This is a genomic window from uncultured Desulfosarcina sp. (assembly GCF_963664155.2).
GTDB lineage: Bacteria > Desulfobacterota > Desulfobacteria > Desulfobacterales > Desulfosarcinaceae > Desulfosarcina.
Window position 1 is genome coordinate 460,879 of record NZ_CAXXXH010000001.1, and the last position, 115,343, is coordinate 576,221.

The window sequence follows — 115,343 nt, forward strand, 5'->3', positions numbered from 1 at the left end:
TCAACGAGTTCAAGGACGGACGCAGTGGATTCAACGAAACCCGGGATTCCTTTCTGAAGTCATTCGGTCGGGACCTGGACACTTACGATGAAACCATCCGTACCAATCGGCTCAACATCAATCGAACCTGGTCGCGCTATTCCCTGAACGGCGACCTGCTGTGGAACGACAATGTGACCAACCGGCGCTGGGAATCGTCCGACGATACGCTTCAACAGCTTCCGACCATCCAATTCAACGGCACCAAACAGCAGGCTTTCGGTACCGGCGTTTACTGGGATCTGGATTCCGAATATTCCTATTTCTACCGGGAAGACGGCGAGCGAGGGCATCGGTCAGATATTTATCCCAGGGCCTATCTCCCGCTCAGGTGGAAAAACTACCTGTCGGTGGAACCGTCGGTTGGCTGGCGCCAGACAGCTTGGGTAATGGACCGCTGGGAAAACAACAGTTTGGATCACTCCAGCTATCGTCAGATCTACGACGCCCGTCTGGACCTGTCCACGGAGTTTTCCAAAATTATGGGGTCTCCCATAGCTGCCGTGGACCGTATCCGCCACAGCGCCAAACCGCGGGTGGTTTACGAATACATCCCGGATCAGGACCAATCGGACCTGCCTTATTTTTCCGATCTGGATCGTATAGATGAAAAAAACAGGGTGACCTACTCCCTGACCAACACTTTTACGGCACGAACGACGAAGCCTGTCCAATCCGCCACCACAAACGGCGGTTTTTCCCTGTCTGAAAAAGAAACCGGCCTGAAAAACAAGAGGCGGGGTGATCCGCCAACCCCGACTCCTTTCGACTACAATCGATTTTGCCGATTTTATCTGGAGCAGAGCTATGACCTCGCAGCGACCAAGGATGATCGGCCCGAACCCTTTTCAGACATCTATGGTGAACTGGAATTTAATTTCGGGCGTTATCTAACTGTCGACGCCGACGCCAGTTACAACACCTACGACACCCATTTTTCATCCCATAATGTAGGCGCCGGCGTCGCCGACCACCGCGGGGACCGGCTGTGGGTGGAGCACCGATACGAAAAAGACGACTACGAATCCATTCGCAGTACCCTGTCCGTCAACCTGACCGATCACCTCACCGCCAGGGGTGAATACGAACGAAACCTGAAGGACGAAACGGACATCATCAAGGGAGCCGGTTTCCTATACACCGCCCAATGCTGGTCCGTCGATTTTTTCTATGCCATGGAAGGCGAGGACAATAAATTTTTATTTTCAATCAACCTGATGGGCATCAGCGGGTTCGGCGATTAACCGATGCGAATGCCAATTGCCTTTTGGCCACAGGGATGATACACGAATCCCCCTCTGATCCCCCATCGGATGAACTGGCGGGACGTGTTCAGATCAGTTGCTTCATTTTTAACATACGGAACCACGCCCCATGGCTGGAGACAAACTGACGCGCGCCTGGTATGCGCTTCACACAAAAAGCCGTTTCGAGAATGTGGTCAACGACGGACTGGCCAAAAAGACGCTGGATGTCTTCCTGCCCAAGATTACCGTGAAAAGCAGGCGGAGGGACCGGCACAAGATGATCCGTGTACCCCTCTTCCCCGGTTACCTCTTTGTCAGGACCGATCTGAATCCATATGAACACATCGAGATATTGAAAACCACGGGGGCGGTGCGGCTCATCGGCAGTACCCGGGGACCGGTACCTATTGCCGATGCAACGATTGAATCCCTTAAAATCATGGTTTCCACGGAAGGCGAAGTGGTCACCGGTACCCGGTTTAAGAAAGGGAATCGGGTAATGGTGGTCAACGGGCCCTTTGCCGGTGTGACGGGTATTTTTTCAAGCTACCGCGGTGATGGTCGGGTGATCGTCAACATCGAAGCCCTGGGCCAGTTCGCCGCCGTCAACGTCGATGCCGCCGATGTGGAGAAACTGCCGGAAATATTATCATAACTACTTGACTTTCTATTAAGTTTTATTTTATAGAGTCACTTTCAATCCCGTATACACTACCGATTGTTGAAGGAGGGTACATGAACAAACTGGAACTCATCTCCGCTTTGAAGACTAAGGCCGACATATCCAAATCCGAAGCGGCAAAAGTGGTCCAGATCTTTTTTGACAGCATGGCCGAGGCCATGGCCGATGGAGAACGAGTTGAAATTCGCGGTCTGTGCAGCTTCTTCGTGAAAGAGTACAAAAGCTATACGGGAAGAAACCCCAAAACCGGCGAGAAGGTCACCATCAAACCCAAAAAGCTACCTTTTTTCAAAGCCGGAAAAGAGCTCAAGGAACGGGTGGATCAATAGTCGGCATGCCAACCCAGCGTCGAACGGACGGGACCCTTGGCAACGGGTCCCGGACCCAAAAGGGGCGGGTCCGATTCAACCTTCCGGGATCCATAGAAAATGACGACGGCAACCGTATTTAACGCCATCGTTGGCCAACAGCACGCCATCAGGTTGCTCAAGACGTTTATCCGCAACGGTACACTGCCTCATGCGTTGCTCTTTACCGGTAATGATGGTGTAGGGAAAAAAATAACGGCCACGGCATTTGCCATGGCCTGCAACTGCCTGACGTTGCAATCGGCGATTCCCCACCGCCCCCATCTCGATGCCATTGATGCCTGCGGAGATTGCGGGCCTTGCAGAAAGATTGCCGGGGACCATCACCCAGATATCATCCGTGTCGCCCCCCTATCGTCGGTTATCAGAATCGCCCAGATCAGGAAACTGCTTCAGACACTGACGTTGAAGCCCAATGAGGCAAACCGACGGGTGGTCATTCTGGCCGATGCGCAGGCCTTGAATCCGGAAGCGGGCAATGCGCTGTTAAAGGTCCTGGAAGAGCCCCCGGACCGAACCTTGCTGGTGCTGACGGCGCGCCAGACATCCGACCTATTGCCCACCATCGTCTCGCGGTGCCAGCACCTCCGTTTTTCGCCCCTTCGCGAGGCAGATATTAAACACCTGCTGACTGAGGCGGGCGGAATTAAACCGGAAACCGTAGAAACGGTTGCCGCCCTCTGCGGCGGCAGTTTCACCCGTGCACAAAAATTGATCGACAGCCGATGGTTGAACCGACGGGACTGGATCATCCAGGCCATGGGAAGCCAAATGGCCAATACCGGAACATCGGGAATTCGGGCGTGGCTGGCATGGTCTGAAATGTTGGCAAAGAAAAAGGATCTTATTGAAGATTCCCTGGAAATCATTACTTTGTGGTTGCGGGACATCCTGGTCTTCAGGACAAACCCGGAGCGGGTCTTGAATCAGGATCGGTTGGAAGCGCTTTCAGCAGCGGCAAAACACGTCAGCCCGAAGCAGTTGCTCGAACAGATCGACGCGGTGGACTTCGCATTGACGGCACTGAGATCCAATACGAACGCAAGATTGACACTGGACGCCATGGTTCTGCGAATGGCAGGGGCCTGAAGCTTCGGTAAAAATAAATTAAACTGATACTGTGCCGGGTTTGGGTTCGGGCACAAGAGAAACCATGAAAAAAAAAGTGGGAATCCGGTTTAAAACCGGTGGCAAGATTTACGATTTCAACTGCGGTGCCTTTGTCCTCAACGTAGGCGACCAGGTGATCGTGGAATCGGAAAAAGGTCTGGGATTCGGAACCGTCGAGACGCCGCCCGAACTGGTGGAAGAGACGGACAAACCCGGCAAGGCGCTGAAAAATATATTTCGCAAAGCCAATGAGAAGGACTTGAGCCAAGTCACGCACAACATGTCCCTGGAGCGCGAAGCCCATGCTTTCTGCATGAAAAGCATCAAGGAACTCGGGCTCAAGATGAACCTGTTCTCTGTGGAAAGCACCTTCGACGCCAGCCGACTCACCTTCTTCTTCACTGCCGATGGCCGGGTGGACTTCAGGCAACTGGTAAAAATCCTGGTCAATCAGTTCAAGGTCCGCATCGAGATGCGACAGGTGGGCATTCGCAATCAAGCCAAGATGTGCGGGGGCCTTGGACGCTGTGGACGAATCTTCTGCTGCTCATCGTTCATGGAAAAGTTCGAGCCGGTATCCATCCGCATGGCCAAAATGCAGGGGCTCTCTCTGAACCCTACCAAAATTTCGGGCCAGTGCGGCAGGCTCATGTGCTGCCTGACCTTTGAAAATGAGACATACCGCAAACTGAAACAAGGCTTTCCCAAAATTGGCAAGATCGTAACCACCAAGAACGGCCCGGGAAAGGTAACCCGCCACAACGTTATCTGCAACCGCCTGACAGTGCGGATGGAAGAAGGCGGTGAAGCGGAGATCAGCCTTGACGACATTGTCAACGACAGGAGATGAACCATGGCCTCGCCGTTTTATATCACCACGCCCATATACTATGTGAACGCCCGACCCCACCTGGGCCATGCCTATACCACCATTGCAGCGGATGTGGTCAGGCGGTTTCACGCCATGTCAAGCGACCAGACCTATTTTCTCACCGGCACGGACGAACATGGGGACAAAATCGTCCGCGCCGCCAAAAAGGAAAATCGGACCCCACGGGAGTACGTGGATCAGATCAGCGGCCTTTTCAGGAAGCTGTGGCCGGAGCTCAACATCTCCAACGATTACTTCATCCGTACCACGGACCCGGCCCATATGGCCGTGGTGGAGACCATCCTGCAGCGCATCTACGATGCCGGTGACATCTATTTCAGCGAATACGAAGGTCTTTACTGCTTCGGATGCGAACGGTTCTACACCGAGCGGGAACTCGTCGACGGCTGTTGTCCGGACCACCAGACCCCTCCGGAAACTATTAAGGAGTCCAACTATTTTTTCAAGATGAGCCGGTATCAGCAATGGCTGATCGACCACATCAATCAGAATCCCGACTTTATCCGTCCCGAACGCTACCGGAACGAAGTCCTGGCATTTTTGCGCGACCCCTTGGATGACCTGTGCATCTCGCGGCCCAAATCCCGCATAAAATGGGGGATCAACCTGCCGTTTGACGCCGACTATGTAACCTACGTGTGGTTCGATGCCCTGCTCAACTATGTGTCGGCGCTGGGTTACCCGGATGGAGAATTGTACAAGACCTATTGGCCCGTGGCCCAGCACATCGTGGCCAAGGACATCCTCAAACCCCACGGAATCTATTGGCCAATCATGCTCAAAGCGGCCGGAATACCCGTTTACCAGCACCTGAATGTTCACGGCTACTGGAACGTAGACCAGAGCAAGATGTCCAAAAGCATCGGCAATGTGGTGGAGCCCCTTGAGATGAAAGATGTTTATGGTCTGGACGCGTTCCGTTTTTTTCTCATGCGGGACATGGCTTTCGGTCTGGACTCCAACTTCAGTGAAGAGGCCCTGGTCCAACGCATCAATGCGGACCTGGCTAATGACCTGGGCAATCTCTTTTCCCGGGTGCTCTCCATGGCCCATAAGTATTTCGGCGGCGCGGTTCCCGAGCCGGACCCCGATGTGGAAAAGGAAATGGATCTGGGACTGGAAAACAATTCCCGGGCCGCCATCGATGCCTACACGGCCAGCATGGGAGAGTTTGCCTTTCACAAGGGCCTGGCAGCGGTGTGGGAGTTCATCACCCACATGAACAAGTATGTGGATGTAACCGCCCCGTGGGTGCTGGCCAAGAACAAGGCCACCCGCAGACAGTTGGAAACGGTAATTTACAACCTGCTGGAAGGGCTTCGCATCATCTCCGGCCTGATCTATCCGGTGATGCCCGATACGGCAGCCAAGATGCAAAAACACCTGGGATTTACCGGCGATGACGGTTTTTACAAAATGGACCGTCTCACCACATGGAGAGGGATGAAGCCGGGGGTGAAACTGAGAAAATCCATATCCCTGTTTCCCCGCATCGACCTGGACAAGAAACAGCAACCCGTGGAAAAGGCCGCCTTCCCGATCATGGAAAAACCCATCAAACCGGAAATCACCATCGACGATTTTGCCAAGATAGACCTGCGTGTGGCCACCGTCGTATCCGCCCAGGCAGTCCCCCGCGCCAAAAAACTGCTTCAGCTGGAGGTGGACCTGGGTGAAACGCGAACCATCGTCTCCGGTATCGCCGGCAGCTACGCCCCAGAAGATCTGGTGGGTAAACAGGTCATCGTTGTGGCCAACCTCAAACCCGCCAAACTCATGGGCGTGTTGTCCAAGGGCATGCTCATTGCGGCAACGGACGAAGACGGCGTCACGGTGGCGACACTGGATCATTCGGTCACGCCCGGTACGCCGTTAAGCTGACCATCCCCGGGGGTATAATTTTCGGAAATGACCCGTTTTTTTAAACGTGATACGCATTCGTCACCCCAGCCCAACTGGAGAACCTACCAGGAAAGCCTCAGGCGTCAGTACTTCCCGTCCAGACGAACTCGGCTGGACCGCGGCAGACCGTGGCTGGTTGCGGGGCTGTTGATTCTGGTACTTGCAGGGATCGGATGGGTTTTCACCGCAGGCATCAATAAGGAAACGGGTGCGGCAGTTGCAGAGTCAGTCCCGCCGCAGAAGACGGTAAAGGCCCCGGGCCTGATTGAAAAAGCGGATGTCCATATCCTTTTGGGCAAAACCCGGCTGATCAACCTGGAGGCGAATCCGATAAAGGTCGACTTCGACGGCCGCCCCTACCAGGTAAGCACCAGTTTGGATCTGGGACTTCAGCAGTATCTGCTCAAACGCATGGACCGTGAAAATTCCCGCTATATCGGCATCGTGGCCATGGCGCCGGAAACGGGCCGTATTCTGGCCATGGCGGGATTCAACAAGATCGATCCCGACCGGGATCCGTGCCTGATGGCCGAATACCCGGCAGCCAGCCTCTTCAAGATCGTAACGGCAGCGGCGGCGGTTGAAGAAAAAGGCTATACCGCCGGCTCCCGGTTCAATTTCAACGGCTACAAACACACCCTTTACAAACGCCAGTTGACGGACAAGACCAACCGCTACACCAATTCCATCTCCCTGCGGGATTCCTTTGCCCAGTCCGTCAATCCGGTGTTTGGCAAAATCGGGGCACTGGTCCTCAACCGGGAAACCCTGGAGGCTTACGGGAATGCCTTTGCTTTCAACCGGCAGGTCGATTTCGAGCTCCACTGGCCCACCAGCCGGCTGGCCGTAGATGACGAATCCTACCACCGGGCGGAAATTGCCAGCGGGTTCAACCGCCACACGACACTTTCCCCCCTCCATGGGGCGGTGATCGTATCGACGGTGGTCAACGGCGGCAAGCCGGTGGAGCCTACCCTGGTGGACCGGATCATCGACGACAACGGCAACCCGGTTTATCGGACCGAGCCTCAATTTTTGACGGAAGCAATATCCCCTAAAACGGCCGATGTGTTGAACCAGCTCATGGTTGCCACCGTGGCCTCAGGCACTGCAAAAAAGATATTTCGCGGACATGGTCGCAGCAAGGTCTTGTCGCGCCTGACGCTGGGAGGCAAAACCGGCTCCATCTACAACCGGGCCCATGATGCCCGCTTCGACTGGTTCGTGGGATTTGCCACGGAAAAAAAAGGGTCCGAAAAAATAGTGGTCGCGGTAATGGTGGCCCATGAAGATTATATCGGCATCCGGGCCGGACAGTATGCCCGGATGGCCATCGAACACTATTTCAAGGACTATTTTGCCAAAAAAGAGCAGGCAGGGAATAATTCCCGCGGATAAGGAGGCAAGTATGCCCGGTTTTGAGATATTCGGCGAAGAAGAATGCGAACAGGTCAACGATGTGTTGGAAACTGGAGTCCTGTTCCGCTATGGCTTCGATGGGGCCCGCAAGGGGCACTGGAAAGCCAAAACGTTTGAGACGGAACTGGCCCGACGTTTAGGCCTGAAATACGCCCACCTTTGCGCCAGCGGCACGGCAGCCCTGTCCACGGCCTTGGCCGCCTGCGGCATTGGTGCCGGCGACGAGGTAATCGTTCCCCCCTTCACCTTCGTAGCCACCATCGAATCGGTACTCATGGCCGGGGCCGTGCCGGTGTTTGCCGATATCGACGAGACACTGTGCCTCTCGCCGGAAGGACTGGAAGCCGCCCTGACCCCGGCCACCAAAGCCGTCGTTCCCGTTCATATGTGCGGGGCCATGGCCCGCATTGACGAAATCAAGACCATTTGCGACCGGAAGGGGCTGATCCTGCTGGAAGACGCCTGTCAGAGCGTCGGAGCCAGCTACCAAGGCAAAGCCCTGGGCAGCTTCGGCAAAGCCGGCTGCTTCTCCTTCGACCCGGTAAAGACCATCACCTGCGGTGAAGGGGGTGCCGTGGTCACCAACGACAGGAATGTCTATATAGCCGCCGATGCCTATGCCGACCACGGCCACGACCACATCGGCAATGACCGGGGGGCCGAAGAGCACCTGATCCTCGGCGCCAACTTCCGGATCAGTGAACTCAACGCCGCCGTGGGTGTGGCCCAGTTGAGAAAGCTGGACTGGATCCTTGAAACCCAGCGTCGCAACAAATCGGCCATCAAATCGGCCATGGCAGCCATTCCCGGGATCGCTTTCCGTCAGCTGCCGGATCCCGAGGGAGACTCGGCAACCTTTCTCACGTTTTTCCTGCCCGACGTGGAGACCGCCCGGCAGGCCGTCAAGTCCCTGGCCGCGCAAGGCGTGGACGGCTGCTTTCACTGGTTTGACAACAAGTGGCACTACATCCGCAAATGGAATCATCTGCATGCCATGCAGGCCTCGGCACGATTGGCCGTTCAGACACTGGCCAATTGCCCGGACTACCGCACCCTCTCCATGCCCGGATCCGATGCCATCATGCAACGGGCCATCTCAATGCAGATCAAGCTGGGATGGACACAGGAGCAGCTGGATCAACGCACCCAAGCGACGGTGAAAGCGCTCAAGACCCTTATTTGAAAAAGGAAATCAATATGTTTCGCAATTTTAAAATGGTCTCGAAGGTGGTCTTCGGCCGAGGGTGCTTCTCGCAGCTGGGGGATATTCTCCAGGAAAAGCGGCTGGGCAGCGAATCGGTCATGGTGTTTCTGGTGGACGACGTATTCGAAAAGGGTGAACTGAAGAACCGCCTGCCCATGAATGCCGACGACATGCTGATCTGGGTCAACGTCGATGATGAGCCCAAAACCGTCTATGTGGATCAACTCACCATGCAGGTCAAAGAACACATGGCCGGCAAGAAGGACAGCCACCCCTCGGGAGTGATCGGCATCGGCGGTGGAAGTACCATGGATTTGGCCAAGGCCGTCTCCCTCATGCTTACCAACCGGGGATCGGCCGCCGACTACCAGGGATGGGACCTGATCAAAAAACCGGCTGTGTACCACGCTGCCGTGCCCACCTTGTCCGGTACCGGTGCCGAGGTCTCCCGCACCACGGTACTCACCGGCCCCCAGAAAAAACTGGGCATCAATTCCGACCATACCGTCTTCGACCAGATCATTCTGGACCCGGAGATGATCGCCAATGCCCCCAACCCACAGCGATTCTATACCGGCATGGATTGCTACATCCACTGCGTGGAATCCCTGGAGGGCACTTATCTCAACAGTTTCTCACAGGCCTATGGCGAAAAGTCCATGGACCTTTGCCGGGACGTGTTTCTGACCGACCCGGATGACGCCGACGACCGGCTGATGATGGCCTCCTACTGCGGCGGCATGAGCATCGCCTACTCGCAGGTAGGTATCTGCCACGCCCTCTCTTACGGGCTCGCCTTTGTGCTGGGACTGCATCACGGCCTGGGCAATTGTGTGGTTTTCGACACCCTTGAAGAGTATTACCCCGAAGGGGTCAGGGAATTCCGGCAGATGATGGCGCGACTGGGCATTGGTCTGCCGCGCCATCTGACCGCCGGCATTACCGAGACCCAGATGGAAAAAATGGTTGACGTGTCCCTGGTATTGGAGCCCTTATGGGAGAATGCATTGGGCAAGGACTGGAAAGCCGTCATGACCCGGGAAAAGATCAGGGCGCTCTACCTGAACATGTAACCGCCCATCCGGCTCCGCCGGAGTCCGCAATCAATAAAGGACCGTTATGAATCCTATCCATATCGCCACGGTGGCCAGTCATGCCGCGTGCATCGTCGAGCGCACGTCGCGCCTGATTCGCAACATTCGAAGTCGGTTTTTACGATCGCCTTCGATCTACTGGGGACGGCATACTGCGAATGTGGCCGGGCCGGCGGTGATCCTCTTCCCCTGCTCCGTTAACCGGCTTTGCTGCGGCCTGGCCGGCATCATTGCGGTCAAGAGCAAAGCGGATGGCCACATTAAGTTCGATCTTTCCTCCATGGCCGCACTCGTCGATACCGCCGCGACGGCCGGACTGGAAACCCGGTTCCCTGGGATGGATACCAGCGCCGACGGATACCTGGGTGGACAGGCAACGCTGGACACCCTGCTGGCAAACATCCGGACCCTCAAGCAAGAGACTGCGTTTCTCACTCTGTTCAAGGACCCCGCCGCTCAGAAAACGGTCGCCGATCTGTCCGGCAGACTATCGACGGTTCTGCAGCGTGAGCAGGCACTGCTGACCAGACAGGTGGGCAGCCTGGCCCCCCAGGTGGTCGATGTCGTCTCCACGCGTATCGAAGCCCTCAAAGACATGATCTGGTGCCTGGATGTGGAACTGGCCGGCAACATCGGACGCATCCGGTCGCTGATGTCCGGCAGCGCCGGACAGGGGCCCGACAGCCGCATTACCGTTTTGCGACAGATCAACGCCGTGCTCAACAGCATCGACCGGCTTGAAGTGCGGGGCCGGGATTCGGCAGGCATCTCCATTTTGTTCATCCTGCCGGCTGACGCGTATGAAACCCTCGCCGCCGAATTGGACCGCAAGGGACTCACCGCAGACTTCGAACGCCGCATGGATCGTGAGGTCCTGGAAAACACGAGCATCAGCATGAACCGGTCTGCCACCGACAACGGGCAGGCAATCGTGGCCCTGACGGTGGTCTATAAAATTGCCGCCGAAATCGGCAGCCTGGGGGATAATATCCGCTTCCTGCGCCGGCAGATTCAACAGGACGACATCCTGATGCAAATCGCCGCCGCCCCCCACACCTTTCACACCGTGTCGTCCCATACACGGTGGGCCTCGGTGGGCGCCATCACCGAACCCAACTGCCATCCGGTGGACAATACCCTCTCCGGCGCCACCTTGAAGGACCGTCCGATCATCCATGCCTGCCTCAACGGCGATATCGACAACTACCAGGAACTCAAAGCGGCGATGGAAGCCGCCGGTGAAACCATTCCCGAACCGATCACGACGGACACCAAAATCATTCCCCTGCAGATCGAGCACTACCTGAAAACCGGCGGCGGGGTGGCCGAGGCCTTCCGACTGGCGGTGAGCGATTTCCAGGGATCCCACGCCATCTCCATGCACACCGACCTGGCCCCGGGGAAATTCTTCCTGGCCCAGAAAGGCAGCGGCCAGGCCGTTTTTGTGGGACTGGCCGAAGACCACTATATGCCGGCTTCCGAAGTCTATGGATTCATCGAGGAGACATCCCGTTTCCTGAAGATGAACGGGGAAAAGGTGGTGGACGGGAAGAAGGGGCCGACCCAAGGCCAGATCTTCATACTGGATCAGCACTCCTCCGGAGGACTGGCCGGCATCACCGCCATGTACTACGACGGCACCCCTATCCAACTTTCCGATGACGATGTCAAGCACACGGAAATCACCTCGAGGGATATCGATAGGCAGGAACATCCCCACTACTTTCTGAAAGAGATTTCGGAAGCCCCCCAGTCGGTCGAACGCACCTTGCTCAATCGCTGGAAGATTACCGGCGACGGCCGGCATTACGTCATCCATCTCGATGAACACACCTTCCCCCGTTCACTGGAAGAGGCCTTCAGGGAAGATCGAATCCGGCGCGTTTTTTTCGTGGGGCAGGGAACGGCGGGGGTGGCCGCTCAGGCCTGTGCCGACATTCTGAAGTCCTATCTGGCCGATCCCGCCATTCAGCTGCGGGCACTCAAGGCCTCGGAACTCAGCGGATTCGAATTGAACGAAGGCGACGCCAACACCAGCATGGCCGACGCCCTGGTCGTTGCCATCAGCCAGTCCGGAACCACCACCGACACCAACCGCACCGTGGACATGGTCAAGGCCCGCGGCGCCCACACCCTGGCCATCGTCAACCGCCGGGATTCGGATATCACCTTCAAGGTCGACGGTGTATTATATACCTCCAGCGGCCGGGATATCGAAATGAGTGTGGCCTCCACCAAAGCCTTTTACTCACAGATCGTCGCCGGCGCCCTGCTGGGCCTGAAAGTGGCCGGGATCAAGGGACGCCGCTCCACCGAGTTTCTCTCGGACCAGATTGCCGAGCTGCTGAGCATCCCCGACCACATGCGCACCGTTTTAGCCCTGGGAAATCAAATCCAGGCGTCGGCCCGGCGCCTGGCGGCCACCAAGACTTACTGGGCGGCCGTGGGCAGCGGTCCCAACAAATCCTCCGCGGACGAGATCCGCATCAAGCTCAGCGAACTGTGCTACAAGACCATATCTTCGGATTTTGTGGAGGATAAGAAGCACATCGACCTCTCCTCCGAGCCGCTGATCATCGTCTGCGCCGCCGGGTCCAAAGGCACCGTCATCGGCGACATCATCAAAGACACGGCCATTTTCAAGGCCCACAAGGCCGCTCCGGTGGTTATCGCCGACGAGGGTGAGGAACGGTTCCAGCCGTATGCCGACGATGTCTTTCACGTTCCCCGGGTGAGCCCCCAGTTTGCACCCATTCTCAACACGCTGGTGGGTCACATCTGGGGCTACCACGCCGCACTGGCCATTCACGAAGGATCCCGGTTCCTCCACGGCGTCCGTGAATCCATCCACAATACCCTTGAGGATCTTGCCGGACAGGGCCTGGACATCTACGAGGTCGTTCTGGAAAAGAGTTTCCGGGAGAAGATCGCCGGTTTTTACCAGGCCTTTCGCGCCAGGCGCAAGGCCGAACAATTCCCCACGGCCATTACCCATGCATCGGATTTGACCCTGCTGTTCAAGTACCTGTCTGGCCGGCTGCCGCTGTCCGATTTCGAAATAGATTTCGGCCTCAAGGGCACGGCCAAAAATATACTCGATACCCTGTTCCGCGTGCTGGGAGAGTCCATCAACCTCATGTCCCGCCCGGTGGACGCCATTAAGCATCAGGCCAAAACCGTCACCGTGGGCACCAGCCGCATCAGCGAACGGGTGGAGGGCATCCTTTTCGAAACCCTTGCCGGCCACGAGTTGGACCTTTCGCAAGTGCTCAACCGCAATATCATCGTCATGAAAAACATCCAGGACGTTATTGATCACGTCAAAGGCAGCATCCTCTACCGCATCGATGGACTGGGCCTGCTGGGCGATCCCACGGATCAGACCACCATTGCCATCCTGAAAAAGACGGGCATCCTGGCCCGGCTGTCCTCCCGGGTGGAATCAGACCCGGTTTTGAAAGGCACAAAACGCATCATCGTCAGCGAAGGCAACGTCTATATCGGCAAGGGCAGAAAAGACGGACGAAGCATCGTGGTGATTCCGGCCACATCCAAGGATCCGGCGGACGGCAGCCGCATCCGGTATCTGCTGCTGCTGAACATCGGATTCAAGGAAACCATCCCGTTGAAGAAGAAAATCAAGGCCTTGGGTGGGAAATACGAGCACATCAAGAACATTGTCCAGGAAAACAGCGTCTCCTGGATCGACGATTACCTGAACGAGGTGGCCGTGGACGACCTGTTCGGCCAATCGGCGGAAAAGTTGGCCGAAGCGATGGTTGCACGGCATCGATAGCAAAACGGTCGGAAGCCTGAAGTCAGAGGTCAGAAATCCGATGACGGATAACAGCAATCAGGAAAAATTTGCCCCTGAATATAAGAACGGCCGGGAGGATTCCCCGGCCGTTGGCAATTTATTAATCGTCCGCGGGTGAAAGCCGCACCATCAATTCCTCATTACCCTATTCCGGCATTCCTCAATCCGATTCAAAGTTTATCGATCAGGTCGCACAGCAGCCGCACACCGAACCCCGTTCCGCCGGCCCCGCAGTAATCCGACGCCTTCTTCGCCCATGCCGGCCCGGCAATGTCGATGTGCGCCCAGCGCGTGTCACCGACAAATTCGGACAGGAACAGGGCTGCGGTGATAGCTCCACCCCAGCGGCCGCTGCTGACGTTGTTCATGTCGGCAAAATCGTTCTTCAGCAGTTCCTTGTAGTCCTCGGGCAAGGGCAGGCGCCAGCAGCGCTCGTGGGTCTTTTCCCCCGAAGCCACAATGCCGGCGGCCAGCTCCGGGTCTTTGGAGAAGACACCGGCGATTTTCTCGCCCAGGGCGACGACACAGGCACCGGTAAGCGTGGCCAGATCGATCAGGGTGTCCGGTTTATACTGTTTGACGGCCCAGGCCATGGCGTCGATGAGAATTAAGCGCCCTTCCGCGTCGGTATTGCCGATTTCTATGGTCTTTCCCGTATAGGATCGAATAATATCCCCCGGGCGGATGGCGGTTCCCGAGGGCATGTTCTCCACCAGCGGCATGACCCCCACCACCTTGATCCCCGGCTTGAGGCGGGCCACGGCCATCATGGTGCCGGCCACGGCGGCGGCTCCGGACATGTCCATTTTCATGGTTTCAATGCTGCCGGAGGGCTTCAAATTAATGCCGCCCGAATCGAAAGTGACCCCCTTGCCAACCAGGACAACCGTCTTGACGGCATCCTTGGGGGCGTATTCCATGGTTACTAACCGGGGTTTGGCGCTGCTGCCCTGAGCCACCGCCAGCATGGCGCCGAACTGCTGCTTTTCCAACCACCGGTCATCCATGATCCGGGTCTTCAGCCCCGCTGTGCTGGCGGCTTTCTGGATCAATTCGGCGAAGGCTTCCGGCCGCTTGTGGTTGGATGGCGTCGTCACCCATTCTCTGGCCATGACACTGGCGCCGCAAATGGCTGCCACGGACTTGGCCAAGCCGGAATAGGCCTTTTTCTGGGCTGCCGTACCCATGAGAACTAGGGTTTTAACCGGGGTCTTCTCCTTTTCCATCTTGTACCGGTCGAAGATATGGTTTCCCAGACAGGCCCCTTCCATCAGGGTTCCAAAAAGGGTCTCGGCATTGATTGTCAACTCGGCGGCAGACGGCGTGGCAAGGGTCATGGCGGAAAGACCGGCGTTGATGCAGGCCTTCACCGCCTTTCCGGCAAAGGCCCTGAAGGATTCGCCGGTTAAGGTTTCGGCTTTTCCCAACCCGAAAAAAAGGGCCCGGGTGATACGGGTTTCAGATGGTTCGAACAAGGTGATGACATCACCTTTTTTCCCCTTGAACTCGGAGAATGCTTTTGCAGCACCAATGAGTGATTTCACCGTGTTGTCGGTGTGAATCTCATGATCCTCGCACACGGGCACCACCAGGGTGTCCACCTTCACGCGTTTCAAGTTGACGACTTTGACTTCAAGCATGCACGGCCTCTTTCCGGCCGGCTCCGCCGATAAGGCGGAGCCGGCATTGAATTGCCCGGGTGGCGCGGCGGCGACTCCGGGACCATCGGCATTATCGCCGGATGGTAACCTTCTCCATGATCACCGGTTCTTTGGGTTTGTCCATGGGACCCGTTTTCACGGCCCCAATTTTCATCACGACGTCCAACCCGTCGGTCACCTTGCCGAATACCGAGTGACGGTTGTCCAGATGGGGTGTGGGGGCCAGCGTCACGAAAAACTGGCTGCCGTTGGTGCCCGGTCCGGCGTTGGCCATGGAGAGCACGCCGGCACCATCATGCCTGAGGTTAGCGTCAAATTCATCCTTGAATTGATAGCCCGGACCGCCGGTACCGTTGCCGAAGGGGCAACCGCCCTGGATAACGAATCCTTCGATGACCCGATGAAAGCCCAGGCCGTCATAATAATTGCCGCCCCTGGCGGTCTCCTGTCGACCTTCGGCCAGATTGATAAAATTCCAAACGGTCTCCGGGCACTCTTTGGCGTAAAGTTCGGCCTCGAAGGTACCCATGTTGGTCTGAAATACCGCCGTGGCCCGATCGATCTTTTCTTTGTAACTGTCCTTCTTGTTCGACATCGATTTCTCCTTGTTCATGGAACGAAAAACCACGCCGCGCAGGGGCGTGGATGGGTTGCTTCGATTTTTTACCAATATAGGGACATCCGTCCATGGTGTCAATGACAGGCGGAACTCGGGGACACGATGACGATGGTGGACAGTTGACCAATAGGCAAGCTTACCGTTGAGAACTTTTGGGTTTATCACATTCCAATCAGCGAGAAATTGAAGGAAGGAATACACCGCTCCGGAACTTGTGTTTATTGTGCTGCGGGAAAAGACAGGCAGCGTGCGCTTACCTGAAATGGCAGGCCACCCATCTTCCCGGGCTCACCTCTCTGAACTCCGGGAAATCGATCTTACATCTTTCCCGTGCCTCAGGGCATCGGGGATTAAAGGTGCAACCGTCGGGAGGATTGATGGGGCTTGGCACATCACCATGCAAGACAATTCGTCGGCGGTTGGCGCCTGGTTCAGGCTTGGGCGCGGCGGAGAGCAATGCCTGGGAATAGGGATGCAACGCCTGCCCATAAAATTCTTTTTTATCAGCCAGTTCTACGAGGCGGCCCAAGTACATTACAGCGACTCGATCACATATGTGCTCCACGACGCTGAGATCATGAGAAATAAAAAGGTAGGTCAAGCCAAAGCTTTTACGAAGCTCCAGCAGCAGGTTGATAACTTGGGCCTGGATAGAGACGTCCAAGGCACTCACCGGCTCGTCGGCCAGGATGAACTTTGGCTGTAAGGCCAGGGCCCGCGCAATAACGATGCGCTGGCGCTGACCACCACTGAATTCGTGGGGGTAGCGCCGTGCTTGGCTTGGCCGCAGCCCGACCACCTCCATCAACTCCTTAACCCGTTTCTGCCGTTGGACGACCGAACCTTGCCTGTGGATGGCCAGGGGTTCTGAGATGATGTCACCCACCTTATGGCGGGGGTTCAAAGCGGAATAGGGGTCCTGATAGATAATCTGGGCTTCACGACGGAAGCCCTTCAACTGCGTGCGGTTCAAGCTTGCCAGATCGCGTCCTTCGAAGCTCACGCGTCCGGAAGTTAACTCTTCAAGGCGCAAAATCAGGCGGCCCAGGGAAGATTTTCCGCAGCCGGACTCTCCCACCAAACCGAACACCTCTCCAGTTTTTATCGTCAGGGACACACCGTCCACAGCGCGCACAACGCCCTGACGTGATCCAAATCCATGGCGCTGCAATTTATAGTACTTGACCAGCTTGTGGGCCGTGAGGATTGCGGCGCTCATGAGTTGCCTCCAAAGGGCCGCCAACAGCGAGCCATATGTCCGCTGCGCACTTCCAGCCAGGGAGGCTCCTCAACGCACTTATCGTCGCGGATGCGGCAGCGGTCTTGGAAAGCACACCCCCGGGGCAGATTCATCAGGCTGGGTACTGTCCCCGGTATCGCTATGAGCGTTTGTTCTGCTCCATGCTTAGGCAGAGATTCAAAAAGGCCTTTAGTATAAGGATGGGCCGGTCTGGCAAAAAGATTATCCACCGGAGCGGTCTCCACAATCTTGCCTGTGTACATCACGGCAACCCGATGGCAGGTCTCGGCCACAACTCCAAGGTCGTGGGTGATCAGCATGAGCGCCATGCCGATTTCGGCCTGCAGGCGTTTCATCAGATCGAGGATTTGTGCCTGAATGGTCACGTCAAGTGCTGTTGTGGGTTCGTCGGCTATCATCAAGGCCGGATGGCATGCCAGGGCCATGGCGATCATCACCCGTTGACGCATGCCCCCGGAAAGCTGATGGGGGTAATCATCCACCCTCGAATCTGGTTCGGGAATCCCCACCAGATCCAAAAGGTTGATGGCTTCTTTCCGAGCCTGCGTCTTGCGCATGCCGCGATGCTTGCGCAAGGGTTCCATGATCTGGAAACCCGTGGTGTAGACCGGATTCAGGCTGGTCATGGGCTCTTGAAAGATCATGGAAATTTCATTGCCGCGGATGCGACTCATTTCAGCGGGTTTTGCCCGGACCAGATCGCGTCCCTTGAAGAATATTTCTCCATGGGCAATGCGTGCCAGGGGTTTGGGCAGGAGCTGCAAAATGGACAGGGCGGTGACGCTTTTGCCACAACCGGATTCACCAACCACACCCAGCGTCTCACCCGGATCCACCGACAAACTTACCCCATCGACGGCGGTAAGCAGGCCGCGCTTGGTTTTGAACTGAGTCTGAAGCCCCCTTATTTCCAGTACCGGCATCTTTATTGTGACCTCAAAGAAGGGTCCAGAACATCTCGCAGCCCATCACCAAAGAGGTTAAAACCCAAAACCAGTATCAGGATGGCCGCGCCCGGAAAGGCTGCCACATGAGGGGCTATCTGAATGTATTGGCGGCCTTCACTGAGCATGGCACCCCACTCCGGGGAAGGGGGTTGAGCGCCGAGCCCCAGAAAGCCCAACGCTGCGGCTTGCAGCACTGCCGTTCCCATGCCCAAGGTGGCATAAACGATAATCGGCGGCAGACAATTCGGCAGAATATGTTTCAGGAGAATGCGACAATGGCTGCCACCCAGATGGGCCACGGCCTGCACGAAGAGCTGTTCTTTCAATGACAGGACGCTGGAGCGCACGATACGGGCATAGTGGGGTATATAAACCAAACCCACCGCCATCATGGTGTTGGTGAGGTTCGGTTCCAATATGGCGGTAATGAAGATCGCCAGCAATATGGCCGGAAAGGCCAGCAGCATGTCCATGGTCCGCATGATGATGCTGTCGGTCCATCCGCCGAAATAACCGGATAAAAGTCCCAGCAAGGTGCCGGGGATCAACGAAATGCTCACCGATATGATGCCAATCATCAAGGAAATGCGCGCACCGTAGATAACCCGGCTGAAAATATCGCGGCCTAAACTATCCGTCCCAAAAACATGATCACTGTCCGGGCCTTTGAGACGCTGCAGAGGCGAAGGGATCAAGGGGTCGTGGGGAGCCAGGCGGGGGCCCAGCAAGGCCACCGCTAAAATCAGAATGATGAGCCCCAAACCGACGGCGGCACTCCAATTGCGGAACAGGTCTCTTATTGCCTCCCGCTTATTCATTGACACGAATCCTGGGATCGAGCATGACGTAAATAAAATCCACCACCAGGTTGATCATCGCCATCATGCCTGCAAAGATGAGGATGCAGCCCTGAACAGCGGCATAATCCCTGCCCATCAGGGAATCGACGACATATCGACCTAAACCCGGCCATGAAAAAATCGTCTCGGTAAGCACAGCTCCACCCATCAATACGCCTAAATTGAGTCCCAACACAGTCGCTATGGGTAAAAAGGCATTGCGCAGGCTATGGTGCATAATGACCACGGTCTCGCTCATGCCCTTGGCGCGGGCAGTGCGGACGTAGTCTTTGTTCAACACCTCCAGCATGGAGCTGCGCGTAATACGGGCAACGATGGCCATGGGGATGGTGGCGAGGGTGAATGCGGGCAGGATCAAATGCCGGCACGCACTGAGGAAGGCCTGGTAGTCGGCTGCGAGAAGCGAATCGAGCAATACCAATCCGGTTACCGAAGGGATATCCAGGCCAATGCTGATGCGGCCCATCATGGGCAGGATCGGATATTTGACAGCCAGGAGATAGATCAGCATGAGGCCCAGCCAAAAGATGGGCATGGATACCCCCACCAAGGCCAAAAACATGGAAAGATAGTCCCACAGGGAGTATTGGCGCACCGCCGAGAAGACCCCGGCGGCTACCCCGAACAGTGTGGCGATGGCCATGGCTGCTATGGATAATTCCAGCGTCGCCAGCAGTCGGCCCCAGATTTCCACGGCAACAGGGGCATTGGTCCGGATGGAGTTGCCGAGGTTGCCGTGCAGGATGTTTTTTAAGTAAATCCAATATTGAGTCAGGTGCGATTGATCGAGGCCCAGCTGGACCCTCAGCCGTTGCAGTTCCTCTGGACTGGCGAACTCCCCCAAAAGCAGACGGGCAGGGTCCCCGGGGATCAACCTGAGCATCAGGAAGACCAGCACAGAGACCCCGAACATGATCAGCAGCAGGTGAAGCAGCCGTTTAGATAGGTAACCCAGCGTCATCGCTAAACACTGTCTCTAATTTTTGCCCACCATCTGAAAGGAGTTCAGACCATTTGGCCTGAGGGGCACCCCCGTGAGCTTATTGCTGTAACAGCGCACGATGGTGGTGTGGACCAAGGGTATCCAAGGGGCCTCGTCGTGGGCAATCTCCTGAGCCTTCATATACAGCTTTGTGCGCTCGGCCTTGTCAAATATTTTTTGCGCTTTGATACAGAGATCAGTGAATTCGGCGTTTTTCCACAGGGCCACGTTGGATGCACCCGGGGTATTGGCGGTATCGGCCGAGAGGAGACCATAGAGAAAATTGTCCGGATCGGCATTGCCGCCCAGCCAACCCAGCATGCACAGGTCGTGTTCACCGTTTGATGTCTTTTCAAGATAAGCGCCCCAGTCCAGTCGCACAATCTTCGACTTGACGCCGACAGCCGAAAAATAGGCCTGCAACAGCTCTGCGGTTTTGGCCGCATCCGGCATGTAGGCGCGGCTTACCGGCATCGCCCATAGCTCCAACACGCGGTTGAAATCAAAGCCCGCCTCCTTCAGGAGTTTTTTAGCTTTGGCGGGATCATACGCATAAGGTTCGATCTCATCGTTGTAGCTCCAGATGGAAGGGGCAAAGGGATTTTTTGCCGGTATGGCCATGCCCTGGAAGATCGCCTCAATCAAAGTCGCCTTGTCGACGGCATGGCTCAGCGCGCGACGCACTCGAACGTCTTGAAGGTAAGGTTTTGCGGTGTTCAGGGCCAGGTAACCCACGTTGACACTGGGACGGGTGATGATGGACAGATTGGGGTTGGTCTTGACCAGTTTGATGCTGTCCGGATCCAGGTCGTCGGCAATATCCACCGTGCCGGACTGCAGCGCCATGAGGCGGGCCGAAGGCTCGGGAATGGATTTGAGCACAATCTTGGAGACTTTGGCTTTTTCACCCCAATAGTCGTCGTTGCGTTCCATGATGATCTCATCATCTTTGACCCATTTGACAAACTTGAACGGACCCGTACCCACGGGGTGTTGGCCGATCTGATCCTTGTACTCCGCCATCGCCTTGGGAGAAAGAATGGGACAGAGCCACAGGGCAAGGTTGTTCAGCAGCGGCGCATAGGGTTTTTTGGTAATCAGTTGAATGGTATAGTCATCCACAATCTTGATCGTGCTGACCTGACTGAGGGAAAGGCTCAGGTAACGCCACTTGCCGTAGCTGTTTAACGGATGCTTCTCGTCGATGATGCGGGCGAAGGACTCATAGACCGCTTTGGCGTTGAACGGCTCGCCATCGTGAAACCTGACCCCCTTGCGCAGGTTGAAGGTCCAGGTCAGCCCATCCTCGGAAACGCTCCAGGACTCGGCCAGCTGCGGCTCGACATCCATGCTGTCTTTACCGAAAATAACCAGATTTTCCAGCATCTGGATCCCGGCCTTGATGGACTCTCCATCGGTGGCCTGAGCCAGATCCAGGTTCACCGAATCGCCGCCACGGCCCCAGATCAGCGTATCATTGGAGCCCGCCCAGACGACCCCGGGCAACAAGCAACAGCATATCAACAGCATTTTAAATCGTTTGCCCATTTTTCCTCCTTGTTTGCCTGATCTTAAGTTTTTATTTTTCCCCGATGGATTGAGTGGTGAAGGCGTATCAGCCTTTACATCCGGACTTTCCGGTTTTAGTGAACCATAGGAAGGCGCTGTGACGATGGTTTCTATCTAAAGCGGCTTTGAATGGATTGTCAAGGGTTATATTAAATTAATTTAATACAACATATAAAAAGTTTTTAAGACGAAAAAAAATATGCTACATTGATTTTTTAGGTCCGCTTTGATCCGGATCAACCACCCTAAGCAAGTTTCCGGAATTGTCTGACACCAAGGGAAATGGGGATTAAGCGAAATGATCCCTCCTAAAAACTTGAAAAGCAGCGCCGGGTTTGTCTGCAAACTTGTCGCCGAGTCCAAAATGCCCCGCAATCAGGTCGCTGCGGCATCCGGACTCACCAACACGTATATTCGGGACCTCGAGCAGGGCAACATCGCCAACGTGGGCAGGGAGAAACTGATCCAGTTCGCGGTCGCTTTAAACCTTAATCTTGCCAGCATCGACGAATTATTGCGGGTTTTTGACCGGGCCAACCTTTCCGAGGACGATATCCCCCTTTTCCTTGAAGCGGGCATTAAGCGCAAAACCACCACGGCCATTTTCCCGTTGCGCGATTTCTATGCCTACGAGTTGGCTGTCTACTCACAGGAGTGCATCCCTGGTGACCAGGTGATGGTCAATGACCGGCCCACGGTCTGTTTACGCCAACCGGGCCACCGCACGTTCACGGAGAGAAGGCTGGTCGAAGCCCATCCGATATATGAAAAATTGCTGGAAACCATCGGAGCGGAGCGCCGAAAACGGCTGGAGGAGAATCTGGGTAAATTTCAGGTGACCCATTACATCTGCCGCCAGTGTTTAGAAGACTATGTTCTCAATAGTGGAAACGCTGAAGAGAATCGCTGGCGTAAGCGGCACGTCCGCAACCTGATTACCTGCATGGATCGCTACCCGAAGTTAACGGTTCATCTGACCGGGGTTTGCGCGTACACCCTATTTTCCATCAAAAAACCGCGGGACGGGTCGAAAGTGCAAGTCAATTTTTGTGCCAGACCGGGCCATTTCGTGGCGGGTGAAAGACCGGGGCGGTTGAGCGGCTTCTTCACCATCAACCCGATGATTCTGCAAACCTTCCAGGAAGAGCTGCGGTCCATCAAGGGGTGGGTGTTGGAGGAATATGCGGATCGCCGCGACCTGATGGAATACCTCGATAAACTGATCAGCGGGTAGAGCCCCCTGGGTTCGATCCCCGCCGTAACCAGACAAAGCGCACGCCGGCGGCCGATTCTTCTCGATGGAGCACGGCGGCGCAACCCCGTGCCATTCGCTCGAGCATGGTCCAGGCAACGACCTGGTGGGCGCGTGCGCAGCGTTCCAGCCAGGCGCCCTGTACGACTTCGTCCAAGACCTCGGTAATCACTTCACTTTTCACCAAGGGCCAGAAACGGTTCCCGAAATTGGTTTTGGCGATCCGTTGGGACGTCGGCTCGACAGCCATCGACCCGCACATGGCCGCAGTGAAGACGTCCGGCTCAAAAGCGGCGGCATAGCGATGGTAACGAGCATAAATCCGCTTGTTGCGCCGATCGATATCCGCCTGCCCGGCCATGGTTGTTAACAGGTCGTCTGCCAGCGCCTTGGATTCCCTGGCTCCGGGATGATCGACTGCCCCGTAAAAGGGCAGGATGGCATAGACAAAAGCCCGCGGAATCCAGTGGGCTCTGAAATGCGGGTTCAGATAGCCGGCAAAAGGTTGCTCCCACTCATGGCTGGGCACCCCATGCAAATCCAAAATATATTCAGGCAACCAACGGCGAAAGAGACGCGTCTTGACCCGGGCTTCGGGAAACGGCGTATTGTCGTCAAAGTAATGGGCATACCATTCCACGCCCAGCGCGTTGTAGCGGGCCGCATGCAGTTTATGATCAGGGGCCTCGGGTAAAAGCTCCTCCAAGGTGGCCACGCCGTCAGCGTTCTCCAGGGGAACGATCACAACGTTGACTTTCTTTAACATTTCATGGCCTTGAGAGGTAGCGGCGAGACGCCAGGCCAGGCTCAGGGCCGCGTTGCTGCCCGACACCTCATTGGCGTGATGCCGGGCGTTGACCAACAATGTCGGCTTCAGATGGCGTGCCTTGCCGACTGATGCGCTTGCGGGAATGCTCGCCTCCACGGCCAGGATGCCGCGCCCGTGCAAGGAGTTGCCCGCCCGCCAAACATGCAGGTGATCGAAACCGTCCAAATCCCGGGTCCACCGCCGTATTTGGTCCGCACTGGGGATCTTTTCCTGGTCCAGCGGTTCTGATGGCGGTGTCACCTTGCCCGGAGGGATGCGGCGGGCCGGGCGATCGCGAAATAAAAATTCTCCATCCGCAAGACGTTTTAAGTCCAACCCCCAAGCCTTCGCCACCTGGCAAAGCCTGGCGCCCGCTTCATCGCTCATTTCAGGGGAGCCGGCTTCCAAACGAACGCCGAGTTTTCCTTTGGACCAGGACAGGTGCTTTGAGACCGGAGGCTGTTTTATAGCGCCGGCATCCTCTTTGATCGGTCTGAGTCTCAGGCGAGCCCAAGGTTTTTCGGGACAGTGAGCGTGCATAACCGGTACAATTCGGCCTAGCTGCAACAATGACTGCGGGCAGTGTTTGAGACAAAATGCCTTCATGAAATCAAGCAGGCCGAAGTACAGGTCTTCATGCAGGGCCTCCATCGGCGACAATCGTTCCTCGTCCAGGCCCAAGCGTTCTTCAGTTTCAGAGATGGCCACTTCAATGCGGACTTCCTGCCAGAACGCGAGCTTTGATCCCTTCAGCATTTCGGGCAGCTGCTCTATCATCCTCCGTTCAATTTGCGGCAGCCAGCGATCCAGAAATCGACGCCAAAAAACTTCCCGGTCACTGGGCAAGTACGCCTCCCAGAATACTTGGCCGTCGCGGCTTAATTTCAAGCCGATGCAGGTTGGGTTCACCGTGCCGCCTTCCGGCGGCGCTGCGATATAGGAGAAACAGGAGGTCGGTGGTGTAAAATCCCGGGTGAAGACTTCCCGCCCTTGCCGGTCCCAAGCTGTCAAGCGGTAAGCGGCCTGCTGTTCGGGATCCATGCTCATTTCAACCCGCTCGACAGGCCAGCCTTTATTCAGGGCCAAAAGGTCCGGTGCCGGAAATATCTCTTGTGCCCAGCGGCTTTTCAATTCCAACTGGTTTGGATGTTTGCCTGCAAAGGGTTGGAAGGTTATCAGGACGCGGCAGGCGGTTTCAGGAAGACTCGGCGCGATCTCGTTAAGCAGCCAATCCACACCGGGCTTATATGCATTGTACACCTTTATTCCGGGATGGTACCCCTTGCCTGACAATAGCGCTTTCAAGCGATGGGCAAACGACCGGCGCTCATTTGCCGGTTTGCTCAAAAACGCGGTGCATTCAATCCGCCCCGTCCCGGACGGAACCGATTTTGCCTCGGCCAATAGGCGCTCGACTTCTCCGGGCCAGCGCAGCCGTCGGGTTTCTATCCTTGGGCGAGCCGTCTTGATGGGCGGTTCGATCCCGATCGCTTCGCAAGCCTTAATCAACTGGCGCGATCCCGCGGGCGCCACGGGTGGTAAACGACGTTGCGGATGGTTGGACAGGCGATGGGCCAACGAGCCCCGAGAGCCGATTCCATTGGCAATGCAAGCGGCCTCACCCACACGATCCAGCCATGACGATATGCTTTCGCTTCCCGGACCCTGATCTTCGAACCATAGCCTGCCGGTTTCCTCCAGGAGCCTGACCAGCCTTGAACCGTTCCCTATGGCTAATACCCGCGAATTGGGAAGTACCTTCAATTCGGCTGCCTTGGCATCGGGGTTTAGAACAACCTTCAGCATTATGCCGTCAAACGGTCGGTCCCCAACCCAAGCCAGGGGAAGCATCAAATCCGTGGCTTCAGCCGCTGAACGGGAAACGAGATTGGTCAAGGCGATACCAAGCCTGGCCGGGAGGCGTGACGGAAATTCCAGGCCAAGCAGCAGCCTGCTATCCCTGGGACGACCGGAAGGAGCGATCAGGATGGATTCTTTAAAATGCAGCAGATCGACCGAAGGTTCCATGCCCGAAGGATCTTGGGCCCGGCTGCTTATTGAGCACAGATTTACGAAAACTGGTGTGTCGGCGTCTCGGCCCGTCACCCGAGCGTGAGTATCCGATGCCTGGTTTAGAACGATGCGTTCAGGGTATTTTTCTGTCGGGTGTATGGCTGCCAGCGATAGACTCTCTAAAACCCGGGCCATCGCTTTGGCGCTGTTACCGCACAGGCGCCAACCGCAGGGGTTGCATGGCTCAATCGAGGCAGCCCGAGGGTGTTGTTTTCTTGGCCGCTCCACCACGATGCAAGTGGATGAGGCGGCCCTGGACAGACTGGCTATCGGGCCGGTTACCGAGGTTACATGCATGGTTAATCGCGCAGACAGGTTGCCTATGGCTGCCCACATATCGCCATCCTGCAGATTGGATGCGACGCAGAGCCGCACCTGCAATTGATCTGGATAGCCGTCTCCGTCGCAGTCCATCCAAAGCCGACCTTCAGGTGCCAAGTGGCCGAGATTTAAATCGATTAAACCTTTTTTTTGTTTAGGCGGCATTGACCTTTCCAACGTATATATCAGTCATGGGAAACGGATCTCAAAATCCGGAGTAGAAACGTCTTCTGGCATCCTTTCCCACAAATTGCCACAAAAACCAGGACGAATCAGGTAGCGCCTATGCAAAATATTCGACGGCAGGCGCCACCGCAACGAAGCCATCTATTCGATATTGTCGAATTCAGCACACCCGTCATCGGGTATCTTTTCGGAATCAGATCTAAACGCAAGAGGGCCTTCCATGTTTTCCGGAATCCTACTGGGAATAAGCTTGAATTCCGATTGCACCCCGATGGGGAAGGCGGTCATGCGAATAAAGCGCAACCTCACCCATTCCCCGGGACCATATACATCGTAATCGGTCACCAGGCCAATTAGCTTATTGTCATCCGACAGGCCCGTGCCCACACCTGAACTTTTTTCGTCCCAAAACCGCGAGGGTCCCACATCCACATGCACCGTTTTGCCATGATAATATCCGGTTCCGCCAAAGCCTATCGATCGCACGTATTCCCATACCCGTTTTGACGAAACCCCCTCCAATATGAAATCAGGGACCATGCCGTATTGATGCAGACTTGCCTTGGCCGCCAAGGCATCCCCCTAGCGCAGTCGGGTATTGTATTCTGGGGATCTGTATCCCGAGGTAATCGTGAGCACCGCACCCGGTGCCAATCGGTTTTCAAGGAAATCCAAAAATTCGATCAATCGCAATAAAAGGACCTGACGGGAGGATTGGTATGGCGCGCCGAAAACAGCCGATATTTCCCTGTAAGCGTCGGCATGATATTGACTGGACCTTTTACGATAGCTTCCCTTGAAGGCCTTACCGCTCTTATTGCTTGCCAAGTGAAGGTAACCGTCGCCACTGTAGAAGAACCGGTTCTTCGTCGGTTGGTCCGCGGGTGCAGTATTCACCATCAGCCCGAAAATCAGCGACGCCAAAACAATGATTTTAAGTATCATGGAAAGAAAATTTCATTTGTCATGGATGTTTAATGCTTGACCGGTTCAGCAACCTTCTGACTTCAGAAATATTGCTTTGGCAATCCGGCTTCAATCGTCCGTCTGTTGTCCTCAGTATTCCGTCTTCCGCCCTCTGTCAGCAATTCCAACTCCCGGTCGTAGCGGTCAATGACCGCCGGCCAGGCATACCGCGCCATCATGTCCGACAGCACCGGACGATGCGCGACATAGCGCTGGGGATTGCGCAACATGTCGGCCAGTTTACCCACCAGTTCATCATCGTCACGATACAAGAAAAGCTCGTGGAACTCGTTGGGAAGGATTTCCGGGTAGGAGAGCCGGCGAGGCAGCAGCGGCAGGCAACCGTGCCGCATGGCCTCAACCACGGCGATACCGAAGTTCTCCTGGATGGCCGTGCTTACGGCGACGAACCCCTCCTTGAGCCAGCCCGCATACGCTTTCCTCGATGGCGCAAAACCGTATTGGACGATCCTTTTGGCAAAACGGGATTTGGCTTCAATAAACACTTGGGGTTCGTTCCGATAGTTCTCACCCAAAATAGCCAGCCGGAAATCGATCCCCATCCGGTCCACCCGGTCGAGGGCGTCAAAGAAAGCCTCCGGATTCTTGTCGAATTCCCAGCGGTGGTTCCAGACGATCAACGGCGGCCCCGATGGCAGCGGCGATGGTTCAAACGAAGTTGCCTCAAAGCGGCATCCCGGGTGAAGAATGCCGGCTTTTCTCCGGATGGCATCGACGGCCCACCTGGGCTTGAACTCGGGCATCTGGCCGATAAAACCGGGAAGAATGGTAAAAAACCGATCAAAATGAAATCGGGAATTGAACAGGATCCGGTCTGCACAAAGGGCGGTGGTGATGTCTGTGAAACCGAATTGCAGGTCCATCTGCTCACCGGGAGCCAGTGGATAGGTAAGTTGGTTCTCGTGAAGGTAAACCAGCGTCGGCGGGCGGTCTTCCTCGCACAGCGCGGTGAAATCCGCCAGGCTCATCAGGCCGGTGGTGATAATCCCGTCAAAGGATGCCAGGTCCTTTATCGTTTGAACAAAGTGAAGGGCCGCCCCGCGCATGCGCCATTTCCAGAATCGAGCGGGCAGGGTCGCCAGATGGATATCATGGCGGGAATGGGCCGCAAGGCCCTCGGCAAAGTCTCGATGGGAGCCGCCGAAAAAGGGTTCCAGAAAGAGAAAACGCATCAGCTCAGGCCACTTATCCCATCTCCATGGCGTTCACCAGTCGATGGAGTTCATCGAAAGAGATCTCTTCCACGCGGGCGCTGCCCAACGCGTCGAGGAATACAAAATGAATTCCCCTTCCCTCCCGCTTTTTGTCCTTGCGCATCGCCGCAAGCATGGATGGGGCGTTCACCGGTGGCCGAAAGGGCAACCCGTAACTGTCGACGATCCGTTCAAGGCGCCTGGCCTCAAGAGGAGGCAGCATTTCTTTTTGCACGGACAATTTGGCGGCCATCACCATACCGATGCCCACGGCCTCGCCATGGGGAATGCCCGTAAGTTTTTCTATGGCGTGACCGAAAGTGTGCCCGAAGTTCAACTTGCGCCGCTCCCCATGCTCCCGCTCATCCCGGGTGACGACACCTGCTTTTATCTCAATTGACCGATATACCAGATGCTCGATGATGGCACTGTCCAGATCCAGGGCGGCATCCCGGTGATTCTCGAGAAAATCCAACATGCGGTAATCGGCGATGGCCCCGTGCTTGATGATCTCCGCAAAGCCGCACTGGATCTCCCTGAACGGCAGGGTTCCGAGCAGCATCGGGTCACAGACGACAAACTCGGGTTGATTGAACACCCCCACCATATTCTTATACCCACCGAAATTCACTCCATTTTTGCCGCCCACGCTGGCATCCACCTGCGACAGCAAGGTGGTAGAAACAAAACCAAAGGGTGTTCCCCGCATGTAGGTGGAGGCCACGAATCCGGCGATGTCGCAGACGATGCCGCCACCGACGCCGATAATAAGAGTGGATCGATCCGCCTCTAGTTCTACGAGTTGACTGAAAAGGGTCGTCACCGTCTCCATGGTTTTGATCTTCTCTCCCGAGCCGATGGAAATGACCGGGCAGGCGGGAAATTGTTTTTGGTAAAGCCCGGCGACCGTGGTGTCGGTAATGATCACCGGACGGCGCCCGTCAATATACTGCTTCAGATTGTCAATCGACTCCCCAACCATAATTTGGGAGGCTCCGGAGGCGCCTCGAACCAATAACTTTTTCATAAACTCACCACCATTGGATATCTTTGGGGTCGCGGGAAACCCGGTTTTGGATACGGGCAATGCGTTGCAATGAGTATCGTTTCTCTTACCACAGTCACATCAGATGGAAAAGCCAAACCGGCTCTTTTAAGGATGCTTTTTCTTCAGCTGCAGGCCTCCCCCTTCCCCGGCAATTTGCCTGATTTTTTCAAAGTGCACCGTTTTTACAGTCGACCAAGCGCCCGTTCACCCTCGTGGCTTGCCCCCTGCCCCGGTTTGGGTTATGCTGGTGTCAAACCGTTAACCATAGCAGCAACACCGACGCAATCAATCAGGTGCTTCGAGATCATCATGGATCCGGTAGTCGTTCCCATCGACGGAGTCCTTGACCTTCATACCTTCGCCCCCGGCGAACTCAAAGGGCTGATGCAGGACTATATCGACGCCTGTCTGGAATCCAACATCTATGACCTGCGGATCATTCACGGCAAAGGCAGCGGAACGATGCGTTCGAGGGTTCACGCATTGCTGGAAAAGGATTTTCGCGTTCAAAGGTTTAAAGGCGCTCCTGCAGATGCCGGGGGATGGGGGGCAACGCTGGTGAAGCTGAAAAGGACGTGATATGGCCGAGAAAGAAACCATCCTGGTAATAGACAACGAGTCCGATCAACTGGAAATGATGAAGGAGATCCTCGGGCGGATCGGCTTTGATGCAAAGACCACCGATAACCCCCAGCAAGCCCTGGAAATGGTGGAAAAGCAGGCGTTCAGCCTGATTTTCATTGATCTCATCATGTCCGAAATCGATGGAACGGACCTTTGCGAGCAGATCAAGCAGGTCCGGCCGGGCGTCTGCGTTTACGCCTTTTCCGGCCATGCGCACCTATACAGTCCCGAACGACTGGAGCGGGCCGGATTCGACGGAGCCATCGGCAAGCCCGCCACCATGGAGGAGATCAAGGCGGTCTTGAGCCGTGCCATGGACACCCAAATATAAAGGAAAACGCGACCATGTTGAAAAAGATTATTTCCGGTGGACAGACCGGCGTGGACCGAGCGGCCCTGGATGTGGCCATGCGGTTGGGAATCGCCCATGGCGGGTGGGTTCCCAAGGGACGCCTGACCGAAGACGGCGCCCTGCCTTCCCACTACCAGTTGCAGGAAATGCCCACGAACGATTATGAAGCCCGTACGGAAAAAAATGTGCTCGATTCAGACGGCACCCTGATCATCTCCCGCGGCCGCCCCACCGGCGGCACCGACTATACCCGGAGGATGGCGCTGAAGCACGGCAAGCAGCTGCTGCACATCGATCTTTCCCTTGGCCAACAGCCATCGGTTGCGGGCTCACTGGTCGCCTCCTGGATTGAAATGAACCGGATCGAAACCCTCAACGTGGCCGGGCCCCGCGCCAGCCATGACCCGGCCATTTACATGGACACCATCAACATCATGACCCACGCCCTGCAGTGAAACAGTGTTGAACCAATAGAAAAGGGGCCGCTGGAATAAGCGTGCCCCCTTCGTATTTTTTTGGTGGAGCTGAGGGGGATCGAACCCCTGACCTCATGACTGCCAGTCATGCGCTCTCCCAGCTGAGCTACAGCCCCGAAAATAAAAAGCTAACCTAACAAAATCGGTTTTCCCTGTCAACGCAATTTTTTATTTCAAGGGTCGGTTCCTGTTTGGTCGATGAGGGGTTGACCGGACTCGGAAAATCGCTGAGAACACCGCCGCTGATTTTCTAAATGGCCACCGGCAAGTGGTAAACTGTTGACAAAATGCGTGGCAGCATTTAATGTCAATCGTTTGAAAAGATGAGATATTTTAGTAGTGTCCGATGTAAATGACAAGGAAATGGGCCGCGATGGCTGTCATGGACAGCGTTTTTTTAACAGTTCCGGCGGCAGACCGGAAAAAAATGAAACAAAATTAAAATTTCAGGGATCAGCAAAATGATCCAAAGAAGAGGTCGTGAATGCTCAACGTGATGCGGAAACAAGCTGGTAGCTGGATGATTAAAGTAATTCTGTTTGCTATCGTAATCGTGTTCGTGTTCTGGGGCGTTGGCAGTTTCCGTTCCAGGGAGGCATCCAAAGTTGCCGTCGTCAACGACGAAATCATCTCGGTTGTTGATTACCGGCGCGCTTACAACAACCTGCTCGATCAATATCGTCAACGGTTCGGTTCCAGTCTGAATGATGGCATGATTGAAATGCTCCAGGTCAAAAACCAGGCACTGAATCAACTGATCGACCGCACCGTTTTACTGCAGGAGGCAAAGAAACTCGACCTGCGGGTTTCAGACGCCGAGGTGGCCGAATCGATCAAGCAAACGGCAGTCTTTCAGAACAACGGATCCTTTGACAATCGCCGTTATCGCAGCATCCTTGCCCAGGTCCATCTCTCCCCGGAAGAGTTTGAATCGGATCAGAAAAACGTTTTGCTGGGTCAAAAACTCACCCGGATCATCATGGGCGCCGCAAAAGTGTCCGAAGCGGAAGCACGCCAGTGGTATGACTGGCAGAACACTTCAGTAAACATCGACTACGTTCTGTTCGAGCCGGCCCGCTACACGGATATCAAACCTTCGGTGAAAGAGATTGCAGCCTATTTTGAGGCCAAAAAGGAAAACTACAAAACCGATCCCATGATCAAGGCCCGATATGTGGTATTCGACCCGGAGGCCTATAAAAATCAGGTTAAGGTTGATGAGGATGAAATCACGGACTACTATGACTCCAATATCAATGATTTCAAAACCGAGAAAACCGTTGAGGCACGCCATATTCTGATCAAACTGGATCCGGGCGCAAACGAAGAAGCCGATCTGGCGGCCAAAACCCGGGCGGAAGCAATCACAAAAATGGCCAAGGGAGGCCAGGACTTTGCCGAACTGGCAAAAACCTATTCGGAAGGCCCCACCAAAGACCGGGGTGGCTATCTGGGCAAGTTCCAACAATCGCAGATGGTCAAGTCCTTTGCCGACAAGGCCTTTTCCATGGCTCCGGGAGAAATCAGCGAACCGGTTAAAACCCAGTTCGGCTGGCATGTTATCAAGGTAGAATCCGTGGAGGAAGCTTCCACGAAAACGATTGAGCAAAGCAGAAAACAGATTATCGACACCCTAACCGATAGAAAAGCACGAAATCTGGCCTACGACAAAGCCGAAAAATTTTACGAGGGTTGTTTTGAAAAGGATGATCTGATCAAAAACGCGAAGATATTCGGGCTGGCCGTGATGGAAGCCGGTCCCTTCAACCGCCGGGGACCGGACATACTGGGCAAGGACAAAGGGGCATTCGCCACCGCCGCTTTTGCCCTCCAGACTGATGAAATCAGCGACATTCAGGATATCGGCGGTCGGTATTACCTCATTCAGCCTACGGAGACCATCGATGCCGTCATTCCTGAACTGGAGGCAGTAAAATCGCGTGTGGAAGCGGATCTGACCAAGAAAATGCAGGCCGACAAAGCCAGCGAAGATGCTGAGGCAATGTCGGCGGAGCTTCGTGCGGGAAAATCATTCGAAGACAGCGCCGCCGTTCATGGCGGGGAGATAAAGCATACCGGCCTGTTCACACGCAACGCGGCAATACCCGATATTGGTTCAGACCCCAAATTCACTGAAGCGGCCTTTCAGCTATCTTCGGCCCGCAATACCACCGAAGATCCGGTAAAGGGAACCGCAGGCTTTTACCTGCTGCGGATGTCAGAGAGAAAAGCGCCTGCAGCCGACGGTTTTGAAGCCGAGAAAGACAACATCAATAGCATGCTCCTTCGACAGACGCAAAAAACGGTGCTCCAGGATTGGATCGATGCACGGAAAGCCGACAGCCAGATTACCATTGAGAAAGCATATCTGGAATAGCGGGTCGTCCCTGAGTATTCACCTGCGTTAGAAAAAAACAAAATGGGTTTCCCATGAAAACACCACACGGATCGATCGATTCCGGCAAATCTTACGGGTATATTTCTAAAAAATGCCCGGAATGCATGGAATACATGCCCCTGAACGTGGAGGTCTGTCCGTTTTGCAAACTCCCCGTTGGGAAAATCAACAAAAACGGGATGGCTCTGCGCAAAACGGATTGGAAAGCATATGCGACGGCCATTGCGGCATGGTTATTCTTCTTCTTCTATATCTGGTGGGCATTTATCCGGGAACCTTGACGGAGGGTCTGACAGGCTCTTTACCCATAGCATTTTTTCATTGCTTCCGGTTGATTTTCGGCAGCAACGCGCCGCTTCCCACAAACTGGCTTTTGCCCCCCCTATTTCCATCTCGTTACCCTATCCCGAGCGTACAAAAAAACCGCCATTCGGGTTGTCTTTTTTACTGCTGGAAAAAATGACGCTTCCGGGAATCTGATTAAAAAGCAATCCTCACCTACGCCCGTGGAAGAAGAATTGCTCAAAACGAGGTAAAACAGGGTTGACAACAAAAGAGAAATATATTAGGGCTCAAAATAACTAGCTAAATTCTTAGCCAAAACCGCTTTAACAAGGAGGCTCAAGCTGATGAAAGATGTTCAAAAGGAACTAATAGCGATTTCCACTACACTGTCTTCTCTTGTTCAGCAGGTGGAGAAAATGGCTGAGGCCATTGAAAAAGGAAGTGGAAAGGCAGCACCGAGAAAAAAGGTGAAAACCGCCAGGAAAACAAAAACACCTGCCAAGAAGACCAACGCATCGGCTAAAACATCCAAAGCGGCCCGCCCAAAAAAAACAGCTAAAAAAAAGGCGGCTAAAAAATCAGCACCCGCCACAGCTCAAGCTACCCCCCCCGCTGCTGCGGGAGGGCCAACCATGCTCGACAACATCTTTGGGATGATCAGCAGAAGTCGAGGGGGAATTACCGTAGAACAGTTGAAAAAAAGAGCGGGACTTGAGGCCCGTCAAGTGAGCAACGCGCTGTATAAACTGACCCAAAAAGGTAAAATCGAAACCCTCTCCCGCGGCCTTTACGTTAAAAAGAAATAATTGTCATCGATCCAGAACGCTTCGAGCGCCAGGATCATCTTTTTTTTTGTAGAAAAAGCCTTCCGGTTGCACCATCTGACAGATGGGCTCAGAAGGCTTTTCTCTTCATGGACCATGGTGTCATAACATTGCCTTTATTCATTGCTGTATTAATATCTGAAAGTTATCGGCAGAGCAAATTCGTTAAATTGAAGCGACCAGAAAAAAAGGGATACTCATGATTGACCTCCGCACGGTTGGGACGAAAAGAAAAAGCGCCTTGCAGAACATCGCAACCGGGTTAGTGACACTGGTGCTGATGGGATGGCTGTGTCCGGTCCCGGACACCGCCCTGTCTGCATCAATACCGTCTCCGCCGTCTGCTGTTGCGGGTCCGTCGGAAAGCAATGAGCGACCCTATCCGCCATGGCCGCAAGAAGAAAGTGACCTGGCCCCGGATCCAGCGATTACCTTCGGTCGGCTTACCAACGGGTTTCAATATGTACTAATGGAGAATAAACGCCCGGAAGACCGGGTCAGCGTTCACCTTTACATCCGGGCCGGCAGCCTAAATGAGACGGAAGCACAGCGGGGTGTGGCTCATTTCCTCGAACACATGCTGTTCAACGGGTCGACCCATTTCCCACCGGGTGAACTGGTCCGCTATTTTCAAAGCATCGGCATGCAGTTCGGCAATGACGCCAACGCCCACACGGGGTTCGACGAAACCGTTTATGACATCATCCTGCCGGCAGGAAATGAGGAAAATCTTAAAAAGGGCCTGCTGGTGATGCACGATTATGCCTCGGGTGCACTGTTGCTGGAAAAGGAAGTCAAACGGGAAAGCGGCGTTATTCTCGCAGAAATGCGCTCCCGCGATTCAGCCGATTACCGGACATTCAAAGCCTCGCTTCAATTTGAACTTCCCGATCACCTGGTATCCAAACGGTTGCCTATCGGCAAGACAGAGGTTATCGAAAATGCGAGCCGGGCGCTACTCAAAAGTTTTTATGATGCGTGGTATCGGCCGGACAATATGGTCCTGGTCCTGGTGGGAGACTTTTCCGTCCCCTTGGCAGAGCAGTTGGTCAAGGCGCAGTTCAGTGGATTAACGCCTCGGGCAACGGCCGCCGCCCTGCCGGAGACAGGAACGGTCAACCACAAGGGATTGGAGATCTTTCACCATTTTGAACCTGAAGCAGGTGGAACGACAGCCAGTATAGAAGTCATCCGCTCCTACGATCCTGTTCCGGATTCACTGGCTCTTCGACGCCGGCAAATGGTGGAGGGATTGGCAGACCGAATCCTTCAGAATCGCCTGGATGCCCGACTGAAAGAACCGGGAGCGCCCTTTACTTCTGCTGCCGTTGGGTCCGGTATTTACCTGAATCGCATCCGTTATGCAGAAATTTCTGCGGACAGCGGTACTGAAAACTGGCAGCAGACGCTGGCAGTCCTGGAGCAGGAGTTGCGACGAGCCAGGCTCTATGGCTTTACGGAAGCCGAACTGTCGCGGGTCCGGAAAGACACGCTGAAGATGCTGGATAACGCGGTCAGGGAAGCGCCCACCCGAAACAGCACGACGCTGGCCAGAGCCATTATCCGAAATCTTGCCGGTGACCGGGTCTTCCAGTCCCCCGATCAGGAAAAAAACTATCTGGCGCCCATGGTGAAAGCCGTGACTCTGACAGAGATCCACCAGGCATTTAACGAGAATTGGCCCGACGACCACCGACTGGTCATGATTTCTGGCAACGCCGATTTGGAGCAATTATCGCCGAAATCCCCGGAATCGCTGATTCGGGATATCTATCTGTCATCGGCAAGCACCGTGGTCCATCGGCCCGAGGTCGAAGCCATTAGCTCCTTTCCCTATCTGCCGGAACCGGAAAAGACCGGCACTATCACCTCGCGGGAAGTCATCAAAGACTTGGGCATAACCCGTATTCGACTGGGCAACGGCATACAGGTTAATTTGAAACGCACCAATTACAAAACCAATGAGGTTCTGGCCAACCTGATTTTCGGCCATGGTACATCCGCAGAGCCAGAGACCCTTCCGGGCATCTCGCTGTTGGCCGAAGCGACGGTCAATGAAAGCGGCTTAGGCACCATGGACACCAATGAGATAGAGCGTGCGCTGGCCGGCAAAAGCACCTATATCGATTTCAGAATTACGGAAACCTATTTCAATTTGTTCGGAGAAACCGTCTCCGGGGAAGTGCCGCTGCTTTTTCAGTTGATTTACGCCCACATAATGGATCCCGGCTTCCGCGATGACGCCCTGACACTGGCCCGGGAAAGGTTGCGACAGGATTATCAGTCCTTTTCCCGCTCCATCGAAGGCATGATGAGAATCAAGGGACTGCGTTTTCTGGCCGGGGGCGATAGCCGCTTCGGCATGCCGCCGTATGAGAAAATCCAGGCCATTGGTCTGGATGACATCCGGGACTGGATCGCCCCCCAGTTGGACAGCGCCGCGTTGGAGCTGTCTATCGTCGGCGACTTTGACGAAGACGAAGTCATCGAACTGGCCCGGCGCTATTTGGGTTCCCTGCCCGATAGAACACGCAACCCGAAGAATCCCAGAGCCGATCTGCCCTATCTTCCCACGGGAACCGCCAAACAAATCGATGTGGAGACCCAAATCCCAAAGGCCATGGTCGTTGCCGCCTGGCAGACGGGAGACTTCTGGGACATCAGCCGGACCCGGCGGCTTTCCGTTCTTGCCGATGTCTTTTCCGACCGTCTCAGGCAACGGATCCGGGAAAAACTGGGAGCCTCCTACTCTCCATATGCGTTTAACCGTGCCAGCCGGGCTTACACAGGCTACGGTGTATTTCAGGCCTACATCAATGTGGCCCCTGATCAGACAGAGACGGTGCTGAAGGAAGTCAAAACCATTGCCGGCGATCTGGCTCGAAATCAAATTTCGGCCGATGAACTGGCGCGGGCGGTCGATCCGATTCTCACCTCGATCAAAGAGTTGCGGCAAACCAACGGATATTGGCTCAACAGTGTGATGACCGAATCCGATCGGCACGCCCAGCAATTCGAATGGGCAAGAAACTTCCAGGAAGACTATGCATCGGTGACCGCCGAAGAGCTTGCCACGCTGGCGGCCACCTACCTGACCGAACAACGGGCGGCGGCCATCATCATACAACCGGGAAAGCAGTCGGCGGAATGAGATGACGGCAATTGGGGATTGAGGGGCCCAGGGGTTTAGGAATTGATGCAACCCGCCGAGAGAGTCTTCCTAATAAAAGCAAACGGCCGAGAGAATCTCCCGACCGTTTGCTTTTTTTAAATTGCCCGCAGCTGATAGCCGTGACAGCCGCAGTATTAATTCCTCAATTCCCCAATCCCCGGCACGCCCCAAGCATCTCTTTCTTTTCTCGGTCCTCTGCCTCCATCAGGATGAACTGCCTGCTTGCTTTTTCACTTCTTCCAGCAGCGACTCCGGCTGGGTGATGAAGCTGTCAAACTGCCATTTCTTCACTGAAAATACCCACGGGCTCAACTCCTCGTTGAGTTGTCGGGCCGTTTTAGAGGCAGGCGGAGTCTTCTCCCCCGCAGGTGTTTTTCCGTCTACGGGTTGTGGCGCGGGTGCATCAGGGGATGGCGTTTCCGCTTTTGAATCTGCAACGGTTACCCGCAAGGTAGTGCTGTCCTTTATGCCGGCATCGGGAAATATGGAAATCTGCCGGCCGTCGTAAAGGTGGTAAACCAGGCGGGGTTGCTCGGATTCCTCCGTCGGGGGCTTCCCGTCGCCAGGCTGCACATCGTCCAGGGTCAAGGGTGCCAGGGCGTCTAAAACCTGGTCAATTTTTGCCGAATCGGCAGTTCTTCCAGGCGGAACAGGTGCCATCCGGGCCGCTTCCCCCTTCTCCGGTCGGGAAAGGGTGTAAACCGGGGCCGGTTGACCGCCTGAGTAACAGGCCACCGACGCCACATCCTCGGCTTTGATGTTCAGGATTTCTTTTTTCAGCCACTGGGCCGGCGCTGTTTTCAGGAAGCGGAAATTGTCGTCCACCAGAAATACGGTGTCGGAGTCAGCCTTTTTAAGGTATTGTCCACCGCTTTCGCCACTTTCGGTCTTCCGGCTCTGACCCACGATGACATCGGCAAGGATCTTTCCCGATGGGTCTTTCAAGGTAATTTGCTTGCCTCGGGTCGACGAATCCGGAGCGGAAGGGGGCATCAGCGAGAGGCGGGCCAGGCTCTCGGTTGAACCGGCAAAACTGCGACCGATCTTCAACCGGGAGAGTTTGATCACTAATTCCCTGAGTTCATCGAAATTGGCCGGATAACCGCTGCGCGCTTCTACCTGCCACACCTTGTCACCCTTGACCAGGGTTACGCTGTTTTCAGAATCGGAGATAGTGACACTGGCCACCGCGTTGACCGGCAGGTCGTCAAACAGCTTCCCCCCCATTTTCACCGCACCGGTCTGCTTGTCGTCTGCGAAGCGAAAAAACCAGAGGGAAACCAGAAGGCCGGTCGCCGCCAGCAATATCAGAAACGTCTTGCCCTTCATCGACTATGCCTTTCTTCTTCGAGTGATTGCGTAAATGATCCCACCAATGCCGATAAGCAGCGGAATAAGGAAGATATTGAAAAACTTGACCATGGTGCCCAGCTGTTCGATGTCGGCGCGCAGGTTGCGCCGCACGACCTTGAGTTCCTTGTTGATCTTGAGCTTTTCTTCCTGGAAACGGGCGATCTCTTTCTCCTGCTCTTCGCTGAGGATCGCACGCTGGGAGGCATCCTTTTGCTGCTCCAGCATACTCAGTTTTTGGTTGGTTTCCTCCACCTGGCGAACCAGCACCTGTTCCTGGTTCAGCCAGCGGTCCTGGGCTTTGCGCTCCAACTCCTGCACCCGTGTAAAAGGTCGGTCGAAAGTGCCCCGGGAACGAATGCTGATCAAGGCAGGATTGCCGGTCAGCATCTCGCTGGTATTGAGCATGAAATTCAGGTTGTCGTTGAAGATGTTCGAGATGGTATAGCCCAACAGGTTCTGCTGACTCAGGTAATAGCCGTCATACAGCAGGTCGCTGTCCGCCACCACCACGATGACCGCGGCAGCTTTCCCCTCTTTCAGGGGTTCTTCCGTATCCTTGGCGTCGGTCTTCGACGCCGGTTCACCGGCTTTGGGTTCAGCCTCCGGTTTCCCGTTGGGAAAAGCCGTCTTAAACGTGCCTGAAATGCGCACCGCCAGATTGCGCACCGTCTCCGACGATTTGAAATCCCGCCGCAGGGCCTCAACATCCATGCTGTGAGCGACAGCGTCCACCATCTCGTTGTTGGGGCTGGACTGAATCAGGGGTTCGACGGTGTAGGGGCTGTCCGGCAGCGTCTCGATGGCACCGGCAACCGGCAGCAACATGGATTCCAAGTTGGCGGTGATCAGGTTGTTCGCGTTGAATCCACCGGATTGAACGGAAAGCCACAGCGGATTGGTTTCCACCTGGTTGTTGCGATTCCTCAACCGTGTGGCGTAGGAATAGTCGGCAACGGCCTTTCCCGGTGCCATGGTGATGCCCCATGCCTTGAACAGGTTCGCGGGGATCGAATCACCGGCGCCCATACGCGGATCGTCCATCAGGGAAAGCGGATCTGCAAAGACAATGACGTTGCCGCCGCCCAGAACGTATTGATCCACCGCAAAGGCCATCGTATCGGACATATTTCTGGGGTGAAACAGCACCAGCAGATTTGCCTCCGGATCGATGCGGTCGGCATCAGGCTGCACGTTGATCAGATCGTAGGTTTTGCTTAGGTCCTGAATAAAAAACCACGATTCCGAGCCGGAACGGGGTCCGCCCATGCTCATGGAAGCATTTCCGAACACCGGCAGGCTGCTGAACACGGCAATCTTCATTCGCTTCGTGGTCTGTACCCGGGAGATGATACGGGTCAGGTCATACTCCAACCGCGTCTCCTGGGTGGGATCGATGAAGGGGATGGCCGCCTCCTGATCGGCGGATAGGGCCACCAGACCCAGATAGACCTGCTCTCCGGTCGGCAGACTGATGCCTTTCATGCCGTACTTGATGGCCCACTCCTCCTCCTCGGAATCGGGTTTGGGGTCGTATATTTCCACCGAGATGCGGCCTTTTCCGTACTGCTCGTACTCGGAAAGAAAATCGATCACCCGCTGGGCAAAAGTTTTGATATGGGAGGGGATGTTGACCACGTGTTTGCTGTAGAACACCTTGACAACCACATCCTGATTCAGGTCGGCAAGGATGGTCCGGGTTCCCTGGGACAAAGAGTAAAGATTGTCTTCGGTAGCGTCCCAGCGCAAGGTGGTGTGGGACATTAGAATGTTCACCAGCACCACGATGACAAGCACCAGCACGGCGCTGCCGGCCGAAAATGCGGTTTTTCCAATGCGTCTTTTTCCATCGCTCATGGATTCAGGCCTCCTTTATGCCGATTCCCGGTTTTGCAGGATAACGCCGTTGACGAAGATCATGAAGACCATCACCGACAGGTAGTAGAGCAGATCCCTCACGTCCAGCACGCCTCTGGCAATAGATGCAAAATGGGAGAGAACGCTGGCCGAAGAGACCAGATTTACCAGCCACACCGGTGCCCACCCGGACAGCACGGCCGTGACCGGTGCAAAACCGGCCAGTATAAGAAACAGGCAGGCCACCACGGCCAGGATGAAGCTGACCACCTGACTTCGAGTAAGCGCCGAAGTCATGCTGCCCACGCTCAAAAACGTGCCGGCCATGAGAAAAGAGCCCAGATAGCCACAAAAAATCACACCCAGATCCGGGTTGCCCAGATATATGACGGTAAGGACCAACGGGAAGGTAAGTGCCAGCGCGATGCCGATGAAGCACCAGGCGGCCAGAAATTTTCCCAGAACCACATCGGTAACGGTCACAGGCAGGGTCAACAGCAGTTCGATGGTCCCCAGCCGGCGCTCCTCGGCCCACAGCCGCATGGCAACGGCCGGCACCAGAAACATGAACAGCCATGGGTGCCACTGAAAAAATCCTTTCAGGTCCGCCTGCCCCGCTTCGAAAAAGTTGCTGATGTAAAAAGTGAAAAAACCGGTCAGAAGGAGAAAGATCACAATGAAAACATAGGCCACCGGAGAACCGAAGTATCCGGCAAGTTCGCGCTTCATGATGATCCATATGTTTCTCAAAAAATTACCGTTTTGCATGAGCCGCTCCATTGGATTTGGGTGTCTTGCTGCTTGGTAATGGTAAATCCGTAACGCGCCCAGTGTCTTCCGGGGGATAAAATTCACCAATAAATAAAGGTCATTTGCCGGTGGTGATCTCTCGAAACACATCTTCCAGCCGGCCCTGCTCAACGAACACCTCGTCAATGCCAACCCCGTCCCGGCTTACTGAAGCGATCACCCGATCGGCAACGGAAACCGCCGGATCGTCAGGAAAAATGCGCAAGGTCGTCCGATCGCCATCGGATTCCACAACCGACACCGAGGCGATCCCTTCCAGTTCCGCTATTCGCTTCCGCGCGCCATCAGTCGCCGCACCCGTGACGGTCAGGACAACGGACCCGTGAAAGGCGGACCGACGCCGGAGCCCGTCGGGGGTGTCGTCGGCCACCACCTTGCCGTCGGCAATAATGATGGCCCGGCTGCAGACAGCGTCGACCTCGTCCAAAATATGGGTGGAAAAGATAATGGCCTTAGTGGCACTCATCTCCCGGATCATCAGGCGCACTTCGTACTTCTGGTTGGGGTCCAGACCGTCGGTGGGTTCGTCGAGGATCAGGTACTCGGGGTCATGCAGGATGCTCTGGGCAAAGCAGACCCGTTGTTTGTATCCCTTGGACAGCGTGTTCACCATCTGATGACGGACACCGGAAAGGAAACATCGATCCAGGGTCTCGCCCACCCGCTGCGTCTTGGCGGTTCCCGAGAACCCGCGAATCTCGGCGCAAAAACCCAGATACCGACCGACCGTCATATCCGGATATACCGGTGCGTTTTCAGGCAGGTAACCGATCTTTCTGCGGGCGGCAACGGATTGGCTTAAAATGTCACTGCCGCCGATGATCACCGTGCCGCGGGTGGGCGGGAAAAACCCGGTGATCATCCGCATGGTGGTTGACTTTCCCGCACCGTTGGGACCTAAAAAACCCAGTATTTCCCCTTTTTGGGCGGTAAAGGAGATGTCGTCCACCGCCGGATGATTGCCGAACTGCTTGGTCAGATGCCTTACCTCAATCATGGATGTGCGGTCTCCTTGGCCTTCGAATGAACGGGTTCAAAAAGGCAGCACCCGGTCACTGCCGTTTCCGCCTCAGGCTCAAACGGCCGGCGGGGCTCGGCAGAATGACGGTGGGTGATGCATTGTAGGGTAAAGGCAGGTCGGAACATAGCGGGCACACTTTCCCGGTTTTAAAAGGCGGCCTGCAAAAGCTGGGAGATAATAATATTGGAAACTCGCATGTCAAGTCCGTTATTGCCGGATGCCCGTACCGATGCAGAAAGGACGATACCAGGTTCCCCGGTCGTTCCAGACCCCGCCGGCCAGGCGACGCACATACGGAGCAAATCGACTCCCCGCCCCTGTTTGCAGCAGACAGGGGAGTCCGGTCAACGGCCTGTTTTCAAGGATTTTTTCTTGACAAAACGGCCGGCTGCCGATAGTAAGTCGCAAGCTCTACCTCCCGTGTTTTTTTCACCCATGGGCGGGATTGCATCCCACCCGAAATTATAGATATGAAAACATTGGCAACAAAGTCGGCGTGTTCGCGAATAGGACCGCGTGGGCTGTCGATTGATGCGGCGACTGGCGCAGGGGTTTTAAGTTTAATCGAAAATGGTTTCACAACAGAAATCATCATACAGCGGTTGACGGAGAGTCCATGAGTACCTTAGACAAAAAGGCCAAAGAGGTGATGGATGATGACGCGGCACATGCCAGCGGAGGCGGGGACAACGGCGCCGGCGGATTTATCATCCTGTTCTTCATCATCGGTTTTGCAGCCAGCATGGTGTTGGGATGGGTGATCTTTCCCAAACTCCTCTACTCACAAAAGCAGCAGCCGTTCAGCTTCAACCACGCCCTGCATGTGGGTGAGGTGGATGAAGGCTGTGAAAGTTGCCATTTTTTCAGAGAAGACGGCAGCTTCTCCGGCATTCCCAAACTTGCCCAATGTACGGATTGCCATGAAGACCCCATGGGCGAGACCGAAGACGAAGCCATTTTCGTCGAACAATATGTTTCCAAGGAACGGGAAGTCCCCTGGTTGGCTTACTCCCGCCAGCCGGACAGTGTGTTCTTTTCCCATGCCGCCCATGTGATCGGCGCCGAAATGGATTGCGTCACCTGCCATGGCCACATCGGCGAATCGGAAAGCTCCCGCCCCTACGAATACAACCGTTTCACCGGCTACAGCCGGGACATCTGGGGCAAAAACATCGCCGGATTTAAGAGAAACAGCTGGGACCGCATGAAAATGGATGACTGCGCCCAATGCCACAAGGAAGCGGGAATCATTCACACCTCCAGTGTTCAGACCCAGCGCGATGCTTGTTTCGTCTGTCATAAATAACGGGTGACAAGAACTCACGACCGGGTAAACGATTGCAGCGTCTGTCTTGTATTCAAGGTGAGGGGAAAATAGATGAAAGTTGACAGAAGAAGTTTCTTATCGTTCGTCATCGGCGGAGCAGCGGGCACGGCCCTGTCGCCATTGCCGTGGAAACTGATGGATGACTCTTCCATCTGGTCACAGATGTGGCCCTGGACGCCGGTGCCGCCGGACGGAGAGGTGGTCTATGAAGACTCGACCTGCACCTTGTGTCCGGGTGGATGCGGCATCTCCGTGCGCAAGGTCGACAACCGGGCCGTAAAGATCGAAGGCAAACCTGGCCACCCCGTCAACGACGGCGGCATTTGCATTCTGGGGCTTTCCGGCCTGCAGCTGCTTTACGGCCCCACCCGCATCAAATCGCCCATGAAACGCATCGGCGAACGGGGCCAAGGCAAGTGGCAGAAAATTTCCTGGGACGAGGCCATGGCCATCCTGGCGGAAAAGCTCAGCGACATCCGCAACAAGGGAGAAGCCCATACCGTAGCCGCCATCGCCGGGACGAACGGCGGCACGGTGCCGGCGCTGCTCCAACGGTTCCTGGCCGCCTACGGATCCCCCAATTTCATCCACACGCCATCCCACCGGGATGCCGATGAACTGGCCGTAAAAACCCTTTTCGGGGCCAGCGGAAGAACCGGTTTCGATTTGGAAAACGCCGATTATATTCTCAGCTTTGGCAGCGGCATCGTGGACGGCTGGGGATCGCCGGTCCGCATGTTCAGGGCCAGCAGCCTCTGGAAAGAAAAGGACGTCACCGTGGTTCAGATAGAGCCGCGCCTGTCCAACAGTGCCGCCAAAGCCACCCGATGGATTCCGATCAACCCAGGCACCGAAGCCGATCTGGCGCTGGGAATCGCTGCCGTGATGGTTTCGAAGAACAGGGTGGATACCGGCACGGTCTCAGGAGCCGGCGGTTGGGAAAACCAGCTTTTGGCCAACTACGGAACGCAAAAGGTATCCCAGATCACAGGCGTTGATGCCAATGTAATCGTCGACCTGGCCAAGGGGTTTGCCAGCGCCAATCGGCCCCTGGCCCTGTGCGGCCGCGGCAAAGGTCTGGCGGCGGAAAGCCTGCGGGAAACCGCCGCGGTTTACGCCCTCAACGCCCTGGCCGGCAACATCAACCGGGAAGGCGGGATGTGGGCCCTCCCTGAAGCGGACTACATCCGGTGGCCCGAGGTGGCCAGTGACGAACTGGCAGCAGCCGGCCTTGCTCAGCCGCGCGTCGACGGCGCCGGCACCGGTCGCTACGCCAATGCCCGGCACCTGCTCAACCGGCTGGCCGACAGTGTCAACGGCGGCGGACCCTATCCATTGCAGGCCCTGCTGGTGGCCGGCGCCAACCCCTGCTACGACCTGCCTGACACCCGGAATGTACGGACGGCGTTGGGGCGCATTCCGTTCATTGTCAGCTTCTCGTCATTCAGCGACGAAACCGCCGCCATGGCCGACCTGTTGCTGCCGGACCACATTTATCTGGAGCGCTACACGGATGTCCCCGTGGACGCCGGCCTGGCCTGGCAGGTAATCGGGTTAAGCAAACCGGTGGTGTCCCCCCAGTTCAACACCCGCCACCTGGGCGAAACCCTGATCATGACAGCCAAGGCCATGGGCGGCTCCATGGCAGACGCGTTTCCCTGGGACGACTACGAAACCTGCCTGGAAGAGACGCTGGCGGAAAAGTGGGATGTCCTCATGGAAGAGGGTGTCTGGGTGGAAACCGATATCGTTCCCGTTGCTGACACGGTTCGCCTGGCCGGGATGGACGCACCGGCCGTTCAGGCCGAAGGCGATGGAAACAGCTTTCCGTTGATGCTGATTCCCTACGACTCCATTCGCCTCTCAAGTGGCTACATCGGTGATCCCCCCTTCATGATCAAAACCGTTGCCAACACCGTCATTAAAGGCAAGGACGGTTTCGTCGAAATCAATCCCCGGACTGCCGCCGCCGCCGGACTGTCCGAAGGGTCCATGGCAAAACTGACCACCCCCCGCGGAGAAGCCCGCGTGCGGATTCACCTGTTTGAAGGCATCCAACCCGGCGTAATAGCCATGGCCAGAGGGCTGGGGCATACCGCCTATGACGGCTACCTGGCCGGCAAGGGTGTCAACGTCAACGAACTCATCGGACCGGTCGAGGACCCGTCCTCCGGTCATGACGCCGCCTGGGGAATCCGGGCCAAGCTGGCCAAAGCCTAACCAACCTGACATGAGGTTCTGATGAAACACGAGCAGAAACACAACCCGCCCATGAGATACGGAATGGCTATCGATCTTGACAAGTGCACCGGCTGCGGCTCCTGCATGGTGGCCTGCATGTCCGAAAACAACGTGCCCTTCAAGGAAGATGAGTCCGACAAACTGACCAGCATCACCTGGATACGCGTCTACCAACTCACCAACGACAAGCCCTATCCGGATACCGAAATCTGCTATCTTCCGCGGCCCTGCCAGCACTGTGAAGGCCATGGGGGCCACAGTCCATGTGTGTCGGTTTGCCCGGCAACAGCCACCGACTACAGCCAGGAGACAGGCATCGTCAGCCAGATCTATACCCGCTGCTTCGGCTGCCGGTACTGCATGGCCGCCTGCCCTTACCACGCGCGGTACTTCAACTGGTGGGACCCGATCTGGCCCGACGGCATGGAAAAGTACCTGAGCCCCAATGTGTCACCGCGCATGCGCGGTGTGGTGGAAAAATGCAGTTTCTGCTTCCATCGCTATCAGCTGGCCAAAAACAAGGCTTATCTCGACGACGAGCAAAAGGTAGCCGAGGAAGCCTATCAGACCGCCTGCACCCAGGCCTGCCCGGCGGGCGCTATTGTTTTCGGCGATCTCAACAACCCCGATCACCGGGTACACCAAATCGTCAAGCCGGATCCCAAAAACGGCAACAAATCCAGAAACCCACGGGCATTCCGGCTGCTGGAACGGCTGGGCACCAACACCAAGGTCTACTACCTGTCCGATCGGGAATGGGTTCGGCGTGCCGGAGACCACTACCTCGCCCACGAAAAAACCGGGCAGGTCTCCAACCCGCATCATTAAAAGCGCCTTTGCGGTAAAGGCTTTTGCATAAGAACGGCAAACCGTACAGATCAAGGAGTACAAACCCTATGGATTCTGCTTTAATACCCAAAGGAGTCAAACGTTGCCCCATGTGGCAGTTCCTCCTGGGACTGGGCATCGTGGGCGCTGTCCTTGCGTGGGGCGTTTACGCCATGCTGCTGTGCTGGTTCAAGGGCCTGAACCAGACCAATATGAATGACAACTACGGATTCGCCCTGTGGATCTGGGCCGACCTGGCCGTAATTGCCCTGGGCGGCGGCGCCTTTTTCAGCGGGCTGCTCAGATACATCATCGGCAAGGATGAACTCAAGCATATCATCAATTATGCCGTGCTCATCGGTTTCATCTGCTACAGTTCGGCTCTTTTGATCCTGGCCATCGACATCGGCCAGCCGCTGCGCGGTTGGTTCATTTTCTGGCACGCCAATGTCCACTCCATGCTCACCGAGGTGGCCTTCTGCCTGTCGTGCTACTTTTCGGTGCTGACCATCGAGTACATCCCCTTAATCCTGGAAAACCGCCAGCTGGACAAGGTGCCCTTCTTTCACAACCTGAGCCACAATATGCATGAAACCATGGCTGTCTTCGCCGCTACCGGCGCCTTCCTCTCCTTTTTCCACCAGGGATCGCTGGGTGGTGTGGCCGGTGTGCTCTTCGGACGACCGTTTGCCTTCCGGGAAGGCCTGCTCATCTGGCCGTGGACATTCTTTTTGTTCACCTGGTCCGCCGCGGCCTACGGCCCGTGTTTCACCTTGCTGATCACCTGGATCACCGAAAAGGTGACCCGCAAGAAACTGGTCAAGGATAACGTGGTGGAACTGCTGGCCAAAATTTCCGGCTGGATGATTTTCACCTATACCATTGCCAAGACCTGCGATTTTACCCGATGGGCCAATGTCACCGCTCCCGGCCTGGGGCAGACCCTGACCGATTTTTACACCGGCAATGCCCTGTACGGCTACTGGATTATCTTTGCGGAAATTGTACTGGGCGGCCTGGTGCCGGCCGTTATCCTGATCAGCAGACCGCTGAGAAAGAACCCCACCTGGCGGGTGGTCGCCTTCTTTCTGGCCGTGATGGGGGTTTCCCTGAACCGTTGGGTGATGGTGCTCCAGGTCATGGCCATTCCGGTCATGCCCTTTGACAACTGGGCGCTGTACTATCCCAGCTGGCAGGAAATCGCCACCACCATTCTGCCCGTGGCCTACGGCATCATCCTGATCATGATTTCGTATCGCTACCTGCCGATCTTTCCCCAGGAGGCAGAGTTGAACCCCATTGAGGAAGAGACGTCCACGGCAGTGGAAGCCCACACAAAATCCGCACCGGATCTGGAACCGGCTAAAGCATAGCCGGTTATAAGGAGGAGAAAACATGTTTCCTTTCAGTTTTGAATGGCTCTGGGACGCCGGCCACATCGTATTTCACGGCGGCCTCTGGTATGCCTTGAATATCATCGGGCTGGGCATGACCTACTGCATTATCAAAGCCGTCATCGACATGTCCAAAGGAAAGGGCGGCCACAGCCACCATTGAAAATTTAAAACCCGGACCGATAGACAAAATCGATAAAAAGCGTTTCTTCCGGACTGCGGTCCTTGGGGGAAACGCTTTTTGTTTTCCACTTGCCACATCGCTCCTGCCCCGCCACGGGTTGGGTCGTTTGGCTGCAAATGGATACCCCTTCAGCCCCTGAAGGGGTTTGGCGTTTGATTGTTTTGTGATGATCATATCATCCCCATACGATAGGGTATTGGCAGTGCCACAGGGATGTGATACTTATTTGAAACGGCTCATGGCTATCTCCTTTAGCTGATGTTGTGGGGACGACTCAGCTTCGAGGGAGCAGTGAGCTGCTCAACTGCCAAAGCCTTTGAACTCCGACCCTGCCCTGCGGGCATGGATTTCTGCGACTCATGAAACATTCGACAAGACTAACTGAAAGAGTTGCCGGCAGCGGGTTTCAATTTATTCTTTATCAGCGGCAAGGAAACCAAACATGCCTGTTCTTGATCGTCAACCCATTGCAATCATCCTTGGGACACTGCTCTTGGTAATGGTGATCGGGAGCTGCTATCCCAAGCGGGTGGGACCTGCCGGCAGTAACGGAAAACAGCTGACCTGGCCTGAAATGAACCTCAACCAGCGCAAGGACCACATGAAAACCGTGGTTTTGCCCCGTGCGACGTTACTCTTCCAGACTTGGCGCCCCGAGCGCTTTGCCATGGTGGACTGCAGCCTATGTCACGGCCAGGGCCCCATGACTGGAAACTTCCAGATGCCCACCTCCCATCTTCCCCAGCTCAGCGGCGAATTGCTCCTGGGCCCCGAATTCGAAAAGTATCCGGATACCACCCGACTGAAACTGGACCGTCTGGTGCCCCTGATGGCCGATGCGCTGGGGAAAAAGTCATTCAGCATCATCACCCGCCGCGGATTCGGCTGCTACTCCTGCCACCTGGGGCCATCCGGCCCCATGTTCGGCAACTGATTGCCAAGCTGTTTGTAAAACTTTTGTCAACCAACCGCACCCTTCTTGTCACCACCCCGCATTTTATTTAAAAGTATCCTCCAATAATTTCTTTACCAGCCAGGATTGAAGGATTCATATGCATAAATCGTTGATTCATGGGATACGAGGCGTACTTTCGCTTATGCTTTATGCACTCAATACGGTAGTTTGCTGTATTCCCATTTTTATCGTGGCAGTGATCAGACTGCTGATTCCCATCAAACCGATCCAGACCGGTTCCCGCATGATCCTGACCGCCATTGCCAATGGCTGGATAGCGGTGAACAACCTGAACCAGAAGCTGTTTAACGGCGTCCGCTGGGATGTAAGCGGCCTGGACAATCTCAATCCAAAAGGCTGGTACATGGTGGTGGCCAACCACCAGTCCTGGGTGGATATTCTGGTGCTCCAGACCGTCTTTTACCGCAAGATTCCATTCCTAAAGTTTTTTCTGAAAAGAGAACTGTTCTGGTTCCCGTTCCTTGGGCAGGCATGGTGGGCCTTGGATTTTCCTTTCATGAAACGCTACTCCAGACAGTTTCTCAAAAAGAATCCCCACCTGATCGGCAAAGACCTGGAAATCACCAAAAAGGCCTGCGATAAATTCAGGAACATTCCCGTATCGGTGATGAACTTCGTCGAAGGGACCCGGTTTACCCCGGAAAAACACTCCCGCCAGCGGTCGCCGTACACCCATCTTCTGCGCACCAAAGCCGGCGGGATGGCTTTCGTACTGGCGGCCATGGGCGACAAGCTTCAGCACATCGTGGACGTGACCATCGCTTATCCCCAGGGTGCGGCCAGTTTCTGGGATTTCGTCTGCGGCCGTGTCAAAGAGATCAAAGTCAGGGTAAAAACCCTGCCCATCAACAGCGAAATGATGGGTGACTACCTTCAGGACCCACAGTTCAAACGGGATTTCCAGAACTGGCTCAACCGGTTGTGGCACCAAAAAGATCGTGATCTGGGCCGCCTGCTGGCCCGCTGAAGTCAGTTCCATGAAACGCCTTGACAATCTCCAATCCCACCCATTAAATTAATTTCCTTCTACCTTTTTCAGTCCAACGGTGATGAGGCTGTTTGTTTCAGCGCCTGGTTGACGCGTTACCCCACATCCCCCAAGCGGATAAGGAGATAAATGATGGTCGATTTCAAGTATGAAGAACTGCTGCCCCTGGGCAAAGACGACACCCCGTACCGGCTGCTCACCGCCGATCACGTTTCCACCGCCCGGTTCGAGGGACAGGAGGTGCTCAAGGTCGCACCTGAAGGGCTGGAACTGCTGGCCGAATCGGCATTTAAGGATGTCTCCCACCTGCTGCGGTCCGCCCACCTGGCTCAGCTGGAAAAGATCTTTAACGACCCGGAAAGCTCGAACAACGACCGCTATGTAGCCCTGGAAATGCTCAAAAATGCCGTCATCTCCGCCGAGATGGAATTTCCCATGTGCCAGGACACCGGCACCGCCATCGTCATGGGGAAGAAAGGTCAGCAGGTGTGGACCGGCTTCAGCGATGAAAAAGCATTGTCCAAAGGCGTGTTCAATGCTTACACCCAAACCAATCTGCGGTATTCCCAGAACGCACCGCTGACCATGTATGAAGAGAAGAACACCGGGTGCAACCTGCCGGCCCAGGTGGAAATCTATGCCACCCAGGGCGATGCCTACAAATTCCTGTTCATTGCCAAAGGCGGGGGATCGGCCAACAAAACCTACCTTTTCCAGGAAACCAAGGCCGTACTCAACCCGGGCACGCTGGTGGATTTTCTCACGGCCAAAATGAAGACCCTGGGCACCGCCGCCTGCCCGCCCTACCACCTGGCTTTCGTGGTGGGGGGAACCTCGGCGGAGTTCAATCTGAAGACCGTCAAACTGGCCTCAGCCGGCTACCTGGATGGTCTGCCGACCACCGGCAACGAAACCGGCCATGGCTTCCGTGACCTGAAACTGGAAAAAGAACTCCTGGAACGGGCGGGGGAATTGGGCATCGGCGCCCAGTTCGGCGGAAAGTACTTCTGCCACGACATTCGCGTGGTACGCCTGCCGCGCCATGGCGCCTCCTGCCCCATCGGCATCGGTGTCAGCTGCAGTGCGGATCGCAACATCAAGGCCAAAATCACCGCCGAGGGCATCTTTCTGGAGCAGCTGGAAACCGATCCCGCACGATTTCTTCCCGAACCTCAAGACTCCGACGATGTCGCCGTGGCCATCGACCTGAACCAGTCCATGGACGACATCCGGGCCATCCTAACCCGATATCCGGTAGCCACCCGTCTCAAACTGTCCGGCAAAATCATCGTGGGCCGCGATATCGCCCATGCCAAACTCAAGGACCGGCTGGACAACGGCCAGGGTCTGCCCCAGTATCTGAAGGATCACATCATCTACTACGCTGGTCCGGCCAAGACGCCTGAAGGCTATGCATCCGGTTCTTTCGGCCCCACCACGGCCGGCCGCATGGATTCCTACGTGCCAATTTTCCAGGCCCAGGGCGCCTCCATGGTGATGCTGGCCAAGGGCAATCGCTCCAAGGGAGTAACGGAGTCCTGCAAAAAATACGGCGGCTTTTACCTTGGCTCCATCGGTGGGCCGGCCGCGCTGCTGGGCAAGGAGTGTATCACCTCGGTGGAGGTGCTGGAATACCCGGAACTGGGTATGGAAGCAATTTATATGATCACCGTCAAGGATTTCCCGGCGTTCATTCTGGTGGACGACAAGGGCAATGATTTTTTCGCAAAACTTCTCTGAGGGCTCAATGTCAAAAGCCAAATGCAAAATGTCAAATGAAGGTACGCTGCCGATTCTCGATTTAGACCGTATTACCGTCCTTCATTTGGCATTTGGATTTGGACATTTTTCATTCTACTTCCCCTGCCCTTCGAAAAAATCGTAGACAAAATCGATATGCCGCTTCATGGCCCGGTAGGCGCCTTCAGGATTTCCTTCCCGGATTGCCCGAAAAATAGTCGTGTGCTGTTCAAGGATGGTATCGATATTGCCCGGTATCTTGTAGAGGCCCTCCAGGTTGACCTTGATACCGGTGAACAAAAAATCGTAGAAATTTTTCATGATGAAAACCTGGAGGGGATTGTTCGTAGCATAGGCAATGGCCATGTGGAACGCGGCATCGGCCTCCGTGCCCAGTCTCCCGGATTTGACTTCCTTCTGCATCTCCTCGATGCTTTTCTCCATGAACTGAAAATCCTTTTCGACCGCCCGGCTGGCCGCCATGGCTGCGGCATTGCACTCTAGTCCCATGCGGACTTCCAAAAGATCGGTAATTGAGGCGTCCTGACTTTCCACCATGGTGGCCAGGATACTTTTCCCCTTGGACTCCGGTGACCGGACAAAGGTGCCCTGGCCCTGCTTCTGGTCCAGCAGCCCCATGACCACCAACTTGTTGACAGCATCTCTCACCGAGGTACGGCTGACACCAAAGGCTTCGGCCAGTTCACGCTCGGTGAGGATCTTCTCACCGGCCTTGAATTCGCCGCGGAAAATCAGTTCTCTTAACTGGTCAAACACCTGGTCGGAGATGCGCTTCGGTTTGATAGGCTTGAGCTTGTGTGGCATGATCGAGTTACCGCTCCGTTTGAATTTTACGATGGCCGCCGTGAACGATGACGATTCCTCGATTTCTGGTACCGTGGAATAACCGGTTGCGGACAGGAAAACCCTTTCAGAAAGACACCGTGGTCCGCGAACATCAATGGTGGTTTCGATCCGCCACCCGTGCCCACGATATCGTTCTATCAGTGAGCGATAGTAACGGAATTGTCTGATTACTGCAAATTAAAACTTGCCAACAGACACCCACGCGGGCGCAAAGCCGATTTCCCGAACCGGTTTGTGGGGATGATCAATTGCGTTCTGGCAGGTGGTGTCAAACGTAACCCGCCCACCGGAATCGATGGGCGGATGTGCTGAATGCCATATCCTGAGTCGGGACGACCCGATTTTAAAAGCCCGGCGCCTGGTGGAGATTTATGGCCCGCTGGTCAACAGGAATTACCCGGATAAGCGGGCCGGGGTGTGGTGTTGACACGATCGGATGATCCGTACTGACATAGGCCTTGGCGGATCGGAAGCACAGTGGCGAATACTAATGGTGTCCACCCCCTGAAAAGACCTGAAGGTGGATCGGGTAATGCCACAGGCGTCAGGTAGGAAGTCATTTTTCCTTTTTCGAGCTAAAAATATTACAATAAACATCTGATATGTAAATAACTCCAATCGGTTTGTTTTGCTCCAGTACGGGAAGGCGACGATACTTGTTTTTAATCATCTGGTCCAAAATTACGATGATATGGTCATCGAACTTGGCGCTAACCACATTCGTGCTCATCACCTGCTTGACCTTCTTCCCCTTAAGTGCTTCCACAAACCGCTTCAACTGCCCCGTCCACACTAGGGTGTCTGCGTCCACGCTCAAATTCAGAAAGTCCGGTCGAAGATTATAAAGAATGTCATACATGCTGATCACTCCGGTCAACTGCCCATAATCATCAACGACCATGAGACTGATGGTCTTGTGGCCCGTCTTTCTTACCTTCCCGTCAAGAATCATATCGATGGCATTTTCAATGGGTGCATCCTGATTAATGGTATCAAATGATTTAACCATTACGTCTTTTGCATATATGGTCATAAACGTTCTCCCCTGTTTAATCCAAAGGTATATTCAAAGAAGTCGCTCAGCGGCCGTACCGACGCTTCAGGGTGTGGTGTGGTTTACGTTGGTGTGCCGAAAGAAGACGGGCTTTCCATGTCAGGTTAGTCGTAGGAATAGACTTTGTATTCAGTCGATGCGCCTAAAACGGCGTCGATCTTTCCTTCAACGGCCTCTCTTTCCTCGTTGGCAAACCACCGCTCCCAGTCTTCAACCGATTTCCATGTACTGATCACCAAGTAGTCATAGGGGTCGGCCACATTGCGCATTGTCTCTCCGGAAATATATCCGGGTTGACGAAAAGCCAGTTTTCTGGCTTCAACCAGCAATGGGCCTAACTGGGGCAACAGGTCGGCTTCCATCCCGCCATACAAACGGGGCATTTTCCTGAACATGAGCACGCGTATTGACATTTTCCCCTCCGATGAATTTATCCTGGGTCAAACCTACCTTCAACCAGATAAAAAGTGAACTAATTTCGGCGATTGGTAATTCCGGACCGTTATCCCGTCAGACGCGATCATACCACAAGATTCTTTAATGTCAGCAACACACCGGCTGCCACCGCTGATCCGATCACACCGGCAACGTTCGGTCCCATGGCGAACATCAACAACATATTTTCGGGGTCTTCCTCCATGCCCATTTTTTGACTGACGCGGGCAGCCATGGGTACTGCGGATACACCTGCAGAACCGATCAACGGATTTATTTTGTTACTTGAAAACTGGTTCATGAGCTTGGCCATCAAAATGCCGGATGCCGTTCCGATGCTAAAGGCAATGATGCCGAGAAGCAAGATTCCCAAGGTCTCCACACTCAAGAAGTTACCTGCGGACAGCCGAGAACCGACCCCCAACCCGAGAAAAATGGTGACGATGTTGATCAAGGCATTTTGAGTGGTTTTGGAAAGGCGCTCCACGACGCCGCACTCTCTCATCAGGTTGCCAAACATAAAAAAACCGATCAGTGGTGCAGCCGATGGCAAAAAAAGCATACACAACCCGAGAGGAATAAACGGAAAGACGATCTTCTCTACTTTGCCCACGTAGCGCAATTGGGTCATACGGATTTTGCGTTCATCAGAACTGGTCAACGCTCTCATGATGGGGGGCTGGATAATGGGAACCAGCGCCATGTAGGAATAGGCGGCCACGGCAATCGCCCCCAACAGGTCGGGGGATAGCTGGCTGGCCAGGAAGATAGCAGTAGGACCGTCTGCACCGCCGATAATGCCGATGGATGCCGCGTCAAAAAGATCGAAATTGATTCCGGGTACGATTTCCGTTAGCACCAGTGCGCCGATGAGCGTGCTAAAGATGCCAAACTGCGCGGCTGCCCCCAAAAGGGCGGTCTTGGGATTGGCGATCATCGGGCCGAAATCGGTCATGGCGCCGACCCCCATGAAGACCAGCAACGGAAAGGCACCCGTTTTGATGCCGATTTCATAGATGTAGTAGATAATTCCTCCCGGTTCCGTAATGCCTGCCAGAGGAATATTCGCCAGAATGCATCCAAAACCCATGGGCACCAGAAGCAAGGGTTCGAACTGTTTACCAATAGCCAGAAACAACATCAGCAGGCCGACCCCGACCATTAAACCACTGCCGATGCCCTCGGTCCATTTGCCGGACGCGGGGTAGAGGTATCCGAACAACCCCGTGGACTTGATGAACTCGGCAACCATGGTCCCCATGGGCGCCAATTCGTTTCGTGAGGCGGCTTCCCCCGATGAGGGGGTGCCAGCCAGTGCCATGGTGGAAATGATCAGAACCGAGACAACGAGGGCGAAACCGAAGATCAACTTTTTGTTTTGTATCATTGGGTCTCCTGGCCTAAGCAATCGTTGCGACCAGTTGTTCGGGTTTGACGACCTGGTTTTTTTCCACATCGATGGACACCACCTTGCCGTTGCAGGGGGCCACCACAGGGGTTTCCATTTTCATGGCTTCAAGAATCATCAGCGAATCGCCCCGTTTCACATGGTCGCCGGCAGCGACAAAAATTTCAGAAACGATGCCCTGCAATTTGGCCTTGACACTTATCGCATCGACCGGTTTGGTGGAAACCGCAGGTTCTACTGTTTTCACTTCGCCGGTGGACGCTTCGACGGTGACCTGATAGGCCTTGCCCTCAACGGTCACCGTGTAATCGGCCGCCCCGCTCATGGTCGGCGAAGCCACAGGTGCGGTGGTAACCACTGCCACAGCATCGCTTTTGTCAGTTACCTTGCGGACATTGATGGGCTTGCTGCCTTTCAAAAAATCGAGGCCCTTGTTGCCACCCGGGGTTTCCAGTGCGCCTACAATGAAGATGTTTTCATCGGTGACCGGCAGGCCATTTTCTTCAAGAAGCGCTTTGGCTTTGGGAATGCCGGGTTCAAGGTCGTCCAGCGGATCTCCTTTGAACACGGGTTTGCCTAACTGATCTTCGGCAAGCTGGACAATTTCCGGATCCGGAGCAACGGGTGTTCGACCGAAGTAACCAAGCACCATTTTCCCATAGCCATCCGTTATTTTTTTCCAAGGCCCCTGGGTCACATTGGCGTAGGCCTGCTGGAAATAAAACTGGGATACGGGGGTGACTGAGGTACCGAACCCGCCGCGTGCTACACATTCGGACATGGCCTCGATAACCTTGGGGTAGAGGTCAAGCGTTCCGGTGTCTCGCATCATCATGGTATTTGCCGTTAAAGCCCCTCCCGGCATGGGGGAAAGGATCACTTCAGACGACACTTTCTGCGCTTCAGGGGGGAAAAAGTAGTCCTGGAGGCATTCCTGGAGGACATGGTTGGCTTCCATAATTTTGATCACGTCGATATCCAACGAATAATCAGTTCCCTTCAGTGCATGCCACATGGAGAGCATATCCGGTTGGCAGGTGCCGCTGGACAAGGGGGAGCGGGCCAGATCCACACCGTCGCAACCGGCCTCGATGGCGGCTTTGTACTGGGTGATTCCCACACCGGCAGTTTCATGGGTATGGGCCCAAATCGTAGCATCCTTGCCCAGAAGTTTTCGTGCGGCCTTGATCGTCTCGTAAAACTTGTTGGGGTTAGACGTTCCGGAGGCATCCTTGAAGCAGATGGAATCGTAGGGTAGTCCGGAGTCCAATATTTCCTGAAGTGTTTTAATGTAAAATGGGGCATCGTGAGCTCCCGAGCAACCCGGCGGCAATTCCATCATTGTGACGGATACCTGGTGGTGCAGCCCGGCATCGGTAATGCACTGCCCCGAGTAAATCAGATTTCGAACGTCATTCAGCGCATCGAAATTGCGGATGTGTGTCATACCATGTTTTTTGAACATTTTGGCATGAAGATCGATCATATCTCTCGGTTGAGCCGAAAGCGCCACCACATTGATCCCCCTGGCAAGGGTCTGAAGGCTTGCAGATGGCCCCGCTGCCGCACGGAAACGGTCCATCATGTCAAAAGCAGATTCGCCGCAGTACATGAACAGCGCCTGAAAACGTGCCCCGCCTCCCGCCTCTATATGCTCAATGCCTGCATGAACGGCAGATTCCACGGCAGGGATGAAGTCATCGGTCAGTGCACGGGCACCGAAAACCGACTGGAATCCATCACGAAGAGAGGTGTCCATAAAACGAATTGTTTTCATGATCGCTCACTGTCTCCAATAATTTTAATAGTAATGGCAACAACGGTGTAAAAAGAGTAAATTTAAAACTACTTTTTCACCATGATTTTGTAGAAATAAGCAATTTTATCCCATATATTGTGGTCAGGAGGAACTTAACTGACTTTTTACGAGTTCCTCAAAATAAAGACCGTTTTATCTACCCGGCATGGTTCGGGCGCGATGGGCGGCAATAGCCGCGCTAATGACGGCAACCAACACTGTGTCTTCTGCTCTTAAAAAAGAACGCTTTTTTTTATTCAGTTCAGCAGCCTCCATTTCGGCTAATTCTCTGGCACTTCCTTGGGATAGAAATCGGAAGGAAAGTTTGACGAACAGGATCAATAGAAGGAGGAAAAAAAATACTACCGTCATACCCAGAAGGGTAAGCTTGATTCCAGCGACAATCATTTTCAGTCCTATAGGGTCATACCCGAAATAGTGACGCGGTATCACCTGATGCTGTCGAAATTAGAAGTTGAAACCCATCGGTGAAAAAACATTCCGTTCTAATAAAGTTATCAATGCCTTTGAAAATAGTCAATTCAGGAAACTTTGATTCTGTTGTACGAATTTTTCTTACAAAATCGAGCGGGTCGACCCTGATGTGATGCGCCGATGAAATGAAAGTTGGCATCCGGTCTCAACACCGCTATATCTTTGTGGCTGGTTTCCCCTTCAAAGGCCTAAACGTATGCATCGGTATGCCTTATTTCTATTTGCATATGAAACCGGAGGGGATCGTGAGATCGCAGGTCGTCAATCAGCTGTGTAATGGTCATACCAAAAGAGAATCATCAATCATATCCCTTTTGCCACCGGTTTTCAAGCCTGGCAGACCTGCGCGAAAAGCACCGATGGACTATTTTTTCTAATGGTTAAGCCTTTCGGGAAACCGTCAGACAATAGCACGCCAATGGCGATGGTTCTTTGGTCTTGACAGCCGAAGAAGCCATCTATATTAATGGTACAACCAATTTTATGGTTGGTTTTATCAAGAGACGAAACTCGGTCCTAAAAAAGGCCGCCCAAAATGATTGCCTGATGCCGGTCGGGGATGCAGTTCAATTTATTAGTTCCGAATGCCTAAGAAAAGCGGTATACTGGTAATAAAAGGTCCGATGTCGCTGTAAAGAGAGTTGCATCGCACCCCAAAAAAAAGGATAAACGCATCTTCAAACCAGTCGTTGTAATAAGGCGGCTGCCGGCTTAAACGCCGGTTGACAGACTTGGGATGCACGTGGGGTATGGAGATGGCGCGATCCTTTTTCATTTTGTCAGCAGATGAATCAGCCTTGGCGCAGCGGAAAAAATAAATTGTTCCCTTTTGCTTGTCTTTTTAACCGGCTACGGCGTTCCACCTATGACCCCACGCCAACAGCATAACACTATAGGCGCGTCTTTTATCCAAACCTAAATTCGGCGCTATCCCATACCAGTTTATTTTTAAGCGACCCTAACCAAACGAAAGCAGGTGAATACCCATGGAAGGTCTTGATGCATTATTCAACCCGTCATCCGTGGCGGTGATCGGTGCCTCCAGCAGTCCGGGAAAAGTCGGGCACGATATCTTTGTCAACATTTTGAGAGGAGGCTTTACCGGCACCCTTTACCCGGTAAACCCCAAAGCTAAATCCATCGCCAGTGTGCGCGCCTATCCGGATATTCAGAACATTCCGGACCCCATCGAACTGGCCATCATCATTCTTCCTCCGGTTCATGCGGAAATCGCCATCAAACACGCCATCGACAAAGGAGTCAAGGCCATTGTCATTGTTTCCGCAGGGTTCAAGGAGGTCGGCGGCGAAGGTCTTGCAATCGAACGACGAATTGTGGCCATGTGCCGCGAAGCCGGCGTAAGGGTGGTCGGCCCCAACTGCCTGGGGGTAATCAACCCCATGGCCGATGTGAAGCTCAATGCCAGTTTTTCGGCACGGATGCCGGCGGCCGGCAATATATCCTTCATCTCCCAGAGCGGTGCCCTGTGCACGGCGGTGCTGGATTTCGCTGCGGACAAGGATTTCGGATTTTCCAAATTCATCTCCATCGGCAACAAGGCAGATGTGGATGAACTGGATCTGCTGCGGTACTTTCACGCCGATCCGGAAACCGAAGTTATCATGCTCTACATCGAAGAGTTGCAGAGGGGGCCCGAGTTCATCGCGGCGGTAAAAGAGATTACCGGAGGGGACCGCCCCACGCCGGTGCTGGCCATCAAATCCGGCCGAACCAGCGCCGGAGCCCAGGCAGCCGCCTCCCACACCGGTTCGCTGGCGGGCAGCGAAGCGGTCTACGATGCTATTTTTGCCCAGAGCGGCATCATCCGGGTGGACTCGATCAATGAACTGTTCGATTTCGGGATCGCCTTTGCCTATAAAAATGAAAGTGCCCTGGGCAAGATGCGGCGCAAGGTGCCGCTGGGTAACCGGGTGGCCATTGTCACCAATGCCGGCGGCCCCGGCATCGTGGCCACGGATATGACCGTTTCATCCGGACTGGAGTTGGCCACATTCAGCGAGGACACCATCGAGGTGCTCAAGAGCCACCTGCCCCTGACCGCCAATGTGAACAATCCTGTGGACGTCATCGGCGATGCGGCCCAGGACCGCTATGAAAACGCCCTCAGCGCCGTGATCAAAGACGAAGGCGTGGACGGGGCACTGGTGATTCTGACCCCCCAAAGCATGACCAACGCCATCGGTACCGCCGAGGCCATCGTACGCATTGCCCGGCGCAGCTACAAGCCCATCCTGTGCTGCTTCATGGGAATCATTGACGTGTCTGCCGGCGTGAAATACCTGCAGGAGAACGGCGTTCCGGTGTATCGCTTCCCCGAAAGCGCAGCCAAGACATTCGGGGCGCTTTACCGCTATTCCCGCTGGCTCAATCGCCAGCAGCTGGCGCCTTTTCCGGTCAAGCACGACAAAAAGCGAGCGGGACAGATCATTGCCGAGGCATTGGACCAGCATAAAACCTACCTCGGCGAGATCGGCGGTACCGAACTGCTCAAATGCTATGGGTTTAACGTGCTGCCTACCGTGCTGGCCACCAGCGAGACCGAGGCCGGAGATTCCGCCGATCAGATGGGCTATCCCGTGGTGATGAAGATCGTGTCGCCCCAGATCATCCACAAGTCCGATGCCGGCGGGGTCATTGTCGGGCCGGACAGCCGGGAGGCGGTGACCGGCGCTTTTACCACCATTGTGGACAATGCCAGAAAATTCAACCCGGAGGCCGAAATCGCCGGGGTGCTGATTCAGCGGCTGGCTCCCAAAGGTCAGGAGGTAATTCTGGGCATGACCCGCTACCCCATTTTCGGCCCCCTGATCATGTTCGGTTTCGGCGGCATCTTCGTGGAGGTGTTTCAAGACGTCGCTTTTCGGCTGGCACCCCTGACCCGTAACGGCGCCCGTAACATGGTGCGCAGCATCAAGGGACACAAACTGCTTTCCGGATTTCGCGGAGCGCCGAAAACCGATATCGGCACCATCGAACGGATGCTGGTGGGACTGTCCGATCTCGTGTTGGACCATCCGGAAATCAAGGAACTGGACATCAATCCGCTGCTGGTTCACCCCGAAGGCGAAGGGGTCACCGTGGCGGACTGCCGATTCATTCTCGAAAAAACGGAATAGACAACGCAAAAATTTCGCAGGATTTCAGATCGCATTCAAGGTGCATGAACGGTAGCGTCAGGCCGGACATAGCACCCAAATGAAGAGGAGGCAGGTCATGGCACGGTCACTATACTGGGCTGATAGTTATGTGGAGAAACATCGAACGGCAGAGGAGGCCATTGCCATGATCCGCCCCGGCAAACGGGTGTTCATTGGCAGCGCCAGTGGCGAACCCCAGGCGCTGGTCCGGGCACTGTCGGCCGCCGCGGTCAGGATCAGCGGACTGGAAATCGTCCGGCTGATGAGCCGGGAGACCACTTCCCTGTCCGAAATTGCCGACAAGACCCGCGACCACAGCCTCAACATCCGGACCATCTATCTGGGTTCGGCGGATACGGAAGCCATCGCCCGCTACATGCGCTTCATCACGCCCATCAATATGTCCGAGGTACCCGGACTCTTCCTTTCCCGCAAACTGCCCATTCACGTGGCCCTGGTCCAGGTAACTCCGCCGGACGATTTCGGCTGGATGAGCCTGGGGGTTTCCGTAGACGTGACCCTGGCCGCCGCCCAGAGCGCCGACCTGGTGATCGCCCAGGTAAACCCGAAAATGCCCCGCACCATGGGGCAGAGTTTCATTCACGTCAACAACGTCCATGTGCTGGTGGAGCACGAAGAGCCCATCTTGTCCGTCAACCTGCGCAAGCGATCCGGGGCGGCCGAATGGATCGGCAAACACATTGCCCGATTCGTAGACGACGGCTCGACGCTGCAGATCGGCCTGGACGCCGCCTCCCAGGCCACGGTCAAAGCCCTGGCCGGTAAAAACGATCTGGGGTTTCACTCCCAGTACATCACCGACGATGTAATGCACCTGTATGCCTCGGGAGTGATTACCAACCGTAAAAAGGGACTCAATGAAGGCAAACTGGTGGCCTCTTGCGCCATCGGCAGCCAGAACCTGTACGAGTTTCTGCATGACAACCCGGGGATTGATTTCCGGCCCTCGGACTATGTCAACGACCCCTTCATCATCTCCCAGCACAACCGCATGATCTCCATGAACGTGGCCCACACCATCGACCTCACGGGGCAGGTGGCGGCCGAGGCCTCCGAGCACACGTTTTTCGCCGGCGTTTCCGGCATCCCCGATTTTGTCCGGGGTGCCAAGCGGTCCAAGGGGGGAAAGTCCATCCTCATGCTCTACTCCACCTCACAGGACGGCAAGCGCAGCAATATCGTTCCGGCCCTCGACGGTCCCGCCGTGGTCGTGCCCAGAGGCGATGTGCATTACGTGGTCACCGAATACGGTGCGGTGAACCTGTTTGGCAAAAGCCTTCAGGAGCGGGTGCTGGCCATGATCGGCATTGCCCATCCGGACCACCGTGACCGGCTGTTCGATGCCGCCAAGGAGGCGAGGCTCATCGGCAGTGAGCGCCAACTGGGAGAGGCCACCAAGGGCATCTATCCCATCCATCTGGAGGAGACCATCGTTCGGGACGGTGAAGAGATCACCATCCGACCGTCAAAGCCGGTGGATGAGCGCCGCATTCAGGAGCACTACTACAGCCTGGACAAAAAGGATGTGCAGTTGCGCTTTTTCCACGAGAAGCTCAGTTTTGACCGCAGCGATGTGGAAACGCGCTCCCAGATCGACTACATCAAAGACCTCACCCTGGTGGCGGTGGTGGGGGAATTCGGTTTCGGCAAGGTGGTGGGGGTCGGTGAATATCTGCTGCTCCTCGAAAGCAACACCGCGGAGGTGGCATTTTCCATCTCCAAGGAATATCAGGGTAAAGGGCTGGGCAAGCTGTTTATCCGGAAGCTGGCCCGGGCCGCCCGTGAAAACGGCATTTCAGGCCTGGTGGCATATACCTCACCCCAGAACAAAGCCATGGTGGGTCTGTTCAAAACCCTTCCCTACAAGGTGAAGACTTCTTTTGATGGGGATTCTCTGATACTCAAGTGCAGGTTCGATGAATTGGCGGAAAAACCGCAATAGGAGAAGCGCCTGCCGTGAAACGTTATCGGATTCTCCTTGCCGCCGTGGCGATGCAGATGTGCCTGGGGGCCACCTATGCCTGGTCGGTCTTTGTGCTGCCGCTCAAGCAGATCGCTGCCATCCTTCAAAGCACGGCTCAGTTGCCCTTTTCGCTGTTTTATTTTGCATTTCCCGCCACGATGATCGTCACCGGCACGCTGCTTCCCCGAATCGGCCCGCGTCGTTGCGCCGTGGTAGGTGGCCTGCTTTTCGGCGGCGGCTGGATGCTGGCGTCCATGGGGCGGGTTCATTTTGCATTCACGATTCTGGGAATCGGACTGATGGCAGGTATCGGCGTGGGGTTTGCCTACATCGTCCCCATCGCCACCTGCGTACGCTGGTTTCCCCTGCAAAAAGGGGTGGTCACCGGCGTAGCGGTGGCCGGTTTCGGCGGTGGTGCAGCTCTGGTCAGCTACGCGGCCGGCTCCCTCATGGAAACCGTCGGCATGAGCCCATTCGCCGCGTTCGGTCTCCTGGGAGTACTATTTCTGCTGCTGGTTGCCGTGGCCGGAGCGGTAATGGAAAATCCTCCGGACAGCAGTGGAATTGTCCTGCAGCGGTTGCCCGTGACCGGTGTGCTCAGGGACCGGGCGTTCGTTTTCCTTTACCTGGCCATGTTCGCCGGTCTGGCGGCGGGATTTGCCGTCAACGCCAATATGAAAGAACTCTATACCGGCACCGGCGTCCAGGCAGGGGTGAAGGCGGTGGCTGCCTTTGCCCTGGCCAATGCAGCCGGTCGTATCACCTGGGGCTGGATCTTCGACCGCGGTCGATCCGTTGTTATCCTTCAAACCAATCTGCTGTTTCAAGCGGCGCTGCTGCTGTTGCATGGATTCATCCTGCGTTCCGAAACCGGTCTGGCCGCGTTTGCCGCCCTGGCCGGCTTCAATTACGGCGGAATTCTTGTGCTTTATGCCTCGGCGGCAGCTGAACGTTGGGGAAGCGAGCGGCTCAGCCAGATTTACGGCTGGTTGTTTTCGGCAAATATCCCGGCCGCGGCGTCCCCGATCATTGCCGGTATTGCATTTGATCACCTGGGAAGCTTTTCCCCGGTCTTGTGGGGGATCGGCGGCCTGATGGTCTGCGGCGCCATCGCACTGGGCATGCAGGTGCCTTTGAAAAGTTTCAATAAATCAAATTTTAAATTAAATCCTGATGTTACTCATGACCCTGCCGGGGCCAATTAATCCTTGTCAAGTCGAATTCAATGTGATTTAAATATTCTCTTTTGCAATAGAAAAGACAGCAACCCCGAGGCGAAATCAAATTTTCGCACCTTACCCGCTTTGCTGTCGAGGACTGGTTTTCTGCGGCGGTTCCCCTGAGACCGGCTGCTGCAGAGTCAATTCCATATTTTTAACCCGTTACAAGGAGCAGTTATGGCAAAGAAAATGAAAACCATCGACGGGAACACCGCAGCCGCCCACGTGGCTTATGCCATGAGCGAGGTAGCCGCCATTTATCCCATCACCCCTTCTTCACCTATCGGTGAGATCTGCGATGAGTGGGCGGCCAACGGCCGCAAAAACGTCTTCGGCCAGACCCTGCTGGTGCGCCAGCTGCAAAGTGAAGCCGGTGCGGCAGCCGCCGTTCACGGCGCTCTCGCCGCCGGCGCGCTGACTTCAACCTACACCGCCTCCCAGGGCCTTTTGCTGATGGTCCCCAACATGTACAAGATGTCCGGTGAACTGCTGCCCGGCGTCCTTCATGTCACCGCACGGGCCATCGCCGCCCATGCGCTGTCCATCTTCGGGGATCACCAGGATGTCATGGCCGTCCGCCAAACCGGCTTTGCCATGCTGGCCTCCGCGTCGGTCCAGGAAGTGATGGATCTGGGTCTGGTGTCCCACCTGGCCGCCATCGATTCCAGTGTGCCCTTCCTGCACTTTTTCGACGGCTTCCGGACCTCCCACGAGATTCAGAAGATCGAAATGATTGATTACGAAGACATGGCCAAGCTGATCAACAGGGAAGCCCTGGATAACTTCCGCACCCGGGCGGTAAACCCGGAATCCCCCGAGCTGCGCGGCACCGCCCAGAACCCTGACATCTACTTCCAGGGACGGGAAGCGGTCAACATCTACTACCAGGAGGTGCCGGACACGGTTGCCGACTACATGAAAAAGGTATCCGCGCTCACCGGACGCAAGTACAACCTGTTCGACTACGTGGGTGATCCCAACGCCGATCGTGTCATCATCTCCATGGGATCTTCCTGTGAAACCATCGAGGAGGTGGTTGATCACCTCAGCGCCCGCGGCGAGTCCGTCGGCCTGGTCAAGGTTCGCCTGTTCCGTCCCTTCTCCGCCAAACACCTGCTGTCGGTCATTCCGGCTACCGCTGCCCGGATCACGGTTCTCGACCGCACCAAGGAGCCCGGCGCCCTGGGTGACCCGCTGTACCAGGATGTATGTACGGCCTTCATGGAACAGGGAGAAATGCCCTCCATCGTCAACGGCCGCTATGGGCTGGGATCCAAGGAGTTCACCCCCTCCATGGTCAAGGCGGTGTTTGACAATATGAACGGCATGGCTCCCAAGAACCACTTCACCGTAGGCATCACCGATGACGTCACTCACACCAGCCTGGACGTGGAGCCCGGATTGGACGTGGCGCCCGAAGGTACGGTCCAGTGCAAGTTCTGGGGCCTGGGGGCCGACGGCACCGTCGGCGCCAACAAGAGCGCTATCAAGATCATCGGCGACAATACCGACATGTATGCCCAGGCGTACTTCGCTTACGACTCCAAAAAGTCAGGCGGCGTCACCATTTCCCACCTGCGTTTCGGCAAGACACCCATCCGGTCCACGTACCTGATCGACAGTGCCGATTACATCGCCTGCCACAACCCGTCCTACGTCAACACCTACGATGTGCTGGAAGGCATCAAAGTCGGTGGAACGTTCATGCTCAACAGCCCCTGGAGCCTGGCAGACATGGAAGAGAAACTGCCGGTGGCCATGCGCCGGACCATCGCCCGCAAAAAACTGAAGTTCTACAACATCGACGCCGTGAAAATCGCCGGCGAGGTGGGTCTGGGCGGACGCATCAACATGATCATGCAGACGGCCTTCTTCAAGGCGGCCAACGTGATCCCCGTAGATGACGCCATCGCCTACCTCAAGGATCAGATTCATAAACTGTTCAGCAAGAAGGGCGACAAGATCGTCAACATGAACAACGAAGCCGTGGACAAAAGCCTGGATCACCTGGTGGAGGTGAAGGTTCCGGCGGCCTGGGCCGATGCCGGCCTGGTGGCTGCCGCCGCCGGCGACGAACCCGAATGGGTCACCGAAGTGATGAGGCCCATGCTGGCCCAGCAGGGCGACAAGCTGCCGGTGAGTGCGTTTTCCCCGGACGGCATTTTTCCCGTAGGCACCACCCAGTATGAAAAACGTGGCGTGGCCATCAACGTGCCTGAATGGATCATGGAAAACTGTATTCAGTGCAACCAGTGCGCCATGGTCTGTCCCCACGCGGCCATCCGTCCGGTGCTGGTCACCGAGGATGAATTGAAAACCGCCCCCGAGGGCTTCGAGGCCAAAAAGGCCCTGGGCAAGGAACTCAAGGAGTATAAGTTCCGCATGCAGGTCTTCACCGAAGACTGCCTGGGCTGCGGCAACTGCGCGGACATCTGCCCGGCCAAAAAGCCGGCCCTTGTCATGAAACCACTGGCCACCCAGATCGAACGGCAGGTGCCCAACCAGCGCTACGCCTCCAGCCTGCCGGTGCGAGAAGGCCTGGTGGCCCGCAATACGGTCAAGGGCAGCCAGTTCTACCAGCCCCTGCTGGAGTTCTCCGGCGCCTGTGCCGGATGCGGCGAAACGCCTTACGCCAAACTGCTCACCCAACTCTTCGGTGAGCGAATGGTCATCGGCAACGCCACGGGGTGTTCCTCCATCTGGGGCGGCAGCGCGCCGTCCATTCCCTATTGTGTCAACGAAGAAGGCTGCGGTCCCGCCTGGGGCAACTCCCTTTTCGAAGATCCGGCCGAATTCACCTACGGCATGTTTCTCGGTCAACTGCAGCAGCGCCAGGTGTTGGCCGACCTGGTCACCGAGGCCATGGATACAGACATCGATGCCAGCCTGAAGGCGGCCATGAAAAGCTGGCTGGAGAACATGAAAGATGCCGAAGGCTCCAAACGCTACGGCGATCAAATCCGGGAGATGCTCTTCGCTTATACCGGCAATCCCCTGCTGGATAGGATCGACCGACTGGGTGCATACTTCACCAAGCGGTCCTACTGGATCTTCGTGGGTGACGGGTCGGCCTACGATATTTCCTTCGGCGGCATCGACCACATCCTGGCCACCGGGGAAGACATCAACGTGATGGTCTACGATACCGAAGTGTACTCCAACACCGGTGGACAGAGTTCCAAGGCCACGCCCACAGGGTCCATCGCCAAGTTTGCCGCTTCCGGCAAGAAGACCGCCAAGAAAGATCTGGGCGGAATGGCTATGACCTACGGGTACGTTTACGTAGCCAATGTCGGCATGGGCGCCAACAAACAGCAGTTGGTCAAGGCGTTCACGGAAGCCGAGGGTTACGACGGACCGTCGCTGATCATGGCTTATGCCCCGTGCATCAATCACGGTATCAAAAAGGGCATGGGCAAGAGCCAGGAAGAGACCAACCTCGCCGTCAAGAGCGGATACTGGCCGTTGTATCGCTACAATCCCATGCTGGCGGCCGAAGGAAAAAATCCCTTTGTCCTGGATTCCAAAGCACCGGACGGCAGCCTGCAGACCTTTCTCGCCGGTGAGGTGCGTTATGCCGCCCTGCAGAAGATTTTCCCGGATGAGGCCAAGCGACTGCATACCCGGCTGGAAGCGGAGTTCGCCGATCGGTACGCCGCCCTCAAGCGTAAGGCCGAAGCCGAGTATGCACCGGCCGAACCGTCGGGAGAATTGGCTGCACCGGCTGAAGGCGAAGGCGACGCCTGCACCCTGGCCGGTACCGCCGAACACGCCGGCAGAGCCGGTGCGGATGATGCCTGTGACGACGGCAGAGCCGGGAAATAGCGCATAACCCGCAATCCCCGTAAATCAAAAGGGCCGTGTCACCCTCCGGGTGGCCGGCCCTTTTTTCGTCGGATGACCGTGCATACCCATTGGGAAAGGATAAATTCGTTGACAGGTAACGTTCAAGGCCGGTAGACGGGAAGGGTTGCCTCTTCCAGCGTCGTCGGGCTGTCTTATCTTTGGAAAAATGACAGCAGGTTAGCGTAAAATACAGGGCTGATAAAAAAGAATGTTCAATGTACACATAGGAACCGCTGAAATATGAATGCAGATGCGTTAAAAGAACTATTGGAAAACGTGAAGAACGGCCAGATGCCTGTGGACCGGGCACTGAGCACCCTGAAGGATCTTCCTTATACGGATTTGGGTTATGCCATGGTGGACCATCACCGGGCCCTTCGCAGCGGCCATCCGGAAACCATTTTCAGCCCGGGCAAGACGGTGACGCAGATCGTCGGCATCGCCCGGCGGCTGCTGGAAAAGGACGCCAACATCATGGCTACCCGGGCTGACCGGCAGGTTTATGAGGCGCTGAAAAGCATCTGCGACCCAGTAGAATACCACGCGGCGGCCCGCATCGTGGTGATGAACCGCAAACCGGTCACTCCCACGCAAACGACCATCCTGGTCATGTGTGCCGGCACCTCGGACATCCCGGTGGCCGAAGAAGCGGCCGTTACCGCCGAGGTGATGGGCAACCGGGTGGAACGGCTGACCGATGTGGGTGTGGCGGGTATTCACCGGCTGCTCTCCAACCGGGAAAAAATCGAGGCGGCCAGCGTGCTGGTGGTGGTGGCCGGCATGGACGGGGCCCTGCCCAGCGTGGCGGCCGGCCTTACCGACAAGCCGGTAATCGCCGTGCCCACCAGCATCGGCTACGGCGCCAGTTTCGGCGGCCTGGCGGCCCTGTTGACCATGCTGAACGCCTGTGCCAACGGCGTCACCGTGGTCAACATCGACAACGGCTACGGCGCCGGGTACGCCGCATCCACAATCAACCGCATCGCCAACCGGACGACCAAGGACCGCTAAACGAAAAAATCCCTGTCAGAAACAGAGGGTACACCCATGACCTACAACTTCGACCCGGACCGGTGGCTGGACAACGAACTGGCGGCTGTTGAATTTGCGTTCAAAGCCGGCCGGATAGATGCATCGGATCTCGAGAGGCGGAAAGACAGCCTCATGGATCGGTATGATGAAATGGTAGCCCGTTTGGATGGCACCTATCGGATTTTGCATGAATAACAATTCAACCGATATTTATTTAACGAATTCATCTCGGGCTATGTCTTTTTTGATTGAGCAAAAACAATGCGTTATTGGGTTTCCGAGAACCATTCTCCTATCCATCCTCATTATTTCAACCCTGCAGGGAACGATCAACGCCTGCCCGCTCGAATTGCCCACGGCATCCGTATCCATCAACGGGCACCCTCTGGTTGTGGAATTGGCCGCGACACCCCAATCGCGCACGTGTGGATTATCCCATCGTTCGGCCCTCGACGACAGTCGTGGCATGCTGTTCGTTTATCAACGGCCCGACCGGAGGACCTTCTGGATGAAAGATACGTGGTTCCCGCTGTCCATCGCGTTTCTGGACGACTCGGGAAACATAATCAACATCGAAATCATGTCGCCCGACCAGACCCAAACCAGATATCACTCCCGCCGACCGGCCTTATATGCCCTTGAAGTCAATCAAGGGTGGTTTCGATTGCATGGTATAAAAGCCGGAGACAAGGTGGAAATGGGAGCGGTTGGCATCATCGAAAGCGCCAACTGAACGAACAGTGGTTGGCGCTTCAATACAATTGCCCATGTAATGCCAGGTCTTTCAACCGTTTGACCTTTCGCTGAAGGCATTGAGGGGTTTTACGGCAATGAAGCCGAAACGGTTAACGATTTGCCTGACCCTCATATCGTGCTGCAATAAAATGGGTAGGGTATAACATTACATGCCTCCGAGTTTTGGCAGGACCGCCGCGGCAAAACTCAAAACGAAAAAAAAGCCGCACATGTCGGTGGCCGTTGTGAGCAGCGGGCTCGAAACCAGGGCCGGATCCAGTTTCAACCGCTTGAGCACAAGGGGCAGCACCCCGCCGAGAAGGACGGAAACCAGCGTATTGGCCGCCAATGCCCCGCCGACCACGATCCCGAGCCACGGGTTCCCCTTCCAGAAAAAGGCAACCCCGCCAAGCAGCAGGCCCAACACCAGACCGTTGATGATGCCGACCCGAACCTCTTTTGCCATAACCCAGAGCAGTTCGCCCGGCCGGACCAGGCCCAGGGAGAGCTCCCGCATGGAAACCGCCACGGCCTGGTTCCCCGAACAGCCGCTCATGTCGCTGACCATGGGCAGAAAAACCGCCAGGGTAATGGCGGCGGCAAGGGTATCCTGATACAGGGCGATAACGCTGGCGGCAACGATATTGAGGACGATATTCATGGTCAACCAGGAGAGACGGCGTCCGGAACGGGAAAGCAGCGGCATGGTCCGGAACTCCTCGCCGCCGATGATGCCGCTCAACCGCAGAAACGTTTTTGTCTTGCGCTTATTGACCGCTTCCTCGATGGCTTCCGGCAGCACCACGCCGACCAGCCGCCGCCCATCGTCCACAACCGGCACACCGAACAGGTGATGCTCCTCGAAAAATTCTTCCAACGCGCGAAGCGAAGCCTTGTCCGACACACTGAGCGGGGAAGGGATCATCACCTGGGTGAGCCGGGTCTCCCGGGCGGGAAAAAGCAGGTCGTGCATACGAAGCACACCGGCCAGCTTCCCTTCCCGGTCAACTACATAAAAATACTGAACGTGGTAATCGGCGTATTTACTCCGATTGGCCTGCAGGTCATCGAGCACATCCTGGATCGTATGGTCGGTTTTATAGGCAAGGAACTCGGAGATCATGAGTCCGCCGGCGCAATCCGGTGCATATTCCAGCAGCATTCGCGCTTCTTCAGCGTCTTTGCGGCCCATTTTCGCCAGAATCGCCCGGCTGGCATCCTCACCCATTTCACCCAGCACATCCACCAGATGATCGCTGGTCAGTTCCTCCATGATCGCCGCCGCCTGCGCCGATGGCATATCTTCCACCAGATCCGCGGCCTGGGCTTCCGGGATGTCCTCAATCACGTCGGCGGCATCCTCGGGGCTGAGAAGGGCGAACAAACGATGCTGTTCTTCCTCGGTCAGCCGGGAGATAGCCCTGGCCGTCTCCTGCGGGCTGAGGGTGTCAATAAATGCGGTCAGTTCAACGCTGTTTTTCGCAGCGATCAGTTGGCTGAGGGTTTCCCAGGGGGAAGCTGAATCCATTATGATATCCTCTTGAAAGGGTAACAATAAAAAGATCTATCGCCGCGGAGTGAAACGGAGGTATCCATCTGATACCGACTTAGCAGGAACGATTATCACCTTGTCATGAAACCCTGCCGCAATCAAGGAGATGCAAGCGGTGGCCTGCCGACATGGAGGCAACCTGCTGTATTGACCTATGGATTGACACGCCGGCGCCTTCTTGACATACTCGCATGCGAATAATCAGGAGGCCGACCTTTCGACAAAAAGACACCAAGGCAGCCCTGAGACAGCCGATATGTCAAACCGCCACCACGCTTGCTGCCCGATGGGAATTCGTCCGATCGATATACGATGGAATGCTTCGCAGTCACAATTCAGACCATGGAGGAAAAGGCCCGATGGAGACATTCAGGACGTACGATCCGGGTGATTATTACGATGAACTGATCGATGCCAACGGCAATCCCCGCCCCGGGTCCCAATTGCTGGTGGACAAAATCGAGTCGCTGCCCCCAGGGGATCTGGCCATGCGCCAGAGCGCAGCCGAAGCCATGCTGCTCAAAATGGGCATCACCTTCAATGTCTACGGCCGCGATGAAGGCACCGAAAAGATCATGCCATTCGACATCATCCCCCGCATCGTCTCCGGCAGCGACTGGCAGCAGATCGAAAGCGGGTTGAAGCAGCGCATCTTCGCCCTCAATGAATTTATTCAGGACGTATACAACGACAAGAAGATTCTCAAGGACAAGGTGGTTCCCGAAGACCTGGTCCTCACCAGCCGCACCTACCGCAGGGAGTGCGAGGGGTTCACTCCGCCCCGGGGAATCTGGTGCCATGTGACCGGCACCGACCTGGTGCGGGACCGCGACGGGCGCTTCTATGTGCTCGAAGACAATCTGCGCTGCCCCTCGGGCGTCTCCTATGTGCTGGAAAACCGCCAGGTGCTCAAGCGCACCTTTCCCCAGGTTTTCGAGGCATCCCGGGTGCGTCCGGTGGACGATTACCCCTCCAACCTGCTGAAGGTTCTTGAGCACCTGGCGCCGGATCACGTCCAATCGCCCACCATCGGCGTACTGACCCCCGGCATCTATAACAGCGCCTACTTCGAACACTCTTTCCTCTCTCAGCAGATGGGTGTGGAACTGGTGGAGGGCCGGGATCTGGTGGTGTCCGACGGATTCGTTCACATGCTCACCACCAAGGGCCTCAAGCGCGTGGACGTCCTCTACCGGCGTATCGACGACGATTTTATCGACCCGGAGGTGTTCCGTCCGGATTCCTTGCTGGGCGTCAAGGGGCTCATCGGCGTCTACAAGGCGGGGCGCATCGCCATGGCCAACGCACCGGGCACCGGCATCGCCGACGACAAGGTGATCTACGCCTATGTGCCCAAGATTATCAAATACTACACCGGCGAGGAGGCTGTCCTGCCCAACGTGCCCACCTACATCTGCCGGAACGACCAAGACCGGGCCTATGTACTGGGGCACCTGGATCAGCTGGTGGTCAAGGCCGCCAATGAATCCGGAGGATACGGCATGCTGGTGGGCCCCCATGCCTCTGAAGCGGAGCGGGCGGCCTTTGCCGGTAAAATAGCTGCCGAACCGCGCAACTACATGGCCCAACCCACCATTTCCCTGTCCCGGGTGCCCACCATCGTGGGCGACCGCATCGAGGGGCGCCATGTTGATCTGCGACCCTACGTACTCTTTGGCGAGGAAATCTACGTGCAGCCCGGCGGGCTGACCCGGGTGGCGTTGACCAGGGGCTCCCTGGTGGTCAACTCGTCCCAGGGAGGGGGCAGCAAGGACACCTGGGTACTATAGGAGGGAAACCCATGCTCAGCCGCGTAGCCAATTCAATCTACTGGATGTGCCGATATATCGAACGGGCCGAAAATGTGGCCCGTTTCATCAGCGTCAACCTCAACCTGCTGCTGGACATGCCGTCGGAAAAAGGCAAGCACTGGGAGCCGCTGGTAATGATCACCGGCGACCAGGACCGGTTCGAGAAAAGTAGCCCGGACTATAACCAGGAGGCGGTGATCCGGTTCCTGACCTTTGACCGGACATACCCCAATTCCATTCTTTCCTGCCTGGCGGCCGCTCGGGAAAACGGTCGGTCCATCCGCGAAATCATCTCTTCGGAAATGTGGGAGCATCTGAACAATTTCTACCTGGAACTGGCCGGCAACGGGAGCCTGACCATGGCCCTTGAGGACCCCCACAGCTTCTTCAAGATCATCCAGATGCGCAGCCACCTGTTCACCGGCCTGATGGACTCCACCATGAGCCACGGCGAGGCCTGGAACTTCGCCCGTATCGGCATGATGATGGAGCGGGCCGACAAAACGTCCCGGATACTGGACGTCAAATACTTCATGCTGCTGCCCCAGGCGGACCTGGTGAACACCCCCATCGACAACATCCAGTGGACGGCGGTGCTAAAATCCGCCAGTGCCTTCGAGATGTACCGCAAGGAACACCACCACATCACCCCCCGCAAGGTGGCCGGTTTTCTGATCTTTGACAGCGAATTCCCCCGTTCCATCCGCCATTGCATCGCCAAGGCCCAGACCTGCCTGCACCGCATCAGCGGCTCGCCGTCCGGATCGGCCAACAACCTTGCAGAAAAACGGCTGGGCCGCCTCAAGGCGGATCTGGAATACACCGACATCGATGAAGTGGTCGATCACGGCTTGCACGAGTACCTGGACGGCCTGCAGACCCGGCTCAATCAGGTGGACGGGGCTATCGGGACGACCTTCTTCAACCTCACGCCCCTGATCGAGACATCCACCAACGAGCAGTAGAAAGGACAGTCCGTGGGAATCCATGTTGCCCTGAACCACAAGACCTCGTACCGTTATGACCGGCGAATCTCCCTCTCACCCCACATCGTCAGGCTGCGGCCGGCCCCCCATTGCCGGACGCCGATTCTGAGCTACTCCATGACGGTGACCCCCAAAAACCATTTCATCAACTGGCAGCAGGACCCTTTCAGCAACTATCTGGGCCGCCTGGTGTTTCCGGAAAAAACGACCGAGTTGCAGGTGGAGGTGGATCTGGTGGCGGAGATGATCATCATCAACCCCTTCGATTTTTTCCTGGAACCCGATGCCGAAACCTTTCCCTTCTACTATGAGCCGACGCTTAAGGCGGAACTGGGACCCTATCTGGCCAAAGAACCGGCGGGCAAGGAACTCAAAGCCTACCTGGCCGGGATCGACCGCAGCGCCAGACCGACCAACAATTTTATGGTGGATCTGAACCAGCGGCTGAGCCGCGACATCCGCTATCTGATCCGCATGGAGCCCAACGTGCAGAGCTGCGAGCAGACCCTGGCCCTGGGCAGCGGGTCGTGTCGGGACTCGGCCTGGCTGCTGGTCAACATCCTGCGTCATCTGGGTCTGGCCGCCCGCTTCGCGTCCGGCTATCTGATCCAGCTTACCCAGGACGTCAAATCCCTGGACGGACCCTCCGGTCCGGAAGCCGACTTCACCGACCTGCATGCCTGGACCGAGGTCTATCTCCCCGGGGCCGGATGGGTGGGCATGGACCCCACGTCGGGACTCTTTGCCGGCGAAGGACATATTCCATTGGCCTGTTCACCGCAGCCCCGTAGCGCGGCCCCCATCACCGGCGCCCTGGACAAATGCGAGGTGGATTTCAGCCACAGCATGAGCGTTCAACGCATTTGCGAAGCACCCCGTTCCACAAAACCCTACCCGGAGGAGGTCTGGGCGGCCGTCGTTGAACTGGGGGACCGGGTGGATCGTGAGCTGACCGAGGCGGATGTGCGCCTGACCATGGGGGGAGAGCCCACCTTTGTTTCCATCGACGACATGGATGGCGACCAGTGGAACACCGGAGCCCTGGGGGAGGAGAAGCAGCAGCTGGCCGAGACCCTGCTCAAACGGCTGCGGCAGCAGTGGGCCCCCGGCGGGCTGCTGCACTATGGGCAGGGGAAATGGTACCCGGGCGAATCCCTGCCCCGCTGGGCCCTGGGCTGCTACTGGCGCCGGGACGGCCAGCCGGTGTGGTCCGACGACCGCTGGATCGCCGACGTGTCCAAAGACTATGGCTTCGGCATTGCCGAGGCCAAGGTCTTCATCGACACCCTGGCCGACACGCTGGCGGTGAGCCGGCGATACATCCGCGAAGGATACGAGGACGTCCTGTATTACCTGCACAAGGAGCAGCGGCTGCCGGTAAATGTGGATCCCACCGATCCCAGGCTGGATGATCCCGAGGCCCGCACGCGTATGGCGGGCGCCTTCCAGCGGGGGCTGGGGGCGGTGGTGGGTTACGTCCTGCCCCTGCAGCACGGCTCCTGGAAGAGCGGCCCCTGGCCGTTGCGGGGAGGGCACATGTTCCTGCTGCCCGGCGACTCCCCGGCCGGACTGCGCCTGCCTCTGGAATCTCTGCCCTGGGTTTCCAAGGCGGATTTCACCTATGACCACCCCCTGGATCCCATGGCCGACCGGGGACCGCTGCCCGAGCTTCACGAGGGCCAGCATGCTTTGCAAGGACATCCGCCGGAACGGGTGGGTGAAGGCGTGCGCACCCAGCCCAAGCCTTTTACCGAACCGGCCCCGGCGGTCGGCGAATCCGCCGCCTGGGTGGTCCGTACGGCCTTGTGCGTTCAACCCCGCGAGGGCCGCCTGTATGTGTTCATGCCGCCGATTGTCTCCCTGGAAGGGTACCTGGAGCTGTTGGCCGCCATTGAGGCCACGGCCGCAAAGACGGGATTGCCGGTGCTGATCGAAGGCTACACCCCGCCCTATGACCCGCGCCTGGACAGTTTCAAGATCACGCCCGACCCCGGGGTTATCGAGGTGAACATCCAGCCCATGCACAGCTGGCGGGAGATGGTCGACAGCACCACCGCACTTTACGAAACAGCCCGCCAGACCCGCCTGGGCAGCGAAAAGTTTTTGGTTGACGGCCGCCACACCGGAACCGGCGGCGGCAACCACATCGTCCTCGGCGGTGCGACCCCGGCGGACAGCCCCTTTCTGCGGCGGCCAGACCTGCTGCGCAGCTTCGTTTCCTTCTGGAACAACCACCCGTCCCTTTCGTTCCTTTTTTCCGGCCTTTTCATCGGCCCCACCAGCCAGCAGCCGCGTATCGACGAAGCCCGGAACGACAGCCTCTATGAACTGGAGATCGCCTTTGCCGAGCTGGACCGGCAAACGGGTCCGGACCGTCCATGTCCGCCGTGGCTGGTGGACCGTCTGTTCCGCCACCTGCTGGTGGACGTCACCGGCAACACCCACCGCGCCGAGTTCTGCATCGACAAGCTCTACTCCCCGGACAGCGCCGCCGGCAGGTTGGGGCTGCTGGAATTCCGTGCCTTCGAGATGCCGCCCCACGCCCGCATGAGCCTGGCCCAGCAGCTGCTCCTGCGGACGTTTGTGGCCTGGTTCTGGCAAACTCCTTACCGCCGGGAGCTGGTGCGCTGGGGCACGCGGCTCCACGACCGTTTCATGCTGCCCCAGCCGCTGAACGATGATTTCGCAGACGTGCTGAAGACGCTGAACCGGTCCGGCTTTCCGGTATCCATGGATTTTTTCCACCCCCATTTCGAGTTTCGCTTCCCGATCCACGGAAAAGTGGATTGCCAGGGCATGGAGATCGAGCTGCGCCAAGCCCTGGAGCCCTGGCATGTGCTGGGCGAGGAGCCCGGCGGCGGGGGGACCGCCCGCTACGTGGACTCGTCGGTCGAACGGCTTCAGGTCAAGGTTTCCGGCATGACCGGGAAACGCCATATCGTAGTCTGCAACGGGAGGCGGGTGCCCCTGCAGCCGACCCGCATGGAAGGCGTTTTCGTGGCCGGCATCCGTTATCGGGCCTGGCAGCCGCCGTCCTGCCTGCACCCTACTATCGGCGTGCACACCCCTTTGACCATCGATCTTTTCGACACCTGGTCCGGTCGGTCCATCGGCGGCTGCACCTACCATGTGGGCCATCCGGGAGGACGCCACTATGACGTGTTTCCGGTTAACGCTTACGAAGCCGAAGGACGGCGTAACGCACGCTTCGTTCCCGGCGGTCACAGTCCCGGCATACCTGCCGAGGTGCCGGTCGAGGAAGCCAATCCCTATTTCCCGTATACTCTTGATTTGCGTCGGTGAACGGAGTAAATCGGCTCCGGGCGGCCTATGGCGACGCCCGTGAACCGCAACACGAGGCATGAGTGGTATGATCAACCCGGAACTCAACCGCCCGGAGGCATCCCAGGCTGCACCGGCATCCCTGTTCGATACGATTGTATTTCCCGGCAATGCCCATTGTGAGGCGTTTTCCTCGCCGACACAACCCCGCGAACACTGGCAGCCGCTGATCACGGCGTTGGACGCCACGGGGGCCGAGATGCTCAACCTCAGGCAGGACCGGGTCAGGCGCATGCGCCATGAGGACGGGGCCACCTACAACCCCTTCGACGACCCCACCGGAAAGGGAACCCCCTGGTCCCTGGAAATGATCCCGCTGCCCATCACCGCAGGGGAATGGGCAGGACTGGAAGCCGGCCTGGCCCAGCGGGCGCGGCTGCTCGAAAAGATTTTGGCGGACATCTATGGTCCCCAGCGCCTGCTCAAGGAGGGATGGATTCCCTCCGAGCTGATTTTTGCCAACTCCAACTTCCTGCGGCCATGCCACGGCATTCAACCCGCCGGCAGCCGGTTCCTGACCTATTACGCAGCCGACCTCTACCGGGGAGCGGACGGTCGTTTCCGGGTGTTTCGGGATTACGGCGGCAACCCGGCCGGCCTGGGTTATGCCCTGGAAAACCGCATCGTCATCTCGCGGGTCTTTCCCGAGTTGTACCACCAGACCCAGATTCGGCGGTTGGCGCCTTTCTTCCACACCTTTCACCACAGCCTGATTCAGCGGGCCTCCCTCCGGCGCGATGATCCCGGCATCGTCCTGCTCTCTCCGGGGCCGGACAGCCGCATCTACTTCGAGCACGCCCTGCTTTCCCGTTACCTGGGCTACCCGCTGGTGGAGGGCCAGGATCTGACCGTGCGCAACGGCAAGGTGTTCCTCAAAAAACTGGCTGGACTGGAGCCGGTGGAGGCGATCATCCGGCTTACCTCGGACGACAGCAGCGATCCTTTCGCCCTGCGGCGGGAGACGGCGACCGGTGTGGCCGGACTCATCCAGGTCTCCCGGGAGCAGAATATCGACATCGTCAACCCCATCGGCAGCGGATTCGTGGACACGCCGGTCCTGTCGGTTTTCCTGCCCGAGCTCTGCCAACGGCTGACGGGAGAAAACCTGCTGTTGGAAAACCACCCGGCGTGGTGGTGCGGGACCGCCGATGGACGGGACTATGTGTTGGCCAATCTGGAATCATTGATCGTGGGCCCGGCCATGGACCGCTCGACGCCACCCCCTCTGCCGACCGAACGGATGGCGGCGATCCAGGCCTCGCCCTACACCTTCATGGCCCGGGAGCCGGTCCGCCCCTCGGTGGTCCCGGCCTGGGACCGCAGCAGCATCAATTCCCGCAACATGCTGTTGCGGGTCTTTGCCTGCGCCACCGACGAAGGGTTCACCGTCATGCCGGGCGGCCTGGCCATCACCGCTGCGGATGTGGATACCCTGATCGGCGGGAGTCCGGAACATCAGCAGAGCAAAGATATCTGGGTATTGTCCGACCAGCCGGTGGAACCCTTCAGCCTGATGGGCGGACTCCAGGCAGTGGCCGAGTTCCGGCGCAGCAGCGATCTGCCCAGCCGGGTGGCCGACCACCTGCTGTGGCTGGGGCGCTACCTGGAGCGGGCCGAGGGCCTGGTCCGGCTCCTGCGATCCGTCTTCCGCCGGCTTTCCGGTGAAGCCCGGCCGGGAGATATCCCCGAACTGCTGTTTCTGCTGAACCTGCTCAGGGCGGACCGCATTTTTCCCCCGGCTGCCGACGATGGTGTCGATATCCCGCGCTACCGGGAATTATCGGCCCACCTGAATGCCGCCCTTTACGATAAGGACCGGCCCGAAAGCGTGGTCGCCATCCTCAAGCGGGTGCAGGACGCCGCCCGCAATGTACGCGACCGGCTCTCCCTGGATTCCTGGCGGGTGATCAACCGGCTGGAAGACTTTGCCGACAATCCGGCCAGCGACCCGCTGGAACTGCTGGACGACACGCTGTTTACGCTGAGCGCCTTCAGCGGACTGGCCATGGAGAGCATGACCCGCGGGCTGGGGTGGCGCTTCATGGACATGGGACGGCGGGTGGAGCGTGCCATGAATCAGGCCGGCCTGATCCGTATCGGCCTGCCCCAGGTGTGCGGCGAATTTCGCAGCGCCCTGGAGGCGCTGCTGGAAGTGGCTGACAGCATCATGACCTACCGGGCACGCTACCGGTCGGCCTATCAGTTGCCGCCGGTGCTGGACCTGTTGATCGTGGACGAAAGCAACCCCAAATCCCTGGCCTTCCAGTTCAGCCAGCTGGTTGCCCACGTGGAGCACCTGCCCCGACAGAACGACCGCCGCTTCGCCAGCCCGGAAGAGCGTTTGGCGCTGGAGATGCTCACCGCCGTTCGGCTGCTGGATCTCACCGGCCTGCGCTGCAGCAAAGGGGTTGCCCAAACGGGCGCGTTGGCGGATTTTCTCGATCTCGTGGATGTCCGCCTCAAGGATTTTGCCCAGCAGATCAGCGCCCACTACTTGACCCGGGTTCAGGCAACGCCCCATTACTCCACGATCCCCGGCGATCGCCAGCCATGAGGTATTGCATCACCCACAAAACGGCCTACCGCTATTCGGAACCGGCCTCCCTGTCCCAGAACGAACTGTTCCTGCACCCTCGCGAGACCGTCTCCCAGCGGGTGATTCAAAGCCGATTGACCATCGTACCGGAGCCCCAATACCTGCACCAGCGAACGGATTACTTCGGCAACATCGCCCATGTATTCATGGTGCAGCAACCTCACGAGGAGTTGGCCATGAGCACCGTCAGCAGGGTGGAAACATCCCTGCCGGTCACGCCGGCAGCGGCAGGTACGCCCCCTTGGGAAACTGTGGCCCGGCGACTGGCCGCCCATGCATCGCCGGCAGAACTCGAGGCCAACCAGTTCGTCTTTGTCAGTCCGCTGATCGCGATCAGCCCCGCGGCGGCAGCCTATGCGCACCCATCCTTCCCCCCGGGCACACCCGTGCTGACCGGAGCCCTGGATCTGGTGCATCGGATCTTCACGGAGTTCACCTACGACAAGTCGGCCACCACCGTGGACACCACCGTGGACCAGGTACTGGCCGACCGTAAAGGAGTCTGCCAGGATTTCGCCCATGTGGCCATCAGTTGCCTGCGTGCCCTGGGGCTGGCGGCCCGCTACGTCAGCGGCTATCTGGAAACGAAACCGCCGCCGGGAAAACCCAGGCTGGTCGGCGCAGACGCCTCCCATGCCTGGATATCCCTGTTCGTTCCGGATGCGGGCTGGGTGGACCTGGACCCCACCAACAACCTGATTGCCGGTGAAAGCCACATCACCGTTGCCTGGGGGCGGGACTACGGCGACGTCACCCCGGTCAAAGGAGTGGTCATGGGCGGCGGCGTGCACATGCTGTCTGTGACGGTAGATGTAGAAGCGCAAGCATAACCGGCTGAAATACAAAAACCACGGAGGGCCTCATGCGACAAACCTATTCCCTTGTAATCGTAAGCCTGCTGCTTTTGCTTTGCCCCGAAACCGTCCTCGGCGACGCAGCACCCGTCAGCGATGCCACGCAGGAGTGTCTGGGTTGCCACGCCATCTATCATCCGGGCATCGTTGCGGACTGGCAGAAGAGCCGCCATGCGATGGTCACGCCCAAAACAGCCATGACCGTCGACGAGATACAGCGACGCATGTCCGGCAGCAAAGTGCCCGAGGCGCTCCTGGCAACCAGCGTGGGGTGTGCCGAGTGCCATACCCTGAGGAGTGGGTCCCATGCAGATACTTTCGAACACAACGGCTACGAAATCCATGTGGTGGTCAGCCCGGACGACTGCGCCACCTGTCACACCACCGAGCGCGAGCAGTATTCCAAAAACATCATGGCCATGGCCGAGAAGAACCTGTCTGAAAACAGGCTTTACAACGATCTGCAGCGCAGCATTTTAGGGGCAGCGGAAGTAAAACCGGATCGGGTTCATTTTACACCGGCCAATGACATGACCCGGGCGGATGCCTGTTACTACTGCCATGGCACCCGGTTGCAGGTGACCGGTACCGAGGCCCGCGACACCGATGCCGGAGAGCTGGAATTCCCCGTGATCGCCGGCTGGCCCAACCAGGGTGTGGGCCGCGTCAATTTAGACGGCAGCCGGGGCGCCTGCTCGGCCTGCCACACCCGCCATCGGTTTTCCATCGAAATGGCCCGAAAGCCTTATACCTGCAAGGAGTGCCATGTGGGTCCGGATGTACCGGCGTTTAAGGTCTATTCCGCCAGCAAGCACGGCAATATCTTCTCTTCCATGAATAACGGGTGGGACTTCAACAAGGTTCCGTGGGTCATCGGAGAAGACATCCAGGCACCCACCTGTGCGACCTGCCACATCAGCCTAACGGTGAATACCGACGGTGATGTGGTCAACCCGCGCACCCACCAGATGAGCGATCGGCTGGGCTGGCGGATCTTTGGCCTGGTTTTCGCCCACCCCCAGCCCAAATCGCCGGACACCACCATCATTCGAAACAAGGCCGGACTGCCCCTTCCCACCGACCTGGACGGCGGTTTTGCCGCCGATTACCTGATATCCGCAGACGAGGCCGCCGCCCGACGGGCAACCATGCGGCGCACCTGCCTGGCGTGTCACGACACCTCATGGGTGCAGGGCTATTTTCAACGCCTGGACAACACCATCGCCACATCCAACCAGGCCGTGCAGACGGCCACGCAGATGATGGCATCAATCTGGGGAAAAGACTACGCGCATGGTCTGGCAGCCAACGGCAGCATTTTCGATGAGTACATCGAACGCCGCTGGAGCGACATCTGGCTGCTCTACGCCAACAACATCCGGTTTGTGTCGGCCATGGCGGGCGGCGGGGATTACGGTGTATTTGAAGATGGCCGCTACCACCTGACCAAGGCCATCATGGAGATGAATGACTGGCAGCAGACCCGCGATCTGATCATGAAAAAACCATAGATTTAACCGGGTCTTTGCCCTGGAAACCAAGGGTAACCGTGGCAAGTCCCCTGGTCCTGAAGTGATTACCTTCCGCCGACCCTGCGGCTGAAAGCCGCAACCTTTTCAATGTAGGCGCGGATGTCGCATTTGCGTTCGAGACCGGATGCGGCCATGTAGCGCACCTTGCCGAAAATCCCACGCTCGAACCATGCCCGGTCGTGCAGGCCGAAGACCCAGCCCACGCCGGCGTATGAGTTCGGGTCCCGGCCATCGAGGAAGTATCGGTTGTTCAGCGCAAGTGAAGTTTCAAAAGCTTGCATCGGCGTCGGCGACCACTCGATGATCTTCTTTCCCCAGTACATGCGCATATAGCTGTGCATGAAACCGGTGTCGCGCATTTCCGCCATGGCGGCATTCCAGTAAGGATCGTGGGTGTTGGCCGCCTCCAGCGCTTGCCGGTCGTAAACGATCTCGCGCCGGTCGGCGGCGTGTTCCGCCAACGTTCTTTGCGCCCAGGCCGGCAGGCAGCGGTACTGGTCATAGTCCGACGTGTAGTGGACGAAATTGGCCGCCAGTTCCCGGCGTACGATCAACTCCTCCAGATAAGCGGCGCGGTCCGCTGGTGAGCCAGTGGGTGCATCGGCGATCTGCAAGGCCAGGAACACCGGCGAGATCTGCCCGAAGTGCAGGTAGGGGCTCATGTGGGAGATGTCGTCGGTCTGGGGCTGGTTACGATTGGCTTCATAATGGTGCAACCGCTGGGCGATAAATCGGCGCAGCCGCTTCTTGGCTTCCCCCGGGCCGCCCTTGAAAAAGGGCGTCACGGCCGGAACCGACCTGTCTATAGCGAGGCCTTCCAGGATCGGGTCGATGGCCCCAAGGTCCAGGCTTTCCATTCCGCTATCGATGGATGCGCGTTTAGGCCGGTACCGGGGACAGGGCACCAGGAACCGCTCCAGGTCCTTGTGGATCTTGGGGCGGATGGTGCGGGCCGCATACTCAGCCTTGGGGGATACCGTGGCCACCGGCACCACCACATCACCTTCCACGGCGATAGCCCGGCAAGGGGCGGATGCTGCCAACGCCTGGCGCCATCCGCGCTGATGGCGGGTGTAGCCCACATCGCAGACCAGCAGGGCCGACCGGTCCATCAGCGGGCCGATCGCCGTGGCGGGGTCGCCTTTGCGCACCACCATGCCGATGCGGCGTCCGGCCAACTGGCGACGGGTTTCAGCCAGCCCCTCCAGCATAAAGCGGTAATGGCGCAGGTTGGCCTCCGGGTAGCTGTCGGTCAGCGCAAAAGCCACCAGAACGGGCAGGTCCAGAAGGTTGGCCTGGGAGATGGCGTATTCCAGGGCCGGGTTGTAATGGGCCCGCTGGGACTGCTGCATCCAGTAGAGCACCCAATCTCCTTTTTGTACGGCATTCCGGTTGAGAATGCTGATGCGCTCCGGTTCAATGCCCATGGGTCTTGAATTCCTTTCCCGGCTCTGGTTTGGCGGGTAAAATGAGTGAATGCATTTGAAGGTTTCCGACCGGCATGCCTCCTGCTTTGCCGCGTTCATGGCCCCCCTTATGTGAATGGGTTTGACATGGGGGCTGAGCCCAAGGTAATCCTATGATATTCGGATCATTGATGAAACTACAAGGGAAATTCTGATATCGAACAACCCCCTAAGTTTTCCGGGACTCGAATGGAACGGTCCTTTGATTAAAAAATAGCCGGGAGATCCGGAGCGCAACCAGCTTCCGTCCACTCATCAGGGATTCAACGTGAGTTAAAGGCTGACAGCAGAGTTGAATCGCAGACGCATTACCGGTAGATTCAGTAATTGATCAGGAAAGCCTAACCATCCGAAGGATTCACCCATGCCAAAGGGATCTGACAGCACCGAACCGATCATATCTGAAATTGAATCATTGCGCCGAGAGGTCGCCAGATTGAAAGGCATTGAGCAACGCTGCAATCAGGCCGAGGCGGCACTCAAGGCCATTGAGGAAAGAAACCGGCTCCTGGGCGACAGCGCCCCGCTGGGGATATTCACCATCGATAACCAGGGCAGGATCACCGGTATCAACCGCAAAATGATAGACATGTTTTCCTGGACGATGGTCGACAACCCGGCATCGATCAATCTGTTCGACCGGCATACCTTGGCTGGATCAGGGATTGTTGCCGATATTCAGCGCTGCATCGCCCAACGGAAATCGGTTGTCGCCGAACATCCCTACATTGACCCCCAGGGGTCCTGCATCCATTTGCGCTACTATCTCAGCCCTATACCGGGAAACGATGTCGCCGCTAGCGGTGTGATGGCCATTGTTGAAGACAATACCGACCTGAAAAGGACGGAAGAGGCGCTCAGGGAAAGCGAGAAACGCTATCGCCAGTTGTTCCAATCGGCACCCTTCGCCCTGATCGAATGGGATGTCTCCCTTCTGAAGGTCTATCTTGAAGAACTGCGAACATCCGAGGTCACTGACTTCAGAGAATACCTGGGACAAAATCCCCAGCAGGTACACCATTGCTGGTCGTTGATAAAGACCGTTGACTATAATCAGGCCTTTTTAAAACTGATGGGTGTTGCCGACAGCGCCGGACCGATCGATGCTTTTATTCCAACGGACGCAAAGGGTTTTTTGAGGATGGCCCGGGAGATCATCCTGGTGGCTGCGGCAGGGAACACGGCGGAAGAACGGGAAGAGACCATCGTGACGACAACCGGCGAGCCCAAAATCGTTTTGGGAAAATCATTGGTTGTCTCCGGCCACGAGGATACCCTGGCACGGGTGGCGATTGCCATGGTGGACATCTCCCAGCGCAAAAAAGCGGAAGAGGCGTTGCGGAAGAGCGAGCAGCGATTCAGGGATCAGGCCTTTCGGGATGGCTTGACCGGTCTTTACAACCAGCGCTACCTATACCAGTCTCTCACCGAATGGATTGAACGTGCGCAAACCACCGACACTCCGATTTCAATAATATTCATGGACCTGGACCATTTCAAAAAGATCGTGGACACCCATGGCCACCTCAACGGCAGTCGGGCCATCCGGAAAGTAGCAGGTACCATCGGCAATTGCCTGGAAGAACCGGCTTTTGCCGTGGCCTATGCGGGGGACGAGTTTGTGGTGGTCCTGCCGGGGATGGATCAGCCCCAGGCGCTGCAAAAAGCTTCCGAGATCCGTGCCAGCGTGAAGAATACGGTCTATGTCCTGGACCAGGGCATCGAGGTCCGGCTGCGGGCCAGTTTCGGAATAGCAACCTTTCCGCAGCATGCCACGGACTTGAACGGTCTGATTGCCGCCGCCGACCATGCCCTGTTCGCCATCAAGGAGGCCGGCAAAGACGCCGTTGGCCAGTTTCATTGATAAATCTATAATATGTTGACATAAAGAAGATTCTCAACGAGCAAGAGGCATCTGTCGGACGCGGTTCCCTGGCCGCAGTTCCCAAGCGTCATTTGGAGGAAAAAAAATGGATCAGCCGGATCGTTACCAACGAGGCTGGGAAAAACTTAAAGAAGTTGACGGGGAAGCCGGCGAAAGGGTCGTCGACAGCCTGAAAGATATCGCACCGGACTTTGCCCGGTTGCTGATCGAGTTTCCTTTCGGGGATATCTATTCACGTCCCGGCCTCGATCTTAAATCTCGTGAAATCGCTGTTGTTGCCGCACTGACAGCCCTGGGCAATGCACTTCCTCAATTGAAGGTTCATATCCATGGGGCGCTGAACGTTGGCTGCACCCGGCAGGAGGTTATTGAGGTAATCATGCAAATGGCTGTCTATGCCGGGTTTCCTTCAGCGCTTAACGGGCTGTTTGCTGCAAAAGAAGTTTTTAAAGAACGTGACGATGCGGGTAAAAGTTAGCCGGGATATCAGGATCGAGCCCATGCAAGAGATAGATGAGAAGCACAGGCGCTTTTTTAAACCGCTATTGCTGGTTCTGGTCTTTGCACTTGTATTTTTAATCGGGTGGCTTCGCTTTTTGACAGGCCCCGAATATGCCTTTTCGTTTTTATATCTCCTGCCGATAATCACCGTCACCTGGCTGGTCGGGATACACTGGGGAATACTGACATCGGTTGTGAGCACCTTTTCCTGGCTTCTGGCCGACCTGTCCATGATCGATCGTTTTTCAATTTCCTTCATTCCCCTGGTCAATGAATCCTTCAGGCTCATGGTCTTTCTGTTTGTCGTCTTGATGATCGCCAGGCAAAAAAACATCCTGGAGACCCAGAAGGAACTGGCCATGATGGATCCGTTGACAGGCGTGGCCAACCGGCGGGCGTTTCTCCTATTGGCCAAACCGGAAATCGACCGATCACGCAGATACCAAGACCCTTTTTCGGTAATGGTCATCGACATCGACAATTTCAAACAGATAAACGATCATTTCGGGCACCACACGGGTGATCGCCTGCTGACTATGGTGGTCGAAACCATCAGACACCATCTGCGCGCCATCGATATCGTCGCTCGATTCGGAGGAGACGAATTTGTGGTCCTGCTGGTTAAATCAGATGAAAAATCCGCTGCCCTGGTTGCCCGGAAGCTTCAAAAACAGCTCCTGGGCATCATGCAAAAAAACCAGTGGGGAGTAACCTTCAGCATCGGTGTGGCGACCTATCACTCGGCGCCCGACAGCGTCGACGAGACCATCAAGGCCGCAGACGAATTGATGTATCACGTCAAGCACAATGGCAAAAACAATATCAGGCAGGCGGTGCTAAAAGCCTGAAACGGGAGACCCGGTTCGATGAAGATTTTCGAAAATAACCCACGCCGGTTCCACCTGTTGGATGCTCTATTTTGGGTGACCCTGCTTGTCAGTTGTCTGAATGCCGGTCAATCATGGTCTGAAGAGGCGCCTTTTAAAATCGGCGTGCTTGCCATCCGAGGGCCGCAACAGTGTTTAGCCAGCTGGTCGCCCACGGCCGACTATCTCACCCGGCAGGTTGCCGGCAGGCGATTTGTCATTGTACCGCTGGCCCATGACCAGATCTATCCCCGGGTGCAAGCGGGAGAGGTCGATTTTATCCTTGCCAATTCAGCCTTTTACGTGGGGCTGGAGTACTGGTACCGGGCCAATCGCATTGCAACGCTGAAGGAGCGGCGGGCCAACGGTGTGTATACGCGCTACGGCGGCGTTATTTTTTGCCGCAAGGATCGAAAAGAGATCCGTACCGTGGGCGATCTCAGAGGAAAGTCCTTCATGGCGGTTTCCGAATCCTCACTGGGCGGATGGCTTATGGCCTGGCGGGAATTTAAGGAAAATGGGATCGATCCTTACCGCGACTTCAAAGCACTCCGCTTCGACGAAACCCACGACCAGGTCGTGATGGCGGTCCGGGATCGGCTGATCGATGCGGGCACGGTGAGAACCAATACGCTGGAAGATCTCAGCGCTGAAGGCAAAATCGACCTGGACGATTTTTACGTGTTTCCCCGGCTTCATGAAGCGGATGGTCCCACGTCTTATCTGTGCACCACACGAGAATATCCCGATTGGCCCATGGCCAAAGTCCGGCACACCGCTGACGAGTTGGCCGAGAAAGTCGCCGTGGCCCTGCTGCAAATGCAGCCGGATTCGCCCGCGGCCACGGCGGCCGGGTGCGCAGGCTGGACCATTCCCTTGAATTATCAACCGGTGCACGACTGCTTAAAGGCCTTGAAGGTCGGCCCGTATAAAGATCTGGGCAAAATCACCTTTACCGATGTGCTGCACAGCTATGGACACTGGCTGGTTTTTACCGGCGCGGCCTTTTGCATCCTGGCCGCCTTCACCGGCGTCGTCCTGAAACTCAACCGCAAGATCCAAGCCTCGCATGTGCGCTTGAAGGTTGAAATGGATCTGCACAAGCAGAAGGACCGGGAATTAAAACAGGCCAAAGAACTGGCCGAAACCGCCACCCGGGCCAAGAGTGAGTTCCTGGCCAATATGAGCCATGAAATCCGTACGCCCATGAACGGCGTCATTGCCGCAACGGAACTGGCCCTTGGCGAAGCGGTGCCGCCAAAAATCGAACACTACCTGAATATCATTCACACGTCGGCATATTCGCTGCTGGGCATCATCAACGATATTCTGGATTTTTCCAAAATTGAAGCCGGCAAGTTCGAATTGAAAGATCGGGTTTTCAGGTTAAGCCAGGTGTTTGACCGGGTCATGGATCTTTTCGTCAACAAGGCAGCCGAAAAAGGCATCGAACTCCTGGTGGATATCGACGCAGACACTCCCAAGGTTATCACGGGCGACCCCCTGCGGCTGCAGCAGATTCTGACCAATCTGATCAGCAACGCCATTAAATTCACGGAATCGGGCGGCGTGATTCTGCTGAGTGTCAAGGCGGTGACTGAACCGGCGGCCGGAGCGGCGGCCGACGACGAGGTCATTCTCACCTTTTCCGTGAAGGATACGGGCACCGGCATCGCTCCGGAATACCTCGACCTGCTTTTCGAGCCCTTCAGCCAGGCCGATACCTCTTCAACTCGCAAATACGAAGGCACCGGCCTGGGATTGAGCATCTGCAAGCAGCTGGTAACGATGATGGGTGGCGACATCGCTGTGGAAACCGCGTTGGGCCATGGCAGCACCTTTTTCTTTACGGTACGGTTGCACCGGCCGCCTTCCAAAGCGGACACCAAGCTGGTGGTTCCCCCGGATATTCAAGGCTTGAACGTACTTGTGGTCGACGATCTGGCCGACAGCAGAACCATCATGCGCAAGATGTTGGCGTCTTTAGGTTTCAGGGTTGAAGCCCTGGCTTCCGGACCGGAAGCGCTGAGCCGGTTGCATAACCATTCGCTGCGCAACAACCCCATTGATCTGATCATGATGGACTGGAAGATGCCGTCCATGGACGGCATCGAAGCCTCCAAAAAGATTCGGCAGGAGTTGAAGCTGTCCATGCCCATCATCATGATGACCGCTTTCGGCAAGGAAGAGCAGCGCATCGAAGCCGAGAAAGCGGGAATCAATGGCTTTCTGACCAAGCCCATCTATCCGTCGACGCTGTTTGATGCCATCATGGACGGTTTCGGAAAATCGGGCGGTAAGGAAACCGGTCGGAAAAAACAGTTTACGACGAGAGCCTCAATCTACCGAAAGCCTCTGAAGGGGATTCGGATTCTGGTGGCCGAAGACAATCCCACCAACCAGCAGGTGGCCCAGGCCATCCTGGAGGGCGCCGGAATCGCCGTCACCATCGTCAACAATGGGGAGGAGGCCGTGCAGGCCATCCGTGATACCCCGTTCGACGCGGTGCTCATGGACATTCAAATGCCCAGGATGAACGGCTACGAAGCCACCCGGCAGATTCGTGAATTGCCGCAGGGGGGGGCGATTCCCATCGTTGCCATGACGGCCCACGCCATGAAAGGCGACGAAGAGAAGTGCCTGGAATCGGGCATGGACGGTTACATCTCCAAGCCGGTCAATCAGGATCGCCTGTTTCACACGCTCTGGCGGTTGCTGCGGACCCGCGGGCGTTTATCCGAAGGGATTGCACCGGAAGAAGATGAGGCCCCCGCCGGTCCGGAAACCGATGGTAGAGAATTTCCGGAAGACGAAGTTCTTATTGCATCCGGGAAATCCCCTGAAAATGGCGGGAGCCTTCCGGTGAGACTCCCGGGAATCGACATCGCGCAGACCCTTGCGGCACTGAATCTGGACGGCCCTACGTTCACCCGCATCCTGATCGGCTTTCACGCCGATAACCGGAAGACCGCACAACAATTAAGACAGGCATTTACCGTCAACGATCCGGAACAGCTGCTCCAGCTGGCCCACGGCCTCAAGGGAAGCGCCGCCAACATCGGAGCCGCTCGTCTGAAAAGGACCGCACACGCGCTGGAAGATGCCTGCCGCAGGGATTCTTCCGCGAATGTCGAACGTTCTCTCCTGGAGGGGTTGATCGCCAGCGTGGCGTCCGCCCTGGACCAGGTCCTCGAATCGATTCAATCGCTGGAGCAATCCGAAGCCGGGGATGCGGCCGAACCGATACCCGCCAAAACCGGTCTGCCGGTCGATGCGCTTTTGAAACAGCTGGCCGAAGCCATTGACCGGGCAGACCCGGAACCCATCATGGAAATCATGCCCGCCCTCAGGCAACAGGCTGACCGATGCGGAGATATCGATCCGTTCAGTCTAAAAACGCTCGAAGACCAGGTCAATCGCTACGACTATGACCAGGCATTGGAAACGATACGGAAAATCAGGATGGAAACCGAAAGCCAGTGAACGATCCTTTGCAAAAGTTGACAGGGAGCCCCATGAATACTTCGCGACCTTTGGTTCTGATCGTTGATGACAACGCCACCAACCTCGACCTGTTGGTAAACACCCTGAAAACGGAATACCGCCTGGGCATCGCCAAAAATGGTCCCAATGCCTTGGCATATGCGGCTAAACATAAGCCGGACCTGCTGCTGCTGGATATTATGATGCCGGAGATGGATGGCTACGAGGTGTGCACGCGGTTGAAAGCCAATCCGGGGACCGCGTCCATTCCGATTATTTTCATCACGGCCATGAGTGAAACCGTGAACAAAACCAGGGGCTTTGAATTGGGTGCGGTGGACTATATCACCAAACCCTTTCACGCCGCGGAAGTCAAAGCGAGGATTCGGACGCATTTATCGCTCAAGGAAATGAGGCTGCAACTCGAATCCCAGAACGTGCGTCTGGAGCATCAGGTTGCGCAGAAAACAGTCGAAATACGCGAAATGCTCAACGCCAGCATTCGCAGCATGGCCCTCATGGCGGAGATCAGGGATCCCTACACGGCCGGTCACCAGCAGCGGGTTGCCCAGCTGGCCTGCGCCATCGCAGAAAAAATGGGCCTTGACCCAAAAACCATCGAGGGTCTTCGCATTGCCGGAATCCTCCACGATGTAGGCAAGATCCGCATTCCCGTTTCCATCCTCAGCCGGTCCGGCAGTCTGCTGGACGCCGAGTTCGAAATGCTCAAAATTCATTCCCGGGTCGGTTTTGACATCCTGAAAAACATACCTTTCCCTTGGCCCGTCGCCCAGATCGTCCTTCAGCATCATGAACGTCTGGACGGCTCGGGCTACCCGCAGGGCCTGAAAGGAGAAGAGATTCTGCTGGAGGCGAGAATATTGGCGGTCGCCGACGTCACTGAAGCCAACAGCTCTTTTCGACCTTATCGTCCCGCCAACGGGATCGAGGCCGCCCTGACGAAAATAGCCCAAAAAAAAGGCAAGCAGTATGATGCCGATGCGGTCACGGCCTGCCAGGAACTGTTTGCCGGAGAAGGCTTCGAATTCGACACCGGCAGCGCGCATACCGACCCCTTGCTTTGAGCCCCTGTGGACTTCGGCGTTTCTTCTCGGTTGGTTTCAATCCCTGAAAAAAGATCGGGTAGGATCATCCCGGAACCTCCACAAAATCGGTTGCCGTGGAGATGCTTTTGTGCCTATTTATCGGACGATGTCAACTGGCAGTGAATCTGACGATAGCAATCATAATAACAGAACACCTCATCCGTGACGGCGATCAATCATTGCATGCGAAACTCTATCGAGGAAAATCAAATGACCGGTCAGGCGTATATCGAAATCGAAGGGGGAAAGCCCCTATCCGGCAGTGTTTGCGTTCAGGGGTCCAAAAATGCGATTCTGCCCATGCTGGCCGCATCCCTGCTGGCTGACAAAGGATGCAGTGTGATCCGTAATGTGCCGCCGCTGAACGACATTCTCGTGGCTTTTGAACTCATGCGCCATGTGGGCGCCACGGTGGACTATTTTGCCAAGGAAAAGGTGGTCTGTGTGGACGCCACCCACCTGACCCGGTCGGACCTTCCCGAATCGCTCACCTGCCGGCTGCGGGCATCGGTGCTCTTCATCCCGCCGCTGCTTCAACGCCTCGGCGAAGTCAGGCTGCCCAGTGTCGGCGGCTGCCCCCTGGGGGCCCGGAACCTGAACTACCATTACCGGGGATTCGCCCGGCTGGGGGCGCGGATCATCAGCGGCGAAGACTTTGTCATCAGCGGCGAAGACTTTACGGGCAATACCATGTACCTGGATTTTCCCAGCCATACCGGCACGGAGAACCTGATGATGGCGGCCTGTTTTTCAAAGGGCGTCTCTGTCATCGAGAATGCCGCATCCGATCCCGAAATCTATGATTTTGCCAATTTCCTGATCAAAATGGGCGGCAAAATCCACGGCCTGGGCACCCGGACCCTGACCGTAGAAGGCGTGCCGGCTTTGAATCCCATCGACCACTACGCCATGAACGACCGGCTGGATGCCGGCCTTTTCATGATGGCGGCGGGGATTGCCGGGGGAAAGATTTCCATTATCGGTGTGGCCCCTGGAGACTTGCGGATTCTCATCGAAAAGATGATGCAGATGGGAATCGACATCGGCATCAACGGCCATGTTCTGGACGTGTCTTCCCCGGGCAAACACCTGAAGCCGGTCAACATACTCACCTGCCCCTACCCCGGATTCGCCACGGATTTCCAGCCGGCCATCATGGCCCTGTCCTGCATTGCCGACGGGCAGAGCTATATCCGGGAGCGCATATTCGACAAGCGCTTCAGCCAGGTGGCCGAGCTGAGAAAACTGGGGGCGTCCATCGATCTTGATGAAGAGGACGGCCTGGCCATCGTCAACGGCCCGACCACGTTTAACGGAGCGGACACCAATCCGGACAACATTCGGGCGGCCTCGTGCATTCTGCTCGCCGGCCTGGCCTGCCCGGAAAAAACCATCATCCGGAACGTCTACCAGATCGGCCGGGGACATTTCGACATTGAAAGCCGATTTCAGCAGATCGGCGCCAGCGTCAAAGAAAAAGTGATTTAGCAAAAACCTTCCGATCGGATCTCAGCGGCATCCTGATAGGCGATGGCATTAAAGCGATCCGCTTTACTGCAACGGCCTCCCCTTACCCTGACTTCCTGCCGCATGATCATACAGGCAGTATTTCGAATTGCCCGTTCGGGCTTCCTCCACGCATCACCACTGGGGCAACTACCCCCTGCATCCCTGTCTGCTTTTTTTACAAGCTGTTAAATCCAACGATGGAAATCCACACCCCCTATCGTGACGGTCAGTCTTTCCTATTGAATTGTTTGTTAAAAATTACGCCCAAACGATGGCATAACAGTTGCTCACCTGAGTAATCACAAGGGATCGGTTATCGGCCCCGTCGGTTGGTCACCAATTGCCCTGTTCGTAACTACGGTGACGCACCGAGATTGCCGAGGCGCTCGGATCGCAAGGCGGGAGAAGCGAATTTAGCAGTGTTATTGGGGCGCCGAGCAACGCGGCGAGTCGGGCTGCATCGACGATCGAATGCCATCGTATTTATGAATAGGGGCACTAAGGCACCTTAACGGTAATCAATACAACTCGAGAAGGAGGAGCATGACAATGAAGCGTACAATTTATAAATGGTCAGGCATATGGGCAACAATATGGATGCTGCTGCCGAGCATGGTACAGGCCTCGGGAGACAAGGCCACCAACATTGTGGTGGTGGCGGACACCCGTCGGGTGACCGGTGTGATGCACTATTTCGCAAACCTGTACAACACGGATATTGTCATGTTCGCGGTCTGGACAGTGGTGCTGACGGCGGCCATGGGCTGCACGCTGGGCTTCCTGATGGATTTCATCATGTCGCGCACGGGCCTGGATCTTAAATCCCGTAAAATTGTCGAACATTAAATTAAGGAGGAACACGTTTATGGACGCTTCTTGGCTTTATATGTATATGCCCATTGCCGGCGTGGATATCTTCTGGCCGGGATTGGTTTTAATCGGTTTTTCGGTGGGTGTCATCGGCGGTTTTTTCGGCATGGGTGGCGCCTGGATGGTGACCCCCGGCCTGAACATATTAGGATTTCCCATGGCCTTTGCCATCGGCACGGATATCGCCCACATTGCCGGCAAGTCCATGATTTCCACCATCCGGCACTCCAAATTCGGTAACGTGGATTACAAACTGGGCTTTGTAATGCTCATCGGCACCATGACGGGCATCGAATGCGGCGCCCAGATGATCATGTGGCTGGAGCGCATCGGCCAGGTGGGCCCGGTGGTGCGATGGGTTTACGTCGGCTTTCTGCTGCTTATCGCCATCATGGTCTTCGCCGACTACGCCAAAGCAGTCAGCAAGAAAAAAATGGGCGTGGTGGACGGCGAAAAAGGCACCGAAGGGTTCACCTGGTACAAAACCCTGCATAAGATCAACATCCCCCCCATGGTGCACTTCAAAGTCTCTGGCATCTACTGCTCGGCCTGGCTGCCCATCATCGTCAGTTTCATCACCGGTGTGCTCGCGGGCTTTCTGGGAATCGGCGGCGGCCTGCTGCGCATGCCGGCCCTGATCTACTTTATCGGCACCCCCACCCACATCGCTGTCGGCACGGACCTGTTCGAGGTCATGATTTCCGGCCTTTACGGAGCCTTCACCTACACCCTGAAGGGCCGCATCGAGCTCGTGGCGGTGTTCGTCATGCTCACCGGCGCAGCCATCGGCGCCCAGATCGGCACCGTGGCCACCAAATATGCCAAAGGCTACGGCATCCGGCTGGCGTTCGGCACCGCCGTACTGTGCTGCATGATCTCCATCATCTTAAAGCAGTTCAAGTTCGAAACACCCGCCGCGGTGCTGATCCTGAGCACGATCGGCATCATCTGCATCTACATCATGTCGATCATGTTCAAGGGCGCCGCCCAGGAACTCAGGGAGAAGAAAAACCGCGAACAGGTCACCGTAAAGGTCTGAAAAAGGAGAGCATCCAATGAGAAAAACCAACCTTGCATCCTGCCTGATGGTCATCGGAATCGCCGTATGCCTGATTGCCGGCGCTGCCGTGGCCGCCGAGGTCAGTCAGGGAAAATGCATCCAGTTCGACCAGACATCCAAACAAATTACCATCGAAGCTTACGACATCCAGTTCAGCAGCCAGTTCCCCTACGGGCAGCCATCGGGAGAAAATGAAGTCTTCGATGTCTCCGGAGCAGCCATCGGCATTCATCCGGAACCGGGTGACATCCTGCGCCTGGCCTGGGTGAACAAGGACGGTGTCAAATCGGCCCTGAAGGTAATGAACGTCTCCAAGCAGGATTTGAGAAAGAAATAAGGCCCAAACCGACCGGCAGGCGCCACCCATAAAAAAGGCTCTGCCGGTCTCTCCCTTTACAACTTAAGGATATTATCTGCCATGTTCGAACCGCGACACATCTCCCAGGAAGACCGCCTCAACGGCAGACAGCGCACCGTCGTCGTGATGATGAACCTGATGCTGCTTGCCGAGTTGACCGTCTGCATGTACCTGGGCCAGCAGGATCCCGACAACCTGACGGTTTTTTTCCTCAAGACGTTCCTGCCGATGGCCGGGGCAACCCTGATTATTGCCCGCATCCTGATCAAACGATTGGCCGATTGCGCTCCCGGTCAGGTGGCACGATGATGAACCGGCTATGGCCGTTTCGCCGCCTGATTTCCCGTTGCGGCGCCGTTATCGGCATCATCTTCGTGGTGTCCGCCATGGATACCTTTGTTTCCGGCCATCTGGACCGGAAAAACATGATACGGGTCGTGACCGGCTCTCGCCAGCCGGTCAGCGGGGATCTGAACCAGCCGGTTCGCCGAATTTCCGACGTGCAATACCAGCTCGACATGCCCGGGTTTGAACTGACCGTGGTAGAAGTGAAGGGCCGTTTCTGGCGAGGCATGCTGACGGTCCCTCCCGATCTGCCCGAGGGTGTTTATACGCTCAAAGCCTCTGTCGGCAAAGGCTCCGATCCCTCAGAAGCAACCGTTTATCCAATCACCGTCTTCACATCGATCGGCGCCATGAACGCCAGTAGCCCGTCCCTGTTCCGCCGGACCCTCGGGATCGCTCCGTGGTGGATATCTGCGGCGGCGCTGCCGCTGCTGACTGTCAGCCTGGCCCTCTCGTTTCACCTGACCACCCGCCGGGAAAACCTGCTCATGGACCAGGGTCTGGCACCGATCATAAAAATGGCCCGCCGCAAGGATCATTGGGAACTGGCCGCAGCGCCGGCCCGAAAGCATCGGGTCGCGGCCGGCAATTGCCTTGAGGTGGTGGACGGGAACATGCAGGCGGTGGCGCAATTGATAGTAACCCGCATTGAAAATGAACAGATTCTCGGCCGGGTGGATTTGTCGGCACCCCTCACACCGGACGGATTCGTGCGTATTTCCCCCCTGTGCAATCCGGCTTAAGCCATTCAACGGGCGATGGTGTCGTCGGGTTGTTTTTCGTCAGGTGAAAGGTGATAGTTACCGTTTAGAAAACAGCGGGCCATCTCACTCACCAGGCCGTCGCTGTGCATGAGCATATCCATCTGGCGGGTAAAAATCAGCAGCCGCCCCAGCCAATCGAGTTTTTCCGCCAATACCGAGGCTCCCTGTTTGGCGATGCGGGCGGTAACGCGATCGGCCACCGTATTCACCAGAAACCCCAGTTCGATCAGCACGGTTTCGATCACCCTGGCCCGCCGGCTGCGCCGGACATCATCGGCGGCTCCCCCCTTGAACTGAAAATTGATGTAGTTTTTAGCAGTCGTTTTTCCTAAATAGCAGTCCAGAACGCTGTAGTGATAGCCCACACGGGAACTGAAATTCATGTAGCGGTCCGAAATGATGGCGTAACTTCGATCGCCGAACCGTTCGTTGGACCGGTTGGGGGGTTCCACCATCTGCCGGGCCATCACCGAAAAGAATCCGCCCAGATGAATCGGCCGCGGCTCCCTACTTTTCAGGTCATCGTTGAGCATTCCCTTGAGCAGCGCGGCAAAGGGAACCGAGGTGACCTGATCCGCGGTAATCCGATGCAGGCGGGTCGAATCCACGCTGAGGCCACCGCCCAGATCGATGACGTAAAGATCCAGAGGCAGCTGGGCATCCAGGCGGGCGGAAAGCCGTCCACGGTCGCTGACCAAGTCGCCCAACTGAAAAATCTCTTCATAAGCCTTCTCGTGGACGAATCGCATGATGTCATGGATGGTATTGCAGTAGGCCGGGGCGAACCCGGAGGATTTGGGGTCTTTGAGATTCAAAGGTACAATGGCATCGGCCCGCCGTCGCAGGTCGTGGTAGGCAGGCGTATTGACCATGGCGCCGGACGTTTTGAATTCCGTATCGATCAGCTCCGGGACGCGGCCGGCATAAACCCTGCCGTTGAATGCATCTACGGTGACTTCGGTACCCGGTGACAGGATGGATGTGATATTTTTCAGATTGAGGATGGTGGGAATCATGTATTCCCGGGTCAGCGAGGCCATGTGGCCGGTGATGTTCCCCGAATCGGTGAGGATCGCCCTGGCCTTGGACATGGCCATGACCAGCTGGGACGACGACTGGGTGCTGACCAGTACCGCGCCGTCGGGGAAGGCTGCCACATCGGCATCACCGCGCACCTGAAACACCGGCCCGCAGCCAACGCCGGCGCAGGCGATCTCTCCGCCTTCTGCCAGCACCATATGGCCGGGAATCGAACCGGCCCTGCGCCCGTGGGGGTTGGATTCTGCAGTTTGCAACCGCAATGGCCGTGCCTGAAGAATAACCAGGCGGCCCTGTCGGTCAAGGGCCCATTCGATATCCTGGGGTCCGCCGAAATAGGCTTCCAGGCGCATCCCGTAATCGGCCAGTCGCCGGGCCTGGTCCTCTGTCAGGCACGGCTGGTGCCGGTAATTTTCGGGTACCGGCGCATCTTTGACCTGTCCGTTGCCATCGGTGACCAGTTGCCTGTGTTTCGGGACCTGGACGGCTGAAAGCAATTGAGGCAACCGCTCTTTGGACAACGTATACGTGTCCGGGGGAACGATGCCGTCCACGGCATAGGGACCCAGGCCCCAGACCGCATCGATCAAAATCCGGTTTTCCAAGGGGTTAACGGGATTTTGGGTAACCATTACCCCGCTGGCCAACGCATCGATCATCTCCTGGCAGGCCACCGCCATCACCGCGTCCTCGAAGGTCATGGCCATGTGAAGCCGATAGGCAATGGCATGGGCGGAGAAGAGGCTGGCGATGATGCGTCTGTATTCGGACAGGATCCGGTCATGCCTCACATTGAGTACCGTCAGGTACTGGCCGGCAAAAGAGAGGGCGCTGTCTTCACCCAGAGCGCTGCTGCGCATGGAAACTTTCACCGGCCCACGATCTGGCCCGACCGCCTGAACGAGCTGATCATGGGCATTGAGGATGACTCGTGCCAGGTCGTCGGGAACATCTGCCGCCAGGATTTGCGCCTGAATCGCTTCACTGACCTCCACAATGGTTTCGGTTTCGATGAGGTCTGCCTTACGCTTCATCCGCAGTATAGATGCGCCCAGGTCATTGGCTTGAATAAAATGCCGGAAGGCTGCGGTGGTGATGGCGAATCCTCTGGGGGTGGGAATCTCCAGGACATTCGTGATTTCACCGATGTTGGCATTTTTGGCGCCCACCAGCTCCACCGCATCCCGACGCACAGCCCCGTATGGCAGGACCAGCGGTTGTTTTCCGGGTGCTGCCGGGGGTCTGTCCACGGTATCCGATGTGATTCGGTTAGAGATGTCGATCAACTTTTTTTCTAGTACCGGATAGGGTCGCCCCGACATATTCTCCAGACAACGCACCATGCGGGACGCATGAAAAAGGCTTCTCATGCTCAGCGCCTCGATATAAGACGGCCCGAACACGGTCTGTCCGTCCAGCTTCCGTTCGATATCGGCAATAATGGTGAGCAGTTCGGTATTGGAGGCCAGCAGGGTCTGAAAATTGGCATACTTGTCCTGAAAAGCGGCCATAAGCCGTTCTCGGGAAGGGCTGTCCGTTCCCGTTCTACCAAACCAATCTCGAATTTTCTTCAGAAGTGTCATTGGTCTCCCATCTGCAGTGTTGAAACAGCAACCCTATCCCGCTTTCAATCAGCAATTGACATGCCATTGCAAGAGAAATCCGCTTATCCTGCAGGCAGCCTTACCCATCGTCCACCGACCGCGTTTTTTCACCTGGGGAACAGGCAAAACCGCATTGAAACATGTCAGAAAAGTTTACCGGCTGTAAAACTTCGGTCGAAGGCCTTACTGTATGCTTGACTTTGCCGACATCACTCATTAAGGTGTCGGCATACACAGATGCTGGGGGTGCCCCACAATGGGGCTGAGATGGCGCAATGGCGCTGACCCTTCGAACCTGATGCAGATAATACTGCCGTAGGGAAGCACGACAAGAAAATGCGTTTTCGGATCTTTTTGTCAGGCTTGCCCTTCCGGGCAGGCCTTTTTTTATTTGTGAGGCGGGGAGACAACCATGGACATCCGGCTCAATGGGCAAAAGACAACGGTGCCGGCTGGCATCACCCTCGGCGATCTGATCCGGGAAAAAGGCCTGGACCCAATCACCATCGTGGTGGAGCATAATATGACGATCCTCACGGAGGCCGATTTCAACCAGACGCCCCTGAAGGAAAACGACGCCCTCGAGATCCTCAGGTTCGTGGGCGGAGGATGAAGCGATGAACCCAACCGATTCAAGGGATGCCCTGATCATCGGCGGGCATGAATTTGACTCGCGCCTGCTGGTCGGCACCGGCAAGTATGCTTCAGACGACATGATCCCGGAAATCATTGCGGCCTCGGGATCCCGGATCATCACCGTGGCCCTTCGCCGGGTGGATTTCGAGGCAGCCACCGACAACGTGATTCAGCACATCCCCGACGACATGCAGCTGCTGCCCAACACCTCGGGTGCGCGCACGGCCGAGGAGGCCGTGCGCATCGCCCGGCTGGCCCGAGCGGCCGGCTGCGGCAACTGGGTCAAGATCGAGGTCATCCCGGACAACAAGCACCTGCTGCCCGATGGCCACGAGACCGTCCGGGCCACAGAAATCCTGGTAAAGGAAGGGTTCGTGGCGCTGCCCTACATCAATGCGGACCCCATCGTCGCCCGCCAGCTGGAGGCTGCGGGGGCCGCCGCCGTCATGCCCCTGGCCGCACCCATCGGCACCAACCGCGGACTCACCACCCGGGAGATGCTGCAGATCATTATCGATGAAATCAAGGTTCCCGTGGTGGTGGATGCGGGCATCGGCAAGCCGTCGCAGGCCTGCGAAGCCATGGAAATGGGCGCCGACGCCTGCCTGGTAAACACGGCCATTGCCAGCGCCGCGGATCCGGTGGCCATGGCCCGGGCCTTTGCCGCGGCCATCCGGGCCGGCAGAGACGCGTGGAACGCCGGACCGGGAGCCATGCGGACACGCGCGGCCGCATCGTCCCCGTTGACCGGTTTTCTATATGAACAGGAATAAAGCGCAACCCATGGGCTTTTATGACCATTATGCCGCCTATCGCGACGGCGGCATTCCCCGCCAGGTTGAATCGGCCGCCGATTGCGATGTTCAACGGGTGCTGGGCAAGCGCACCCTCGCCCCCGAAGATTTCCTGTGCCTGCTCTCGCCGGCGGCCGAGCCGCACCTGGAGCAGATGGCCCAGAAGGCCCACGACCTGACGGTCGCCCAATTCGGCCGCACCATGGTGCTGTTTACGCCGCTCTACCTGTCCAACTTCTGCACGAACAGCTGTTTGTACTGCGGTTTCAATCAGAACAACCGCATCGTCCGCCGCCAGCTGACTTTAAAAGAAGTCGAGACCGAGGCCCGGGTCATCGCCGAAACCGGTCTCAAACACATCCTGATTCTCACCGGTGACGCGCCGGCCATCGCCAGCGTGGCGTACATAGAAAGTTGCTGCAAGTTGCTTGGCCGCTATTTTCCGGCCATCGGCATGGAAATCTATGCTCTGTCGCAGGTGGACTACCGGCGCCTGATCGAGGCCGGGGTCGACAGCCTGACCCTTTACCAGGAAACATACAACGAAGCGCTTTACAGCCGGCTGCACCCCAAAGGCCCCAAACGGGACTACCGCTTCCGCCTGGATGCACCGGAACGCGCCTGCCGGGCAGGCATGCGGGCGGTCAACGTGGGGGCCCTACTGGGTCTGGACGACTGGCGGCAGGACGCCTTTTTCACCGGGTTGCACGCCCACTACCTGCAGGACCGTTATCCGGAAACGGAGATCAGCGTCTCCCTGCCCCGCATACGGCCCCATGTGGGCGGTTACCAGCCTGGTTGCATCGTCGACGACCGCCATATCGTCCAGACGATGACCGCCCTGCGCCTGTTCATGCCCCGGGCGGGCATCACCATCTCCACCCGGGAGAGGGCCCGGTTCCGAGACCGGCTCCTGCCCCTGGGGGTTACCCGCATGTCGGCCGGCTCCTGCACGGCGGTGGGCGGCAGGACCGATAAGGCAGACAGCACCGCCCAGTTCGAAATTTCCGACGAACGCACAGCGCCGGAGATGGTGGACATGCTCCGCCGGGCCGGCTGGCAACCGGTATTCAAGGATTGGCAAGGGTTAGGCGTTTAGGCTGAATCGGTTTGGACTGGAAGCGAAGGGCTGGATTGCTTCCGGAATTGGAACAGAATTGATCCATGACGCATAATCCATTTCTCAGCGGCCTTCGGGACCATTTTACGAATGACCAGATCCGGCGTCTGGGATCGGTACGCGTGGGCATCGCCGGTGCCGGCGGCCTGGGCTCTAACGCTGCCGCCCATCTGGTCCGTTCCGGTATCTGCCGGCTGAAGGTTGCCGATTTCGACCGTGTGGCCCCGTCCAACCTGAACCGCCAGTTTTTCTTCATCGACCAGGTGGGCATGAAAAAAGTGACCGCTCTGGAAGCCAACCTGAAACGAATCAACCCGGACCTGGAGATGCAGGCATTGGATATCCGCCTGGATGCCGGCAATGTCGTCCATATGTTCGCGCACTGCCACATTATCATAGAAGCTCTGGATCGCGGCCGGGACAAAAAGATGATGGCGGACGCCTTCATTACCGATCCCCGCCTGCTGGTCTGCGCATCGGGAATCGGCGGATGGGGAGACAGCGACCGGATCCGGACCCGGTGGGTGCGTGAAACCTTTTACCTGGTTGGCGACGGATACTCGGAGGTATCCGCGGACCGGCCCCCCACCGCCGCCGTGGTCGGCATCGCCGCCGCCAAGCAGGCCGACGTGGTGATCGCGGCCATCTTAAGCAACCGTCCCTTGAACCCTTTCACATAAGGATAACCTCATGACCTACTCCACCCAGATGGACGCCGCCCGCCAGGGCATCGTCACGTCCCAAATGACTATCGTTGCCCAAAAGGAGAAGATGGCCCCGGAAACCCTGCGGCAACTGATCGCCGCCGGCAAGGTCATCATCCCGGCCAACAGGAACCATACGAACCTGGATCCGGAAGGCGTCGGCCAGGGACTCCGCACCAAAATCAACGTCAACCTGGGCATTTCCAAGGACTGCTGCAACCTCGATCTGGAAATGGACAAGGTTCGGCTGGCCCTGGCGCTGGAAACCGAAGCCATCATGGACCTGAGTTGCTACGGCAAAACCCGGGAGTTCCGGCGCAGGCTGGTGGATACGTCGCCGGCCATGATCGGTACCGTTCCCATCTATGACGCCGTGGGCTTTTACGACAAGAATCTCAAGGATCTGACTGTGGACGAGATTTTCGATGGGGTCGAGCGCCACTGCGAAGACGGGGTTGATTTTCTCACCATCCATGCCGGGCTCAACCGCCGTGCCGCGGAAAAAATCAAACGCCGGGAGCGCATCACCAATATCGTCTCCCGGGGCGGTTCCCTCATGTTCACCTGGATGCAGCTGAACGACCGGGAGAACCCCTTTTACGAATATTACGACCGCCTGCTGGAGATCTGCCTGGCGCATGACGTGAGCTTGAGCCTGGGGGACGGCTGCCGGCCGGGCTGCCTGCACGACGCCACCGACGCCAGTCAGGTGGAAGAACTGATCACTTTAGGGGAATTGACCAAACAGGCCTGGGAGAAGAACGTCCAGGTGATGATCGAGGGGCCGGGCCACATGGCCTTAAACGAAATTGCCGGCAACATGATGCTGGAAAAGCGGCTGTGCCACGGAGCCCCCTTTTATGTACTGGGGCCCATCGTCACCGACGTGGCGCCCGGCTACGACCACATCACCAGCGCCATCGGCGGTGCTGTGGCCGCCGCCAGCGGCGCCGATTTCCTGTGCTACGTCACCCCTGCCGAGCATCTGCGCCTGCCCGATCTGGAAGATATGAAAGAGGGAATCATCGCCACCCGTATCGCCGCCCACGCCGCCGATATCGCCAAGGGCATCCCCGGCGCCAGGAACTGGGACGATGCCATGGCTCAGGCACGGGCGGATCTGGACTGGAAGCAGATGCTCAATCTGGCCATGGATCCTGAGAAAGCCACCCGCTATCGGGAAAGCTCGCCACCCGAGCATGAAGAAAGCTGTACCATGTGCGGCAAGATGTGCGCTGTGCGCAATATGAACCGGGTGATGGCGGGCAAGGATATACAGCTCAACGATTAAACGAACAGTTCCGTGCTCAAATACCGCTCCCCCGTACTGGGCAAAATGGTAACAATGCGTTTGCCGGCATTTTCCGCCCGCGACGCGACCTTCATGGACGCCCATACCGCCGCGCCGGAGGAAATGCCGCACAGGATGCCTTCCCGGGCTGCCAGACGCCGCGCCGTTTCAAATGAGTCCTCGTTGGAAACGGTGACCACTTCGTCAATCAGGGACCGGTCCAGCACCCGGGGCACGAAGCCCGCACCGATGCCCTGGATTTTGTGCGGTCCCTTTTCGCCGCCGGAAAGCACGGGCGAGGCGGCCGGTTCCACGGCCACACACTGGAAACCGGGCTTCTTCTCCTTGAAAAATCCCCCCACGCCGGTAAGGGTGCCGCCGGTGCCCACGCCGGACACCAGAATGTCCACATCACCGGCCGTGTCCGCCCAGATCTCCACAGCCGTGGTCTCCCGGTGGATGCGCGGGTTGGCCGGATTTCCAAACTGGTCGGGCATGAAGGCCCCCGGATTTTCCGCGACGATGGCCTTGGCTTTTTCGATGGCCCCGCCCATACCCTGAGGACCCGGGGTGAGCACCAACTGCGCCCCCAGATGGCGGAGCAGTTTCTGGCGCTCGACGCTCATGGTTTCCGGCATGGTCAGGCAAATCCGGTATCCCCGGGCCGCACAGATAAAGGCCAGCCCGATGCCAGTGTTGCCGCTGGTGGGTTCCACGATCAGGGTGGCCGGCCCGATCAATCCTTTTTTTTCGGCATCGTCGATCATGGCGGCAGCGATGCGGTCCTTGACGCTGCCCAGCGGGTTGAAGAACTCCAGCTTGGCAACGATCTCGGCATGAAGTTCGCCGCCGGTGCGGTTCAGCCGGACCAGGGGCGTCTTTCCAATGGTGGTATGAATGGCTCGGTGAACGGTCATGATATCCTCCTTGCTGAAAGTCCTAACTGCCGGTCTTCCGGCGGGTCTCCTTAATAATCAGTCTGGGCATTTCCATCATCACGGTGGTATCGGGAGGGATGGATTCGGTCAGCCAGACGTTGCCACCCACCACCGAACGGGCGCCGATCACCGTATCCCCGCCTAAAACGGTGGCGCCGGAATAAATGATGACCTCATCTTCGATGGTGGGATGGCGCTTTTTGCCGCGCAATTTTTCTCCCGCATCCTTGGGCAGGGACAAGGCGCCCAGGGTCACCCCCTGATAGATGCGCACGTTGCTGCCGATCTCGGTGGTCTCACCGATCACCACACCGGTGCCGTGATCGATGACAAACCGGCCGCCGATGGTGGCTCCGGGATGGATATCGATGCCGGTAATGCTGTGGGCATGCTCGCTCATGATCCGGGGGAGCATAGGCACCCCCAGTTCGAACAACTTGTGGGCCACCCGGTAAACGCTGATGGCATAAAGACCCGGATAGCTGAAGATGATCTCGTCGTGACTCTTGGCTGCAGGATCCCCCTCGAAAGCGGCCCTGACATCCGAGGCCAGGATCTGCCGGATTTCAGGAATGGCGTCCATGACCTCGAGGGCGATGGTGTAGCCCTGCGATTCGCAGCCGCTGCAGGAAAGATGGTAGCGCAGGCAGTCGTGCCGGACATTGTGGGTGATCTGCTCTGAAAGCAGGTCGAACAGCTTCGACACGGTCTGGCCCAAGCTGTAGCGCATGTTTACCGGATCCAGTTTTTCGCGGGAAAAATAGCCGGGAAACAACACCTCCCGAAACAGATCGATGGTATTCGCCACGAATCCTTCCGAGGAAATGGGCTCGCTGTCGATGTGGGTGTAGCAGGGGCTGTTCTGGCAGTGATCGATAATCCGCTCAGCAATTTCAGGCAGCTTCAAACGCGCCTGCTCGTGGCATTCGACGTCGGACCGGCATGTGCCTTCATCGATGGGGTTTTTCTCTGTCATCAGGTTGCTCCTAAAGATGGCAAACCGGTGTCATCACCGTTGAATAGAAATAACTACAACAGTAACCACAAAGAAAAGGTTGTCAAAAGCCGGTTGGTTGGTGAAATGCCGCGACAAGATCCATCGCGGGCAATGGTTTGACAGGGTCAAACTTCTCCTATCAAACATTGCGCAGCCGGTTGCTACCCGCCTGAAAGAACGCCTCAATCGGCTTCAAGTTAAACTCGCATCATCAAATCCCACCTGTCATCGATTCCATTTTGTTTCTATCCGCCTTCTTGACTAATTAAATGCAGATATAAAACCAGATAATTATCATTAATTTATCATTAAAGTTTAGCCGACGGCGGACGACATTATCTAAATGAGCAGAATCAATTAACCTGAAATAGGTCGTTCGGAGGAAATGCAGGTCATGAAAAACATGCAAAAAATTAGTAAGCGAATCTTGCTGCCCGCAGTCAGTGCAACCCTGATTTTTTCAGTTGCTCTTTATTTTATTGCAGGCGCCACCGTCTCCCGCCTGGTGCAACGGAATCTCGATCGTATTGCCCGGTCCAAGGTGGCCGATATTTCCATCAGCGAAAATCGGATCGCGGAAGAGATGCTGACTCAGGCAGCTCTTTTCAGCCGGGCAAAGACCGTTCAGGATGCTTACGAAACGGCCTATAAAGGCAACCTGGAAGCTACCGATGACCCGCAGATGGAATCGGCCCGTCAGCAGCTTCGCGACCATTTTTCATCCATCGAGAAGGGCTACCGGGAAACCCATGACGGAAACTCCCTGCGCCTTCATTTTCATGTCCCGCCGGCGAGGAGCCTTCTTCGGCTGTGGAAGAAAGATCAACATAAGAGCGATGACCTGAGTTCATTCCGCGATACGATCTCGACCATCAGCAACGGCAACCATCGTCCGATCACCGGTATTGAAATCGGCCGGGGCGGGTTCGCCATTCGCGGAATAGCACCCGTCATCTCCGACAGTGGAAAGTTTCTGGGATCCGTGGAATCCCTTTCCACCTATGACCCCCTGGTAAAGTACAGCATCAGCAACGACAAGGAGTACATTGCCGTATATATGAACAAGGAGTTTCTGCCCATTGCCACCCGGTTGCAGGACGCTTCGAAAAACCCGGTCATGGGAGATAAATTTGTTTTCGTGTCTTCAACCGACAATAAAATCACCGACGCCATTTTAACACCTGGACTGCTTTCCAGCGGTCAGGAAGAATTGAAAACGGCTCGGCTCGGCGATTTTTTTGCGACCGTGTTACCCATAAAGGACTTCAGCGGCAAACAGATTGGCGTGATGGCATATATCTACAACGCCAATGACCTATATGCCACGATGCAGAAAATTCAATGGGGAATCGCAACGCTATGCATCGTCCTGCTGGCAGCCATCATCGTTCCGCTCCTTTTCAGTTCGAGGTCGGTCACCGTTCCCATCAATCGTACCGTGGCGATGCTGAAAGATATTGCCCAGGGAGAGGGAGATCTGACCAGGCGTTTGGAGATAATCAAAAAAGATGAAATCGGGGAACTGGCCGGATGGTTTAATACGTTCCTTGAAAAGCTACAGGTCATGATCAGGAAAATTGCGGAAAATTCAAACATGGTGGACCGTTCGTCCAGTGAGTTCACAGAAATCGCTGCAAAGCTGTCCAAGGGCGCCGGCGAAACATCCAGCCGGGCCAATAACGTGGCCACCGCCGCCGAAGAGATGACCGCCAATCTGAACAACGTGGCCGCCGCCATGGAACAATCTTCCACCAACACCTCCATGGTGGCCACCGCCGCCGAAGAGATGACCGCCACCATCAATGAGATCGCCCAGAATGCCGAAAAGGCCCGGGCCATATCCGATCAGGCCGTCCACAAGGCCGGGGAAACGTCCGGCCAGATGGAAGGGTTGGGACAGGCGGCTCAAGGCATCGGCAAGGTGGTCGAAACCATTACGGAAATTTCCGAACAGGTCAACCTGCTGGCTCTCAATGCCACCATCGAGGCCGCCCGGGCGGGAGAAGCGGGAAAGGGCTTTGCCGTGGTGGCCAATGAGATCAAGGAACTGGCCAAGCAGACCTCGGCGGCCACCCTCGAAATCAAGGAGAAGATCGCCAAGATTCAGGGCAGCACCGACGGAACCGTCAGGGGTATCAACGAGATTTCAGAGGTCATCAAAAATGTCAACGAGATTGTAGGGACCATCGCCACGGCCGTGGAAGAGCAGTCCGCTGCGACCAAAGAGATCGCCGGCAACATTGCCCAGGCATCCCAGGGGATCCAGGAAGTCAACGAGAACGTCAACCAGAGTTCCACGGTGGCTGCCGAGATCACCCGCGATATTGCCGTGGTCAATCAGAGTTCCAGCGAAATCGCCAGCGGCAGCGATCAGGTCATGCTCAGCGGCGAGAACCTAAAGCGGATGGCCAAGGATCTGAATACGATTGTGGGCAGTTTTAAAGTTTGATGAAATCGAAAAAAGCATCCGGATGTGTCAGTCCCGCTCAGGATTGTTTCCACAGATTACTGCTGTCTTACCCCCGGCGAAATTGACAAGACCGATCGAATTTGATTTGATGCGGCCGGTATGAATGACCGTTGCCCGCCGGGGCGCGGAAACGACCATAATCCTGCAGGAAAGACAAAGGTGTTGGCACATGACCGGTCTGGAAGATCTGAAGATCGCCGCCCTCAGCCCCGAGGATCTCGAAACCATTCGGGACCTGGAAAGAAAGCTGGGGCCGACCATTCGCCTGGTGGCCGTGGAAACCAAGGACGTACTCTATGCTCTGGAGGCCAAGATGGCGCCCAACCAGTGGCAGCGGGTGGATATGGCCTACCCGGAGATCCGGGATATCAAAGCGTACTACGCCGAACACGACGCCGCCAGGGAAGCCAAGGGATGGCTCAAGGGCTTTCTGATCAACAACAATCTCAACCCCAAACCCGTCAAACGCCCCATCCGTATCCGCCAGGTAGTCAATACCGAGTCAGCCAACTGAGGGTTTTGTTTAATATGCCACTCAAAGCAGAGGCACCATCGCCATCTTGTCCACCGGGGTGGAAAGCACGATGGCCGTTTTCGTCTGACCAAAAGGGCTTAACCGGGCCACCACCGCCTCTAAATCAGACACATCGTCTACCCGAACGAACAGGACGAACGAGGCATCTCCGCTGATGTGGTGACAGGCGCTGACCTGAGGCATCTCGGCAGCCAATGTCTTCACGGCCGGGTAGTGCCGTGCATCGGTGGTCAGGTGGATAAAAGCGGACACCGGCCGGCCCATGGCAGCCGGATCGATGCGGGCATGGTAGCCTTTGATCACACCCGCTTCCTCCAGTTTCTTCACCCGCTCGGCCACCGCCGGCGCCGACAATCCCACTTTTTCGCCGATGCGGCTCAAGGGTATCCTGGCATTTTCCTGCAGCGCGGCAAGGATCTTTCGTCCGATCCGGTCCAGCAATTTTTCAACCTGAAGGTCCATGGCCTGATTCTCCTTGTTTTATTAGGCAAACAACCCCGAAAAACATGGTTTCGCCATGGCAACGGCAACACCGGTGAGGTAAGGTGGCCGCCATGGACCTTTCATTTTTCATCAAGGGATTGATATTCGGATTCTCCATCGCCGCCCCGGTCGGCCCTATCGGCATCCTGTGCATCCGCCGCAGCCTGACCAGCGGCTGGACGGCCGGACTGCTCACCGGGATGGGCGCCGCCACGGCCGATGCCATCTACGGCTGTGTGGCCGGCTTCGGACTCGCCGGCATCACGGGGTTTGTGGTGGGCCAGCAAGCCTGGATCCAGCTTTCCGGCGGCCTGTTCCTCTGCTGGCTGGGCATCCGCATCTTTCTGTCCCGAACCGATGAGCGGCTGCCGGCCACCACACCCGGCAATGCCGCCATGGACTATCTTTCCGCCCTGTTTCTCACCCTGACCAACCCCATGACCATTCTCTCTTTTGCCGCGGTATTCGCCGGGATGGGCCTCAGCAGTGTCGATGCCGGCCATGCGGCTGCCGGATGGCTGGTGGCCGGCGTTTTCTCCGGGTCCATGGCCTGGTGGATCATCCTCTCATCGGCCAGCAGCCTGTTCAATACCCGCATGAATACGAAAACCATGCGCTGGATCAACAGGATCTGCGGGGCAGTAATCACCGCATTCGGGTTAGTCGTGGTGATCGGTTAGGTCTAACCGGCCGGCAACCCTTCCAAAAACCGATTACAGAGATGAGCTGAAAACCGGTGGTCATATACCGTACCGTCGGGATCGAGGCCCCGGATACCCCCGTCCCACAGAAATGCCGCCAGCAGTTTCAGGCCTACCTGCTGCCGGTCCAGGGAAGGATCCAGATGATTGTCCGCCGGCGCCGGCCGTGGAACCGGAACGCCGGCGGTCGCAAGGTGCTTCATGAAATTAAGGATCCTGCCCAGCCGCAGGAGGGTGACCGAATCGGTGCGCGTGGTACGTTGGTCGATGGGCAGTGCCGTGGCGCGCATGCCGTCATAGGATGACGGCAGCAGGCCCAAGACGCGACAGCGCTCGTAATCCGCGCTGCCCGGCGCCGGATAGAACACGGAAACCCCGGCCAGCACCTGGCGCCGGGCCAGAAACAGCAGGTCGTTCACCGACGAAAGGGGGTCCTGATCCGGTGCCCCGACGATGATGTATCCCACGGCAGAGAGACCTTCCCGCCGGGCATGATCCAGTACCCGGTCGAACGCACCGCGCACATCGGGACGGTTGAAACGCTTCAACTGTCCGGCGTCCGAACTTCCCAGAGAGAGGTTCAGGGCCTTGAATCCGGTGGTCTTCATGACCCTTACCACCGCTTCGGTAAGGGTGGGCGGGAACAGGCCGTTCATCGCCCGGAGCTCGGGGGGTGAATCGCCGAAAATGTCGCGAATCCCCGCCATCAGTTCAAGGAACCACCGACGGTCCATGGTGAGGTTCTCATCCTCGAAATCGACGAATCCGACTTGCCGCCCCGCGGAAGCGGCCCGAATTTCCCGCAGCACGGCAGCGACCGACCGTTTTCTGAACCCCATCCACGATCCGGCACCCGTAGCGCAGTAGCTGCAGGCCAGCGGGCAGCCCCTGCCGGCGGTGACCACGATGCTGTCCCGCCCATGCCGCTGATAGAATTTTCGCCGGATCAACCCGAAGGCGGGCGCGGGAAGTTGATCCGGATCCCGGCACAGGACCGGCTCGCCGATATGAAGGGAGCCGTCAGGGTTGCGGTACACGATACCCGGCACTCCGGCAAGATTCCGGCCCGACTTCAATGCCGTAGCCAGAGCCGGCAGACCGACCTCACCCTCTCCCCGGAGCACCAGGTCCACGGCCGTTTCCACCATGACCGCCGCCGGCAGGGTTGTAGGATGATGGCCGCCAAGAACCACGGTACAACCGGGCAGGCTGACCTTGGCCATCCGGGCCACAGCCAGGGCCATATCGCTGTAAGCCGTAAACAAAGAAGCGATGCCGACAAGAAAGGCCCCGGAGGCCTTTATCTGTCGGCCAATATATTCAAGGCTGTAGCCGTAGTGACGAAAATGGTGAAACAGGCTAAAGGGGCTCTGGTCCGCCCGGCCATAAAAGGCAGCAAGGCCATCCATCGCTTCAGGCAGGGTGATGACCCGTGATTTTCCGGTGGCCATGCCATCTAAAAGGCCCACCGAAAAGCCTTTTCGCTCGACTGCAGCGGCGATGGATGCCAGCCCGTAAGGAACGGTCCGCTTGGCGGTTAGGTAGAAGTCCGCCATCGGCGGCTGGATCAGAAGGATGTCGACCATGGCAATGTGGGGTCAGAAAATGAAAAGATCCTCAACCCATTTGCGAGATGGTACCGAAGGTGCGGATCTCCGCCGGCAGGTCCTCGGGGCCGATGGCATTTTCAACACCCATGGCAAATGCCCGCTCGATCACGTTCTGCAGTTGGATCAGGTTGCCCGGCCAGTGATACTGGAGCAGGATATTCATAGCCGACGGCGTGATGCCGTAAATCCGGGTTTTGGCCACCGGGCTGTCGGTGTAGAGAAAATGGTTGATCAGCAGCGGGATGTCCTCCTTGCGCTCCCGAAGCGGCGGCAGCTTGATGAACACCGCATTGAACAGATCCAGAAGATCCTTTTTCATGGCACCGCTGGCAATGACTTCATCCAGTTCCCTGCTGGTTCCGGCAATCAGTCGGGGCCGCTGGCCGGTCTTCGTTTCCGCATCGCCCAACAGCTCCAGCATCCGTTCGCGCACGGTCGATGAAAGCGACGAGACCTCGTCGAGATACAAGGTGCCCCCGCCCACGGATGCAAGCATGCCCGACAGATGAGCGGCGATTTCATCTTCTGTTTTCGTCTTTTTTTTCAGACTGTTGCAGTTTACCGGCACGAAGGGCAGCTCTTTGCGGTCGCTGTTGTCGTGAATGGTTCGTGCCGTCAACTCCTTGCCCGTCCCGCTCTCCCCATGGATCAGAACCATGGGATTCTCGATGCTGATCGTGTCGATCACCTCGTAGATTTCCCGCATCTTGGGGCACAAGCCGATCATCCTGCCATACTGGTGCCGCTCCCGGGAAATCTTGCGGATCAATTGAGCCTTGTCCTTGATTTTCTTCTCTTCGACAATCCGGTCGATGATCAGCCTGAGGTGATCCAGTTTGAAGGGTTTTTGCAGGTAGTCGTAGCTGCCGAATTTCATGGCCTGAATGGCCGACTCCATGGATCCGTAGCCGGTAACGATGATCACCTCGGTCTGGGGCCGGTATTTCTTGATGGCCACCAGAAGCTCCAGGCCATTGAATTCGGGCATCTTGTAATCGGTAAAGACAATGTCGATCTGTTTTTCCTTGACGATCCCAACGGCTTCGATACCGTTGTCCACGGTGGTCACATCGTATCCTTTGATCGTCAGGTACTGTTCGACCATGGCCAGGATGTCTCGGTCGTCGTCTACAAACAGGACTCGGGTGTCAGACATGGGATTCTCCGAAGGGTATGCAGGGAGAGGGGGAAACGCCCCTTGTTAAGTCCATGCATATAGTAAACCCCGGTAAAAAGATCAACCATTGGATGATAGTATTCGGGTATGATTGGCGGTCCCTTTATTATTAAACGGCTTCAGTATCCAACGCGGTCCAACCCCATGGATTGCCCGTTTCATTGACTTTGAGGTCTGCCGTCTCTATAGTGAAGTCAGTATAACCAACCGTGATGGAGGCATTTTGACATTTTCAGTACTCATGGTCTGCACGGGCAATATCTGCCGGAGCCCCATGGCAGAGGGTCTGTTGTTGGACCGGTTGCCGGAGACCTTGAAACCGGTGGTCTCGATTCGATCGGCAGGAACCCACGGGCTTTACGGCAACCGGGCGGAACCGTTTGCCGTCGAGGCAGCCGCTGCATACGGGGCGGACATCAGCCACCACCGGGCAAGGATACTGGATGGCGGCATGGTCAGAGCCGCCGACCTGGTGCTGGCCATGGAAAAATATCACATCGATAAGATCAACGACCTGCTTTTCTTCCGCTGCAAATACGCCCTGCTACTGGGCACCTTTGCAGCCAATCGGCAAAACCCGGAAATTGAAGACCCCTATGGCTCGCCCTTCGGGGCCTATGAAACCTGCGCCGGTGAAATCGCCGCCTGCCTGCCGGGGCTCATCGACCATATCCGGCGACAGGTGGATATGAAGGCATCTTGACTTCACCCATGGGAACCGTTCGCCGGCAGATCATCGACCTGTTGAGCCAGGAGGCCATGACGGCGCTGGATCTTTCACAGGCGGTTCGGACGTCGGAGAAGGAGGTCTACCGGCACCTGGCCCACATTCAAAAAACGGTGGCCGGCCAGGGACGGAAACTGGCAGTTACCCCCTGTACCTGCCTGGCATGCGGCTTCACTTTCACGGATCGGCGCCGACTCACCAAGCCCGGGCGCTGCCCCCGCTGCCGGGAAAGCCGCATCGACCACCCGGTGTTCAGGATAATGGAGTAGGATCCGAGAACCCTTCTTCCAAATACGCTGATGTCCCGACAGTCGACAGCCGGGTGCGTTGAACCGAAAGAGGAGATATTCCACCCATGGATGTGCCACCGCTTGAGCATCTTTTTCTCATCACCGGGACCACTCGGGGCATCGGCAGGGCCTTGGTGGCATCGGCATTGCGGCAGCCCAACAGCTTCGTGGTCAGCCTGTCGCGGGCGGCACCTTTTATCCGGGAAAACCATCAGAATATCCGCATCGACCTGAACGATACCGATCGCATCGCCGGGTCTTTCAACAGCATCCCTATCCAGCTGAAGCAGGCCAGCCGGCTGACCCGGACGGTGCTGATCAACAACGCCGGCGTCCTTGATCCCATAGCTCCCATCGGCGACTGCGATGACACGCTGCTGGCCCGAAATATCCAGGTCAACCTGACCGCGCCGCTGATCCTGACCCGGCATTTTTTCCATTTCAGCAAGCCGTTTCCCGGCCACAAATGGATCGTCAATATTACCTCCGGGGCCAGCCGGACGCCTTACTACGGATGGTCGGCCTACGGGGCCGCCAAGGCCGGGCTGGACATGGCCACCCGTGCCATGGCCTTGGAGTTCTCCCGCATCGATCCGGCATTCGGCATCTGCGCTGTGGCACCGGGGACCGTGGACACCGCCATGCAAGAGAAAATCCGCGGCTGCACCCCCGACCAGTTTGCCAAGGTGCGCAAATTCCTCGACCTCAAATCCAGCGGAGTCCTCGATTCACCGGCCCACGCGGCGTCAAAGCTGATTCGCCTGCTGATGCGAGACCGGTTCGAAAACGGCGGCCGGTACGACCTGAGAGAAATGGGGGAGCAATAACAATGGCCACCGGCGCCTGCGGCATCAACTGTGACGTATGTCAGCTCAATCTGCTGGGACAGTGTTCCTCTTGCGGTCCGGGCCGAAGCGACCTG

General features: G+C 56.7%; 91 protein-coding genes, 1 tRNA gene and 1 riboswitch (2 of these 93 only partly in view). Of the genes, 61 read left to right on the plus strand and 31 right to left on the minus strand.

Annotated features, from left to right (window positions below; all coding sequences use genetic code 11):
• The 10 genes from ACHZBS_RS02220 to ACHZBS_RS02265 form a co-directional block, all read left to right on the plus strand.
• Positions 1–1,283: the 3' portion of an LPS assembly protein LptD gene (locus ACHZBS_RS02220; protein ID WP_319404898.1), read on the plus strand. The gene continues 1,024 nt to the left of window position 1, outside the view; only the last 1,283 of its 2,307 coding nucleotides appear in the window; the start codon falls outside the window, past its left edge; it ends in the stop codon at positions 1,281–1,283.
• A gap of 130 nt (positions 1,284–1,413) precedes the next feature.
• The gene (locus tag ACHZBS_RS02225; protein ID WP_319404899.1) at positions 1,414–1,941 is read left to right on the plus strand and encodes a UpxY family transcription antiterminator; all 528 of its coding nucleotides are present in this window, start codon (positions 1,414–1,416) and stop codon (positions 1,939–1,941) included.
• A gap of 80 nt (positions 1,942–2,021) precedes the next feature.
• On the plus strand, positions 2,022–2,297 hold the full coding sequence (locus ACHZBS_RS02230; protein ID WP_319404900.1) for an HU family DNA-binding protein: 276 nt from the start codon (positions 2,022–2,024) through the stop codon (positions 2,295–2,297).
• Between the two features lie 99 nt (positions 2,298–2,396).
• Positions 2,397–3,425 carry a DNA polymerase III subunit delta' gene (gene holB, locus ACHZBS_RS02235; protein ID WP_319404901.1) on the plus strand — a complete coding sequence of 343 codons (1,029 nt, stop codon included), beginning with the start codon at positions 2,397–2,399 and terminating at the stop codon, positions 3,423–3,425.
• A gap of 64 nt (positions 3,426–3,489) precedes the next feature.
• A complete protein-coding gene (locus tag ACHZBS_RS02240; protein WP_319404902.1) occupies positions 3,490–4,296 on the plus strand; it encodes a stage 0 sporulation family protein in 807 nt (268 codons plus the stop codon).
• A gap of 3 nt (positions 4,297–4,299) precedes the next feature.
• A complete protein-coding gene (gene metG / locus ACHZBS_RS02245; protein ID WP_319404903.1) occupies positions 4,300–6,219 on the plus strand; it encodes a methionine--tRNA ligase in 1,920 nt (639 codons plus the stop codon).
• Between the two features lie 27 nt (positions 6,220–6,246).
• Entirely contained in the window at positions 6,247–7,638 is a 1,392-nt protein-coding gene (locus ACHZBS_RS02250) for a penicillin-binding transpeptidase domain-containing protein (RefSeq protein ID WP_319404904.1), read from the plus strand.
• A gap of 10 nt (positions 7,639–7,648) precedes the next feature.
• On the plus strand, positions 7,649–8,842 hold the full coding sequence (locus ACHZBS_RS02255) for a DegT/DnrJ/EryC1/StrS family aminotransferase (RefSeq protein ID WP_319404905.1): 1,194 nt from the start codon (positions 7,649–7,651) through the stop codon (positions 8,840–8,842).
• A 14-nt stretch (positions 8,843–8,856) separates the two neighbouring features.
• The gene (locus tag ACHZBS_RS02260) at positions 8,857–9,936 is read left to right on the plus strand and encodes an iron-containing alcohol dehydrogenase family protein (RefSeq protein WP_319404906.1); all 1,080 of its coding nucleotides are present in this window, start codon (positions 8,857–8,859) and stop codon (positions 9,934–9,936) included.
• A gap of 46 nt (positions 9,937–9,982) precedes the next feature.
• Positions 9,983–13,753: an SIS domain-containing protein gene (locus ACHZBS_RS02265; protein ID WP_319404907.1), complete on the plus strand. Its 3,771-nt coding sequence runs from the start codon at positions 9,983–9,985 to the stop codon at positions 13,751–13,753.
• A gap of 191 nt (positions 13,754–13,944) precedes the next feature.
• On the opposite strand, the gene ACHZBS_RS02270 is transcribed toward ACHZBS_RS02265, so the two are convergent.
• From ACHZBS_RS02270 to ACHZBS_RS02300, 7 genes are all read right to left on the minus strand, one after another.
• Positions 13,945–15,414, minus strand: coding sequence for a leucyl aminopeptidase (locus ACHZBS_RS02270; protein WP_319404908.1), 1,470 nt, complete (start codon positions 15,412–15,414; stop codon positions 13,945–13,947).
• 91 nt (positions 15,415–15,505) lie between these two features.
• Entirely contained in the window at positions 15,506–16,030 is a 525-nt protein-coding gene (locus ACHZBS_RS02275; protein ID WP_319404909.1) for a peptidylprolyl isomerase, read from the minus strand.
• A gap of 277 nt (positions 16,031–16,307) precedes the next feature.
• Positions 16,308–17,273, minus strand: a complete 966-nt coding sequence (locus ACHZBS_RS02280; protein ID WP_319404910.1) for a dipeptide ABC transporter ATP-binding protein — start codon at positions 17,271–17,273, stop codon at positions 16,308–16,310.
• Positions 17,270–18,238, minus strand: coding sequence for an ABC transporter ATP-binding protein (locus ACHZBS_RS02285; protein ID WP_319404911.1), 969 nt, complete (start codon positions 18,236–18,238; stop codon positions 17,270–17,272). The genes ACHZBS_RS02280 and ACHZBS_RS02285 overlap by 4 nt, the downstream gene beginning before the upstream one ends.
• Positions 18,239–18,240: 2 nt before the next feature.
• A complete protein-coding gene (gene nikC, locus ACHZBS_RS02290; protein WP_319404912.1) occupies positions 18,241–19,080 on the minus strand; it encodes a nickel transporter permease in 840 nt (279 codons plus the stop codon).
• Complete coding sequence (locus tag ACHZBS_RS02295; protein WP_319404913.1) at positions 19,073–20,083, minus strand: ABC transporter permease; 1,011 nt, start codon at positions 20,081–20,083, stop codon at positions 19,073–19,075. Before ACHZBS_RS02295 ends, nikC begins: the two co-directional genes overlap by 8 nt.
• A gap of 15 nt (positions 20,084–20,098) precedes the next feature.
• Complete coding sequence (locus tag ACHZBS_RS02300) at positions 20,099–21,652, minus strand: ABC transporter substrate-binding protein (RefSeq protein WP_319404914.1); 1,554 nt, start codon at positions 21,650–21,652, stop codon at positions 20,099–20,101.
• A 319-nt stretch (positions 21,653–21,971) separates the two neighbouring features.
• On the opposite strand from ACHZBS_RS02300, the gene ACHZBS_RS02305 reads away from it, so the two are divergent.
• The gene (locus ACHZBS_RS02305; protein ID WP_319404915.1) at positions 21,972–22,907 is read left to right on the plus strand and encodes a helix-turn-helix transcriptional regulator; all 936 of its coding nucleotides are present in this window, start codon (positions 21,972–21,974) and stop codon (positions 22,905–22,907) included.
• On the opposite strand, the gene ACHZBS_RS02310 is transcribed toward ACHZBS_RS02305, so the two are convergent.
• The 4 genes from ACHZBS_RS02310 to aroB all read right to left on the minus strand — a co-directional run bounded on the left by ACHZBS_RS02310 (position 22,897) and on the right by aroB (position 29,520).
• On the minus strand, positions 22,897–26,142 hold the full coding sequence (locus ACHZBS_RS02310; RefSeq protein WP_319404916.1) for a M14 family metallopeptidase: 3,246 nt from the start codon (positions 26,140–26,142) through the stop codon (positions 22,897–22,899). The two genes, ACHZBS_RS02305 and ACHZBS_RS02310, sit on opposite strands and share 11 nt — an antisense overlap.
• Positions 26,143–26,454: 312 nt before the next feature.
• Positions 26,455–26,886 (minus strand): DUF882 domain-containing protein, encoded by a 432-nt coding sequence (locus ACHZBS_RS02315; RefSeq protein WP_319404917.1) that lies wholly within the window; start codon positions 26,884–26,886, stop codon positions 26,455–26,457.
• Between the two features lie 434 nt (positions 26,887–27,320).
• Positions 27,321–28,472, minus strand: a complete 1,152-nt coding sequence (locus ACHZBS_RS02320; protein ID WP_319404918.1) for a DUF3524 domain-containing protein — start codon at positions 28,470–28,472, stop codon at positions 27,321–27,323.
• A 13-nt stretch (positions 28,473–28,485) separates the two neighbouring features.
• Complete coding sequence (aroB, locus tag ACHZBS_RS02325) at positions 28,486–29,520, minus strand: 3-dehydroquinate synthase (protein WP_319404919.1); 1,035 nt, start codon at positions 29,518–29,520, stop codon at positions 28,486–28,488.
• A gap of 330 nt (positions 29,521–29,850) precedes the next feature.
• Here aroB and ACHZBS_RS02330 point away from each other — a divergent pair, with 330 nt between their 5' ends.
• The 3 genes from ACHZBS_RS02330 to ACHZBS_RS02340 are packed head-to-tail and all read left to right on the plus strand — an operon-like array spanning position 29,851 to position 30,972.
• On the plus strand, positions 29,851–30,120 hold the full coding sequence (locus ACHZBS_RS02330) for a Smr/MutS family protein (protein ID WP_319404920.1): 270 nt from the start codon (positions 29,851–29,853) through the stop codon (positions 30,118–30,120).
• A gap of 1 nt (position 30,121) precedes the next feature.
• Positions 30,122–30,496, plus strand: a complete 375-nt coding sequence (locus ACHZBS_RS02335; RefSeq protein ID WP_319404921.1) for a response regulator — start codon at positions 30,122–30,124, stop codon at positions 30,494–30,496.
• A gap of 14 nt (positions 30,497–30,510) precedes the next feature.
• Positions 30,511–30,972 carry a putative molybdenum carrier protein gene (locus ACHZBS_RS02340; protein WP_319404922.1) on the plus strand — a complete coding sequence of 154 codons (462 nt, stop codon included), beginning with the start codon at positions 30,511–30,513 and terminating at the stop codon, positions 30,970–30,972.
• Between the two features lie 61 nt (positions 30,973–31,033).
• On the opposite strand, the gene ACHZBS_RS02345 is transcribed toward ACHZBS_RS02340, so the two are convergent.
• Positions 31,034–31,109: transfer RNA gene (locus tag ACHZBS_RS02345), tRNA-Ala, on the minus strand.
• A gap of 380 nt (positions 31,110–31,489) precedes the next feature.
• Between ACHZBS_RS02345 and ACHZBS_RS02350 the strand changes: the two genes are divergently transcribed.
• The 3 genes from ACHZBS_RS02350 (at position 31,490) to ACHZBS_RS02360 (ending at position 37,651) form a co-directional block, all read left to right on the plus strand.
• A complete protein-coding gene (locus ACHZBS_RS02350; RefSeq protein WP_319409053.1) occupies positions 31,490–33,370 on the plus strand; it encodes a SurA N-terminal domain-containing protein in 1,881 nt (626 codons plus the stop codon).
• 650 nt (positions 33,371–34,020) lie between these two features.
• A complete protein-coding gene (locus ACHZBS_RS02355) occupies positions 34,021–34,482 on the plus strand; it encodes a type IV toxin-antitoxin system AbiEi family antitoxin domain-containing protein (RefSeq protein ID WP_319404923.1) in 462 nt (153 codons plus the stop codon).
• 217 nt (positions 34,483–34,699) lie between these two features.
• Entirely contained in the window at positions 34,700–37,651 is a 2,952-nt protein-coding gene (locus ACHZBS_RS02360; RefSeq protein ID WP_319404924.1) for an insulinase family protein, read from the plus strand.
• A 225-nt stretch (positions 37,652–37,876) separates the two neighbouring features.
• Here the strand turns inward: ACHZBS_RS02360 and ACHZBS_RS02365 are convergent, their stop codons facing one another.
• From ACHZBS_RS02365 to ACHZBS_RS02385, 5 genes are all read right to left on the minus strand, one after another.
• Entirely contained in the window at positions 37,877–39,001 is a 1,125-nt protein-coding gene (locus ACHZBS_RS02365; protein WP_319404925.1) for a DUF4340 domain-containing protein, read from the minus strand.
• A 3-nt stretch (positions 39,002–39,004) separates the two neighbouring features.
• Positions 39,005–40,879, minus strand: a complete 1,875-nt coding sequence (locus ACHZBS_RS02370; RefSeq protein WP_319404926.1) for a Gldg family protein — start codon at positions 40,877–40,879, stop codon at positions 39,005–39,007.
• Between the two features lie 15 nt (positions 40,880–40,894).
• Positions 40,895–41,647 (minus strand): ABC transporter permease, encoded by a 753-nt coding sequence (locus tag ACHZBS_RS02375; RefSeq protein ID WP_319404927.1) that lies wholly within the window; start codon positions 41,645–41,647, stop codon positions 40,895–40,897.
• 100 nt (positions 41,648–41,747) lie between these two features.
• On the minus strand, positions 41,748–42,686 hold the full coding sequence (locus tag ACHZBS_RS02380) for an ATP-binding cassette domain-containing protein (RefSeq protein WP_319404928.1): 939 nt from the start codon (positions 42,684–42,686) through the stop codon (positions 41,748–41,750).
• A gap of 231 nt (positions 42,687–42,917) precedes the next feature.
• Positions 42,918–43,118, minus strand: coding sequence for a hypothetical protein (locus ACHZBS_RS02385; protein ID WP_319404929.1), 201 nt, complete (start codon positions 43,116–43,118; stop codon positions 42,918–42,920).
• A gap of 208 nt (positions 43,119–43,326) precedes the next feature.
• Between ACHZBS_RS02385 and qrcA the strand changes: the two genes are divergently transcribed.
• From qrcA to ACHZBS_RS02425, 8 genes are all read left to right on the plus strand, one after another.
• Positions 43,327–44,016, plus strand: coding sequence for a menaquinone reductase multiheme cytochrome c subunit QrcA (gene qrcA, locus ACHZBS_RS02390; protein WP_319404930.1), 690 nt, complete (start codon positions 43,327–43,329; stop codon positions 44,014–44,016).
• A gap of 72 nt (positions 44,017–44,088) precedes the next feature.
• Positions 44,089–46,257, plus strand: coding sequence for a menaquinone reductase molybdopterin-binding-like subunit QrcB (gene qrcB / locus ACHZBS_RS02395; protein WP_319404931.1), 2,169 nt, complete (start codon positions 44,089–44,091; stop codon positions 46,255–46,257).
• A gap of 21 nt (positions 46,258–46,278) precedes the next feature.
• The gene (gene qrcC / locus ACHZBS_RS02400) at positions 46,279–47,106 is read left to right on the plus strand and encodes a menaquinone reductase iron-sulfur cluster-binding subunit QrcC (protein ID WP_319404932.1); all 828 of its coding nucleotides are present in this window, start codon (positions 46,279–46,281) and stop codon (positions 47,104–47,106) included.
• 68 nt (positions 47,107–47,174) lie between these two features.
• Positions 47,175–48,479: a menaquinone reductase integral membrane subunit QrcD gene (gene qrcD / locus ACHZBS_RS02405; RefSeq protein WP_319404933.1), complete on the plus strand. Its 1,305-nt coding sequence runs from the start codon at positions 47,175–47,177 to the stop codon at positions 48,477–48,479.
• Between the two features lie 22 nt (positions 48,480–48,501).
• Complete coding sequence (locus ACHZBS_RS02410) at positions 48,502–48,663, plus strand: hypothetical protein (RefSeq protein WP_319404934.1); 162 nt, start codon at positions 48,502–48,504, stop codon at positions 48,661–48,663.
• Between the two features lie 463 nt (positions 48,664–49,126).
• Complete coding sequence (locus tag ACHZBS_RS02415; RefSeq protein WP_319404935.1) at positions 49,127–49,618, plus strand: hypothetical protein; 492 nt, start codon at positions 49,127–49,129, stop codon at positions 49,616–49,618.
• Positions 49,619–49,736: 118 nt separating this feature from the next.
• The gene (locus tag ACHZBS_RS02420) at positions 49,737–50,627 is read left to right on the plus strand and encodes an acyltransferase (RefSeq protein WP_319404936.1); all 891 of its coding nucleotides are present in this window, start codon (positions 49,737–49,739) and stop codon (positions 50,625–50,627) included.
• Positions 50,628–50,780: 153 nt separating this feature from the next.
• Positions 50,781–52,388, plus strand: a complete 1,608-nt coding sequence (locus ACHZBS_RS02425; protein ID WP_319409054.1) for a fumarate hydratase — start codon at positions 50,781–50,783, stop codon at positions 52,386–52,388.
• Positions 52,389–52,502: 114 nt separating this feature from the next.
• On the opposite strand, the gene ACHZBS_RS02430 is transcribed toward ACHZBS_RS02425, so the two are convergent.
• From ACHZBS_RS02430 to ACHZBS_RS02455, 6 genes are all read right to left on the minus strand, one after another.
• Positions 52,503–53,213 (minus strand): FadR/GntR family transcriptional regulator, encoded by a 711-nt coding sequence (locus ACHZBS_RS02430; RefSeq protein WP_319404937.1) that lies wholly within the window; start codon positions 53,211–53,213, stop codon positions 52,503–52,505.
• 598 nt (positions 53,214–53,811) lie between these two features.
• Positions 53,812–54,288, minus strand: coding sequence for a CBS domain-containing protein (locus ACHZBS_RS02435; RefSeq protein WP_319404938.1), 477 nt, complete (start codon positions 54,286–54,288; stop codon positions 53,812–53,814).
• A 125-nt stretch (positions 54,289–54,413) separates the two neighbouring features.
• Positions 54,414–54,722: an antibiotic biosynthesis monooxygenase gene (locus tag ACHZBS_RS02440; protein WP_319404939.1), complete on the minus strand. Its 309-nt coding sequence runs from the start codon at positions 54,720–54,722 to the stop codon at positions 54,414–54,416.
• Positions 54,723–54,829: 107 nt separating this feature from the next.
• Complete coding sequence (locus ACHZBS_RS02445) at positions 54,830–56,131, minus strand: sodium ion-translocating decarboxylase subunit beta (RefSeq protein WP_319404940.1); 1,302 nt, start codon at positions 56,129–56,131, stop codon at positions 54,830–54,832.
• 13 nt (positions 56,132–56,144) lie between these two features.
• Positions 56,145–57,929, minus strand: coding sequence for a biotin/lipoyl-containing protein (locus tag ACHZBS_RS02450; protein ID WP_319404941.1), 1,785 nt, complete (start codon positions 57,927–57,929; stop codon positions 56,145–56,147).
• 174 nt (positions 57,930–58,103) lie between these two features.
• Positions 58,104–58,358 carry an OadG family transporter subunit gene (locus tag ACHZBS_RS02455; protein ID WP_319404942.1) on the minus strand — a complete coding sequence of 85 codons (255 nt, stop codon included), beginning with the start codon at positions 58,356–58,358 and terminating at the stop codon, positions 58,104–58,106.
• 1,073 nt (positions 58,359–59,431) lie between these two features.
• Here ACHZBS_RS02455 and ACHZBS_RS02460 point away from each other — a divergent pair.
• The 7 genes from ACHZBS_RS02460 (at position 59,432) to ACHZBS_RS02490 (ending at position 70,418) form a co-directional block, all read left to right on the plus strand.
• Complete coding sequence (locus ACHZBS_RS02460; protein WP_319404943.1) at positions 59,432–61,582, plus strand: acetate--CoA ligase family protein; 2,151 nt, start codon at positions 59,432–59,434, stop codon at positions 61,580–61,582.
• Between the two features lie 97 nt (positions 61,583–61,679).
• The gene (locus tag ACHZBS_RS02465) at positions 61,680–63,566 is read left to right on the plus strand and encodes a GNAT family N-acetyltransferase (protein WP_319404944.1); all 1,887 of its coding nucleotides are present in this window, start codon (positions 61,680–61,682) and stop codon (positions 63,564–63,566) included.
• A 14-nt stretch (positions 63,567–63,580) separates the two neighbouring features.
• Complete coding sequence (locus tag ACHZBS_RS02470) at positions 63,581–64,792, plus strand: MFS transporter (protein ID WP_319404945.1); 1,212 nt, start codon at positions 63,581–63,583, stop codon at positions 64,790–64,792.
• Positions 64,793–64,984: 192 nt separating this feature from the next.
• Positions 64,985–68,632 (plus strand): pyruvate:ferredoxin (flavodoxin) oxidoreductase, encoded by a 3,648-nt coding sequence (gene nifJ, locus ACHZBS_RS02475; RefSeq protein WP_319404946.1) that lies wholly within the window; start codon positions 64,985–64,987, stop codon positions 68,630–68,632.
• Between the two features lie 261 nt (positions 68,633–68,893).
• A complete protein-coding gene (larB, locus tag ACHZBS_RS02480) occupies positions 68,894–69,664 on the plus strand; it encodes a nickel pincer cofactor biosynthesis protein LarB (RefSeq protein WP_319404947.1) in 771 nt (256 codons plus the stop codon).
• A gap of 36 nt (positions 69,665–69,700) precedes the next feature.
• Positions 69,701–69,880, plus strand: coding sequence for a hypothetical protein (locus ACHZBS_RS02485; RefSeq protein ID WP_319404948.1), 180 nt, complete (start codon positions 69,701–69,703; stop codon positions 69,878–69,880).
• 49 nt (positions 69,881–69,929) lie between these two features.
• Complete coding sequence (locus ACHZBS_RS02490; protein WP_319404949.1) at positions 69,930–70,418, plus strand: DUF192 domain-containing protein; 489 nt, start codon at positions 69,930–69,932, stop codon at positions 70,416–70,418.
• A gap of 168 nt (positions 70,419–70,586) precedes the next feature.
• On the opposite strand, the gene mgtE is transcribed toward ACHZBS_RS02490, so the two are convergent.
• Positions 70,587–71,948 (minus strand): magnesium transporter, encoded by a 1,362-nt coding sequence (gene mgtE, locus ACHZBS_RS02495; RefSeq protein WP_319404950.1) that lies wholly within the window; start codon positions 71,946–71,948, stop codon positions 70,587–70,589.
• 383 nt (positions 71,949–72,331) lie between these two features.
• Here mgtE and ACHZBS_RS02500 point away from each other — a divergent pair, with 383 nt between their 5' ends.
• The 6 genes from ACHZBS_RS02500 (at position 72,332) to ACHZBS_RS02525 (ending at position 83,072) form a co-directional block, all read left to right on the plus strand.
• Positions 72,332–73,762 carry a circularly permuted type 2 ATP-grasp protein gene (locus ACHZBS_RS02500; protein ID WP_319404951.1) on the plus strand — a complete coding sequence of 477 codons (1,431 nt, stop codon included), beginning with the start codon at positions 72,332–72,334 and terminating at the stop codon, positions 73,760–73,762.
• Between the two features lie 11 nt (positions 73,763–73,773).
• Positions 73,774–74,748, plus strand: a complete 975-nt coding sequence (locus tag ACHZBS_RS02505; protein ID WP_319404952.1) for an alpha-E domain-containing protein — start codon at positions 73,774–73,776, stop codon at positions 74,746–74,748.
• A 12-nt stretch (positions 74,749–74,760) separates the two neighbouring features.
• Positions 74,761–78,072 carry a transglutaminase family protein gene (locus tag ACHZBS_RS02510; protein WP_319404953.1) on the plus strand — a complete coding sequence of 1,104 codons (3,312 nt, stop codon included), beginning with the start codon at positions 74,761–74,763 and terminating at the stop codon, positions 78,070–78,072.
• A 67-nt stretch (positions 78,073–78,139) separates the two neighbouring features.
• Positions 78,140–80,665 (plus strand): circularly permuted type 2 ATP-grasp protein, encoded by a 2,526-nt coding sequence (locus ACHZBS_RS02515; protein WP_394707959.1) that lies wholly within the window; start codon positions 78,140–78,142, stop codon positions 80,663–80,665.
• Complete coding sequence (locus ACHZBS_RS02520; RefSeq protein WP_319404955.1) at positions 80,662–81,537, plus strand: transglutaminase family protein; 876 nt, start codon at positions 80,662–80,664, stop codon at positions 81,535–81,537. Before ACHZBS_RS02515 ends, ACHZBS_RS02520 begins: the two co-directional genes overlap by 4 nt.
• A 32-nt stretch (positions 81,538–81,569) precedes the next feature.
• Positions 81,570–83,072 (plus strand): multiheme c-type cytochrome, encoded by a 1,503-nt coding sequence (locus ACHZBS_RS02525; protein WP_319404956.1) that lies wholly within the window; start codon positions 81,570–81,572, stop codon positions 83,070–83,072.
• 65 nt (positions 83,073–83,137) lie between these two features.
• Here ACHZBS_RS02525 and ACHZBS_RS02530 read toward each other — a convergent pair whose 3' ends face one another.
• On the minus strand, positions 83,138–84,520 hold the full coding sequence (locus ACHZBS_RS02530) for a deoxyribodipyrimidine photo-lyase (protein ID WP_319404957.1): 1,383 nt from the start codon (positions 84,518–84,520) through the stop codon (positions 83,138–83,140).
• Between the two features lie 403 nt (positions 84,521–84,923).
• Between ACHZBS_RS02530 and ACHZBS_RS02535 the strand changes: the two genes are divergently transcribed.
• From ACHZBS_RS02535 to ACHZBS_RS02585, 11 genes are all read left to right on the plus strand, one after another.
• Positions 84,924–86,423 (plus strand): diguanylate cyclase, encoded by a 1,500-nt coding sequence (locus ACHZBS_RS02535; protein WP_319404958.1) that lies wholly within the window; start codon positions 84,924–84,926, stop codon positions 86,421–86,423.
• Positions 86,424–86,529: 106 nt separating this feature from the next.
• Positions 86,530–86,922, plus strand: a complete 393-nt coding sequence (locus tag ACHZBS_RS02540) for a carboxymuconolactone decarboxylase family protein (RefSeq protein WP_319404959.1) — start codon at positions 86,530–86,532, stop codon at positions 86,920–86,922.
• A 22-nt stretch (positions 86,923–86,944) separates the two neighbouring features.
• The gene (locus tag ACHZBS_RS02545) at positions 86,945–87,793 is read left to right on the plus strand and encodes a GGDEF domain-containing protein (protein WP_319404960.1); all 849 of its coding nucleotides are present in this window, start codon (positions 86,945–86,947) and stop codon (positions 87,791–87,793) included.
• 18 nt (positions 87,794–87,811) lie between these two features.
• Complete coding sequence (locus ACHZBS_RS02550) at positions 87,812–91,294, plus strand: response regulator (RefSeq protein ID WP_319404961.1); 3,483 nt, start codon at positions 87,812–87,814, stop codon at positions 91,292–91,294.
• A gap of 32 nt (positions 91,295–91,326) precedes the next feature.
• Positions 91,327–92,379, plus strand: coding sequence for an HD domain-containing phosphohydrolase (locus ACHZBS_RS02555; RefSeq protein ID WP_319404962.1), 1,053 nt, complete (start codon positions 91,327–91,329; stop codon positions 92,377–92,379).
• 231 nt (positions 92,380–92,610) lie between these two features.
• Positions 92,611–93,888, plus strand: a complete 1,278-nt coding sequence (murA, locus tag ACHZBS_RS02560) for a UDP-N-acetylglucosamine 1-carboxyvinyltransferase (protein WP_319404963.1) — start codon at positions 92,611–92,613, stop codon at positions 93,886–93,888.
• Positions 93,889–94,458: 570 nt separating this feature from the next.
• Positions 94,459–94,755 carry a DVU0150 family protein gene (locus tag ACHZBS_RS02565; RefSeq protein ID WP_319404964.1) on the plus strand — a complete coding sequence of 99 codons (297 nt, stop codon included), beginning with the start codon at positions 94,459–94,461 and terminating at the stop codon, positions 94,753–94,755.
• Positions 94,756–94,774: 19 nt separating this feature from the next.
• Positions 94,775–95,818: a sulfite exporter TauE/SafE family protein gene (locus tag ACHZBS_RS02570; RefSeq protein WP_319404965.1), complete on the plus strand. Its 1,044-nt coding sequence runs from the start codon at positions 94,775–94,777 to the stop codon at positions 95,816–95,818.
• Positions 95,819–95,834: 16 nt separating this feature from the next.
• On the plus strand, positions 95,835–96,176 hold the full coding sequence (locus ACHZBS_RS02575; protein WP_319404966.1) for a hypothetical protein: 342 nt from the start codon (positions 95,835–95,837) through the stop codon (positions 96,174–96,176).
• Between the two features lie 81 nt (positions 96,177–96,257).
• Positions 96,258–96,506 (plus strand): hypothetical protein, encoded by a 249-nt coding sequence (locus tag ACHZBS_RS02580; protein WP_319404967.1) that lies wholly within the window; start codon positions 96,258–96,260, stop codon positions 96,504–96,506.
• On the plus strand, positions 96,503–97,285 hold the full coding sequence (locus tag ACHZBS_RS02585; RefSeq protein WP_319404968.1) for a hypothetical protein: 783 nt from the start codon (positions 96,503–96,505) through the stop codon (positions 97,283–97,285). The genes ACHZBS_RS02580 and ACHZBS_RS02585 overlap by 4 nt, the downstream gene beginning before the upstream one ends.
• 5 nt (positions 97,286–97,290) lie before the next feature.
• On the opposite strand, the gene ACHZBS_RS02590 is transcribed toward ACHZBS_RS02585, so the two are convergent.
• Complete coding sequence (locus tag ACHZBS_RS02590) at positions 97,291–99,927, minus strand: PEP/pyruvate-binding domain-containing protein (protein ID WP_319404969.1); 2,637 nt, start codon at positions 99,925–99,927, stop codon at positions 97,291–97,293.
• A gap of 253 nt (positions 99,928–100,180) precedes the next feature.
• Positions 100,181–100,287: riboswitch (TPP riboswitch) on the plus strand.
• A 73-nt stretch (positions 100,288–100,360) separates the two neighbouring features.
• On the opposite strand from ACHZBS_RS02590, the gene thiS reads away from it, so the two are divergent.
• From thiS to thiC, 5 genes are all read left to right on the plus strand, one after another.
• Complete coding sequence (thiS, locus tag ACHZBS_RS02595; RefSeq protein ID WP_319404970.1) at positions 100,361–100,561, plus strand: sulfur carrier protein ThiS; 201 nt, start codon at positions 100,361–100,363, stop codon at positions 100,559–100,561.
• 4 nt (positions 100,562–100,565) lie between these two features.
• Positions 100,566–101,357: a thiazole synthase gene (locus ACHZBS_RS02600; protein ID WP_319404971.1), complete on the plus strand. Its 792-nt coding sequence runs from the start codon at positions 100,566–100,568 to the stop codon at positions 101,355–101,357.
• Positions 101,344–102,477 carry a 2-iminoacetate synthase ThiH gene (gene thiH, locus ACHZBS_RS02605; protein WP_319404972.1) on the plus strand — a complete coding sequence of 378 codons (1,134 nt, stop codon included), beginning with the start codon at positions 101,344–101,346 and terminating at the stop codon, positions 102,475–102,477. The genes ACHZBS_RS02600 and thiH overlap by 14 nt, the downstream gene beginning before the upstream one ends.
• Positions 102,478–102,542: 65 nt before the next feature.
• Complete coding sequence (gene thiF / locus ACHZBS_RS02610) at positions 102,543–103,178, plus strand: sulfur carrier protein ThiS adenylyltransferase ThiF (protein WP_319404973.1); 636 nt, start codon at positions 102,543–102,545, stop codon at positions 103,176–103,178.
• Between the two features lie 10 nt (positions 103,179–103,188).
• Positions 103,189–104,493, plus strand: coding sequence for a phosphomethylpyrimidine synthase ThiC (gene thiC / locus ACHZBS_RS02615; RefSeq protein WP_319404974.1), 1,305 nt, complete (start codon positions 103,189–103,191; stop codon positions 104,491–104,493).
• Here thiC and cysK read toward each other — a convergent pair.
• Both cysK and epsC read right to left on the minus strand, forming a co-directional pair.
• A complete protein-coding gene (cysK, locus tag ACHZBS_RS02620; RefSeq protein ID WP_324292395.1) occupies positions 104,490–105,410 on the minus strand; it encodes a cysteine synthase A in 921 nt (306 codons plus the stop codon). The two genes, thiC and cysK, sit on opposite strands and share 4 nt — an antisense overlap.
• 22 nt (positions 105,411–105,432) lie before the next feature.
• Positions 105,433–106,407 (minus strand): serine O-acetyltransferase EpsC, encoded by a 975-nt coding sequence (gene epsC, locus ACHZBS_RS02625; RefSeq protein ID WP_319404975.1) that lies wholly within the window; start codon positions 106,405–106,407, stop codon positions 105,433–105,435.
• A gap of 415 nt (positions 106,408–106,822) precedes the next feature.
• Here epsC and ACHZBS_RS02630 point away from each other — a divergent pair, with 415 nt between their 5' ends.
• On the plus strand, positions 106,823–108,877 hold the full coding sequence (locus tag ACHZBS_RS02630) for a methyl-accepting chemotaxis protein (RefSeq protein ID WP_319404976.1): 2,055 nt from the start codon (positions 106,823–106,825) through the stop codon (positions 108,875–108,877).
• Between the two features lie 190 nt (positions 108,878–109,067).
• Positions 109,068–109,412 carry a hypothetical protein gene (locus ACHZBS_RS02635; protein WP_319404977.1) on the plus strand — a complete coding sequence of 115 codons (345 nt, stop codon included), beginning with the start codon at positions 109,068–109,070 and terminating at the stop codon, positions 109,410–109,412.
• A gap of 21 nt (positions 109,413–109,433) precedes the next feature.
• Here ACHZBS_RS02635 and ACHZBS_RS02640 read toward each other — a convergent pair whose 3' ends face one another.
• Positions 109,434–109,895: an Lrp/AsnC family transcriptional regulator gene (locus ACHZBS_RS02640; RefSeq protein WP_319404978.1), complete on the minus strand. Its 462-nt coding sequence runs from the start codon at positions 109,893–109,895 to the stop codon at positions 109,434–109,436.
• 92 nt (positions 109,896–109,987) lie between these two features.
• On the opposite strand from ACHZBS_RS02640, the gene ACHZBS_RS02645 reads away from it, so the two are divergent.
• Complete coding sequence (locus ACHZBS_RS02645; protein ID WP_319404979.1) at positions 109,988–110,596, plus strand: LysE family transporter; 609 nt, start codon at positions 109,988–109,990, stop codon at positions 110,594–110,596.
• Positions 110,597–110,598: 2 nt separating this feature from the next.
• Here the strand turns inward: ACHZBS_RS02645 and ACHZBS_RS02650 are convergent, their stop codons facing one another.
• Both ACHZBS_RS02650 and ACHZBS_RS02655 read right to left on the minus strand, forming a co-directional pair.
• Entirely contained in the window at positions 110,599–112,203 is a 1,605-nt protein-coding gene (locus tag ACHZBS_RS02650) for a B12-binding domain-containing radical SAM protein (protein WP_319404980.1), read from the minus strand.
• A gap of 31 nt (positions 112,204–112,234) precedes the next feature.
• Positions 112,235–113,383 carry a sigma-54 dependent transcriptional regulator gene (locus ACHZBS_RS02655; RefSeq protein ID WP_319404981.1) on the minus strand — a complete coding sequence of 383 codons (1,149 nt, stop codon included), beginning with the start codon at positions 113,381–113,383 and terminating at the stop codon, positions 112,235–112,237.
• A gap of 244 nt (positions 113,384–113,627) precedes the next feature.
• Between ACHZBS_RS02655 and ACHZBS_RS02660 the strand changes: the two genes are divergently transcribed.
• From ACHZBS_RS02660 to ACHZBS_RS02675, 4 genes are all read left to right on the plus strand, one after another.
• Complete coding sequence (locus ACHZBS_RS02660; protein ID WP_319404982.1) at positions 113,628–114,107, plus strand: hypothetical protein; 480 nt, start codon at positions 113,628–113,630, stop codon at positions 114,105–114,107.
• The gene (locus ACHZBS_RS02665; protein ID WP_319404983.1) at positions 114,104–114,400 is read left to right on the plus strand and encodes a transcriptional regulator; all 297 of its coding nucleotides are present in this window, start codon (positions 114,104–114,106) and stop codon (positions 114,398–114,400) included. Before ACHZBS_RS02660 ends, ACHZBS_RS02665 begins: the two co-directional genes overlap by 4 nt.
• Positions 114,401–114,486: 86 nt before the next feature.
• Entirely contained in the window at positions 114,487–115,248 is a 762-nt protein-coding gene (locus ACHZBS_RS02670) for an SDR family NAD(P)-dependent oxidoreductase (RefSeq protein ID WP_319404984.1), read from the plus strand.
• A gap of 2 nt (positions 115,249–115,250) precedes the next feature.
• Positions 115,251–115,343, plus strand: the 5' portion of a protein-coding gene (locus ACHZBS_RS02675; RefSeq protein WP_319404985.1) for a DUF3786 domain-containing protein. Its footprint extends 828 nt past the window's final position; the window shows 93 of its 921 coding nt (coding positions 1–93); the start codon lies at positions 115,251–115,253; the stop codon falls past the right edge of the window.

Coding starts and splice junctions, on each gene's coding strand:
- thiH (WP_319404972.1), top strand. CDS start 101,344: ATGAACAGGAATAAAGCGCAACCCATGGGCTTTTATGACCATTATGCC.
- ACHZBS_RS02375 (WP_319404927.1), bottom strand. CDS start 41,647: ATGCAAAACGGTAATTTTTTGAGAAACATATGGATCATCATGAAGCGC.
- ACHZBS_RS02565 (WP_319404964.1), top strand. CDS start 94,459: ATGAAGCGTACAATTTATAAATGGTCAGGCATATGGGCAACAATATGG.
- ACHZBS_RS02295 (WP_319404913.1), bottom strand. CDS start 20,083: ATGACGCTGGGTTACCTATCTAAACGGCTGCTTCACCTGCTGCTGATC.
- ACHZBS_RS02645 (WP_319404979.1), top strand. CDS start 109,988: ATGGACCTTTCATTTTTCATCAAGGGATTGATATTCGGATTCTCCATC.
- ACHZBS_RS02285 (WP_319404911.1), bottom strand. CDS start 18,238: ATGCCGGTACTGGAAATAAGGGGGCTTCAGACTCAGTTCAAAACCAAG.
- qrcC (WP_319404932.1), top strand. CDS start 46,279: ATGAAACACGAGCAGAAACACAACCCGCCCATGAGATACGGAATGGCT.
- ACHZBS_RS02300 (WP_319404914.1), bottom strand. CDS start 21,652: ATGGGCAAACGATTTAAAATGCTGTTGATATGCTGTTGCTTGTTGCCC.
- ACHZBS_RS02305 (WP_319404915.1), top strand. CDS start 21,972: ATGATCCCTCCTAAAAACTTGAAAAGCAGCGCCGGGTTTGTCTGCAAA.
- ACHZBS_RS02635 (WP_319404977.1), top strand. CDS start 109,068: ATGACCGGTCTGGAAGATCTGAAGATCGCCGCCCTCAGCCCCGAGGAT.
- holB (WP_319404901.1), top strand. CDS start 2,397: ATGACGACGGCAACCGTATTTAACGCCATCGTTGGCCAACAGCACGCC.
- ACHZBS_RS02530 (WP_319404957.1), bottom strand. CDS start 84,520: ATGGGCATTGAACCGGAGCGCATCAGCATTCTCAACCGGAATGCCGTA.
- ACHZBS_RS02515 (WP_394707959.1), top strand. CDS start 78,140: ATGATCAACCCGGAACTCAACCGCCCGGAGGCATCCCAGGCTGCACCG.
- ACHZBS_RS02230 (WP_319404900.1), top strand. CDS start 2,022: ATGAACAAACTGGAACTCATCTCCGCTTTGAAGACTAAGGCCGACATA.
- ACHZBS_RS02455 (WP_319404942.1), bottom strand. CDS start 58,358: ATGATTGTCGCTGGAATCAAGCTTACCCTTCTGGGTATGACGGTAGTA.
- ACHZBS_RS02340 (WP_319404922.1), top strand. CDS start 30,511: ATGTTGAAAAAGATTATTTCCGGTGGACAGACCGGCGTGGACCGAGCG.
- ACHZBS_RS02280 (WP_319404910.1), bottom strand. CDS start 17,273: ATGAGCGCCGCAATCCTCACGGCCCACAAGCTGGTCAAGTACTATAAA.
- ACHZBS_RS02545 (WP_319404960.1), top strand. CDS start 86,945: ATGCAAGAGATAGATGAGAAGCACAGGCGCTTTTTTAAACCGCTATTG.
- ACHZBS_RS02550 (WP_319404961.1), top strand. CDS start 87,812: ATGAAGATTTTCGAAAATAACCCACGCCGGTTCCACCTGTTGGATGCT.
- ACHZBS_RS02370 (WP_319404926.1), bottom strand. CDS start 40,879: ATGAGCGATGGAAAAAGACGCATTGGAAAAACCGCATTTTCGGCCGGC.
- ACHZBS_RS02540 (WP_319404959.1), top strand. CDS start 86,530: ATGGATCAGCCGGATCGTTACCAACGAGGCTGGGAAAAACTTAAAGAA.
- aroB (WP_319404919.1), bottom strand. CDS start 29,520: ATGAAAAAGTTATTGGTTCGAGGCGCCTCCGGAGCCTCCCAAATTATG.
- ACHZBS_RS02430 (WP_319404937.1), bottom strand. CDS start 53,213: ATGCCACACAAGCTCAAGCCTATCAAACCGAAGCGCATCTCCGACCAG.
- murA (WP_319404963.1), top strand. CDS start 92,611: ATGACCGGTCAGGCGTATATCGAAATCGAAGGGGGAAAGCCCCTATCC.
- ACHZBS_RS02440 (WP_319404939.1), bottom strand. CDS start 54,722: ATGTCAATACGCGTGCTCATGTTCAGGAAAATGCCCCGTTTGTATGGC.
- ACHZBS_RS02465 (WP_319404944.1), top strand. CDS start 61,680: ATGGCACGGTCACTATACTGGGCTGATAGTTATGTGGAGAAACATCGA.
- ACHZBS_RS02580 (WP_319404967.1), top strand. CDS start 96,258: ATGTTCGAACCGCGACACATCTCCCAGGAAGACCGCCTCAACGGCAGA.
- qrcD (WP_319404933.1), top strand. CDS start 47,175: ATGGATTCTGCTTTAATACCCAAAGGAGTCAAACGTTGCCCCATGTGG.
- thiC (WP_319404974.1), top strand. CDS start 103,189: ATGACCTACTCCACCCAGATGGACGCCGCCCGCCAGGGCATCGTCACG.
- ACHZBS_RS02535 (WP_319404958.1), top strand. CDS start 84,924: ATGCCAAAGGGATCTGACAGCACCGAACCGATCATATCTGAAATTGAA.
- ACHZBS_RS02585 (WP_319404968.1), top strand. CDS start 96,503: ATGATGAACCGGCTATGGCCGTTTCGCCGCCTGATTTCCCGTTGCGGC.
- ACHZBS_RS02630 (WP_319404976.1), top strand. CDS start 106,823: ATGAAAAACATGCAAAAAATTAGTAAGCGAATCTTGCTGCCCGCAGTC.
- ACHZBS_RS02410 (WP_319404934.1), top strand. CDS start 48,502: ATGTTTCCTTTCAGTTTTGAATGGCTCTGGGACGCCGGCCACATCGTA.
- ACHZBS_RS02600 (WP_319404971.1), top strand. CDS start 100,566: ATGAACCCAACCGATTCAAGGGATGCCCTGATCATCGGCGGGCATGAA.
- ACHZBS_RS02425 (WP_319409054.1), top strand. CDS start 50,781: ATGGTCGATTTCAAGTATGAAGAACTGCTGCCCCTGGGCAAAGACGAC.
- ACHZBS_RS02265 (WP_319404907.1), top strand. CDS start 9,983: ATGAATCCTATCCATATCGCCACGGTGGCCAGTCATGCCGCGTGCATC.
- ACHZBS_RS02460 (WP_319404943.1), top strand. CDS start 59,432: ATGGAAGGTCTTGATGCATTATTCAACCCGTCATCCGTGGCGGTGATC.
- ACHZBS_RS02435 (WP_319404938.1), bottom strand. CDS start 54,288: ATGACCATATATGCAAAAGACGTAATGGTTAAATCATTTGATACCATT.
- ACHZBS_RS02650 (WP_319404980.1), bottom strand. CDS start 112,203: ATGGTCGACATCCTTCTGATCCAGCCGCCGATGGCGGACTTCTACCTA.
- mgtE (WP_319404950.1), bottom strand. CDS start 71,948: ATGGATTCAGCTTCCCCCTGGGAAACCCTCAGCCAACTGATCGCTGCG.
- thiF (WP_319404973.1), top strand. CDS start 102,543: ATGACGCATAATCCATTTCTCAGCGGCCTTCGGGACCATTTTACGAAT.
- ACHZBS_RS02590 (WP_319404969.1), bottom strand. CDS start 99,927: ATGACACTTCTGAAGAAAATTCGAGATTGGTTTGGTAGAACGGGAACG.
- cysK (WP_324292395.1), bottom strand. CDS start 105,410: ATGACCGTTCACCGAGCCATTCATACCACCATTGGAAAGACGCCCCTG.
- ACHZBS_RS02275 (WP_319404909.1), bottom strand. CDS start 16,030: ATGTCGAACAAGAAGGACAGTTACAAAGAAAAGATCGATCGGGCCACG.
- ACHZBS_RS02485 (WP_319404948.1), top strand. CDS start 69,701: ATGACCTACAACTTCGACCCGGACCGGTGGCTGGACAACGAACTGGCG.
- ACHZBS_RS02505 (WP_319404952.1), top strand. CDS start 73,774: ATGCTCAGCCGCGTAGCCAATTCAATCTACTGGATGTGCCGATATATC.
- ACHZBS_RS02420 (WP_319404936.1), top strand. CDS start 49,737: ATGCATAAATCGTTGATTCATGGGATACGAGGCGTACTTTCGCTTATG.
- larB (WP_319404947.1), top strand. CDS start 68,894: ATGAATGCAGATGCGTTAAAAGAACTATTGGAAAACGTGAAGAACGGC.
- ACHZBS_RS02555 (WP_319404962.1), top strand. CDS start 91,327: ATGAATACTTCGCGACCTTTGGTTCTGATCGTTGATGACAACGCCACC.
- ACHZBS_RS02365 (WP_319404925.1), bottom strand. CDS start 39,001: ATGAAGGGCAAGACGTTTCTGATATTGCTGGCGGCGACCGGCCTTCTG.
- ACHZBS_RS02270 (WP_319404908.1), bottom strand. CDS start 15,414: ATGCTTGAAGTCAAAGTCGTCAACTTGAAACGCGTGAAGGTGGACACC.
- qrcB (WP_319404931.1), top strand. CDS start 44,089: ATGAAAGTTGACAGAAGAAGTTTCTTATCGTTCGTCATCGGCGGAGCA.
- ACHZBS_RS02520 (WP_319404955.1), top strand. CDS start 80,662: ATGAGGTATTGCATCACCCACAAAACGGCCTACCGCTATTCGGAACCG.
- ACHZBS_RS02670 (WP_319404984.1), top strand. CDS start 114,487: ATGGATGTGCCACCGCTTGAGCATCTTTTTCTCATCACCGGGACCACT.
- ACHZBS_RS02355 (WP_319404923.1), top strand. CDS start 34,021: ATGAAAGATGTTCAAAAGGAACTAATAGCGATTTCCACTACACTGTCT.
- metG (WP_319404903.1), top strand. CDS start 4,300: ATGGCCTCGCCGTTTTATATCACCACGCCCATATACTATGTGAACGCC.
- thiS (WP_319404970.1), top strand. CDS start 100,361: ATGGACATCCGGCTCAATGGGCAAAAGACAACGGTGCCGGCTGGCATC.
- ACHZBS_RS02575 (WP_319404966.1), top strand. CDS start 95,835: ATGAGAAAAACCAACCTTGCATCCTGCCTGATGGTCATCGGAATCGCC.
- ACHZBS_RS02655 (WP_319404981.1), bottom strand. CDS start 113,383: ATGTCTGACACCCGAGTCCTGTTTGTAGACGACGACCGAGACATCCTG.
- ACHZBS_RS02350 (WP_319409053.1), top strand. CDS start 31,490: ATGCGGAAACAAGCTGGTAGCTGGATGATTAAAGTAATTCTGTTTGCT.
- ACHZBS_RS02255 (WP_319404905.1), top strand. CDS start 7,649: ATGCCCGGTTTTGAGATATTCGGCGAAGAAGAATGCGAACAGGTCAAC.
- ACHZBS_RS02450 (WP_319404941.1), bottom strand. CDS start 57,929: ATGAAAACAATTCGTTTTATGGACACCTCTCTTCGTGATGGATTCCAG.
- ACHZBS_RS02445 (WP_319404940.1), bottom strand. CDS start 56,131: ATGATACAAAACAAAAAGTTGATCTTCGGTTTCGCCCTCGTTGTCTCG.
- nikC (WP_319404912.1), bottom strand. CDS start 19,080: ATGAATAAGCGGGAGGCAATAAGAGACCTGTTCCGCAATTGGAGTGCC.
- ACHZBS_RS02250 (WP_319404904.1), top strand. CDS start 6,247: ATGACCCGTTTTTTTAAACGTGATACGCATTCGTCACCCCAGCCCAAC.
- ACHZBS_RS02640 (WP_319404978.1), bottom strand. CDS start 109,895: ATGGACCTTCAGGTTGAAAAATTGCTGGACCGGATCGGACGAAAGATC.
- ACHZBS_RS02310 (WP_319404916.1), bottom strand. CDS start 26,142: ATGTGGGCAGCCATAGGCAACCTGTCTGCGCGATTAACCATGCATGTA.
- ACHZBS_RS02415 (WP_319404935.1), top strand. CDS start 49,127: ATGCCTGTTCTTGATCGTCAACCCATTGCAATCATCCTTGGGACACTG.
- ACHZBS_RS02330 (WP_319404920.1), top strand. CDS start 29,851: ATGGATCCGGTAGTCGTTCCCATCGACGGAGTCCTTGACCTTCATACC.
- ACHZBS_RS02260 (WP_319404906.1), top strand. CDS start 8,857: ATGTTTCGCAATTTTAAAATGGTCTCGAAGGTGGTCTTCGGCCGAGGG.
- ACHZBS_RS02360 (WP_319404924.1), top strand. CDS start 34,700: ATGATTGACCTCCGCACGGTTGGGACGAAAAGAAAAAGCGCCTTGCAG.
- ACHZBS_RS02500 (WP_319404951.1), top strand. CDS start 72,332: ATGGAGACATTCAGGACGTACGATCCGGGTGATTATTACGATGAACTG.
- ACHZBS_RS02225 (WP_319404899.1), top strand. CDS start 1,414: ATGGCTGGAGACAAACTGACGCGCGCCTGGTATGCGCTTCACACAAAA.
- ACHZBS_RS02240 (WP_319404902.1), top strand. CDS start 3,490: ATGAAAAAAAAAGTGGGAATCCGGTTTAAAACCGGTGGCAAGATTTAC.
- ACHZBS_RS02380 (WP_319404928.1), bottom strand. CDS start 42,686: ATGATTGAGGTAAGGCATCTGACCAAGCAGTTCGGCAATCATCCGGCG.
- ACHZBS_RS02335 (WP_319404921.1), top strand. CDS start 30,122: ATGGCCGAGAAAGAAACCATCCTGGTAATAGACAACGAGTCCGATCAA.
- ACHZBS_RS02320 (WP_319404918.1), bottom strand. CDS start 28,472: ATGCGTTTTCTCTTTCTGGAACCCTTTTTCGGCGGCTCCCATCGAGAC.
- ACHZBS_RS02570 (WP_319404965.1), top strand. CDS start 94,775: ATGGACGCTTCTTGGCTTTATATGTATATGCCCATTGCCGGCGTGGAT.
- nifJ (WP_319404946.1), top strand. CDS start 64,985: ATGGCAAAGAAAATGAAAACCATCGACGGGAACACCGCAGCCGCCCAC.
- qrcA (WP_319404930.1), top strand. CDS start 43,327: ATGAGTACCTTAGACAAAAAGGCCAAAGAGGTGATGGATGATGACGCG.
- ACHZBS_RS02525 (WP_319404956.1), top strand. CDS start 81,570: ATGCGACAAACCTATTCCCTTGTAATCGTAAGCCTGCTGCTTTTGCTT.
- epsC (WP_319404975.1), bottom strand. CDS start 106,407: ATGACAGAGAAAAACCCCATCGATGAAGGCACATGCCGGTCCGACGTC.